Source organism: Luteimonas sp. J29 (assembly GCF_000472505.1).
Taxonomy (GTDB): domain Bacteria; phylum Pseudomonadota; class Gammaproteobacteria; order Xanthomonadales; family Xanthomonadaceae; genus Luteimonas.
Genome location: NZ_AWZR01000002.1, coordinates 170,920 through 284,543, shown reverse-complemented (window position 1 = coordinate 284,543; position 113,624 = coordinate 170,920). Strand labels below are relative to the sequence as shown.

Here is a 113,624-nt window from a genome sequence, read left to right as displayed (position 1 = left end):
ATCGAACGCTTCGTGCAGTACATGGGCCACTACGGTTTCGGCAGTCCCACCGGCATCGACCTGGTGGGCGAGACCGGCGGCATCCTGCCGTCGCCGGAGTCCAAGCGCGCGGCGCGCGGCGAGCGCTGGTACCCGGGCGACACGGTCAACGCCTCGATCGGCCAGGGCGACTGGAAGGTGACCCCGCTGCAGCTGGTGCGCGCCACCGCGGGCCTGGCCGACGGCCAGCTGCGGCGCCCGCACCTGGTCACCCAGGTGCGCTCGGGCTTCGATGCGCCGTGGACGCCGCTGGAGCAGCCGCCCGGGGTGCCGATCAGCCCGAACCCGGAGAACGTGGAGGTGGTCCGGCTGGGCATGCGCGACACGATGCAGCCCGGCGGCACCGGCTGGCGGACCGCGCTCGGCGCGCCGTACACGATGGCCGGCAAGACCGGCACCGCGCAGGTCGTGAGCCGCCGCGGCACGGCGGCGGTCGATCCGCGCAGCCTGCCGCTGCACCTGCGCCATCGCGCGCTGTTCGTCGGTTTCGCGCCGGCCGAGGCGCCGACGATCGCGGTCGCGATCGCGGTCGAGGGCGGCGGCTACGGCGGCTCGGCGGCCGGCCCGATCGCACGCAAGATCTTCGACGCCTGGCTGCTGGGCAAGATGCCCGAGCCGGATCCCGAGCTGCAGGCTGCGCCGGCCCCGCCCGCGGCGCAGCAGGCCGCGCCTGCAACCGGCGCGGGCCCAGCCGGCGCGCCGGCCGCCAGCGGCGCCGATGCCGGCGGCGACCGGCGCGAGGAGGACGCGGAATGAACGTCATCCTGCGCTGGCTCGCCGACCTGTTCCTGCGCCTGACCCGCACCATCGACTGGCCGCTGCTGGCGGCGCTCGCCGCGCTGATGGGAATCGGCCTGGCGGTGCTGCACAGCGCCGGCGGCCAGAACATGGGCCTGGTGCGCTCGCAGGCGGCGCGCTACGTGGTCGGCCTGGGCGCGATGTGGCTGCTGTCGCGGATCCCGCCGCTGCCGCTGCGCCGGGCCACGCCCGCGGTCTACGCGGCGTCGCTGCTGCCGCTGGTGGCGGTGCTGTTCATCGGCACCGGCCGCAGCGGCGCGCACTGGATCAACCTGGGCGTGTTCTACTTCCAGCCCGCGGAACTGATGAAGCTGAGCCTGCCGATGATGGCGGCGTGGATGCTGAGCCAGGCGCCGCTGCCCCCGCGCATGGGCACGCTGCTGGCCACGGGCGCGGTGATCGCCGTGCCGACCGCGCTGATCCTCGCCCAGCCCGACTTCGGCACCGCGATGCTGGTGGTGGCCAGTGGCGTGTTCGCGCTGTACCTGGCCGGCATGTCGTGGATCTGGTTCGCGCTCGCGGGCGTGGGGGCGGCGACCGCGGCGGGGCTGGCGCTGTTCGCGCCGATCTCGTGGTTCTCGTTCCTGCGCCCCTACCAGCAGGACCGCATCCTCACCTTCCGCGACCCGGAGAACGATCCGCTCGGTGCCGGCTGGAACATCATCCAGTCCAAGATCGCGATCGGCTCCGGCGGCCTCACCGGGCAGGGCTGGGGCAAGGGCACCCAGTCGCACCTGAACTACGTGCCCGAGCACACCACCGACTTCATCTTCGCGGTGCTGGCCGAGGAGTTCGGCTGGGTCGGGGTGGCGACGGTGCTGGCGCTGTACGCGTTCGTGATCGGGCGCTGCCTGTGGATCGCCGCCGAGGCGCGCGACGCGTACTCGCGCATCCTCGCCGGCACGCTCGGGCTGGCGCTGTTCGTGTACGTGGTGGTCAACGGCGGCATGATTTCCGGCGTGCTGCCGGTGGTGGGCGTGCCGATGCCACTGCTGAGCTTCGGCGGCACCGCGGCGGTGTCGCTGCTGGCCGGCATGGGCGTGGTGATGGCGGTGGGCGCGCAGGGGCAGGGCAGGCGGCGTTGACGGACGCGCACGCCTGCCGGTGTTCATGCAATGGAATCCATCGCGCGCAAGCCGCGTGCTACCCTCGCGCCCGATGATCCGACGCCCGGCCGCCCTGCTCTCCACGACCCTGCTGTCGTTCGCGCTGAGCGCGTGCGCGACACCGGCCCCGCCACCCGTCGCGCCCGATTCGGAGTCCGCCGCCGAGGCGCCGCAGGCCGCCGCCGGGGCGGCGCTGCTGCCGAAGGTGCCGCAGCCGCCGGAGCGCCCGGTGGCGCCGCCGGAGGTCACCGATCCGGCGATCCCGCGCGAGCGGCGCATCGCCGCCTTCGTCGAGTACACCGCGGACACCTACGGCGTCGATCGCGCGCTGGTGCGCGAGGTGCTGGCGCAGGCGCAGCGGCGCCAGTCGATCATCGACGCCATGAACCGCCCGGCCGAGGCGGTGAAGCAGTGGCACGAATACCGCCCGATCTTCCTCAACGACGCCCGCATCGACGGCGGCATCGCGTTCTACCGCCAGCACCGCGAGGCGCTCGAGCGCGTCGCCGCGCGCACCGGCGTGCCGGCCGAGGTGATCGTCGCGATCATCGGCGTGGAGACCAGCTACGGCCGCGTCACCGGCAACTACCGGGTGCTCGACGCGCTCTACACCCTGGCCTTCGACTATCCCAAGCGTGCGCCGTTCTTCGCCGGCGAACTGGCCCAGCTGTTCGCGCTGAAGAAGGAGGAGCCGCAGCTCGACCTGCTCGCGCTCAAGGGCAGCTACGCCGGCGCGATGGGGCTGGGCCAGTTCATGCCTTCCAGCTACCGCCTGTGGGCGAAGGACGGCGACGGCGACGGCCGCCGCGACCTGCTCGACAACCTGGAGGACGTGTTCGCCTCGATCGCGAACTACTTCGTGGTCCACGGCTGGGATCGCGGCGGCCCGGTGGTCGCGCGCGCCAGCCGGGACGCGGACGCGGAGGACTTCGTCGCCGACGGCTGGGACCCGGTGTATCCCCTGTCCGAACTGGCCGCGCGCGGCTACCGCCCGCTCCCGGGCGAGCCGGTCGCCGAGGGCGCCACCGTGCTCACCCTGCAGGGCGCGGCCGGGCCGGAGTACTGGCTGGCCTACCGCAACTTCTACGTGATCACCCGCTACAACCGTTCGCCCATGTACTCGCTGTCCGTGCACCAGCTGTCGCAGGCGATCCGGGACGGAGCCGGGCCGGCGCGATGAAGCGGCTGCTGTTGCCGTTGGCATTGCTGCTGCTTGCCGGCTGCGCCGGCACCGCGAAGAAGCCGGCCGCACCGGCCGGGCGGGCGCCCGCCGGGCCCGCGGTGGCCGACGCGGCGGACTGCACCGGGTTCAGGCCGTATCCGCCCGCGCAGGAGGATCCCTCCACCCGCGGCCACTACGTCGCCGGCGGGCTTTACCGTCCCGGGGTCCCGGACTCGATCCCGGACGACATCCCCAACGTGGACTGCATCCCCGAGCCGCGGGTGGTCGACGAACCGCGCTCGGCCTACGGCAACCGGTCGCCCTACCAGGTGCTCGGCCGCACCTACCACGTGCTCGACTCGGCCGAGGACTACGTCGAGACCGGCGTGGCCTCGTACTACGGCGCCAAGTTCCACGGCCGCCGGACCTCCAACCAGGAGGTCTACGACATGTACGCCTTCTCCGCCGCGCACCGCACGCTGCCGCTGCCGAGCTACGCGCGCGTGACCAACCTCGACAACGGGCGCTCGGTGGTGGTGCGGGTCAACGACCGCGGGCCGTTCCACGACGGGCGCCTGATCGACCTGAGTTACGCGGCCGCGGTCAAGCTCGGCATCCACCGCCGCGGCACCGGCCGGGTCGAGGTGCGCGCGCTGCGCCCGGGCGACGCCGGCGGCACGCAGCTGGCCTCCTCGGCCCCCGCGCCTGCTGCGCCCGCGACGCCGAGCGTGATGGACGCCCTGGTCGGGGAGCTGGCGACGCGCGAAGCGCCGGCGCCGACGGCCGTGGCGACCGGCGCCGTGGCCAGCGCCGCGCCCGCGGGGCGGGCGGCCGGGCTGGCGGACCATCCGGACTACGGCCGCGAAGAGGACCGCTTCCGCCTGGTCGACGACAACGGCCGGGTCCGCAGCGCCGACGAGTTCGATGCCTGGATGCGCGCCCGCCAGGCGCGGCTGGCGGAAGCGGACCGCGCCGTGGCCGGCGGGGCGGGTTCGGCCGTGGCGACCCCGTCCCCGCCCACGCAGCCGGCGGCGGTCGCCGCCGGTCCTTCCGGCGACGCCGCGAGGGGCGCCCCGCCTGCCGCCACCGGCGGAGACGCGGTGACCCTCCAGGTCGGCGTGTTCTCGGTCCGCGACAACGCCGAGCGCGTGCTCGCCACGCTGCGCGGGGCCGGTATCGCCCAGGCCTGGATCCAGGACGTCGCCAGTGCCGGCCGCACCCTGTGGCGCGTGCGCGTCGGCCCGGTCGCCCAGGTCGCCCTGGGCGACCTCACCGCGCGCGTGTCCGGCCTCGGGCTGGGGATGCCGCAGGTCGTGCGCGATTAGACTGTCCGCCGCTTTTCCGCCCCGCGCCGCGCCGCGGGCGACCCGTCCACCGACCGGCCAGGGATGACCGGACCACCGGAGTACCGAGTTCGATGAGATCCGCCGCCGCCTTCCGCCGATTCGCCGCCACCGTGCTGGCCACCTGCGCGCTCGGGTTCGCGCTCGCGCAGGAGGCGCCGGGCCCCGCGCCCGCGCCCGCCGCCGCTGCGGAGGCGGGCGAGGCGCTGCCCACGCCGCCGCCGCCGCCGGTGACCGGGACCGCGTGGCTGCTGATGGACTACGAGAGCGGGCAGATCCTGGCCGGCGAGAACATCGACCAGCGGGTCGAGCCGGCCAGCATCACCAAGGTGCTGACCAGCTACGTGATCGCCGCGGAGATGAAGGCGGGCAAGATCAGCCCCGACGACCAGGTGATGATGACCGAGAACGCCTGGCGCAAGGGCGGCGCGGGCACCGACGGCAGCTACAGCGGCTTCCCGGTCAACCAGACCGCGCCGCTGGTGGAGATGGAAAAGGGCATGGTGGTGCAGTCGGGCAACGACGCCGCGATCGCCCTGGCCGAACACGTGGCCGGCAGCGAGGAGGCCTTCGCCGCGCTGATGAACGCCTATGCCAGGCGCATCGGCATGAAGAACTCGAACTTCGTCAACTCGCACGGCCTGTCCGATCCCGACCACTACTCCACGCCGCGCGACCTGGCCCTGCTCGGCGCGGCGATGATCCGCGACTTCCCCGAGCAGTATGCCTACAACGCGATCAAGGAGTTCACGGTCGGCCCGATCACCCAGCGCAACCGCAACCTGCTGCTGTGGCGCGACCAGAGCGTGGACGGGATCAAGACCGGACACCACTCCGGCGCCGGCTACTGCCTGATGGCCTCGGCCAAGCGCGGCGACCAGCGGCTGATCTCGGTGGTGATGGGTTCCACCGGCGAATCCCAGCGCGCCAACGACTCGCTGGCGCTGCTCAACTGGGGCTTCCGCTTCCACGAGACCCACCGCCTGTATGACCCGTCCAGCCCGGTCTCGGTGCAGAAGGTCTGGAAGGGCAAGGTCGACGAGGTCCAGCTGGGCGTCGCCGAGCCGCTGCTGGTGAGCCTGCCGCGCGGCCGCTACGGCCAGCTCAAGCCGTCGATGGACGTGCCGGCCACCCTGGTGGCGCCGATCGAGAAGGGCCAGGAGATCGGCCGGGTGCGCGTCACCCTCGACGGCAAGGTGGTCGCCGAGCGGCCGCTGGTCGCGCTCGAGGCGGTGCAGCAGGCGGGTTTCTTCAAGCGCCTGTGGCATGAATTCCTGATGTGGTGGTACGCCGACTGACGACCCTCGCGTCAGGGTTGTCCTGACCCCGTCGCCGCTTTCGTCTTTGCTAAGATCCCGAGGTGGGCGCGTCGCTGGAGTGCGTCGCGGCCTTCCGTGGGGGCGGGTGCGAATGCGCCCGGGCAAACATTCATCATTCAGGACGAACGCAGAGGGGTATTCCTATGTCCGGATCCACTGGCAGGCGCGCGCTCACGCTCGCGCTCACCGCGGTCGCGCTGGTCGCGGCGGCATCCCCGGCGCTGGCCCAGCGCCAGAGCGCGCAGGAACGGCGCCAGCAGCAGGTGGCGCAGATTCCGACCTGCGCCCAGCCGCTGGGCACGATCTCGGTGATCGAGCCCGAGGACGGCGTGCACTGGTGGACCGGCCAGCAGCTGCCGGCGCCGTCGCGGCTGATCAAGGTATTCGTGAACAAGTCGCGCTGCTTCACCCTGGTCGACCGCGGCGCCGGCCTGGACGCGGCGATGCGCGAGCGCGAGCTGGGCGCCTCGGGCGAACTGCGCAACCGCTCCAACATCGGCCGCGGCCAGATGAAGGCGGCCGACTACGTCATGGTCCCGGACCTGATCGGCGCCAACTCCAACGCCGGCGGCAATGCCGTGGGCGGCCTGCTGGGCGGCCTGATCGGCGGCCGCGCGGGCGCCCTGGTCGGCGGCCTGAACTTCAAGAGCAAGACCGCCGACGTGGTCCTGACCGTCACCGACGTGCGCTCCTCCGAGCAGGTGGCGATGGCCGAGGGCCACGCCAAGAAGACCGACATCGGCTGGGGTGCGGGCGGCGGCCTGTTCGGCAGCAGCGGCCTGGGCGCCGCCGGCGTCGGCGGCTACGCCAACACCGAGCTGGGCCAGGTGATCACCCTGGCCTACCTGCAGGCCTACACCGACCTGATCGCCCAGCTGGGCGGCCTGCCGGACAACGCCTCGGCGGCCAACGCCCACCAGGCGGTCACCGTGACCAAGCCGGCGCGCCTGTTCACCGGCCCGGACGGCAAGGGCGTGGTGCGTTCGCTCGACGTGGGCATGATGCTGTACCCCACCGGGGCGAAGGAAGGCGTCATGTGGGAGGTCGAGGACGAGATGGGCAACAAGGGTTGGGTGTCCTCGACCCTGCTCGAGCTCTCGCGCTGAGCCTGGCCTTCCGGGCCGCGTGACGCAGGGGCCGCCTCCGGGCGGCCCTTTGCGTTGCATCCGCGGGAGGTTGGGACGGGGCGATCCGGCCCCATAATCGGACGATGGAAATCAGGTCCGACAACCCCGAGCACGGGTTCCAGTTCCCGGGCGTCTTCGAGATCGCGGCCATCGGCAACGCCGGGCTGGAGGCCATCGTGCCCCGGCTGCTGGCCGAGGCCGGGCTGGTCGTGGTCGAGGGGTCGCTGAGCGTGCGCGCCGCGCGCGGCGGGCGCTTCGTCTCGGTGAAGCTCAGCTTCCACGCCGAGGACCGCGGCCGCTACGAGGCCGCGCACCACGCGCTGCGCGCGCACCCGGACGTGAAGTGGACGCTGTGACCGCGCGCCCTCCCGTCGCCGGGCAGGGAGCCGCGCCGGCCGGCGCCGGCACGCGCTGTCTGGCGCGCGACCTGGGCCGCCAGCCCTACGAGCCGGTCTGGCGCGCCATGCAGCGCTTCACCGACGCGCGCGACGGGGACACGCTCGACGAACTGTGGCTGGTCGAGCACGACCCGGTCTTCACCCTGGGCCAGGCCGGCCGCCCGGAGCACGTGCTGGCGCCCGGGGACATCCCGGTGGTGCACGTGGACCGCGGCGGCCAGGTCACCTACCACGGCCCGGGGCAGATCGTGGCCTATCCGTTGCTCGACCTGCGGCGGATGAAGCTCGGCGTGCGCGAGTACGTGCACCGGATCGAGCAGGCGGTGATCGATACCCTGCTCGAGTGGAACATCGTGGGCACGCGCCGCGAGGGCGCGCCCGGCGTGTACGTGGCCGGCGCCAAGGTGGCCGCGCTCGGGATCCGGGTGCGCCAGGGCCGCAGCTTCCATGGCCTGGCGTTCAACATCACCATGGACCTGGAGCCGTTCGCGCGCATCAACCCGTGCGGCTACGCCGGGCTGCAGGTGACCTCGATGCTAGACTTGGGCGGTCCGTCCGGCCCCGACGCGGTCAAGCCCGTGCTGCTGGACGAGCTGGCACGGCAGTTCGGCCTGGCGCTGGAGCATGCGCCGCCGCCCGACCTGGCCGACCCCCGACCGACCCCGTCGCGAGCCCCCTGAGCGCCATGCCCCAGTCCCCCTCCCGCCCGATCCCCCTGCAGATGGTGCCGCCCGACGTGCCGGCGCTGGAGGCCGGGGCCAAGCAGCTGGGCGGCGACAAGATCGCCCGCTCGCCGGTGGAATTCGTCGACGCGCCGGTGCTGCGCAAGCCGTCCTGGATCCGGGTGCGGATCCCGTCCAACGGCGCGGTCGCCGCGCTCAAGTCGAAGCTGCGCAAGAACCGGCTGGTCACCGTGTGCGAGGAGGCCAGCTGCCCGAACATCCACGAGTGCTTCGGCCACGGCACCGCCACGTTCATGATCCTGGGCGAGGTGTGCACCCGCCGTTGCAGCTTCTGCGACGTGGCCCACGGCCGACCGAAGCCGCCGGATCCCTCCGAGCCGGCGAACCTGGCCGACACCATCGCCGACATGCGCCTGAAGTACGTGGTCATCACCTCGGTGGACCGCGACGACCTGCGCGACGGCGGCGCCCAGCACTTCGTCGACTGCATCCGCGCGGTGCGGGCGAAGTCGCCGGGCATCCGGATCGAGATCCTGACCCCGGACTTCCGCGGCCGCGGCCGCATGGAGCGCGCGCTGGAGATCCTGGCCACGGCGCCCCCGGACGTGTTCAACCACAACGTCGAGACCGTGCCCGACCTGTACCGCAACGTGCGCCCGGGCGCGGACTACCAGTGGTCGCTGACCCTGCTGAAGAAGTTCAAGGCCCAGCACCCGGACGTGCCGACCAAGTCCGGGATCATGCTCGGTCTGGGCGAGACCATGGAGCAGGTCCAGGGCACCCTGCGCGACCTGCGCGCCCACGACGTGGACATGGTCACCATCGGCCAGTACCTGCAGCCCTCGCCGCACCACCACCCGGTGCTGCGCTACTGGACCCCCGAGGAGTTCAAGGCGCTGGAGGAGTACGGCCTGTCGCTGGGCTTCAGCCACGTCGCCTCCGGCCCGCTGGTGCGCTCGTCCTACCACGCCGACCGCCAGGCCATGGAGGCCGGGGTCGCCGCGGCCTCCTGAAGCCCGGGACCCCAACCGGCCGCCCCGGGGCGGCCGCCGCCGGCCCCGCGGGGTTGCGCCGGGCGGGACGGCCCGTGCCATCATCGTTCACATCCCGGCAAGCCGTGGCCGATAGAGTGGGGCGGAACCCGCAACTTTGCGCACTGTCGCGGGGTCCAAAGGCGGCCCACAGTGGACGGGCGCCACAGATTTCCTGCCAGGATCGTTTCCGATGAAATTCACCCGCCTCGTCGCCGTGCCCCTGCTTGCCCTGGTGCTGGGCGTGCCGCTGGGGATGATGGCCCATGCCGACGGTGACGCGCTTCCGGCGGCGCCCACCCCCGAGCAGGTCACCACCTCCAAGCTGGTGTACGGCCTGCTGTCCGACAGCCGCTACGCCTACCGGCCGCGGCCGCTCGACAGCACGATGTCGGCCGAGATCTTCGACCACTACCTGAAGGCGCTCGATCCCAACCGGCTGTTCTTCACCGCCGAGGACGTCGCCCGTTTCGAGGCCTACAAGCCGCAGATGGGCGAGAACGTGCGCAGCGGCAAGCTCGAGCCGGCCTATGCGATCTTCGCCGTGTACAAGCAGCGCGTGGCCGAGCGCGTGGCCTACGCGCGCGACCTGCTCAAGCAGGACATCTTCGACTTCACCGGCAACGACCGCTGGGAGTACGACCGCGAGGAGGCCCCCTGGGCCGCGGACCGCGCCGCGCTCGACGCACTGTGGAGGCAGTCGGTGCGCAACGACTGGCTGCGGCTCAAGCTCGCCGGCAAGAAGCCCGACGAGATCCGCAAGACCCTCGACCGCCGCTACCTCAACCTCGGCAACAACGTGGCGGCGCTGAACCAGGAGGACGCGTTCCAGTCCTTCCTCAACGCCTATACCTCCACGGTCGATCCGCACACCGACTACATGAACCCGCGCACGGCGAAGCTGTTCACGCAGAACATGTCGCTGTCGCTGGAAGGCATCGGCGCGCAGCTGCAGAAGCAGGACGACGTGGTGGTGATCCGCGAGCTGATCGCGGGCGGCCCGGCCGCGCTGAGCGGCAAGTTCAAGCCCGGCGACCGCATCGTCGGCGTCGGCCAGGGCACCAGCGGGCCGATGGAGGACGTGGTCGGCTGGCGCCTGGACGACGTGGTCGAGAAGATCAAGGGCCCGAAGGGCACCCAGGTCCGCCTGGACGTGATCCCGGGCGAGGCCACCCTGGACAGCGAGCCGGTGCGGGTGGTGCTCACCCGCGCCCGGATCAAGCTCGAGGAGCAGGCCGCGAAGTCCGAAATCATCACGCTGCCGGCCCCGGCGGGCGGCGGCGCCGACAAGCGCATCGGCGTGATCAAGCTGCCGGCGTTCTACCAGGACTTCGAGGGCCGCCGCAGCCGCAACGGCGAGTACACCTCCGCGACCCGCGACGTGGCGCGCCTGCTCGAGCAGTTCCGTACCGACGGCGTGGACGGCGTGGTGCTGGACCTGCGCAACAACGGCGGCGGCTCGCTCAACGAGGCGATCGAGCTCACCGGCCTGTTCATCGACAAGGGTCCGGTGGTGCAGGTACGCGAGTCGGGCGGGCGGGTGAGCGTGGAGAGCGACCGCAACCCCGGCGTGGCCTGGGACGGCCCGCTGGCGGTGCTGATCAACCGCGGCTCGGCCTCGGCATCGGAGATCTTCGCCGGCGCGATCCAGGACTACGGCCGCGGCCTGGTGATCGGCGAGACCTCGTTCGGCAAGGGCACGGTGCAGAACATCGTTCCGCTCGACCGCTGGCCGGCCAAGGAAGGCGACCGCTTCGGCCACGTCAAGCTGACCATCGCCCAGTTCTTCCTGCCCGGCGGCAGCAGCACGCAGAACAAGGGCGTGGTCCCGGACATCGCGTTCCCGGTGACGGTGGACGCCAGCGAGTTCGGCGAGAGCACCTACGACAACGCGCTGGACTGGCACCAGATCGCGGCCGTGCCGCACGAGCGCTACGGCGACTTCACCCCGCTGCTGCCGAAACTGCAGGCGCGGCACGCGGAACGCACCAGCCGCGACCCGGAATTCCAGTGGTGGGTCGAGGACGTGGCCGAGTTCCGTGCCGAGCGGGCGAAGAAGTACGTATCGCTCAACGAGGCCGAGCGGCGCGCCGAGCGCGACCGCGACGCGGCCAAGCGCCGGCAGCGCCAGGAGGAGCGCCAGCGCCTGGGCCTCGCGCTCGACCCGCTGGCCGAGACCACCGACGACGGCCTGCAGGCCGGGGAGCGCAACGTGGCCGAGGACGCGGCGCGCGAGAAGGCCGCGGAAAAGCGCCCGGATCCGCTGCTGCGCGAGTCGGCCGCGATCCTGGCCGACGCCATCCACCTGCTCGACAGCGATCGCCAGCTGTCGGCGCAGGTGCTGCCGAAGTCGACCGGCCCGGGGATCTGGGCGCAGTAGGGCGACCGGCCGGCGTCGGTCGGCCGGATCGGAGTCTCCGGTGGAATGAGGTGCCCGCGCCGCCCGGCGCGGGCGCGCCTGCTCAGGACTTCCTGCCGGCCTGGGCGGCGTAGCGCTCGATCGCGTACACCAGGATGCGCTTGGCTTCCTCGGCGCCGCCCCAGCCGTCGAGCTTGACCCACTTGCCCTTTTCGAGGTCCTTGTAGTGCTCGAAGAAGTGGCCGATGCGCTCGAGCCAGTGCGAGCTGACCTTGTCGATGTTGTCGACGTGGGCGTAACCCTGGAACACCTTGGCCACCGGCACCGCGAGCAGCTTCTCGTCGCTGCCGGCCTCGTCGGTCATCTTCAGGACGCCGACCGGGCGGCAACGGATCACCGAGCCGGGGACCAGCGGCAGCGGCAGCACCACCAGCACGTCGGCGGGGTCGCCGTCGCCGCACAGGGTATTGGGCACGTAGCCGTAGTTGCAGGGGTAGCGCATCGGGGTGGAGAGCACGCGGTCGACGAAGATCGCGCCGCTCTCCTTGTCCACCTCGTACTTGACCGGCTCGGCGTCCTTGGGGATCTCGATGATGACGTTGATCTCGTCAGGCGGATTCTTGCCGGTGGTGACGTGGTCCAGACCCATGCGCTTGCGACTCCCGAGGTGCGGGCCGGGGCCCGCGGAAACAGGAGCGGCATTCTACGCGACTGATGCTGCATTGCGGAAAAACGGGATGCGCGCGCCCTGCGGCGGCCCCCACGGCTCCCCGTCGGGCGTGTGTGTGGACCCGGGACGGTGGCGTCGTGTCGGCCCTCCCGGGCCTGGCCGGGACGGAACAGGCCCGCGGGGCGGCGGACGGGGTGTCGGGGCCGGCATGGGCAGCCGACCGGTCCTCGGCACGGGCGGACCCTCGCCGCGAACGAACCCGGCCTCCGGCGGAGTTCGCTCCGGGGGCCCACCGCCGGCGGGTCCGGCGTGCGGAAGGCCCAGCGGCGGGGGCCACCGGACATCCGTGCGGCCGGGCGCCCTGGTGCCGCGGCAGGGATCTCGGACACTCGTGTCCCCGGACGGCCGGCCGTCCTCCGCTGCGCCCAGCCGGGTTCTCCCTGCGGTTGCCTGTCGGCCTCCGCCGGGGCGGGGCCTCCATCGTGGAGTTCGCCACCAGGCCCGCAGGCCTGCCCGGGTGCCCTGGCCGGCGGGAACGGCGGGCCCCCTGCGACGGGGCCCATGCATCGCGCCGGGCGGGCACGATCGCCGTCCACGCGACCAGCGCCCGACGCGGCGCGTTCGCGCGGCCATGAAAAAGGAAGCCCCGGCCAGGCCGGGGCTTCGGGCAGCGCGTGTCGAGCGCCGTTACAGCAGCGGCACCAGCAGCAGGGCGACGATGTTGATGATCTTGATCAGCGGGTTGATCGCCGGGCCCGCGGTGTCCTTGTAGGGGTCGCCGACGGTGTCGCCGGTGACCGAGGCCTTGTGCGCCTCCGAGCCCTTGCCGCCGAAGTTGCCGTCCTCGATGTACTTCTTGGCATTGTCCCAGGCACCGCCGCCGGTGGTCATCGAGATCGCCACGAACAGGCCGGTGACGATGGTGCCGATCAGCAGGCCGCCCAGCGCCTCCGGCCCGAGCAGCAGGCCGACGATGATCGGCACGACGACCGGCAGCAGCGAGGGCACGATCATTTCCTTGATCGCGGACCTGGTCAGCATGTCCACGGCCCGGCTGTAGTCCGGCTTGGCCGTGCCCTGCATGATCCCTGGGATCTCGCGGAACTGGCGGCGCACTTCCTCCACCACGCTGCCCGCCGCGCGGCCCACCGCCTCCATCGCCATCGCGCCGAACAGGTAGGGAATCAGGCCGCCGATCAGCAGGCCGATGATCACCCGGTGGTCGGACAGGTCGAAGGCGAATGCCACGCCGGGATTGGCCGCCTCGAGGTTGTGCGTGTAGTCGGCAAACAGCACCAGCGCCGCCAGTGCCGCCGAACCGATCGCATAACCCTTGGTCACCGCCTTGGTGGTGTTGCCGACCGCGTCGAGCGGGTCGGTGACGTCGCGCACCTCGGGCGGCAGTTCCGCCATCTCGGCGATGCCGCCGGCGTTGTCGGTGATCGGGCCGTAGGCATCGAGCGCCACGATCATGCCGGCCATCGACAGCATCGCGGTCGCGGCGATGGCGATGCCGTAGAGGCCGCCGAGCGCGAAGCAGGCCCAGATCGCCAGGCACACCGCGACCACGGGCAGCGCCGTCGACTTCATGGACACGCCGAGGCCGGCGATGATGTTCGTGCCGTGGCCGGTGGTGGACGCCTGGGCCACGTGCCGGACCGGGCCGTACTGGGTGCCGGTGTAGTACTCGGTGATCCACACGATCGCGCCGGTCAGCGCCAGGCCGATCAGCGCGCACCAGTACATGTTCATGGCGCCGTGGCTGTTGCCGGCCATCAGCTGCTGGGTGATCGGGTAGTAGGCGATCGCGGCCAGCACGCCCGACACGATCACGCCCCGGTACAGGGCGCCCATGATCGATCCGCCCGTCTTCACCTTGACGAAGAACGCGCCGATGATCGAGGCGATGATCGACACGCCGCCCAGCACCAGCGGGTACAGGATGCCGTTGCTGCCGACCTCGGACACCATCAGGTGGCCCAGCAGCATGGTCGCGATCACCGTCACCGCGTAGGTCTCGAACAGGTCGGCGGCCATGCCGGCGCAGTCGCCGACGTTGTCGCCCACGTTGTCGGCGATCACCGCCGGGTTGCGCGGGTCGTCCTCCGGGATGCCGGCCTCGACCTTGCCCACCAGGTCGGCGCCCACGTCGGCGCCCTTGGTGAAGATGCCGCCGCCCAGGCGCGCGAAGATCGAGATCAGCGAGGAACCGAAGGCCACGCCGACCAGCGCGTGCAGCACGTCGTCATTGGGCAGCTGCATCGCGATCGCGAGCACCGCCCAGTAGCCGGCAACGCCGAGCAGGCCGAGGCCGACGACCAGCATGCCGGTGATCGCGCCGCCACGGAACGCGACGTCCATCGCCGGCCCCATGCCCTGGCGCGCGGCTTCCGCGGTGCGCACGTTCGCGCGCACCGAGACGTTCATGCCGATGTAGCCGGCCGCGCCCGAGAGGACCGCGCCGAGCAGGAATCCGATCCCGGTGTACCAGTCGAGGAAGACACCGATCAGTACGAACAGGACCACGCCCGCGATGGCGATCGTGAGGTACTGCCGGTTGAGGTAGGCGCGCGCGCCTTCCTGGATCGCACCTGCGATCTGCTGCATGCGTTCGTTGCCTGCAGGCTGCCGGTTGATCCAGCCTGCCGAGATGATGCCGTATGCGATGGCCACCGCCGCGCACACCAGTGCCAGCGTCAATCCGTACTGCTCGAGCATGTATCCTCCCCGGGACAACCCGACCAAAAGTGCCACGACTATGGCACAGCCGGGCAGGTCCACCAATCGGGTCGGGGAGCTGGGCGGGGCGCGCCCGCGCGTTGTGCGGTGCGGCATGCGCCGGCACGTGCCGGCGCCGGCAGCCGGCCCCGGCGCCAGCGCGCGGGGCCGGTCCGGGAGCCGCGGAGTCAGGCCGCGGCGAACGCCTCGCGGGTGATGTTGAGCGGGTCGCCCCCGGTGCAGACCACGTTGTCCTCGATCCGGATCCCGCCGTACGGGCGCAGCGCCTCGACCCGGTCCCAGTCGACCGCGCCGGCGTGCGGCGACGCACGCAGTTCCTCGAGCAGCATGTCGATGAAGTAGATGCCCGGCTCGATGGTCACCACGAATCCGGGCTCCAGCACGCGGGTCAGGCGCAGGAAGGGATGCCCGTCGGGCTTCGGGATCGTGCCGCCGCGGTCGGAGGCGGCGAAGCCGCCGACGTCGTGCACCTGCAGGCCCAGCCCGTGGCCGATGCCGTGCGGGAAGAAGGCGCGGCTCACGCCGGTGGCCACGGCTTCCTCGGGCGATACCTTGACCAGGCCGGCCTCGCGCAGCACGCCGGCCAGGGCCAGGTGCGCGTCCAGGTGCAGCTGCCGGTAGTCGGTGCCGGCACGCACCTGGTCGCACATGCGCTGCTGGGCGGTGTCCACGGCGTCGATCAGCGCCTGGAACTCGCCTGGCTCGTGGGCATGGGTGCGGGTGATGTCGCAGGCGTAGCCGGCATGGCTGGCGCCCGCGTCGAGCAGGAAGCTGCGCACGGGCTTGGGCGGCAGCCGGTCGAATTCGGTGTAGTGCAGCACCGCGCCGTGCTCGTTGAGGGCGACGATGTTGGCGTAGGGCAGTTCGTCGGTGTCCTGGCCGGCGGCCTGGCAGTAGGCCAGGTGGATGCCGAACTCGCTGGCGCCGGCGCGGAACGCGCGCTCGGCCGAGCGGTGCGCGCGCACGCCGCGGCGCGTCGCCTCGCGCAGCATCTCGATCTCGTAGGGCGTCTTGAACGCGCGGTGGTAGTCGAGGTAGTCGAGCACCGGCTGCGGGTTGTTCGGGCGGAACGCGCCGTAGCGGCCAAGCGCGCTCTGCGGCTCGCCGAGGATCGCGCAACGGCCGGCGTTGCGCGGCAGGTGCTTGAGCGCCTCGTCCGGCTTGCGGATCACGACGATGTCGAAGTGCTCCACCCACTCGCCCTCGGGCGCCTGCGGCACCACGTGCCAGTAGTCGCGCGGCTGCAGGTAGACCAGGCGCGGGCGCTGCCCGGGGGTGACCACCAGCCAGCTGCCCGGATGGCGGGTCAGCGGCAGCCAGTGCTTGAACTGCGGATTGGCCGCGTACGGATACTCGCGGTCGTCGAACACCTGGACGTGGCGGGTCCCGCTGGGCACGACGAGGTGGTCGAAGCCGCCGCGCTCGAGCGCGACCGCGGTGCGCTGCTGCAGGGTGGCGAGATGGTCGGCGTAGAGGGAACTGGCTGTGGACATCGGGGGATGCAGTCGCTGGGACAGGCGCGCATTCTGACCCAATGCGTCCGCCGCTGCAGGACCACGCCGCGACGGCGGCGCGCGGCGCTACTCGTAGTGGCTGCCCGGCGCCTCGATCCACGCCCGCAGGCGCCGCGCCTGCGCCTCGGAGACGGCGATGAAGCGGAAGCCCGCCCAGACCTGGGTCGGGGCGCTCGCGCGGTCGCGCCACAGCAGGTGCGCGCCCACGTCGACCTGCTGGGCCGAGGTGCCGTCGTGCAGGGTGAAGCGGAGCTGGTACAGGGCGTCGTCGGCCAGCGCCTCGCTGGCGATCAGCAGCATGCCGGTTTCGGACAGGTTGCCGATCCGGCCGATCACCCGCTCGGTCATCACGTCGGTGACCAGGATGGTGTCGGAGGCCTTGCGCCGCTTGGCGCGGCGGAATTCGTGCATCATGCCGGCGCCCCCTCCGTCCCCGCGTTCCTGTCGCCGAGGCCGGCGAAGCTGCGCAGGGCGTGCATCGCCGCCTGCCAGGCGCGGTCGACCAGGCGCGCCTGGCCGGCGGTGACGATCCGCGCCTGCCCGGCGGCCAGCATCCGCGCCACGCTGTCGAGCGACTGCTCGCCCACGCGCTGGCCGCGCTGGTTGACGAACAGGGCGCGGTCGGTGATCGGGCTGAACCACGACAGGCGGCGGCGGACCACGTCGCCCTGCTGGTTGGTGACGAACTCGATCCAGGTGCCGAACGGCATCACCTTGAGCTGCTCGTAGCGCGCCTGCTCCTCCGGCGTGCGCGGTGGCAGCTGCGGCTTCTTGCGCTCGGCGTCCTCGCCCAGGCGGGTGCGCGCCTTGAGCTTCATCGCCAGCTCGGTGCGCGAGGCGGGCTCGTCCTCGTCCTCGTCGGCGCGACTGCTGGTGAGCCGCTGGGCGATGACGCTGGCTTCCTCGCCGTGGTAGCCGACCTGGGCCAGCGAAGCCTCGATGTGCTGCACCAGCCCCGGGTCGCTCGGCGCGTCGTCGCGGCTGCAGGCGTCGATGATCCGGCGGGTCGCGTCGAGCTGGCGCTCCCAGGCTTCCGAGTCCTCGCCCTGGCGCAGCAGGGTCAGGGTCAGCACGTCGGCCCAGGCCTGGTTGAGCAGGGCGCGGGTGAAGTGCGGCAGGCGGCGGTCGCCGACCAGGTCGGCCATCACGTCGCCCGTGCGCAGCTTGGCGATCTCCAGCTTCTCCTTGCCGCGCGCCGCCTCGGCGTGCCGCTTCTCGAGCAGCTCGGCCTTGCGGATCTGCGCCTGCAGGTGGGTCTGGAGCTGCTCGTTGGAGGCCGTGAACACCTCCAGGTCGCCGTGGTACTCCTCGATGACGTGGTTGACCGCGGCCTGCAGCGGCTGCAGGAACTGCGGGTCGAAGTCGGCGTCGTCGAGCCACTTGGCGGCGCTCTCGGCCACCGTGTTGAGCAGCTGGCGCGCCGGGTGCCGGCTGCGCACGAAGAAGGCGCTGTCGCGCAGGGCGACGCGCAGCAGCGGCACCTGCAGGCGCTTGACCAGCGAGGCGGCGGGCGCGCTGGAGCGGATCTCCTCCTCGAGGTTGCTGAACAGCATCCCGAGCAGTTCGAACGCGTCGTTGTCGCGCGGGGAAAGTTCGGCGTGCACGCCGCGGCGCTGGCGCGCCTGCGCGAGCAGGGTCTGCTTGACGTCGGCCAGGGTCTGGGGCGCGCCGCCGGCGGTCAGCGACTGCCCCTGCAGGTGGCCGAGCGCCGAGAACACCTCGTCGGTCGGCATCAGCGCGCCGGGGGCGGCCTTGCGGCCGGGGCGCAGCTTGCCGAGCAGTTCGCGGCGGCTGTTGAGCAGCTGCTGCAGCTGCTGCGAGGCGAGCTGTTCGTCCTCGTCGACGTCTTCGATCGGCTCGCCCATCCAGCCGGTGTGCGGCCGCTGAGGATCGGTGGAGTGGTAGGCCGCCCGGCCCTGGCCGGACGCGGCCTGGGCGTCGGGACCGCGCGCCGGCTCGGCAGACGCCTCCTGCCCGGTGGCCTCGGCCGGTTCGCGCGGTTGCGGCGCGGGGCGGATCCGCACCGGCACGTAGGTCAGGCCGGACAGGATGCCCTCGCGGTCGAGCAGTTCGTCGAGGCGGTCGAGCACCCGCCAGTAGCCCTGCATGACATGGCGGTCGAAGATCCGGTACAGCAGCAGGCGCGAGTCGTGCTCGATGTCCAGCGCATGCGCCGCCGCGCGCATCGCCCGGCACAGCGCCTGCGGTCCCAGCGGAAGCCGCTCGGTGTCGAACGCGGGCGCGCCGGCGAGCACGCCGAAGCGCTGACCGAGCAGGTGCAGGGCGAGGTTGGCGCGCCCTTCCTGGCGCGCGGCGATCTCGCGCAGCACCGTGTCCTCGTCCATCACCGACTCGTCCACCAGGCTCAGGGTGCCGAAGCCGGACGACGGCGCGGAGCCGAAATGGGCGGTGCCGGTGGCGGGCGCGGTCGGCGAGGCTGGCGTGCGGATCGCCGCCACCTGCGCCTCGAGCTCGAGGATGAAGCGCGGCACCAGGTCGGCGCGATTGAGGCGGAAGGTGCGCAGGGTCTGCATGTAGCCCGACTCGACGCCGGGATTGCGGGCCTGGTCGGCGAGCCGGAACAGCTCTTCCTCGAACTCGTCGAGCATCGCGCCCATGTGCGGCTCGACGTCGTCCGTGACCATCGCCAGCGCCGCCTCGAGCGCCTTGCGCACGCGGGGCGGCAGTCCCGCGGCGGCGAGCGACCTGGGGGCCGCGGTTTCGGGCGGAAGCGTGGCGGGCATCAGGACGAAGCGGGAACGATTCAGCCAATAGTGTCATGCCGCGGGCGCCGCGGCCAATGGCCGGCGCGGCAGGCGCTCAGCCGGGCAGGAACAGCGCGACGACGTCGTTGGTGAAACGGCGGCCGAGGGCGGTGGGGGCCACGCGGTCGCCGTCGCGCTCCAGCCAGCCGCGGTCGATGGCCTCGGCCAGGGGCGCGGCGATGGCGTCGACCGGCAGTCCGCAACGGGCCTGGAACGCGCCGAGGCTGAAACCCTCCACCAGCCGCAGTGCGTTGAGCATGTATTCGAACGGTCGTTGCTGCGGCGCAACGTACTCGTCGCCGCCGATCGCCGCCGGGCTGCCCGCCGCCGCCTGCCAGGCGGTCGGGTGCCTGACCTTCCACCGCCGCAGGACCTGCTGTTGCGCCCCCAGGGTGAGCTTGCCGTGGGCGCCGGCGCCGATGCCGAGGTAGTCGCCGTAGCGCCAGTAGTTGAGGTTGTGCGCGCACTGCCGGCCCGCCCGCGCATAGGCCGAGACTTCGTATTGCGCGTAGCCGGCGTCGGCCAGGCGCGCCTGGCAGGCCTCCTGCATCTCCCAGGCCTGGTCCTCGTCGGGCAGGCCTTCGGGCGGGCGCGCGGCGAACACGGTGTTGGGCTCGAGGGTGAGCTGGTAGTGCGACACATGCGCCGGGGCGAGCGCGATCGCGCGTTCCAGGTCGCGCAGGGCCATCGCCGCCGTCTGCCCGGGCAGCGCGTACATCAGGTCGAGGTTGAGGTTGTCCAAGCCGGCGTCCTGCGCCAGCCGCACGGCGGCCTCCGCCTGGGCGGCGTCGTGGATCCGGCCCAGCCGCCGCAGGCAGCCGTCGTCGAAGCTCTGGATGCCGAAGCTGATCCGGTTGACCCCGGCGGCGCGGTAGTCCTCGAAGCGGCCGTGCTCGGCGGTGCCGGGGTTGGTCTCCAGCGTCACCTCCAGGCCAGGCGCGAACCGCAGCCGCGCGCTGGCGCCCTGCAGGAAGCGGTCGATCTGCGCGGGCGGGAACAGGCTCGGGGTGCCGCCGCCGAAGAACACGCTGTGCACGGTCCGGCCCCAAGCCAGCGGCAGGTCGTGGTCGAGGTCGGCGAGCAGGGCATCGACGTAGGCGTCGAACGGCAGCGCCCCGCGCGCCTGGTGCGAGTTGAAATCGCAGTACGGGCACTTGCGCACGCACCAGGGCAGGTGCACGTACAGCGACAGCGGCGGCGGCACCAGCGCGGGGGCGTCGGCGCCGGCGGCGACCGCGCCGGGCGTGTTCATCGCGGGGACGCCGCCATCGCCGACAGCCGCTCGACGAGCAACGCCAGCGCCTGGCCGCGGTGGCTGATCCGGTTCTTCAGGCCCAGCGGCATCTCGGCCGCGGTCTGGCCGTGGGCGGGGTCGAGGAACACCGGGTCGTAGCCATGGCCGCCGCTGCCGCGGCGTTCGCGCAGGATCCGCCCGCGCCAGTGGCCCTCGACCACCACCGGCTGCGGATCCTCGGGATGGCGCAGCAGCGCCAGGGCGCAGACGAAGCTCGCGCCGCGGTCGGCGTCGGCGACCCCGTCGAGCTCGCGCAGCAGGCGGTCGATGTTGCGTTCGGCGTTGCGCGGCCCGCCGCTGTAGCGCGCCGAATACAGGCCGGGCGCACCATCGAGCGCGTCCACGCACAGCCCCGAATCGTCGGCCAGCGCGGGCAGGCCGGTGGCGCGGCAGGCGTGGCGCGCCTTCAGGAGCGCGTTCTCGATGAAGGTCAGGCCGGTCTCCTCGGCGTCCTCGACCCCGAACTCGGCCTGGGTGCGCACCTCGAAGCCGCGGCCCGCGAACAGGGCGCGGAACTCCTCGAGCTTGCCGGCGTTGCCCGAGGCCAGGACCAGGGTGCGCCCGACCGCGTTCATCGCGCCAGCGCCTCGCGCTGGTGCCGGAGCAGGGTGGCGATGCCGCCTTCGGCCAGGCCGAGCAGCGCGTCGAGTTCGTCGCGACGGAATGCGTGGCCCTCGGCCGTGCCCTGCAGCTCGATGAAGCCGCCGCCGTCGTTCATCACGACGTTCATGTCGGTGTCGCAGCCGGCGTCCTCGGCGTAGTCGAGGTCGAGCACCGGGACCCCGCGCCAGATGCCCACCGACACCGCGGCGACCGCGCCGAACACCGGGTCGCGGGTGATCTCGCGGCGCGACTGCAGCCAGCGCACCGCGTCCACCAGCGCCACGTAGGCGCCGGTGATCGCGGCCGTGCGGGTGCCGCCGTCGGCCTGCAGCACGTCGCAGTCCAGGGTGATGGTGCGCTCGCCCAGCGCCGAGCGGTCGACGCAGGCGCGCAGCGCGCGCCCGATCAGGCGCTGGATCTCCAGGGTGCGGCCGCCCTGCTTGCCGCGCGCGGCCTCGCGGTCGCTGCGCGAATGGGTGGCGCGCGGCAGCATCCCGTATTCCGCGGTCACCCAGCCCTCGCCCTTGCCGCGCAGGAACGCCGGAACCTTGTTGTCCACGCTGGCGGTGCACAGCACCCGGGTGTCGCCGAAACACACCAGCACCGAACCCTCGGCGTGGCGGGTGAACCCGCGCTCGATGCGGACTTCGCGCATCTGGTCGGGTGCGCGACCGCTGGGGCGGGCGATGTTCATGTGCTGCGGTTCCGGCAAAAAACGGGGCGCCAGATTACCATTGGCGCCTCGCCGGAGGCCCGGCGCAGGGGAACCGCGATGCCGATCCGAAGCATGACCGCCTACGCGTCCGGGGAGCGCACCACCCCTTGGGGCACGCTGGGCTGCGAGCTGCGCGCGGTCAACCACCGGTTCCTGGAACTGGGCACGCGCCTGCCCGACGAACTGCGCGCGCTGGAACCGGCGCTGCGCGAGCGCATCGCGGCCCGCGTGTCGCGCGGCAAGCTCGACCTGACCCTGCGCCTGCGTCCCGGCGACGGCACGGTCTCGCTGCAGCTCGACGAGGCCCTGGTGCAGCGCCTGGGCGAGCTGGCCGGGCGCCTGCGCGGCCACTTCCCGGAACTGCGGGTGGGCCTGGTCGAGCTGCTCCAGTTCCCCGGCGTGCTGCAGTCGCAGGGCGTGGATCCGGCCGAACTCCATGCCCAGGTGCTGGAGCTGGTGGACGCGGTGCTCGACGATTTCATCGCCGGCCGCGAGCGCGAGGGCGCCAAGCTGGTGGCGGCGATCCTGGAGCGGGTGGACGGCATCGAGCGCATCGCCGGCGACGTGCGCGCGCTGGTGCCGGAGATCCGCGAGGCCCAGCGCACCCGCCTGCAGGCGCGGCTGGCCGAACTCGCCCAGGCCGCCGACCCCGGCCGCGTGGAGCAGGAGCTGGTGCTGGCGCTGCAGAAGCTGGACGTCGACGAGGAGCTCGACCGGCTGGCCAGTCACGTCGACGAGATCCGGCGGGTGTTCACCCAGCGCGAGCCGGTGGGCCGGCGCCTGGATTTCCTGCTCCAGGAGTTCAACCGCGAGGCCAATACCCTGGGCTCGAAGTCGGTGGACGCGCGCACCAGCCGCGCCGCGGTCGAGCTCAAGGTGCTGATCGACCAGATCCGCGAGCAGGTCCAGAACATCGAGTAGCCGGACACGTGCGCGAACCCCGTCAGGCCAGAGCAGGTACGATGGCGGCCCGTTTCCGGCCGGCCGGGCGCACGCCGTGACCAGTCAACCCCACCACACCACCAGCCAGGCCGCCATGCGCGGCACCCTGTTCATCGTCGCCGCCCCGTCCGGGGCGGGGAAGTCGAGCATCGTCAACGCCTGCCTGGCGCGCGACCGCAACATCTGCCTGTCGATCTCGTTCACCTCGCGCGCGCCGCGCCCGGGCGAGCGCGACGGCGAGCACTACCACTTCGTCAGCGCCGACCGCTTCGAGGCGATGATCGCCGCCGGCGACTTCTTCGAGTACGCCCAGGTGCACGGCGACTGGAAGGGCACCGCGCGGCAGTCGGTCGAGCCGCAGCTGGCCGCCGGCCGCGACGTGCTGCTGGAGATCGACTGGCAGGGCGCGCAGCAGGTCAAGGCCAAGGTGCCCGACGCGGTGGGCGTGTTCATCCTGCCGCCCTCGCGCGCGGCGCTCGAGGAGCGCATGCGCAAGCGCGGACAGGACAGCGAGGAGACCATCGCCCGGCGCATGGCCAACGCGCGCGAGGAGATGTCGCACCACGGCGAGTTCGACTTCATCATCGTCAACGAGGTCTTCGAGACCGCGGTCGACGAGATGTGCGCGGTCTTCGCGGCCAGCCGCCTGCGCCGGGAGCGCCAGCAGCAGCGGCACGCGGCCCTGATCGAGGCGCTGCTGGCCGCGGGGTGAGCCGGGGCGCCCGGCCCCGGGCCGGGACGCCGGAAGCCCGGGCAAGTGCTTGATTTCCATGGGCGGCGCTTGCAATGGCGCCCGGTGCCGGTACAATGGCCGGTCCCGCATCCATCCAGATCGACGGCCTGCCGGCCGCCGGGAGTCCCATGGCCCGCATCACCGTTGAAGATTGCCTGAAAGTCGTCGACAACCGCTTCGAGCTCGTCATGATGGCCGCCAAGCGCGCGCGCCAGCTCGCCAACGGCGTCGAGCCCCAGATCGACAATACCGAAGCCCAGGACAAGCCGACCGTGCTGGCGCTGCGCGAGATCGCCGCGCGCCGCATCGACCAGGACTACATCGACGCGGTCGACAAGGCCGAGCGCGAGCGCAAGGAGCGCGAGGCGCTGGAGTGGGCTGCCGCCGAGGTGGTCGCCGGCGACGACGACATGAAGGGCGACGACTGAGGCAACGCCTGCTGCCGGATTCCGCGCCGCCGGCGCCCGTGCATCCTGCAGCCCTGTTGCCCCGAAGGCCCCGCCCCGGCGGGGCCTTCGCGCGTCCGGGCGGCGCGACCCGCCCCCGCGCCGGGTGGGGCGGCGCGTTCGCCGGCCGGCCGCCGCGCGCTGCTGAAGCGCCGATGGCCGCGCGGCGCCGCCCTATTCCCCAATTTCGACCTACGAATTAGGCTCGCAGCATGAATCCCGGCGAGCCCGTGCTGGTCCAGCCCGTTTCCGCGTCCGACGCGGACGTGCCCGACTACGTGCTCGATTTCGAGCGCGCGGCCTCGTACCTGCCCGAGGAGCAGCGCGCGCTGCTGCGGCGCGCCTGGGCGGTCGGCGCCGCCGCCCATGCCGGCCAGACCCGCAAGTCCGGCGAGCCCTACATCACCCACCCGGTGGCGGTGGCCAAGGTGCTCGCCGAGCAGAAGGTGGACGTCGAGACCCTGGTGGCGGCGATCCTGCACGACACGATCGAGGACACCCCGCTCACCCGCGAGCAGCTCGCCGCCGAATTCGGCGAGACCGTGGCCGAACTGGTCGACGGCGTCACCAAGCTGGACAAGCTGTACTTCAGCAGCCGCCAGGAGGCGGCGGCCGAGAGCTTCCGCAAGATGATGCTGGCGATGGCGCGCGACCTGCGCGTGATCCTGATCAAGCTCAGCGACCGCCTGCACAACATGCGCACGCTCGGAGCGCAGCCGGGGCCCGCGCGCCAGCGCATCGCGCGCGAGACGCTGGAGATCTACGCCCCCATCGCCCAGCGCCTGGGCATGAACCTGATCAAGGCCGAGCTGCAGGACCGCGGCTTCCACGCCCTGCATCCGCTGCGCCACCTGATCCTCGAGAAGCACATCCGCAGCCAGCCGATGGTGCGGCGCGAGGCGATGGCCAAGATCGAGGCCCAGCTGGCGCAGAGGCTCACCGCCGAGGGACTCGAATACCGGCTGGTGAGCCGGGTCAAGTCGCCGTGGAGCATCTACAACAAGATGCGCAGCGAGGGGAAGACCTTCGCCCAGGTGATGGACGTGTTCGGGTTCCGGATCGTGGTCCAGTCGGTGGGCGACTGCTACCGCGCGCTGGGCGTGGCGCATTCGGTGTACAAGCCGCTGGACGGGCGTTTCCGCGATTTCATCGCGATCCCCAAGGCCAACGGCTACCAGTCGCTGCACACGGTGCTGTTCGGGCCCTACGGCTCGCCGATCGAGGTCCAGATCCGGACCGAGGAGATGGACCTGATCGCCGAGCGCGGCATCGCCGCGCACTGGGCCTACAAGCACGGCACCGCCGCCAGCGGCGCCCAGGCGCGCGCCCACTCGTGGATCGCCAACCTGCTCGAGTCGCAGCGCGCGACGGGGTCGTCGCTGGAGTTCCTGGAGAACGTCAAGGTCGACCTGTTCCCCGACGAGGTCTACCTGTTCACGCCCAAGGGCGACATCCTCGCCCTGCCGCGCAACTCCACCGCGCTCGACTTCGCCTACGCGGTGCATACAGACGTCGGCAACACCGCGGTGGCGGCGCGCGTGGACAAGAAGCTTGTGCCGCTGCGTACCAAGCTGGTGAGCGGCCAGTCGGTCGAGGTGGTCACCGCGAAGTCCGCGTTCCCCAAGCCGCAATGGCTGGAGGTGGTGGTCACCGGCAAGGCGCGCACCGCGATCCGCGCCCAGCTCAAGCAGCTCGAGCACGAGGATGCGGTGAGCCTGGGCCACCGCATGATCGACCGCGCGCTGGAGGACGTGGGCACGTCTCTCGACCGCATTCCGCAGGACCGGCTCGATGCCTTCCTCGCCGAGCTGCGCTATCCGCGGCTGGAGGAGCTGCTGGCCGACATCGCGCTGGGCAACCGCATGCCGACGCAGGTGGCGCTGGCGCTGGCGCAGAAGCAGCCGGCGCCCGGTGGCGCGCAGTCCGCCGGCTCCGAGCCCGTGCAGCGCCGCGGCGAACGGATCCTGATCACCGGTCACGAGCGCGGCGTGATCAGCTTCGCCAACTGCTGCATGCCGATCCCCGGCGACGAGATCATGGGCTACCACACCACAGGCAAGGGCATCGTCGTGCACCGCATGGACTGTCCCAACGTCGCCGACTACCGCAAGTCGCCCGACCGCTGGGTGGCGATCGGCTGGGACCGCGAGGTGATCGGCGAGTACCCGGTGGCGCTGGTGATCGAGACCGAGAACAAGCCCGGTTCGCTGGCCGAGGTGGCGGCGGCGATCGCCAAGGCCGAATCCAACATCGAGGGCGTGGAGTACCTTGAGCGCGACGCGAACGTCGCCGTCATCCGCTTCTCGCTGGGGGTGCGCGACCGCACCCACCTGGCCGACGTCATCCGCCGCACCCGCCGCCTGGGCGTGGTCCACGGCGTGCGTCGCGCCTAGCCGGCGCGCGCCGCGCCGGGCGGCCGCCGCGCGGCCGCGACCTATAATCGGCCGCATCCACGCCACGGAGACGCGCGATGCCCCGCACCCCGATCCAGACCGAGCGCGCGCCCGCCGCGATCGGCCCCTACTCCCAGGCCACGCGCGCCGGCGCGACCGTGTTCCTGTCCGGCCAGATCCCGCTCGATCCGGCCACCGGCGAGGTGGTCGCCGGTGGCATCGAGAAACAGGCGCGGCGCGCGTTCGACAACCTCAAGGCGGTGGCCGAGGCCGCTGGCGGTTCGCTCGCCGACGTGGTGCGCCTGGGCCTGTACCTGACCGACCTGTCGCAGTTCGCCACGGTCAACGGGGTGATGGCCGAGTACTTCGAGGCGCCGTACCCCGCGCGCTCGACCATCGAGGTGTCGGCGCTGCCCAAGGGCGTGCTGTTCGAGGTCGACGCGATCATGGTGACCGGCTGACCCTCGCGCCGAATGGCCAAACCCGCCCCCGCGCTGGCCGTCGCCGGTGACCGCGCCCTGACCACCCTGCCGGGGGTCGGCCGGGTGATGGCCGAAAAGCTGGCCGCGCGCGGACTGACCACGGTCCAGGACCTGTGGCTGCACCTGCCGCGCCAGTACGAGGACCGGACCCGGATCACGCCGCTGCGCGAGCTGCAGCCGGGCGTGGCGGCGCAGGTGGAGGGCAGGGTGGAGGCGGTCGAGCGCGGGTTCCGCTACCGGCCGCTGCTGCGGGTGGCGATCGGCGACGAGTCGCGCAGCACCCTGGTGCTGCGCTTCTTCCACTTCCGTTCGCAGCAGGTCAACCAGTTCCGGGTCGGCGCGCGGGTGCGCGCCTACGGCACGCCGCGCGTCGGGCAGCAGGGACTCGAGATCGTGCATCCCAGCTACCGGGTGCTGGACGAGGGCGAGGCGGGCGAACTCGGCGATGCGCTCGACCCGGTCTATCCCGCGGTCGAGGGCGTGGGGCCGGGCACGCTGCGGCGCCTGGTCGCGCAGGCGCTCGAACAGCTGCCGCCCGCGGAAGAACTCGAACTGCTGCCGCCTGGCTGCCTGCCGGAAGGACTGCCGTCGTTGCGCGAGGCGCTGGTCACGCTGCACCGGCCGCCGCGCGATGCCGACGTCGGCGCGTTGCTGGCCGGCCGCCATCCCGCCCAGCGGCGGCTGGCGCTCGAGGAACTGCTGGCCCACCACCTGAGCCTGCGCCGCCAGCGCATCGCCCTGCAGGCGCACGCCGCGCCGGTGCTGGTCGACGACGGCGGCCGGGTGGACGCGCTGCTGGCCTCGCTGCCGTTCGCGCTCACCGGCGCCCAGAAGCGGGTGTTCGGGGAGATCCGGGCCGACCTCGCCCGGCCCTCGCCGATGCTGCGCCTGGTCCAGGGCGACGTGGGCAGCGGCAAGACCGTGGTCGCGGCGCTGGCCGCGCTGCTGGCGATCGGCAGCGGCCGCCAGGCGGCCCTGATGGCGCCCACCGAACTGCTGGCCGAGCAGCACCTGGCGAACCTGCGCGGCTGGCTCGAACCGCTGGGCGTGCGCGTGGCGTGGCTGGCCGGCAAGGTCACGGGCCGCGCGCGCAGCCAGGCGCTGGCCGACGTCGCCAGCGGCGCCGCGCAGCTGGTGGTGGGCACCCACGCGTTGATGCAGCAGGGCGTGGTGTTCGCCGACCTGGCGCTGGCGATCATCGACGAACAGCACCGTTTCGGCGTGCACCAGCGCCTGGCACTCCGCGACAAGGGCGCGCAGGGCGGCCGCGTGCCGCACCAGCTGGTGATGACCGCCACCCCGATCCCGCGCACGCTGGCGATGGCGGCCTATGCCGACCTCGACGTCTCGGCGATCGACGAGCTGCCGCCCGGCCGCACTCCGGTGCAGACCGTGGTGCTCGGCGCGTCGCGGCGGCCGGAGCTGATCGAGCGCATCCGCACCGCCTGCGCGGAAGGGCGCCAGGCGTACTGGGTGTGCACCCTCATCGACGAGAGCGACGAGGTCGTCGCCCAGGCCGCGCAGACCGCCTGGGAGCAGCTCACCGCCGCGCTGCCGGAGCTGCGCGTCGGCTTCGTCCACGGACGGATGAAGGCGGCGGAGAAGCAGGCGACGATGCTCGCGTTCAAGCGCGGCGAACTCGACCTGCTCGTCGCCACCACCGTGATCGAGGTGGGCGTCGACGTGCCCAATGCCTCGCTGATGATCATCGAGAATGCCGAGCGCCTCGGCCTGTCGCAGCTGCACCAGCTGCGCGGGCGGGTGGGGCGGGGCAGCGCGGCTTCGAGCTGCGTGCTGTTGTACCAGCCTCCGCTGTCGCAGATGGCCCGGCAGCGGCTGGAGACCATGCGTTCGACCAGCGACGGCTTCGTGATCGCGGAGAAGGACCTGGAGCTGCGCGGCCCGGGCGAGCTGCTCGGGACCCGGCAGACCGGCCTGGCCGAGTTCCGGATCGCCGACCTGGCCCGCGATGCCGACCTGCTGCCGGACGTGCACCGCATCGGCGAGGTCCTGGCCACGCAGGCCCCGGATGTCGCCGACCGGCTGGTCGACCGCTGGATCGGCGGCGCGGCGCGCTACGCCGGGGCCTGACGCGGCGGCGCGGGCCATTCCCCACGCCGGGCCGGGAACGGGGACAATGGACCGCCCGAACGGATCCTGCCGATGTCCGAACCGATCCCCCTGCTGATCGACACCGACCCGGGCGTCGACGACGCGCTGGCGCTGCTGATGGCGTTCGACGACCCCGCGCACCGCGTGGTCGGGCTGACCGTCTCGGCCGGCAACGTGGGCCTGCGCCACACCGTGGCCAATGCGCTCAAGCTGTGCGAGGTGGCCGGGCGCGCGGACGTGCCGGTGTTCGCCGGCTGCGCGGCGCCGCTGCTGCATCCGGCGCCGGACGCGGCCTACGTGCACGGGGAAGACGGCTTCGGCGACACCGGCTACGCGCCGGCCGCGCGCGTGGTCGCGGACGGGCATGCGGCGCTGGCGATCCTGCGCCTGTCCCGCGAGCACGCGGGGCGCCTGGTGCTGGTCGCGCTCGGGCCGTTGACCAACCTGGCCCTGGCCCTGTCCCTCGACCCGGGCCTGCCGGCGCGGATCGCGCGCCTGGTGGTGATGGGCGGCGCGGTCACCGCGCGCGGCAACATCACCCCCGCGGCGGAATTCAACATCCATTTCGACCCGGAGGCGGCGCGGATCGTGTTCCGCGCCTTCCCGCGCTTCGACCTGGCCGACTGGGAGGCGACCGTCGCCCACGGTCTGCCGCATGCCGAGGCCGAAGGCTGGCTGGCGGCCGACACCCCGCACGCGCGCTTCTACGAGGCGATCTCGCGCCGGACCCGGCGCTGGTCCGCCGACCGCCGTGGCGACCGCTGGTTCCTGGCCGACCCGTTGGCCATGGCCTGGGCGCTGGCGCCGGACGGGGCGCTGGAGCTGGCCGAGCGGCCGCTCGAGGTCTGCCTGGAGCACGGCCCGGCCCGGGGCGCCACGGTGGTGGACTGGAGCCGCCAGACCGGGGCGCCCGACAACGCCCGGATCCTGCTGCGCTACGACCAGGCCCGGTTCGAGGCCCGGGTCCGGGCCGCGCTCGGCGCCTGAGGGGCGACTTGCGGCGGGCGGGGCCGGCGGGCTAGAATGCCGCGCTTACCCCGCGAATTCCGGTGCCCGCCCATGAAGGCCGACATCCATCCCGATTACCGCGAAGTCGTCTTCCAGGACGTGACTTCCGATTTCAAGTTCCTGACCCGTTCCACGCTGGCCGCCTCCGCCAAGGAGACGATCAAGTGGGAGGACGGCAACGAGTACCCGCTGGTCAAGGTCGAAGTGTCCTCGGCGACGCATCCGTTCTACACGGGCCAGAACAAGATCGTCGACACCAGCGGTCGCATCGACAAGTTCAAGCGTCGCTACGCGAAATGATCGCGTCCCCGGCGCGCTGAGCCAGACGCGCCGCCGCAGCCACCACGGCCGCCCCAGGGCGGCCGTCGTGCTTTCTGCGACCGTGCCCACCGACCGCGCTGCCCGCGTAGGAGCGGCTTCAGCCGCGACCGCGCGCTTCGGCTGGTTCTGCGCCACGCCGGTCGCGGCTGAAGCCGCTCCTACGGGGGCGGGTCAACGCGCCGCAGGGGCCCCGATCAGCCCAGCTTGAGCGACAGGTCGATCGCGCGGACGTGCTTGGTCAGCCCGCCGATGGAAATGAAGTCCACGCCATCGGCGGCGATCGCGGGCAGGCCGTCGAACTCGACGCCACCCGAGACCTCCAGCGGGATCCGCCCGTCGAACGGCGCGCCGCGGGCGATGGCGACCGCCTCGCGCCGCATGACCGGATCGAAGTCGTCGATCAGCACCCGGTCGCAGCCCTCGGCCAGCGCTTCGCGCAGTTCGTCGAGCGTTTCCACTTCCACGACCAGCGGCAGCTCGGGCCGCGCCGCGCGTGCGGCGCGGATCGCCCCGGCGACCGAGCCGAACGCGCGCACGTGGTTCTCCTTGAGCATCACCGCGTCGAACAGGCCGATCCGGTGGTTGTGGCCGCCACCCACGCGCACCGCGTATTTCTGCGCGTGGCGCAGCCCGGGCAGGGTCTTGCGGGTGTCGAGGATGCGCGTGCCGGTGCCGCGCACGGCCTCCACGTGCGCCGCGGTGGCGGTGGCGGTGCCGCTCAGGGTCTGCATGAAATTGAGCGAGGTGCGCTCGGCGGTCACCAGCGCGCGCGCGCGCCCGTGCAGGTCGGCGAGCACGGTCCCGGCCTCCACGCGCTGGCCTTCGGCCACCTGCCAGTCGATGCGCACCCCGGGGTCGAGCGCACGATGGCAGGCGTCGAACCAGGGCCGGCCGCAGACCACTGCGGGTTCCTTGCACAGCAGCCGGGCACGCCCGGCGCGGTCGGGGAGCAGGGCGGCGGTGGCGTCGCCGTCGCCGATGTCCTCGGCCAGCGCGCGCGCCACGTCGGCCTCGACGATGGCCGGGTCGGGCGGGTCGACGGCGGGGGGCGTGGTTCCGGACATGGTCGAGGGTGGACGGCCGGGAGGCGCGCCGGGCGGACGGCAGCGGCGCGGTCAGCCGCGCGGGAAGTCGGGGACCTGGCCGGTGGCGATGCCTTCCTCGGCCAGCAGCACCGGGATGCCGTCGTCGATCCGGTACACCAGGCGGCGGTCGCGGGTGACCAGCGCCTCGCGCAGCGGTTCGGCCTGCGGGCTGCCGTCCACGCGCTGCAGGGCGCCGGCCGCCACCGCCGCGTTGAGCGCGGCCAGCCCGGTGGCGTCGAGCAGGGCCAGCGGTTGCCGGGTCGCGGGGCAGACGAGGAGGTCGAGCAGCTTGCGGTCCATGGCGGGAAGCGGCGTGGGCGAACCGCTAGAATACGTCTTTAGGCACGGGAGCAGCCATGTCCGTCAATCCTGCCAGCCCGCTGGTCGGCGTCGTCATGGGGTCGCGGTCCGACTGGGACACCATGCAGCACGCGGTGCAGAAGCTCGAGGCGCTTGGCATCGCGCATGAGGTGCGGGTGGTGTCGGCGCACCGCACGCCCGACGTGCTGTTCGACTACGCGGCCACCGCGCAACGACGCGGGCTGCGCGCGATCATCGCCGGCGCCGGCGGCGCCGCGCACCTGCCGGGCATGCTCGCGGCCAAGACCGCGGTGCCGGTGCTCGGCGTGCCGGTGCAGAGCCGCGCGCTCAACGGCCTGGATTCGCTGCTGTCGATCGTGCAGATGCCGGGCGGGATCCCGGTCGCGACCTTCGCCATCGGCCAGGCCGGCGCCGTCAACGCGGCCCTGTTCGCCGCCGCGATGCTCGCCGCCGACCACCCCGCGATCGCCGACGCGCTCGCCTCCTTCCGCCAGCGGCAGACCGACGAGGTGGCCGGCAACGACGACCCGCGCCGGTGACCGCGGCCATGGGCACGGTCGGGATCCTCGGCGGAGGGCAGCTGGCGCGCATGCTCGCCCTGGCCGGCGCGCCGCTCGGCCTGCGGATCCTGGTGATGGACACCTTCGCCGACGCCTGCGCCGGCCAGTGCGCGCCGCTGCTGGTGGGCGACTACCGCGACGAGGCGGCGCTGGCCGAGTTCGCCGCGAAGGCCGGCGTGGCCACCTTCGACTTCGAGAACGTCCCCGCCGCCAGCGCCCAGTGGCTGGCGCGCCGCATCCTGGTGTTCCCGGGGCCGGGCGCGCTCGCCGTGGCCCAGGACCGCCTGGCCGAGAAGACCCTGTTCCGCGAGCTCGGCATCCCGGTGCCGGACTTCGTCGACGTGCCCACGCGCGAGGCGCTCGAGGCGGCGGTGGCGCGCATCGGCGTGCCGTGCATCCTCAAGACCAGGCGCCTGGGCTACGACGGCAAGGGCCAGTTCCGGATCCGCGCCACGGCCGACGTCGACGCGGCGTGGGCCGCGCTCGGCGCGCAGGCGGCCGAGGTGGGCCTGATCCTGGAAGCCTTCGTGCCGTTCGAACGCGAACTGAGCGTGGTCGCGGTGCGCGGCCGCGACGGCGACTTCCGCACCTGGCCGCTGACCGAGAACTGGCACGTCGACGGCGTGCTCTCCGCCAGCCTGGCGCCCGCGCGCTGCGAGCCCGCGCTCGAGGCGCAGGCGCACGCGCATGCGCGCGCCCTGGCCGAGCGCCTGGACTACACCGGCGTGTTCGCGCTGGAGCTGTTCTGCCGCGACGGCGTGCTGCTGGCCAACGAGCTCGCCCCGCGCGTGCACAACTCCGGCCACTGGACGATCGAGGGCGCCGAGACCTCGCAGTTCGAGAATCATCTGCGCGCGGTGCTGGGGCTGCCGCTTGGCGCCACCCGGATGATCGGCCATGCCTGCATGCTCAACTGGATCGGCGCGATGCCCGATCCGGCGCCGGTGCTGCGCGAGCCCGGCGGCCACTGGCACGACTACGGCAAGCAGGCCCGCGAAGGCCGCAAGGTGGGCCATGCCACCTTGCGCGCGGACTCGCCCGCGGACCTGCGCGCGGCCCTCGGGCGCGTCGGCGCCGCGCTCGGCCGCGAGGCCCAGGTGGCGCCGGTCATCGCCCGGCTGGCGCCGTAGCCGCGCCGCCGCGCGAAGGCTTGAGCGCCGCGCGCGCCTGTTCGAGGCGGGCATCGACCACCCGCCAGTCGACCAGCGCCCAGAAGCCGTCCAGGTAGCGCTGCAGGGCACCCTCGCCCTCGGGCAGCGCGTGCGGCCACAGGCAGCAGCCGAGCAATGGCGCGTCGCCGCCGGTCAGCGGCGTGGCCGAGCGCGGCGTGGCCATGATCGCCAGGCGGTCGTCGCGGCGCAGCACCAGCCACAGCCAGCCGGGGCCGCCGAGCCGGCCCGCCACTTCGGCGAAGCGTTCGCGCAGCCGCTGCGGCTCGCCGAAGGCCTTCTGGATGGCGGCGGCCAGGGCGCCGTCCGGGCCGTCGGGGCCGGACGCGGCGGGTGGGCGCAGCGCGGCCCAGTGGAAGTCCTCGGCCCAGGCCTGGGCGGCATGCGCCGCCAGCGCGCCGCGCGCCTCGATCGCGAGCATCTCGGGCGCAGGCGCCTCTTCCGCGTCGCCGAGCAGGGCCTGGAGCGCGTCGCACGTCGCCTGCTGCGCCTGCCGGTGCCGCTCGACCACCTCCGCCGGCAGGTGCGGCGCGAACGCGGCGGGGACGCAGGGCAGCGGGCGGGGTTCGATCGGCATGGTCGCGTCGGTGGGCGGCGGCGGAGGCAATACAATACGCAATCCCCCGAATCGTCCGGTGCGCGCGCGCCGGCACTGGAGAGTGTCCATGTCCGTGCTGGACCGCATCAAGGCCGAAGTCGAGACGCATCCGCTGGTGCTGTTCATGAAGGGCACGCCGGAGTACCCGATGTGCGGCTACTCGAGCCGCGCGGTCGAGGTGCTCAAGGCCGCGGGCGCCACCGGGTTCCGCACCATCAACGTGCTCGCCGACCCGGAGATCCGCGCCAACCTGCCGCGCTTCTCGAACTGGCCGACGTTCCCGCAGCTGTTCATCCACGGCGAACTCATCGGCGGCTGCGAGATCACCCTCGAGCTGCACGAGAGCGGCGAACTGGCGCGCATGATCGCGGAAGTGCAGAAGGCGTGAGCGAAGCGGCGGCGAACCCCGGGGGCCGGCGCCTCGCCGGGCGCGTGGTGCTGGTCACCGGCGCCTACGGCGGCTACGGCCGCGCGCTGGCGCTGGACTGCGCACGCGAGGGCGCGCGCCTGGTGCTGCTGGGGCGCAACGCGCGCAAGCTCGAGCGCGTGGCCGACGCGGTCGAGCAGTCCGGCGGCGAGGCGCTGCTGTACCCGCTCGACCTGGAAGGCGCAACGCCCGACGACTACGCCGAACTCGCCGCGCGCGTGGGCGAGGCCACCGGCCGGCTCGACGCGCTGGTGCATTGCGCGGCGGTCTTCCCCGGCCTGACCCCGCTCGAGCACACCGACCCGGCGATGTTCGCGCGGATCGTGCACGTGGGCCTGACCGCACGCTGGTGGCTCACCCAGGCCTGCCTGCCGCTGCTGCGCGCGTCCGCGGCCGGGCGGGTCGTGTTCACCGTCGACCCGCTGCCGCGCCAGGCGCCGGCCTACTGGGGCGCCTACGGCGTGGTCCAGCGGGGACTGGAGGCGCTGGCCGCGACGCTGCAGGCCGAGAACCCCGGGCTCGGCGTGCACGCGCTGCCGCTGCCGCCGCTGCGCACGCCGCTGCGCGCGCGTGCCTACGCCGCCGACGAGGACCGCCTTGCGCGCGACCCGTCGGGCGCCACCGGCGCCTGCATCGCGCTGCTGGCCACGGAGCAGGGGGCATGACCATCCTCTCGGCGGCGCTGCTGCTGTTCCTGATCCTCGACCCGCTCGGCAACGTGCCGGTGTTCCTGAGCCTGCTGCGGCGGGTGGAGCCGGCGCGGCAGCGGGTGGTGCTGGCGCGCGAACTGCTGATCGCGCTGGCGGTACTGATGCTGTTCCTCTGGGCCGGCAAGTACGCGCTGGAGGTCATGCACCTGCGCCAGGAGTCGGTGTCGATCGCCGGCGGCATCGTGCTGTTCCTGATCGGCATCCGCATGATCTTCCCCCCGCCCGAAGGCCTGATGGGCGAGATCCCCGGCGGCGAGCCGTTCATCGTGCCGCTGGCGATCCCGCTGGTCGCCGGTCCTTCCGGCATGGCCGCGGTGATGCTGATGGGCAGCCGCGAACCCGAGCGCCTGGCGGACTGGAGCCTGGCGCTGTTCCTGGCCTGGGCGGCGACCGCCGCCATCCTGTTCTGCGCCCCCTGGCTGTACCGCCTGCTCGGCCCGCGCGCGCTGAGCGCGATCGAGCGCCTGATGGGCATGCTGCTGGTCGCGATCTCGGTCCAGATGCTCCTGGACGGGGTCAGTGGCTACATCGCGCAGACCGTGTCCGGCTGAGGCTTGCTACGCTGCGACAAGTACTTGGCGGGACAATCTCGATCAGGCGTGAATTTCCAGCGCTGTCAATGACTTCCGTTGGCCGATCGGTGTCGTTTGCATGTCATCTGCAACCGATAATGTGTTAATCTGAGGTTAACGGCGCAGTCACGTCGCGCTGACGTGTCCGCCGCATCCAGGCGCACCACCGGCCACGCTCCACCGGTCCCCCCGGTTCCCACGACCACACATCGAGGCTCCCACATGACCAGTCGCAACCGCCTTCGACTCTCGAAACTGTCGATCGGCCTGATTGCCGCGCTCGCCGCGGCGCCCGTCTTCGCCCAGAGCACGTCCGCGGGCGTCGGCGGCCTCGTGACCGACAGCAGCGGTCAGCCGGTGCCCGGCGCCGAGGTCGTGATCACCCACGTGGAGTCGGGCACGGTCAGCCGCGCCACCACCGATTCCAGCGGCCGCTACGTCGCGCGTGGCCTGCGCGTGGGCGGTCCATACGAGATCACCATCACCAAGGCCGGCGAGGGCACCCGCACCGAGGACAACGTGTACCTGTCGCTGAACCAGGCGAACACGGTCAACGCGACCCTCACCGGCGACCTGACCACCCTCGCCACGGTGACCGCGATCGCCACCGGCGGCTCGGCAGTGTTCAGCACCGAGAACAAGGGCGTCGGCACCTCGGTCGACGGCCGCAAGATGGAGATCACCCCGCAGGGCAACCGCTCGATCGACGACGTGGCCCGCCTCGACCCGCGCATCCAGGTGCTCGACCAGGCCTCGGGAGCGATCTCGGTGGCCGGCGTGAACAACCGCTTCAACAGCATCACCGTCGATGGCCTGTCGCAGGGCGACCCCTTCGGCCTGAACTCCAACGGCATGCCGTACACCAACTCGCCGATCTCGGTCGACACCATCGCGGCGTACGACCTGAAGATCTCCGACTACGACGTCACCTCCGACAGCGTCGGCGCGACCATCAACGCGGTGACCAAGTCGGGTACCAACGAGTTCCACGGTTCGGTGTACTACGCGCTCAAGGACGCCAGCAGCATGGTGGCCTCGCGCAACGGCGAGGACTACGCCCTGTTCGACAAGGACGAGGTCCGCGGCGTGACCTTCGGCGGCCCGATCATCAAGGACCGCCTGTTCTTCTTCGCCTCCTACGAGGAGCAGGAAGTCTCCGACTTCGGCGGCGCCACCCCCGAGGACGGCGTCTCCACCGGCAGGATCTCGATCGACGACGTCAACGAGGCGATCCGCATCGCCAATGAGCTCGGCATGCGCGACAACGCCTACGGCGCGCTCGGCGTGAACCTCGAGAACAAGCGCTACCTGGCCAAGATCGACTGGAACATCAACGAGTACCACCGCGCCAGCCTGACCTACCAGCAGACCGAGGAGAACCGTCCGTCCCCGTACGACGTGTTCACCGACACCGCGGTCCTGACCAACCACTGGTACAACATCGACAACGTCACCCGGAACACCAGCCTGCAGCTGTTCAGCGACTGGACCGACCGCTTCTCGACCGAGTTCAAGGTCAGCCGCCAGCGCTTCGACCAGATCAACGGCGCGTCGGTGAAGAACACCGAGGCGATCGTCACCGTGCCGGGTGGCCGGATCTTCATCGGCGAGGACGACAACCGCCACGAGAACCAGATCAACACCGACCGCGTCACCGCCTCGCTGGTGGGCACGCTGTTCCTCGACAACCACACCATCAAGGGCGGCGTGGACTACCTGCGCCACGACGTGTTCAACCTGTACGGCAAGACCCTGCACGGCGAGTACCTGTTCGATAGCCTGGAGGACTTCGCGGCCCGCAACTACAGCCGCTACACCATCCGCCGCCCGGCCGATGGCTACACCGAGGCCGACACCGCCGCCGCGCTGGTCTACAGCCAGTTCAGCCCGTACATCCAGGACACCTGGCAGGCTACCGACCAGCTGTCGCTGACCTACGGCGTGCGCGTCAACATCCCGCGCGCCAACAAGGCCCCCGAGCGCACCCCGGGCTTCGAGGAGACCTTCGGCTTCCCGAACAACTACAAGCTGGGCAGCGACAACAAGGTCGTGCTGCCGCGCGTGTCGTTCAACTACCTGTTCGACACCCCGCGCTACTCGCAGCTGCGCGGCGGCGTGGGCCTGTTCCAGAGCGTGCCGCCGTTCGTGTGGCTGGCCAACCCGTACCAGAACAACGGCGTCACCGCGGTCTCGTACACCTCGTTCGACCCGGAAGACGCGCCGTTCAGCGCCGATCCGTACAACCAGCCGATCCCGAGCGGCGGCGCCTCCAGCGCGGCCTACCAGGTCGACGCCATCGACCCCGACTTCAAGCTCCCGACCGTGTGGAAGGTGAGCCTGGGCTACGACGCCGAGCTGCCGTGGTGGGGCCTGGTGGGTACGGTCGAGGCGCAGTACCTGAAGAACAAGGACGGCGTCTACTACCGCGCCACCAACATCGGCGCCTACAACCCCGAGACCGGCCTGTACGACGCGCCGACCGGGCAGCTCGCCGACGGCCGCGGCAGCTACTGGTGCACGCTCGGCAACACCAGCAGCGGCAACAAGAACTGCGGTCGCGCCAGCCAGTTCGACTGGGATTCGACCCTGCTGGGCAACACCGACAAGGGCGAGTCGCTGGCGGTGACCTTCGCCCTGGACAAGCCGCTGGCCAACGGCTGGTACGCCAACCTCAGCTACACCTACACCAAGGCCACCGAGGTCGGTTCGGACGGCAGCTCGCAGGCGTGGTCGAGCTACCAGTTCGTCTCGCGCATCAACCCGAACGAGGAGATCGCCAGCATCGCCTCGCGCGAGATCCGGAACTCGATCAAGGCCTCGCTGGGCTGGGAGCACGCGTTCTTCGGCGACTACAAGACCAGCGTCACGGCGTACTACAACGGCCGCGACGGCCTGCCCTACACCTGGATCTTCAACACCCAGGCGGGCGTGCGCGACGCCAACGGCGACGGCGTGAACCAGGATCCGGCGTACATCCCGCTGGTCGACGACCCGCGGGTGAGCTACGGCTCGGCGACGCCGGAGCAGATCGCGGCGTTCCACGAGTTCATCGCCCGCAACCCGTACCTGGATTCCCGCCGCGGCACCATCGCCAACCGCAACGGCGACCGGCTGCCGTGGGTCAACCAGGTCGACCTGGGCATCCAGCAGGAGCTGCCGGGCTTCTTCAAGGGCCACAAGTCGGTCATCCGCCTCGACATCTACAACTTCCTGAACCTGCTCGACAGGGACTGGGGCGTGACCCACAGCGTGGGCGGTTTTGACACCCGCAACCTGGTGGTCCTGGCCGGCATCAACCCGGACGGCACCTACGTCTACGACCTGGGCCGCGACAACCCGGCCACCCCGGAAGTCGAGATCCCGAACGTCCAGCCGCTGACCGACTACGACGCCAGCGCGGCGTTCCCCAACCGCCTGGTGTCGCGCTGGTCGGCGATGCTGACCTTCCGCTACCAGTTCTGACCGCCAGCCGGAGGGCATGGAAGACGGCCGGGGCGACCCGGCCGTTTTCCTTTGCGGGCGCGGAGCGCTACAGTCCGTGCCGCACGACCACGAGGACCCGAATGGAACAGCACACGACCGAGGCGACGGCCACATCCCTGCCCGTGGTGAGCACCCGGCTCTATCCCCGCGGCGCACTGGACATCCTGTCGCGCGACGAGGTCGCGCGGCTCAAGGACGCCTCCTCGGGCGGCATGCACGACCTGCTGCGCCGCTGCGCGCTCGCGGTGCTGACCAGCGGCAGCGCCTCGGACGACCCGCGCGCCGCGCAGGAGCTGTACCCCTCGTTCGACATCCACGTCGAGCAGCACGACCGCGGCCTGCGGATCGAGCTGACCAACGCCCCGGCCATGGCCTTCGTCGACGGCGAACTGATCCGCGGCGTGGCCGAGCTGCTGTTCGCGGTCGTGCGCGACCTGGCCTGGACCGCGATCGAGCTGGGCGAGGACGCCTGGCAGCCCACGACGTCGGCCGAACTGACCGAAGCGGTGTTCGGCCTGCTGCGCAACGCGCGCATCCTGCAGCCGACCGAGCCGAACCTGGTCGTGTGCTGGGGCGGCCACTCGATCGGCCGCGAGGAGTACCAGTACACCAAGAACGTCGGCTACGAGCTCGGCCTGCGCGGCCTGGACATCTGCACCGGCTGCGGCCCGGGCGCGATGAAGGGCCCGATGAAGGGCGCCACCATCGCCCACGCCAAGCAGCGCAGGCGCCGCGCGCGCTACATCGGCATCACCGAGCCGGGGATCATCGCCGCCGAGTCGCCGAACCCGATCGTCAACCAGCTGGTGATCATGCCGGACATCGAGAAGCGCCTGGAGGCCTTCGTCCGGATCGGCCACGGCATCATCGTGTTCCCGGGCGGCGTGGGTACCGCGGAGGAGATCCTGTACCTGCTCGGGATCCTGCTGCGCGAGGAGAACGCGCAGCTGCCGTTCCCCTTCATCCTCACCGGCCCGACCGCGGCCGCGCCGTACTTCGAGCGCATCGACCAGTTCATCCGGCTGACGCTGGGCGAAGAGGCCGCGTCGCGCTACGAGATCATCGTCGCCGACCCCGAGCGGGTGGCCAAGCGCATGGCCGCGGGCATCCGCAAGGTGCGCGAGTACCGGATCGCGCAGAAGGATTCGTTCTACTTCAACTGGGGCCTGGACATCCCGCTCGAGTACCAGCAGCCCTTCGATCCGACCCACGAAGCGATGGCCGCGCTCGACCTGCGCCACGGCCGCCGCCCGCAGGACCTGGCCGCCGACCTGCGGCGCGCCTTCTCCGGCATCGTGGCCGGCAACGTCAAGGAGCACGGGATGCGCCGGGTGGAACGCCACGGGCCGTTCCGCATCCACGGCGATCCGGACATCATGGAGGCGCTCGACGACCTGCTGCGCGCCTTCGTCGAGCAGCGCCGGATGAAGATCTCGGGCGAGTACCGGCCCTGCTACCAGGTCGTCGCCTGAGCGCGGCTCAGGGTGTCGGGAGCGACAGCCGCGCCACGTAGCGGCCGTCCTCGACCGCGGTGCTGACGCCGCCCTGGCCGAGGGTGAACACCTGGATCCGCGAGCGCACCGCGCTCAGGCCGATGCCGTGGCCGGCGGACGCGGCCGCATCCGGAGGCGCGGGGTTGGATACGGTGACCACCACCCCGTCGTCGGAGCGGCGCAGCGTGATCGAGACGCTGCCGCCGCCGCGCGCCGGTTCGATGCCGTGCTTGATCGCGTTCTCCACCAGCGGCTGGATCGACAGGGGCGGGATCCCGACGCCGTCGAGTGCGGACCCGTCCGGCACGTCCCATTCGACCTGCAGCCGGTCGCCGAAGCGCAGCCGCTCGATCTCCAGGTAGCGACGGGTCAGGGACAGTTCCTCGGCCAGCGGCACCTGCTCGCGGCCGGAGATCGCGGCACGGAACAGGTCGCTCAGGTCCAGCAGCAGCTGTTCGGTCTCGCCGGGGCGGGCGTGCACCAGGGCGATCCCGGTATTGAGCGCGTTGAACAGGAAGTGCGGCCGGATCCGCGCCTGGAGCGCATCGAGCTCGGCCTGCTTGGCGCGCAAGGCCAGCTGGCGTGCCCGCCACTGGGCCTGGAACGCGGCCAGCGCCAGCAGGCCCACGGTCAGCGCCATCAGCGTGACCTGGAGCGTGAACACGGACCAGCCCGAAGCCGGGGCCAGGCCCAGCCCGGGCAACAGGGCGCGCCCGAGCCCGACCACCACCCAGGTACTGGCCAGCAGCGCGGCCAGGCCGGCCTGCGCGATCACCGGAGGCGAGGCGCGCCCGAGCCAGCGCCGCGCCAGGTAGAGCAGGCACAGCGACATGATGAAGACCCACTGGATCGCGAACGAGGCCATGCCGAAGTAGGCCAGCCGCCCGCCGTCGACCCCCGGCGCGAGCGCGAGCACGGTCGCGAGCGCCTCGCCGGCGAGGACGATCCACAGCAGGGTGCCCGGCTGCCAGAGCAGGTCGAGCGGGCGGGGACTGTCGGGCGTCGACATGGTGGGCGGGCGGGTCCTGGGCCCGGGAAAGGGCCGCGCCGACCGGAGTTTAGCCATCCAGCCCCTTCCATGTGCCGTTCGTCTCCCCGGGGCTGGAGCGCGGCGGTCACGGGGGATAGGGTGCCCGGGGCATTGGGGGAAGCTGCATGCAGAACGTCCATCGAACCCGCCAGCGCGTCGGCCGCGGCCGCCGCCCGCAGGCGGGCTTTACCCTGATCGAGCTGATGGTGACGGTGGCTGTCATCGCCATCCTGGCGGTGGTGGGCGTGCCGGCGATGGCCGGGATGATCAACGTCAACCGGATCAACACCGCCACCGACAACATGATCGCCTCGCTGCAGCTGGCCCGGTCGGAAGCGATCCGGCGCGGGGCCAGGGTCACCGTGTGCGCCTCGAACGACGGCCAGACCTGCGCCAGCAGCACCGACTGGAACCGCTGGATCGTCATCGGCCGCGACAACGTCGCGTCCGAGGGCGGCAGCGAGGTGATCGACGTCATCCGCGACGAGACCACCACCGGCGGCATCCAGCTGCAGGGCCCGGCGGACGGCATCGTGTTCCGCTCCTCGGGCGTGACCGACGGCGAGGAAACCCTCGTCGTCTGCCTGCCCACCAGCTACCCGGCGGCCAACCAGCGCGAGATCACCGTGATGCTGAGCGGCGGCCACCGCACCGAGAAGGCCAGCGGCGGAGGAGAGTGCCCGTGATCCCGAACATCCCCACCCGGCGCCGCCGCGTTCCCGCGCTTTCGGGCCGGCGCCACCAGGCCGGCCTGAGCCTGATCGAGATCCTGGTGTCGGTCGTGATCCTCGGCATCGGCCTGCTCGGCGTGGCGGCGATGCAGTCGCTCGCGCTGCGCGGCGGCCAGAGCTCGCTGGAGGCGAGCCAGGCGGTGATCCAGACCAACGCCATCATCGAGGCGATGCGCGCCAACCGCGCCAATGCCGCTTCCTACAACACGGGCGCGATGGTGTGCGCGGTGCCGGCCGCGGCCGGCACGCTCGCCGCGAACGACATGGCCGCGTGGATGAGCAACCTCAAGATCTCGATCACCGGGAGCGACGCCGACACCACCACCTGCGCCCAGATCACCGGATGCCCCGACGACTGCGAGGTCACCGTGCGCTGGGACGACTCGCGTGCGGGCGGCGGCGCCGAGCGTGAATTCTCGACCAGGACGACCATATGAGCCACCCGACAGTCCCCGGCTTCGTCCGCGCCCGCTCCACGGCGGGCTTCGGCCTGACCGAGCTGATGGTCGCGATGGTGCTGGGCGTGATCGTCATCGGCGCCGCCTTCGCGATCTTCCAGTCCAGCCAGCTGACCTACCGTTCCCACGAGGGCCTGGGCCGCATCCAGGAGAGCGCGCGGGTGGCGTTCGAACTGATGTCGCGCGACATCCGCGCCGCGGGCGGTTCGGCGTGCTCGAACTTCTCGGTGGTGGAAGGCGCGGACGAGCGCGCCGAGCGGTTCCGCGACAATGCGGTCACGGGCAACGCGAGTTCGCTGCGCGTGGTCTCCGGCGACGACACCGCCTATCGCGTGGTCAATTCGACCAGCACGTCGGTCACGCTGCATTCCGACGACGTGGACGAGGCCAGCGACGTGTTCCGGGTCAACGACTACCTGATCCTGTGCAACGCGCGCAAGACGCATATCGTCCAGGCCACGTCGATGTCGGGGCGCACCGTCAACTTCGCCGCGCTGCCGGGCGGGTACGTCCCGACCAGCGACCAGTACGCGCCACCAGCGGCGGTCGTGCTGGCCCGTTACCGGGACGCCCGCTGGTTCGTGCAGGACAACGGGCGCGGCGGCCGCTCGCTGTTCGTCGCGCGCAACGGCGGCGATCCGGAGGAAGTCGCGGAAGGGGTGCAGGCGCTCGCGCTGGAGTACCTGCGCGACGGCGCCACCAACTACACGGCCGCGCCCGCGAACTGGAACGACGTCATCGCGGTACGCATCAACATGACGCTGCAGGGTGACGACCTCGAAGGCAACACCATCGAGCGCACCATGTCCAACGTGGTCAGCATGAGGGGGCGGACGCTGTGACCCACGACGCACGAATCCATTCGCGCGACCGCCAGGGCGGCGTGTCGCTGGTGGTCGTCCTGGTCCTGCTGGTCGCGGTGTCCGTGCTCGGCATCGCGGTGCTGCGCAGCTCGGCCATGCAGGAACGCATGAGCGCGAACCTGCGCGACCGCAACCTCGCGGTGCAGGCGACCGAGGCGGCGCTTCGCTACGCCCAGAACGAGGTGCTGGGTGGCGGCGACTGGGACACCACGGAGCCCGACGCGACCAGCTGCGCCAACCAGGGCATCTGTCCGACCGGCTCCGCGCCCAACTGGCAGGCGATGCCGGCCGGCACCTACGATGACCAGATCCCGGATCCGCCCGAGTACTGGATCGAATACCTGGGCCAGGGGCCGGCGCAGAAGGGCAGCTGCGACCAGCTGCCGCCCTCGCTCGACTGTTTCAGTCCGATGTACCGCATCACGGCGCGCACCCGCAGCGAGGGCCGCGCGAACGTGATGATGCAAGCCAACGTCATCAGTCGCATCCCGGACCCGGGGACCTGAGCCATGAAGTCTGACAAGATCCATTCCACCGTCTGCCGCACCGGGAAGCCTCGTTCAAACGCTAGGCGCTGGTGGGCCGCGCCGCTTACGTTCGTGACGACGTTATTGGCCTTTCCCGGCGCCGCGGCCATCGTTATCCCCGACGCGCCGCTGACGACCGGTTCCCGCGTGCCTCCCAACATCATGTTCATCCTGGACAACTCCGGTTCGATGGCCATGGTGTCGATGCCGACGCTTCCGCAGAACACCAATAACGACGTCCAGCCGTCTGGTTATAACGGTACCCCCACGGGTGCCGACCGCACTGGTTTGCGGGACGATCCAATGGACAGGTCGTACCTGAATAACGGCATCTACTACAACCCTTGGGTCACTTACCAGCCATGGATGAGGGCAGACGGCGAACGCATGACCGGCGGCACATCTGTTGACGCCGTGTATAGCAGTTGGAATCTGGCATCGGGAAGCACGCGCGACTTGCGTGCAAACACCGAGTCCATCTTCTACGTTCCTCACGATGGCGTCGTGCCGTCGATGAACCCGGATCCGGCAGACTACGACAAGTACAGCATCAGTGCCGCTGGACAAGTGGTCAGGCACGAGTACAACAGGCCGGCCGCGAATCTTGCGCTGCCGGCCGGCCCATATTCATCGACGAACAACAATGAAGTCGCGTCGGTGAACATCACGGTCCCTGCCGGCGCCGCCAATCTGCGCGTGTTCACCACCGGGGGCAACAGCAGGGTCCGTCTGGACGTGTACCGAGCTAACGATTCCAGGCCAACGTGTACTTCCCAGGATGGGAATGGGGGAGAAACCTGCTCGATCCCAAATCCCCAAACGGGAATATGGCGTGCGACTCTGAGGCGCGATGGATCTGGAAGCGGAAATAGCGCGAACTTCTCCGGCGTATGGATAGATGCGCTGGTTGAGACACAGGCCGCGGCGGTGCCGAACCCTGCGCGCACCCAAGCACAGGAGCTGGAGAATTTTGCAACCTGGTACTCCTACTACCGCACGCGGCTGAAAACGGCCAAGGCGGGAGCATCCGAGGCTTTCGCAGGCCTGAGCCGCGAGATGCGTGTGGGTTATACCCCGATTAATGATCGGCCCACAGGTCTGAGGGCGGACAGCACACAGGTTGTTATTCCCGTCAACAACAACAATGGTCTGTTCGAGGGCGCCAACAAGACGAACTGGTTTTCGAGTGTGCAATCGGAGGTTGTGAAGGACGGTAGCACCCCCTTGCGCACCACGCTCAAGGCCGTCGGTGACTACTTCACGCGCTCGGACAGTAACGGCCCGTGGGGCCCCGGCCAGCCCGCCGACCAGTTGGCGTGTCGGCAGAGCTTCGCAATCCTCACTACCGACGGTTACTGGAACGACAGCGGCGCCTTCTCGGGAATCGGAGACGCGGACGGTGATGGCAACCACACGACCCTGGCCGACATCGCACGCCACTATTACATCACCGACCTGCGCGACGGGGGGAATGGGCTGCCGAACAAGGTGCCTACCACGGCGTCCAACCCCGCGAACTGGCAGCACATGGTGACATTCGGGATCTCGATTGGCCTGCGTGGCAACATGGAAGTCACCAATCCGCCGCCGGCGCCCGATTCGCCCCTCTGGACTAATCCGATGGATCGCGAAGATGCGGACCGTATCGACGATCTGTGGCATGCAACCGTCAACAGCCGTGGCCGGTTCGTTGCCGCCAGTGACCCGGATACCTTCAGGCAGGCGCTGCAGGCCGCCCTCAACGAAATCGTGGAGCGGGTCGGCTCGTTCTCCAACGTGGCGGCGAATTCGACCTCGTTGGACGCGGGCACGCGCGTCTTCCAGGCTAACTACGTGTCCAACGTCTGGACCGGTGAACTGCGATCGCAATCAGTCAGCATCGCTGACGGTGTCGATGCAGTGGATTGTTCCGGGCCATCGCAACCGGGCAACGGCTGGTGTGCATCGAAGGGAATCCCGACGACCGGGCGGAAGGTGTTTACTTCGAATGGACACTTCGATGGAGCTAATCACTCCGTAACGACCCCCAACCAGGCGCCACGGAGCTTCCCATCAGAGGCGACGGAGGCTCAGCTCGAGAGCCTGGCAAGGCCTGGTCCAGTTCTGGAGGCGCCGGTTTCCGGAGAGCAGAACGCCGCCTACATCGCTGGTGACCGCTCGCTTGAAATGAGCGAGGGTGGTTCCCTGCGTAATCGCAATCACCTGCTGGGCGATATCGTCGGTTCTTCGCCTGCATACGTGGAGGATACGGGCACCGTTTACATTGGCGCGAACGACGGGATGCTGCATGCTTTTGACGCGGCGAGTGGTGATGAACTCTTTGCCTACATCCCGGGGATCATCAACTGGCGCAATCTGTCCGACCTCAGCCGGCCCGATTATGGACATCGCTATTTCGTCGACGGGCCGATCGTGGTTACCTCGCGACAACAGACGCCAGGCAAGAACCTCTTGGTGGGTACCCTCGGAAAGGGCGGAAAGGGGTTGTTTGCCTTGGACGTCACTGTGCCGACCAGCTTCGGCGAGGGCAACAACGTCCTGTGGGAGGTACGCGACACGCCGAACGAGAACATGGGGCTGGTGCAGGGGAGGCCAATCCTTACCAAGCTGAACGTGGGTGGCACGAGCAAGGATGTGGTTGTTCTCGGTAATGGGGTGAATAGCGCCAGCGGAAGGGCTGCCCTTATCATTCTGGACTTGGCGGACGGAAGCGTGGTCGGCGAGATTCCGGTCGGGCCGACCGGGGTGGACAATGGCCTTTCGGCGCCTGCTGGCGTGCTAGGGTCCGACGGGCGGACGCTCGCATACGTCTATGCGGGAGACATGCAAGGTAACGTCTGGAAATTCGATCTCACTGGCGATTCGGCAGCGAGCTGGACGGCCAAGCAGCTTTTCGCGGCCGTGGACGAGGACGGTCTGGCTCAGCCCATCAGCGGCGGGCTGACTGTTGCTGTTCACCCGCTCACCAACAAGCGCTGGGTATTCTTCGGTACAGGTCGCTTCATGACCCAGGGAGACGTGGCCAGTGTTGCGGTGCAGAGCCTGTATGGTTTCGTCGACGAGGATGAGGAGGTTGCTAGGGAGGACCTGACACGTCGAACCGTGCAGGTAACTGGCACGGTCGAAGGCTTCCCGGTCCGCGGATTCGAATCCAGAGCGCCACTCCCCGCAGATTCGAAGGGCTGGTACATCGACCTGCCCGGTCGTGGTGAACGCATCATCCAGGATGCCCAGATAGTGTCTACATTCCTGATCACGGCCAGTATCATTCCTAGTGGGGATGCCTGTGAGTCGGGCGGCAGCGGTTTCGTCAATGCTCTAGACGCCTTTACTGGAACCAGCGCCGGTGGTTCGTACTTCGACCTTGATGGGGATGGCTCAACTGCCGATGAACTGGTGGGAGATCCTGCGGTGCCAGTTGGGTCAATCAACCTGGGGGCCGGCATGCCGACGCTGCCGAATCTTCTGCGAGGTCGGCTCGTCGTGGGCGGATCCGCCGGCGTTGTGGGTGGTCCATCCAGGAATGATGGAACCCGGACCTTGGCACCACGCTGGGACCGTGCGTCGTGGCGTGAAATCAGGGGGGATTGACAGTGCAGCGACACTCCAAGGGCATGTCTGGCCGCCGCGCGGCGGGCTTCAACCTCATCGAGCTGATGATCGTCGTGGCGATCATCGGGATCCTGGCGTCGATCGCGCTGCCGAGCTACAACGAGCACGTGCGCAAGTCGCGCCGCGCGGGCGCGGCGGCGTGCGCGGCGACCATGGCGCAGGGGATGGAGCGCTACTACACCACCGCGCTCACCTACGTCGGGGCGCCGTCGGCGGACGAACTCGACGACCGCTGCGACCCGGACGTGCTCCGCTTCTACTCGATGGCCACCGCCGACGTGGACGCGAAGACCTACACGATCACGGCGACGCCGATCGGGAAGCAGTCGGGCGATTCGTGCGGCACCCTGAGCCTCGACCAGGCCGGGACGAAATCGCCGGCCACCCCGGGCTGCTGGTGATCCGGCAGCGCCGGAAACGCAAGAGGCCCGCATCGCCGCGGGCCTCTTGCTCTGGATCTGGCGCCCGAAGTTGGACTCGAACCAACGACCCCCTGATTAACAGTCAAGTGCTCTAACCGGCTGAGCTATTCGGGCGGGGCGGAAGATTGTAAGACGCCGTCCCCGGACGGGGCAAGCCGGGACGGCGGTTGCGGCGGCCCGGTTCAGTCGGGGCAGGGCTGCGGCGACACGGGGCGGAACCGCCTGGGGCGACCCATGTTGTTCACGATCACGGCGCCCAGCAGGAGCCCGTCGGCGCCGCAGACCGAGATCGTGACGTTGCTGCCGGCGCTGCGGCCGTCGGGCGTGTAGCGGACCTGGCGGCGCCCGGCCGTGGCCAGCACCCGCAGATGCCGGCTGGTGGGCGCGCGCTCCACCCGGATCACCTCTTCCCCGGCATCGGGCTGCCGGTTGCCGTCGGCATCCAGGAACAGCAGCCAGCCACCGCTCCAGTCCGGGAGGCCGTCGCAGCCCGTGCCGTCGCTGGAGGGACAGAGCACCGCCGGCTGGCGGTAGGTGATGGCGGCCATCCGCGCCAGCTGCAGCTGGGTGGCGAGCGCATCCATCGCGGCCGTCGCCCGGTGCCGCTCCAGCAGGCTGCCCATGGCGGGCACCGCCAGCGCCGCGCAGATCCCGAGGATCGCAAGCACCAGCCCCAGTTCGACCAGCGTATGTCCTGCCTGTCCGGCGCGCATGCCAAGCCCTCCGTGGCCCCGGGTCGAGACTGCCCGCCGGACATGAACGCCACCATCGGAATGCCCGCGCGGCAGGGGTAGGAAAACGCCGTCCCAGGCCCCATCACGGTGGATCGTTACACTGGATGGCCCGCGCCCACGCCCCCCGATGACCAGCCCGCATCCCGCCACCTTCCAGCTCGTTGCGCCGTACCAGCCCGCCGGCGACCAGCCGCAGGCGATCGAGAAGCTCGTCGACGGCTTCGAGGCCGGCCTGGCCGCGCAGACGCTGCTCGGCGTCACCGGCTCGGGCAAGACCTACACCATCGCCAACGTCATCGAGCGGGTGCAGAAGCCGACCCTGGTGATGGCCCCGAACAAGACCCTGGCCGCGCAGCTGTACGGCGAGTTCAAGCAGTTCTTCCCGCACAACGCGGTCGAGTACTTCGTCAGCTACTACGACTACTACCAGCCCGAGGCCTACGTGCCGTCCACCGACACCTTCATCGAGAAGGACAGCTCGGTGAACGAGCACATCGAGCAGATGCGCCTGTCGGCGACCAAGGCCCTGCTGGAACGGCGCGACGCGATCATCGTCTGCACCGTGTCGGCGATCTACGGCCTGGGCGACCCGAACGAGTACTTCAAGATGGTGCTGCACATGGTGCGCGGCGAGCGCATCGACCAGCGCGAGCTGATCCGGCGCCTGACCGAGATGCAGTACACCCGCAACGACACCGAGCTGCGTCGCGGCACCTACCGCGTGCGGGGCGAGGTGGTGGACGTGCACCCGGCCGAATCCGACGACGAGGCGCTGCGCATCGAGCTGTTCGACGGCGAGATCGAGAAGCTGACCCTGTTCGATCCGCTCACCGGCGAGACCCGCCGGACGCTGCCGCGCTACACCATCTACCCCAAGTCGCACTACGTCACCACGCGCCGGACCACGCTCGACGCGATCGAGGCGATCAAGCGCGAGCTGCCCGAGCGGCTGGAGCAGTTCTACGCCCAGAACAAGCTGGTCGAGGCCCAGCGCCTGCAGCAGCGCACCCAGTTCGACCTGGAGATGATGGCCGAGGTCGGCTACTGCAACGGCATCGAGAACTATTCGCGCCACCTCACCGGGCGGATGCCGGGCGAGGCGCCGCCGTGCCTGTTCGACTACCTGCCGCCGGACGCGCTGCTGGTGGTCGACGAGTCGCACGTCACCGTCCCGCAGATCGGCGCCATGTACAAGGGCGACCGCTCGCGCAAGGAGACCCTGGTGGAGTTCGGCTTCCGGCTGCCGTCGGCGCTCGACAACCGGCCGCTGAAGTTCGAGGAATGGGAGGCGCGCTCTCCGCGCACGATCTTCGTCTCGGCGACGCCGGGCAAGTACGAGCTGGAGAAGTCGCAGGGGCAGGTGGTCGAGCTGGTCGTGCGCCCGACCGGCCTGATCGACCCGGAGGTCGAGATCCGCCCCGTCGCGACCCAGGTGGACGACGTGCTGGGCGAGATCAACAAGCGCGTGGCGATGGGCGACCGGGTCCTGATCACGACCCTGACCAAGCGCATGGCCGAGAACCTCACCGAGTACCTCGGCGAGCACGACGTGCGCGTGCGCTACCTGCACTCGGACGTGGACACGGTGGAGCGGGTGGAGATCATCCGCGACCTGCGCCTGGGCAAGTTCGACGTGCTGGTGGGCATCAACCTGCTGCGCGAGGGCCTGGACATGCCCGAAGTGTCGCTGGTGGCCATCCTCGACGCCGACAAGGAGGGGTTCCTGCGCTCGACCGGCTCGCTGATCCAGACCATCGGCCGCGCGGCGCGCAACGTGCGCGGCAAGGCGATCCTGTACGCCGACACGGTGACGCGCTCCATGCAGGCCGCGATCGAGGAAACCGACCGCCGCCGCCAGAAGCAGATCGAGTACAACGCCGAGCACGGCATCACCCCGAAGTCGGTGGTGCGCGCGGTGATGGACATCATGGAAGGCGCCCGCGACGAGCCCGCGGCGGCGAGCGCGGCGGCCGGCAAGGCACGCCGGGTGGCCGACGAAACGGAGGACTACGCGGCGCTCGACCCGGTCAAGCTGGCGGCCCGCCTCAAGGCGCTCGAACAGCAGATGTACCAGCACGCCCGCGACCTCGAGTTCGAGGAAGCGGCGCGGGTGCGCGACGAGATCCGCAGGATCAAGGAAGCTGCGCTGGCCGGGTCGTGAGCGGCCCGGGCCCGTCTCGGGCCACGGCGGCGCGGCAAGGTGCGGGGAGGCGTTCCAGGGGATCCACGCGAGGAGCGTGGTGGGCGGTACAGGGTTCGAACCTGTGACCCCTACCATGTCAAGGTAGTGCTCTACCGCTGAGCTAACCGCCCGGCCGCTGCGCGAACCGCGCAGGGGCGCGAATTCTAGCGCAGGCGGGGGGGCGGGGACAACCGATCGGGGCGGCATGGCTTGCCAGTCGCCCCACGCCCCCACCCCGGCCCTCCCCCGCAAGCGGGGGAGGGCGTATCGACATGGCCGAGCGGAAAGCCGGTCAGTCACCGGGCGGAGCGACCGACGGCCCCGGCGCAGAGGCATGCCGACTGCCTGGCGCATGTCCCGCCTCGCCTCGGCGCCAGAGGCACGCTGACCGCCCGGTGCATGTCCCGCCTCGCCGCGGAGCCGGCAGGTCCAGCGGCGCTGCCGGATGGCGCCCGGGACGCCACAGGGGGGAGCACGCTCGACGTCTGTGCCGTACCACGCACATCGCCCGCCATGTCGCTCCCTCCCCCCGCTTGCGGGGGAGGGCCGGGGTGGGGGCCGGCGCGGCCGCCGCTCGATGCCTCCAGCCCCTTCGCGCAAATCCCCCAAGCGTGGCCGCACGCCGCTGATGGCACTGCAGTTCGGAGGCAAAGCCCCGGAGAACCCGGGAAAAAGAAGCCCCCGCGGCGGAGGAGCCGGCGGGGGCCAGGCGTCGCCCGGCGGAGGGACCCGGGCGGCGTGGGCTGCGGGAGCCGTCAGAAGCGGTAGCTGAAGCCCACCAGGGTGGTGCGCCCGTACTCGAAGTAGCGTTCCGGGCGGTTGGCCGGGTCGCCGTCGTTGTAGGCGGCGAACGGCTCGTCGCCGATGTTGCTCACCTGCAGGTACAGCGACAGGCCTTCCAGCGGGCCGTGGTTGAAGGTGTAGTTCACCTGTGCGTCCTGCACGGTCTCGCCGGCGATGCTGATGGTCTGGTAGTCGGCGCCGAAGCCGCGGGTCTCGCCGCGGAAGTCGGAACGGGTGCGGCGGCTGTAGCGGATCGAGAATCCGCCGCGCTCGTAGTAGACCGTCGCGTTCGACACGTACTTCGACAGGCCGCTGATCGGCTCGCTGGTACCCGGGCCGTTGGGATGGATCGAACTGTCGGTGTCGGAGTAGGTGGCGATGATGCCCAGGCCGTCCAGCGGTGCCCACAGCACGTCCAGCGGTACCGAGGCTGTCAGCTCCAGGCCCCGGATCGTGCCGCCCTCGCCGTTGAACGGCTGGTTGATGCGGCCGATCGGCGAGTCGGGATAGACGTCCTGGCCCGGGATCGGCGGCGGCAGCGGGAAGTCGCTGAAGTCGAACGCGACATCCTGGTTGTAGATGTAGGTCTTGAGGTCCTTGTGGAACCAGGCCGCGCCGACGTAGCCGCGGTTGCCGGCGGCGGTCGTGAAGTACTTCTCCAGCGAGACGTCGACCGCGTCCGCGAGCCATGGGCGCAGGCGCGGGTTGCCGCCGCCGGCGGACCACTCGCCGCGGGTGACGTCGATGCCGACGTTCATGCCGGCGGTGAGCTGGTCCATGCGCGGGCGCGCCATCTGCCGGGCCAGGCCCAGGCGCAGCACGGTCTCGGGCAGGAATTCGAGCCCCAGGTTCAGGCTCGGCAAGGTCACCGAGTAGTCGATGCCGTCGGTGACCCCGCTGCCCGCCGGGTTGCCCTCGAAGGTGGAATAGCCCAGCGACGACTGGTCGACGTAGATCTTCTGCACGCCGACGTTGCCGCGCAGCGGCATGCCGCCGAGCTCGGTATCGATGTCGGCCTTGACGTATACCGTCGTCTGCTCTTCCTCGACCTCCCAGTTCTTGGCCGCGATGTCCTCGTGGTAGTTGTAGACGAAGTTGTAGAGGCCCGAATCCAGGATCGCGTTGGCATCGTACACGCCGAGCCGGCCGATGCCGCCGAAGTTGAAGTCCTGGATGCCGCCGGGGAAGGGCGCGGTCACGCCGAAGCGGCCGCCGCTGCAGTCGGTGAGGCACAGCTTGGCCTCGATCGAAGCCTTGTCCTTGGTGCGCTTGCTGTGGTTCGCGCCGAAGTCGATCGAGCGGAGGAACCCTTCGTCGAAGCTGCGGATGGCGTTCAGGCGCACTGCGCGGATCCGGTCGTTGACGCCGAAGTCCTTGATGTAGCCGTCCTGGCCCCAGCCGCCGGAGTCGGTCAGGACCAGGGTATCGGGGTTGTCGAAGGTCTGGCCGAGCACGTAGTTGTAGAACAGGCCGCCCGGATCGAGGCTGGCATGGAGCGTGGTGTAGCCGTTGTTGCTGGCCACGCCGGCATAGGTCTCGAGCACGCGGAAGCTGCGCTCGACGTCGGACTTGGACAGATCGAAGTTCACCAGCCAGTGGTCGCCGATGTGGAACTTGTTGTTCAGGCCGATCGAATCGAGGCGGTCGTCGATGGGGTTGCTGTCCATCCGGATCACCGGCGAGACGTCGTCCCAGGTGCTGTCGACGATGGTGCCGTTGCCGGCCACCGTATAGCCCGGTCGCAGCACGCCGCTGCCCCAGAGGGTGCCGAACTCCATGCCGGTCTTGATCTCGGTCTTCTCGAACCGGGAGTGGAACCAGTCCAGGCTGCCTTCGTAGACGTCGTTGGGCTTGAACTGGAGCGTGGCCGCGACGCCGGTGCGCTCGTGCGCGTTGTCGAAGCGGTAGAGCTTGCCGCCGCCCAGCACGGTGGTGCCATCGGGCCCGTCGGTGAAGCCCCAGACCTCGTTCTGGAAACCGGGCTGGGGGCTGTCCATCCTCGAGACCGCCAGCATCACGCCGAAAGTGCCGTCGGCGAACTGGTCGATGTAGGTCGCGCTCAGGCGGTGCCCGTTCTCCTTCTGGTCGCGGATCCTGTTGCGCTCGTAGCGGGCGTTGACGCTCATCACCCGCTCGTCGAACGACAGGGGGCGCACGGTCTGCAGGTCCACCGTGCCCGACAGGCCCTGTCCGACAAGTGCCGCGTCCGGGGTCTTGTAGATGACGACCTGGCTCAGCAGTTCGGACGGGTACTGGTCGAACTCGACGCCGCGGTTGTCGCCGGTGCTCGCCTGCTCGCGGCCGTTGAGCGTGGCGGTGGAGAAGTCGCCGGCGAAGCCGCGGATGTTGATCTGGGTGGCGCGGCCGCGCTCGCGCTGCGCGGTCAGGCCCGGCAGGCGCGCGATCGACTCGGCGATGCTGGCGTCCGGGAGCTTGCCGATGTCCTCGGCGGAGATCGCTTCGACGATCGAGGTCGAGGTCTGCTTGGTGTCGATCGAGCGTTCGATCGAGGATCGGATGCCGGAGACGACGACCCGGTCGAGTTCGATGGCCTCGTCGTCGGAGGGTGCGGTGCCGGCGTCCTGCGCGAATGCGTGCGGCGACGACAGCAGGATTGCGGATGCGAGCGCGGAGCTCAGCAGGGTGCGTCTTGGATGCAACATCTTCCCCTCCCGAAAGGCAATGTTGTCGTGGATTCGTCTGGTCCGGCCCGCCATTCGATTCGCGTCACGACCGGACGGTCGGCATGCGCCGGGCTTGCGGCAATGGTAGAGGCCCGCGACGCGCGCAGCGCCTTCCTGCATACGTATTCATGCGCGTTCGCCGCTGGAAAATCAGGGGTTTCAGGGACAGGTGGGCGCGCGGCGCGAACGCAAGCGGCGCGCCGCGTGTGGCAAGGGCTGCAGGCGGAGGCTGGCTCCGCGACCGGAGCATGCGTCAGCGCGATGCCAGCCCTGGCGTCGGGTCAGGCGCGTACAGCACGCCGTAGCCAGGCAGGCGCAGGCGTCCGTTTTCCAGGGATCCATGGTCGAAACCGGGCAATGCGACGGGCGTCGCCGTCGTCGTGTCGAGGACGACCTCCGTGGACGATCCGGAAAGGTTGAATGCCACCAGCAGTCGTTGCCCCGCGTGCTCGCGGACGAAGGCGAGCACAGGTTCGGGCGTGTCGAGGAAACGGATCGTGCCCGCCTGCAGGGCCGGCTGCCGCTGGCGCCAGGCGAGGAACGCCCGCACTGCGTTCAGCGTGGACCGGTGGTCGGCGCGCTGCGTCTCGACGCTGAGCGTGCGGTGCCCGGCGGGCACGGGCAGCCATGGCGTGCCGGTGGTGAAACCGCCGTGCTCGCCGGCGGTCCATGGCATCGGCGTGCGGCATCCGTCGCGGCCCTTGAAGTTCGGCCAGAAGGCGATGCCGTACGGATCGCGCAGCGCCTCGAACGGGACGTCCGCCTCCGGCAATCCCAGCTCCTCGCCCTGGTAGAGGCAGACCGTGCCGCGCAGGGAGCACACCAGCGCCACCAGCATCCGTGCCAGCTGCGGCGGCGCCGAGGGGCCGCCCCAGCGTGACACCGCGCGGCGCACGTCGTGGTTGGACACCGCCCAGCACGGCCAGCCTTCGGTCATCACCGATTCCAGGCGCGACACCGTGTCACGGATGTAGCGCGCGCTGAAGTCGTCCACCAGCAGCTCGAAGCTGTAGCCCATGTGCAGGCGCCGGCCGGAGGTGTACTCGGCGGTGGTGGCGAGCGAGTCCTCCGAGGAGATCTCGCCCAGCGTCACCGCGCCGGGATAGCGGTCGATGAGCGCGCGCAGCTCCTCGAGGAAGCCGATGTTCTCGGGCCGGGTGTTGTTGTACCAGTGGTACTGGAACGCGTACGGGTTGTCCGGGCTGAAGCCGCGGCCAATGCGTTCGGACGCCGGCTTGGGCGGGTTGTCGCGCAGCTGGGCGTCGTTGAAGCAGAAGTTGATCGAGTCCAGGCGGAAGCCGTCCACCCCGCGGTCGAGCCAGAATTTCACGTAGTCGAGCGTGGCCCGGCGGACCTCGGGGTTGTGGAAGTTCAGGTCCGGCTGCGAGGACAGGAAGTTGTGCAGGTAGTACTGGCCGCGGCGCGGCTCCCAGCGCCAGGCGACGCCGCCGAAGATCGACATCCAGTTGTTGGGCGGGGTGCCGTCCTCCTTCGGGTCGGCCCAGACGTACCAGTCGGCCCTGGGGTTGTCGCGGCTGCGCCGGCTCTCCTGGAACCAGGGGTGCTGGTCGGAGGTGTGGCTGAACACCTGGTCGATCATGACCTTCAGCCCCAGGCGGTGGGCCTTCTCCAGCAGCCGGTCGAAATCGTCGAGCGTGCCGAACAGCGGATCGACGTCGCGCTGGTCGGAGATGTCGTAGCCGAAGTCGGCCATCGGCGAACGGAAGAACGGCGAGACCCAGATCGCGTCCACGCCCAGCGAGGCGACGTAGTCGAGGCGCTCGGCGATGCCGGGCAGGTCGCCCACGCCGTCGCCGTTGGTGTCCATGAAGCTGCGCGGGTAGATCTGGTAGATCACCGCGCCACGCCACCAGTCCTTCGTCGCCTGCATCGCCACCGGGGCCTCGAACGTTCCGTGGCGCGCACTATTCCATATCGCGCGCGCGCCGCAGCGCCGGGCGGAGCGCCGTCGGCAATGAATACGTATGCAGTGGCCGGCCGGTTCCGGGGACGGAGGAGGCATGGCCGGGGCGCGCAGATGCCTGAAAACAAGGGCTCGCGTGCGCCTCGTGGCGTCGCAGTGCGGCGCGCCGGCGGCGGCGACGCGGCGGGGACAGCGGCGCGCGAACGGGCGACAATGCCCGCGTCGCCATGGGGAGTGCGGTCTGGATGTCGTCCAAGCCTCGACTGTCGTTCTGGCAGATCTGGAACATGTGCTTCGGGTTCCTGGGGATCCAGTTCGGGTTCGCGCTGCAGAACGCGAACGTCAGCCGGATCTTCCAGACCCTGGGCGCCGAGGTGGAGCAGGTGCCGGGCCTTTGGATTGCCGCCCCGCTGACCGGCCTGCTGGTGCAGCCGGTGATCGGCTACTTCTCCGACCGCACCTGGACCCGATTGGGTCGCCGTCGGCCGTACTTCCTGTGGGGCGCGATCTTCTCGACCCTGGCGCTGTTCGCGATGCCGAACTCGCCGCAGCTGTGGATCGCCGCCGGCATGCTGTGGATCCTCGACGCCTCGCTGAACGTGTCGATGGAACCGTTCCGCGCCTTCGTCGGCGACCAGCTGCCCTCGCGCCAGCGTCCGACCGGCTACGCGATGCAGGGCTTCTTCATCGGGGTCGGGTCGGTGGTCGCCAGCCTGCTGCCGTGGCTGCTGGCGAAGTGGGGCGTGGCCAATACCGCGGCGCCCGGCGAGGTGCCCGACACGGTGCGCTGGGCGTTCTACGCCGGCGGCGCGGTGCTGCTGCTGGCGGTGCTGTGGACGGTCGTGACCACGCGCGAGTACCCGCCGCAGGTGCTGGCGTCGTTCGACGACGCCGAACCGGAGGGCGCGCGCGAATCCGCAATGGCGACGGTCCCGGGCGCCGGGGGCGGCGTGCCCTGGCTGCTGGCAGGCATCGTGGGCATCGGGCTGGTCTGGTCGCTGGCCTGGGACCGGATGCTCTATGTGCTGGCAGCGCTGCCGCTGGCCTATGGCGCGCTGCGGCTGCTCGCGCCGCGCGTCGTACCGGGGTCGATCCTGGCCGCGCTCACCGCCGACCTGCACGCGATGCCGGCCACGATGCGCCAGCTCGCCGTGGTCCAGTTCTTCTCCTGGTTCGGCCTGTTCTGCATGTGGATCTACACCACGCCCGCGGTAACCGCGCTGCACTTCGGCGCCACCGACACCAGCTCGGCCGCGTACAACGAGGGCGCGAACTGGGTCGGCGTGCTGTTCGCGGCCTACAACGGCTTCGCCGCGCTGGCTGCGATCGCGATTCCCTGGATGGTGCGCGCGCTGGGCCTGCGCGGCAGCCACCTGGCCTGCCTGTGGCTCGGCGGTGCAGGCCTGGCCTCGATGGCCCTGCTCCGCGACCCGCAGTGGCTGCTGCTGTCGATGGCGGGCGTCGGCTTCGCCTGGGCCTCGATCCTGTCGCTGCCCTACGCGATGCTGTCCGACAGCCTGCCCGCTGCGAAGATGGGCGTGTACATGGGCATCTTCAACTTCTTCATCGTGATTCCGCAGCTGGTCGCGGTGAGCACGCTGGGCGTGCTGCTGGCGCACCTGCTGGGTGGCGAGCCGGTGCGGGTGCTGGTGCTGGGCGGCGCCTGCTTCGCCGTCGCGGGGCTTTGCGCGTTGCGGGTGCGGCTGCCGCTGCGCCGGGAGGCGGAGGCGTGAGGGGAAGGAGGAGCGGAACGATGCAGATCCATGGTGGTTCCCCTGCGGGACGTGCCGCGCGCGTGCTGGCGATGCTCGCGGCCCTGGCCGCATGCGGCTGCGGCGCCGGACCCGCGACGGCGACGGTCGACGAGGTGCACGGCACGCTCGAGCCGTTCGCTGGCGAGGCGGTGTACTTCGTGCTCACCGATCGCTTCGTCAACGGCGATCCAGGCAACGACCACCGCGACCAGGGCGGCGAACACCGCACCTTCGACATCCCGCTGCCGCCCTGCGACGGCGTGGCGGGCAACATCGGCTACCTCGGCGGCGACTTCCGTGGACTGGCCGACAACCTCGGCTACATCCAGGACATGGGCTTCAGCGCGGTCTGGATCACGCCGGTGGTCGACAACCCGGACCAGGCCTTCACCGGCGGCGAACCGCCCGGGTGCGGCAGCATCCTCACCGACCGCGGCAAGAGCGGCTACCACGGCTACTGGGGCGTGAACTTCTTCAGGGTCGACGAGCACCTGCCCAGCCCGGGCATGGACTTCGCCGACCTCGCCGGCGAACTTCACCGCCGCGGCATGAAGCTGGTGCTCGACATCGTCGGCAACCACGGTTCGCCGGCCTGGACCATGCCGGTGGCGCAGCCGCAGTTCGGCCAGGTGTTCGACCGCGACGGCAGGCTCGTGGCCGACCACCAGAACCTGCCGCCGCCGCAGCTCGACCCGGCCGGCAATCCGCTGCATGCGTTCTACAACGCGACCGGGCCGGTCGCGGACGGGCAGGGCTCGATCTACGACGGCAACCTCGCCCAGCTTGGCGACTTCGACGCCTCCAACCCGGCCGTGCTCGAGTACCTGGTCGAGGCCTACGGCCACTGGATCGACCAGGGCGCCGACGCCTTCCGCATCGACACCATCGCCTGGATGCCCACCCCGTTCTGGCAGCGCTTCAGCGAGCGGATCCGCGAAAAGCGTCCCGGCTTCTTCATGTTCGGCGAGGCCTTCGACTACGACGCCGGGAAGATCGCGATCCACACCCGCCCGGGCCATGGCGAGGTGAGCGTGCTCGACTTCCCGATGAAACAGGCCATGGACGAGGTCTTCGGCCGGAAGGGCGCCGGCTTCGAGCGGCTGGAGCCGGCGTTGTTCCTCGAGGACGGCCCGTACGCGAACGTGTACGAGCTGGCCACCTTCTACGACAACCACGACATGCCGCGCATGGACGCCAGCGACGAGGGCTTCATCGACGCGCACAACTGGCTGTTCACCGCGCGCGGGATCCCGGTGGTCTACTACGGCTCGGAAGTCGGCTTCATGCGCGGTCGCGCCGAACATGCGGGCAACCGCAACTACTTCGGCCAGGAGCGGATCGACGCGGCGAAGGACAGCGTGATCCACCAGCAGCTGCGCCGGATCGCGCGGCTGCGTCGCGAGACGCCGGCGCTGCAGCGCGGCGTGCAGGTGAACCTGCTGCTGGAAGGCGATGCGGCGGCGTTCTACCGCGTGTTCCAGCACGAGGGCGTGGCCCAGACCGCGCTGGTGCTGCTGAACAAGGGCGATGCGCCACGGGTCGTCGGGGTGGACGCGCTGGTGCAGCCGGGCGCCTGGCGCGATGCCTTCGATGGTTCCCGCGTCGAGATCGGCCAGCGCATCGAGGTCGAGGTCCCGGCCCACGGCGTGCGCGTGCTGCTGCGCGATGCGCCGGTGGATGCGCCGGCGCTGCGCGAGGTGCTGCGGCGGCGGATGCAGGCCCGGGCCCCCCGCACGGGCGCGGACACGACCTCCGGGTGACGCGCGGCGTCGCCGTGGCCTGGGCGGGGTCCCGCGCTGTCGGCGCGGCCGTCGGAATCCGCGTCCCCTATGGCCCGCCCGCGCCGTGGACCGGTGCCGCGGGCGCGCCGCCGGTGGACTCGCGCACCACCAGCGAAGCCGGCATCCGCACGCTCTCCGCCGTCTCGCCCGCGATCAGGCGCACCAGCGCGTCGACCAGCAGCTCGCCGGCGCGGATCGTGTCCTGGACCACGGTGGTCAGGGTCGGGCTGGCGATGCGCGCGGCAGGGATGTCGTCGAAGCCGACCACTGCCACGTCGCCAGGGATGCGCAGGCCGCGCTCGCGGAAGGCCTGCATGGCGCCGATCGCGATCAGGTCGCTGGCCGCGAACACGGCATCGAACGTCAGGCCGCGCTCGAGCAGTTCCATCCCGGCCGCGTAGCCGCAGTGCTCGGCGCTCTCGGCGTCCACCTGCAGCGCGCGGTCCAGGCCGTCGCCGCCGGCCTCGCGCAGCGCGGCGTCGCAGCCGGCGAAGCGGTCGAGGAACTCGGGGTAGTGCTCGGACGCGTCGCCCAGGAAGGCGACGCGGCGATGGCCCAGGGCGGACAGGTGCGCGCCGGCCAGGCGCCCGCCGCCGAAGTTGTCGCAACCGATCGACACGCCCGGCTGGTCGGGCATCACCGCGCCCCAGCGCACGAACGGCGTGCCCTGTTCGACCAGCTTGGCCAGCTTGCCCTCGTAGGCGAGGTAGTCGCCGTAGCCCAGCAGGATCAGCCCGTCGGCCTTGTGGCTGTCGCCGTACTCGGCATGCCAGTCGTCGGAGAGCTGCTGGAACGACACCAGCAGGTCGCGGCCGTGGCGCGAGCAGGTGCGGGTGATCGAGCCCAGCATCGGCAGGAAGAAGGGGTTGATGTGGGACTCGTCGGCGGTCGGGTCCTCGAACAGCAGCAGGGCCAGGGTGCCGGCGTACTGGCGGCGCAGCCCCGAGGCGTTCTTGTCGACCTTGTAGTTGAGCTGCTCGGCGATCGCGAGGATGCGCTTGCGGGTCTCCTCGCTCACCATCGGGCTGCCGCGCAGGGCACGCGAGACGGTGGGCTGGGACACCCCGGCCAGGTAGGCGATATCCAGCGAAGTGGGCCGGCCACGGCTGCTCATGGCCCGATGATGCCACGGCCCGGTCGCAGGAGCGGCGGGGCGCCGGCGCGCGGGCCGGCGGGTGCCCGCCGGCCGCCTGGCGCGCCCTCCGACGGCCCGGTCCGGCCGGCAGTCGGGCCCGTTTTCGGCTAGAATCGGAGCCCCACGAACGCATCAGGGTGGCCTGCGGAAACGCCGGCCGAGTGTGCGACATGGACACTACCACCGCCCAGCGCTGATCCCGCACGAGGCCTCCCGGCAAGGGCGCCCTCGTGGCGCTTTTTTTGTGGCCGCGGCGCGGCGTCCCCCGGGTCGCCACGGTGTCCCGCCGATCCGCCCGCAGCCCCCGATCCCCGGTTCCAGATTCCCCGCCCGCACATGATCACGATCACCCTCCCAGACGGCAGCAAGCGCGAGTTCGAGCATCCCGTGACGGTCATGGACGTCGCACGTTCGATCGGCCCGGGCCTGGCCAAGGCCACGGTGGCCGGCAAGGTCGACGGCCGCCAGGTCGACGCCTGCGACCTCATCGACCACGACGCCACGCTGCAGATCCTCACCCCGAAGGATCCGGAAGGCGTCGAGATCATCCGCCATTCCTGCGCGCACCTGGTCGGGCACGCGGTGAAGCAGCTGTACCCGGACGCCAAGATGGTGATCGGCCCGGTGATCGAGGACGGGTTCTACTACGACATCTGGTACCACCGGCCGTTCACGCCCGAGGACCTGGCCGCGATCGAGCAGCGCATGCGCGAGCTGATCGCGCAGGACTACGACGTGGTCAAGAAGATGACGCCGCGCGAGGAAGTCATCGAGGTGTTCAAGTCCCGCGGCGAGGACTACAAGCTGCGCCTGATCGAGGACATGGGCCCCGAGGTCACCGCGATGGGCCTGTACCACCATCAGGAATACGTGGACATGTGCCGCGGCCCGCACGTGCCCAACACGCGCTTCCTCAAGAGCTTCAAGCTGCTGCGCATTTCGGGCGCGTACTGGCGCGGCGACTCGAAGAACGAGCAGCTGCAGCGCATCTACGGCACCGCCTGGGCCGACGACAGGCAGCTCAAGGCCTACATCCAGCGGATCGAGGAGGCCGAGAAGCGCGACCATCGCCGGATCGGCAAGCAGCAGAACCTGTTCCACCTGCAGGAGGAGGCGCCCGGCCTGGTGTTCTGGCATCCCAGGGGCTGGGCGCTGTGGCAGGTGGTCGAGCAGTACATGCGCCGCGTGTACCGCGAGACCGGCTACGGCGAAGTGCGCTGCCCGCAGATCCTCGACGTCGAGCTGTGGAAGCGCTCGGGCCACTGGGACAACTACAAGGACAACATGTTCTTCACCGAGTCCGAGAAGCGGACCTACGCGGTGAAGCCGATGAACTGCCCGGGCCACGTGCAGGTGTTCAACCAGGGCCTGCACAGCTACCGCGACCTGCCGATCCGCTACGGCGAGTTCGGCTCCTGCCACCGCAACGAGCCCTCGGGCGCGCTGCACGGCATCCTGCGCGTGCGCGGCTTCACCCAGGACGACGGCCACGTGTTCTGCACCGAGGAGCAGGTCGAGTCGGAGGTCCGCGCGTTCCACGCCCAGGCGCTGAAGGTGTACGCGGACTTCGGCTTCGAGGACATCCGGATCAAGATCGCGCTGCGCCCCGAGAACCGCCTGGGCGACGACGCCACCTGGGACAAGGCCGAGGACGCCCTGCGCTCGGCCCTGCGCGCCTCCGGCGTCGAGTGGCAGGAGCTGCCGGGCGAGGGGGCCTTCTACGGACCCAAGATCGAGTACCACCTGCGCGACGCCATCGGCCGCACCTGGCAGCTGGGGACCATGCAGGTCGACTTCATGATGCCCGGCCGCCTGGGCGCCGAGTACGTGGACGAGCACAGCCAGCGCCGGCACCCGGTGATGCTGCACCGGGCCATCGTCGGCTCCATGGAGCGGTTCATCGGCATCCTGATCGAGCACCACGCCGGCGCCTTCCCGGCCTGGCTGGCCCCGGTCCAGGCGGTGGTGATGAACATCACCGACGCCCAGGCCGAGGCCGTCGTCGAGACGACCAAGCTGTTGAATTCAAAGGGATTCAGGGTGGTGTCCGACACCCGCAACGAGAAGGTCGGCTACAAGATCCGCGAGCACACCCTGCAGCGCGTGCCCTACCTGCTGGTGATCGGCGACCGCGAGCGCGAGGCCGGGGCGGTGGCGGTCCGGACCCGATCCGGCGAGGACCTGGGCTCGATGCCGGTCGAGGCCTTCGCGGCCCGGCTGGCGGACGTCTCCAGGCCCTGACGGTTGTATCCGGGCCGGATTCCGTTAAAAATCCGTCCCATCCCGCCCGGCGGGCGCCCCGCGGCGCCCCCGGTATTCCCATTTCCGGAGACGAAGTATTAGCACCCCAGAGAAGCAGAATCGCCGCAACAACGAAATCCGCGTGCCGCGCGTGCGCGTGATCGGGTCCGATGGAGAAATGATCGGCGTGTTGTCGCGCGACGAAGCCCTGCAGATGGCCGAGGAAGAAGGCCTCGACCTGGTCGAGATCCAGCCCAATGCGGATCCGCCGGTCTGCAAGATCATGGACTTCGGCAAGTTCCGGTTCGAACAGCAGAAGAAGGCCAACGAGGCCAAGAAGAAGTCCAAGCAGGTCGAGATCAAGGAAGTGAAGTTCCGCCCCGTCACCGACGAGGGGGACTACCAGATCAAGCTGCGCAAGATGCGCGGGTTCCTGGACGAGGGTGACAAGGTCAAGGTCAACATCCGCTTCCGTGGCCGCGAGATGAGCCACCAGGAACTGGGCCGCGAGATGGCCGCCCGGATCGAGGCCGACCTCGGCGAGGACATCGTCATCGAGTCCCGTCCCCGGCTGGAAGGGCGGCAGATGGTGATGATGATCGCCCCCAAGAAGAAGTAGCCCCGCGCGGGCGGGTGCGGTCCGATCCCCGCCTGCCGCACGTTGCCCCGCCCGCCGCCCGGCCCGCGTCCGGGCGTGCTCCGTGCCAGGTATGCCGCCCAGGCTCCGGTGATCCGCGGACTCCGTCCGCCGGCCGCCTCGCCCGAGACCGGGCAAGACCCGGCGAGCCCCGCCGGAGCGGGCGCCCGAACCGCCTGAATTGCAAGGGAAATCGCGAAGGGGCATAATGCCCGGCTCCGGTTCGCCCGGAGTTTGGTCGCAAGACCTCTGGACCTGCCCTGGTTCCTTCTGGAATCAAGGGTTTACAAACCGGCCAGGCAGGATGGAAAGCGTGCCGAGTGATGCGGCGCCGCCCGGGCCAGTACTCGAAACGACCCCAAGGACATCGCAATGCCCAAGATCAAGACGCATCGGGGCGCGGCCAAGCGCTTCCGGAAGACCGCTTCCGGCAAGTACAAGGCGGGCCACGCCAACCGCAGCCACATCCTCACCAAGAAGGCGACCAAGCGGAAGCGCAACCTCCGGCAGACGAACCACGTCCGCGCCGAGGATGCGGGCCGTCTGGACCGCATGCTTCCCTATCTCTGAGGAGGGCTGAACCATGGCAAGAGTCAAGCGTGGCGTCCAGGCGCGCCGTCGCCACAAGAAGGTCCTCGGCCGTGCCAAGGGCTACTACAACGCCCGGCGCAAGGTGTTCCGCGTCGCCAAGCAGGCGGTCATCAAGGCCGAGCAGTACGCGTACATCGGCCGCAAGCAGAAGAAGCGCAATTTCCGCACCCTGTGGATCGCGCGCATCAATGCCGCCGCCCGCGCCAACGGCCTGAGCTACAGCCGCTTCATGAACGGCCTCTCGAAGGCCGGCATCACCCTGGACCGCAAGGTGCTGGCGGACATCGCCGTGCACGACGCGGCCGGGTTTACGGGCCTGGTCGAGAAGGCGAAGGGCGCGCTCGCGGCGTAATGTCACGTGTCCCGTCGCCGCCGCCGCGCATGCGCGGACGGTGGCCGGGAGACCAGGTGGTACACGCATGGGGAAGGGCGCAAGTCCTTCCCCATTCGTTTTTCCAGGGCCGGTCGGCGCGCAGGGGCAGTGGCGCCGGGCCGGGACCAGGCCGGGACCCGCGCCGCCAGCATACGGGCGCGGGGCGCGGCCGCCAGCCGGGCCAGGGGTCCGGAACGCAAGGGACGTTCGATGAGCGACATCGAGTCACTGTCGAAGCAGGCGATGCAGGACATCGCCGCGGCCACCAGCGCCGACGCGCTGGAGGGACTGCGCGTGGCGCTGCTGGGCAAGAGCGGCAGCATCACCGCCCGGCTCAAGGCGCTGGGCACGCTGCCGGCCGAAGAGCGCAAGGCCGCGGGCGAGGCGATCAACCGGGTGCGCGACGCGGTGACCCGCGCCCTGGCCGCGCGCCGCGCGGAGCTCGAGGACGCCGAGCTCGACGCGCGCCTGGCCGGCGAGTCGATCGACGTGACCCTCCCCGGCCGCGACCCCGGCCGCGGCACCGTCCACCCGATCAGCCGCACCATGCAGCGCATGGCCGACATCTTCGGCCGGCTCGGCTACGACCTCGCCGACGGCCCGGAGATCGAGGACGACTGGCACAACTTCGAGGCGCTGAACTTCCCGCCGCACCATCCGGCGCGCGCCATGCACGACACGTTCTACTTCGGCGACGGCCGCCTGCTGCGCACCCACACCTCGGGCGTGCAGGTGCGCTACATGGGCGAGGCGGTCGCCAACAAGAGCGGGCCGCCGCTGCGGATGATCGCGCTGGGCAAGGTGTACCGCTCCGACTCCGACCAGACCCACTCGCCGATGTTCCACCAGTGCGAGGGCCTGCTGGTCGACGAGCACTCCACTTTCGCCGACCTCAAGGGCACGCTGGCCGAGTTCGTGCGCGCGTTCTTCGAGCGCGATTTCGAGATGCGCTTCCGCCCCAGCTACTTCCCCTTCGTGGAGCCCGGCGCCGAGGTCGACATCGCCTGGCAGCGCCCCGACGGCAGCACGCGCTGGCTCGAGGTGCTGGGCTGCGGCATGGTCCATCCGAACGTGCTGCGCGCGGTCGGCATCGACCCCGAGCGCTACACCGGCTTCGCCTTCGGCATGGGCGTGGAGCGGCTGGCGATGCTGCGCTACGGCGTGGACGACCTGCGCGCGTTCTTCGACAACGACCTGCGGTTCCTCAGGCAGTTCGCCTGAGGCAGTGGCCGGCGGCGCGGATCGCGCGTCGCCCGCCAGCGACGACTGATCACGGGATTCCAGCATGAAGTTCAGCGAGAACTGGCTCCGCCAGCACGTGCCCACCGACGCCGGCCGCGATCGCCTGGCGGCGGTGTTGACCGCGATCGGCCTGGAGGTCGAGGACGTGGCCGAGCTCGGCCAGGACCTGGATGGCGTGGTGGTGGCGCGCATCCTCTCGGCCGAGAAGCATCCGCAGGCCGACCGGCTGCAGGTCTGCCGCGTCGACGCCGGCCAGGGCGAGCCGCTGCAGATCGTGTGCGGCGCGCCCAACGCCCGCGCCGGTCTGGTGGCGCCGTTGGCGCTGGTGGGCGCGCGTGTGGGCGACCTCACGATCAAGGCCGCGAAGCTGCGCGGGGTCGAGTCCAACGGCATGCTCTGCTCGGCGAAGGAGCTGGGCATCGACGCCGACGCCTCGGGCCTGATGGAGCTGCCCGACGACGCCCCCGTGGGGGCGCCGCTGGCCGGATACCTCGGCCTGCCCGACGCCAGCATCGAGATCAAGCTCACCCCGAACCGCGCCGACTGCTTCAGCGTGCGCGGCATCGCCTACGACGTGGCCGCCGCGCTCGGTGGCGCGGTCGCCGACTACGACGCCACCCCGGTGCCCGCGGCCGGAGAGGCCACGCTGGCGGTCGAACTCGGCGCCGGCGCCGATGCGCCGCGCTACGTCGGCCGCGTGATCGAGGGCGTGGACGCGCGGGTGCGCACGCCGGTGTGGATGGCCGAGCGCCTGCGCCGCAGCGGCGTGCGCCCGGTGAGCTTCCTGGTCGACGTGACGCAGTACGTGATGCTCGAACTCGGCCAGCCGATGCACGCCTTCGACCGCGACCTGCTCAAGGGTCCGGTCGGCGTGCGTCGCGCCCGCGCCGGCGAGCGCCTGGTCCTGCTCGACGGGCGCGAGGTGGAGCTGGACGGGGAGTTCCTCGCCATCACCGACGCCGACCGCCCGGTGGCGCTGGCCGGCGTGATGGGCGGCATGGACACCCGCGTCACCGACGCCACCCGCAACGTGTTCCTGGAAGCCGCGCACTTCGCGCCCGCCGCGATCATCGGCCGCAGCCGGCGCCTGGGCATGCATACCGACGCGGCGCACCGCTTCGAGCGCGGCGTCGATCCGCAGCTGCCGCGCACCGCGATCGAAGTGGCGACCCGCCTGGTCCTGGACATCGCCGGTGGCCGCCCCGGTCCCGTGGTCGAGGCCGCGCTGGCCGAACACCTGCCCGCGCCGAGGCCGATCCTGCTGCGCCGCACCCGCCTGGCCCGGGTACTGGGCCTCGAGGTGCCGGACGCCGAGGTCGCGCGGATCCTGCGCGCCCTGGGCATGGAGGTCGAGGACGTGGCCGGGGGCTGGCGGGTCCTGCCGCCGAGCCGCCGCTTCGACGTGGCGATCGAGGAGGACCTGATCGAGGAGGTCGCCCGCATCCACGGCTACGATGCCATCCCCACCACGCTGCCGGGCGGCGCGGCCCGCATCGCCGCGCCCAGCGAGACGCGCGTGGGCGAAGAGGCGCTGCGCGCGCAGCTGGTGGCACGCGACTACCACGAGGCGGTGTGCTTCGCCTTCGTCGACGCCCAGCTGCTCGACCACTGGCAGGCCGCGACCGGCAGCGTGCCGCTGTCCAATCCGCTCAGCGCCGAGCTGGGCGTGATGCGCACCATGCTGCTGCCGGGGCTGGTCTCGGCGCTCGGCCGCAACCTCGCGCGGCAGCAGTCGCGCGTGCGCCTGTTCGAGCTGGGCAAGGTGTTCGCCGCCGCCGGGCCGGGCGAAGCGCCTGTGGAGACGGCGCGCATCGCCGCCGCGATCCACGGCGACGCGCGCGCCGAGCAGTGGGGCGAACCCGCGCGCGCGGCCGACTTCCACGACCTCCGGGGCGATCTGGACAGCCTGGCCGCCTGTGCGGGCGCCGTGCTCGACTACCGCCGCAGCGACGCGCCGCACGGGCATCCCGGCCGCAGCGCCGATGTCTGGCGGGTGGACGGCGGCGAGGAGCGGCTGGGCTGGATCGGAGAGCTGCACCCGCGCCTGCTGCGCGCGCTGGACCTCGACGGACCGGTGCTGGGCTTCGAGCTGGACCTGGCCCCGCTGTGCCGGCGCGCCATTCCGCGTCCCCAGGCCCTGTCGCGCTACCCGTCCGTCCGCCGGGACATCGCGTTCGTCGCCCCGGACACGGTGCCCTGGAGCGCCCTGGAGGCCACCATCCGGCGCGCCGGTGGCCCGCTGCTGGCCGAAGTGCGGCTGTTCGACCGTTATGTCGGCAAGGGGGTCGATCCGGGTTTCAGAAGTCTCGCAACCGGCTTGATTCTGCTGGATAAATCCCGCACTCTCACCGACGGCGACGTGGACCGTGCGGTGGCCGCCATCATGGCCGCGCTGCAGGACGAACACGGCGCCCGGATCAGAAGCTGATGTTGCCTTGGGGGGACAGCGTGGCGTTGACCAAAGCCGAGATGGCCGAGAAGCTCTACGAGGAGGTAGGGCTGAACAAGCGGGAGGCGAAGGAGTTCGTGGATGCCTTCTTCAGCGCCTTGCGCGAGGCCCTCGAGGGCGGCCGCCAGGTCAAGCTGTCGGGCTTCGGGAATTTCGACCTCAGGCGCAAGAACGAGCGCCCCGGCCGCAATCCCAAGACCGGCGAGGAGATCCCGATCTCGGCGCGCACCGTGGTCACGTTCCGCCCCGGCCAGAAGCTGAAGGAACGCGTCGAGACCTACGCGGGGCCGGGCAATGCTTGATCCCGGCGACAATCGCGAACTCCCGCCGATCCCGGCCAAGCGCTACTTCACCATCGGCGAAGTCAGCGAGCTGTGCGACGTCAAGCCGCACGTGCTGCGCTACTGGGAGACGGAGTTCCCGAGCCTGAACCCGGTCAAGCGCCGCGGCAACCGGCGCTACTACCAGCGCCACGACGTGCTGATGGTGCGCCAGATCCGCGGCCTGCTGTACGAGCAGGGCTACACCATCGGCGGTGCCCGGCAGCGGCTCGAGGGGGAGGCGGCCAGGCGCGAATCCACCATGAGCAGCCAGATCGTGCGCCAGGTGCGGATGGAGCTCGAGGAGATCCTGCAGCTGCTCAAGCGCTGAGACGCCGCCGGACGCCGGGCCACGGGCATCCCGCACCCGCCACCACGCGCGCCGGGGTATAATGCCCGGCCAAGCCACGGGGTATAGCGCAGCCTGGTAGCGCACTTGTCTGGGGGACAAGTGGTCGTCGGTTCGAATCCGGCTACCCCGACCAACACGCCGTTCCGGGTCCCGCCCGGAACACGGAAAAGCCCCGGTGCATCCGGGGCTTTTTCTTGGCCGTTCTGCTGCCCCGGACCGGTCGTGGCGCGCGCGGGACAGGCTGGCGGCAGGCTGGCCGGATCCGGACCGGCCGTGCGGCGGCAGCCTCCAGCGGACGATGCGCCGGGTGGAAATTCCGTCGCAGGCCGTTTGCGTCGCGGCTCAGCGGCCGGCGGCCGCGCGGGCGCCCCGCCGCTTGCCGCGTTGCGCCACGTCCCGGCTCCGGGCGAACTCGGGGAACACCTCTTCGAGCGCAAGCGTCTCCGGGAGGATGTAGAACACGCCGCCACGCTCGAAGGCGGGAGTCACGACGTGCTCGTAGAACCCCGGCGAAACGTTGATGCAGCCGTGGGTGACGCGGTTGTCCTCGGGTGTCGGCGAGGCGAGGCGTTCCGGCCGCCTCTCGGCGGGTACTCCGGTCGCCGTCGGATGCATCGAGACCGCGGAATCGTAGTCGACCCACAGTACGCGGCCGGCGTCGATCGACGGACCGAATCCGCCGATGAAGCGGCCCGCCGGCGTGGTGCGATCGCGGCCGGGGATCTCGCGCAGCGCGAGTCCGGCGATGCCCGGCGCGGTGTGGTCGCCGATCGCCGAACCGAACAGTCCGGGAGCCGCGCCACGGAGCCGCCCGTCGCCCCCGAACACCAGGACCTGGGCGGCCTGCTTGTCCATGATGGCGAACGGATACCCCTGGTTGTCGCCGGTGGCGACGATCCAGCCGGCGAGTTCGATGACCGTGTCGGAGACTTCCTGGCCAGGCGGGAGCTCGTCGACCGCGGGGGTGGGCTGGGCTGCGACGGTTCCGGCGCCAGCCACGGCCAGGCATGTCACTGCGACTGCGTGCAGCAGCGCGCCACGGAACGCGCGGTAGGCAGGAAGCATGCGTGTTCGGATGGGGAGGTTCCTCATTCAACGGGGCGGACGATGTCCAAGGACCGGTGGCCGGGGTGGCCACCGGTCCAGTTGGACCGACGTCGCGGACTGCGCCGGACGATCAGCCGCGCGGCGCGCGGCGCGGAGCCGCTTCGAGCTGCTGGACGCGGCTCTCGATCTGGTCGAGCCGCTGGTTGGCCTGCTGCGCCGACTGGTTGGCCGATTCGGCGCTCTGCGCGGCGCTCTGCACCCGCGAGTCGAGCTGGTCGAGGCGCGAGTTGATCGTCGCGAACTCGTCGGCGTAGGTCGCACAGCCGGACAGGCCGGCGGCGGCAACGATCGCCACGCCGAGCACGCTTGCCTTGAGGTGTCGCTTGCTTACGGACATTTCGGATGCTCCTTCGTCAGGGACGGGGCGAATATAGCGGGGATTGCGTCGCGGCCCCGGCGCGACTCAAGGGTCCGTTGGAGTACGTGTTGGGATTGTGAAGGAGATGTGAAAGCCCGCGTCCCGGCAGGTCCAGCGCATCGCGCGGAGGGGACTGCGTCGCGACCGGGTCGCGGAACAGGCCCTCGGGCGTGATGGCGCCACAGGGCGACACGCCGTCACCCGGGAGGGCCGCCGCCGGCGTCCGCGATGCCCGATACTTGGGCCATGGCGGACTCCGCGCGCCACTGGATCGATGCCCTCGGGCTGGAACCGCACCCCGAGGGCGGGCATTACCGTCGCATCCATGCCTCGGCGACCGAGGTCGTCGTACGCGGGCTGCGGCGGCCGGCGATGACGGCGATCCGCTACCTGCTCGAGGCCGGCACGCGCAGTGCGTGGCATCGCGTCGACGCCGACGAGTCCTGGCACTGGGATGCAGGGGGCGCGCTGGAACTGCTGCTGCACCGCGAAGGCAGCGACGCGGTCGATGTCCACGTGCTGGGGCCGGCGGCAGCGGGATACGCGACCACGCACATCGTCCCTGCCGGGGTCTGGCAGTCCGCGCGCGCCCTCGATCGCCATGCGCTGGTCACGTGCGTGGTCGCCCCCGGCTTCGTCTGGGAGGGCTTCGAGCTGCTCCCGCAGGAGTCGGCGCTGGCCGCGGACCTGTCGCGCCTGGGGGCGCTGCAGCGTTGACCGTGCCGGCCCGCCGCCTGTCTCCCGCGACGCGACGCCGGCGAGAACGCCTGGGCGCTCAGGCGCCGATCCGGTCGCGGCCGGCGTCCTTGGCCCGGTACAGGGCGACGTCCGCCTCGTCGATCCACTGCTCGACCGTCGCGTGCGTCGCGCGCGCCGGGGCGATGCCGATGCTGGCGGTCAGGCGCGCGCCGGGCAGGGCGGCGACGCCGGCCTGCCGGATCGCCTCGAGCAGCGACTCCGCCAGCGCGCGCGCCTGGGCCGGCGTGGTCCCCGGCAGCACCAGCCCGAATTCGTCGCCCCCGTAGCGGCCGGCCTCGCCGGCCTCGCCGACGGTGGCGCGGATCGCCGCGGCCACGGTGCGCAGCACCTCGTCGCCCTGCGAATGGCCGTGGCGGTCGTTGGCCACCTTGAAGTGGTCGATGTCGAGCAGCAACAAGGTCATCGACACGCCTTCCTCGCGATGCTGGCGCAGGGCGCGGTCGGCGAGCTTGAGCCAGTGGCGGCGCACGTGCAGCCCGGTCAGCGAATCGGTGCGGCTGAGTTCGTCCAGTTGCCGGTTCTTCTCGCGGATCTGCTGCCCCATGTGGCTGACGGCCAGGGCCACGCCGATCGTGTGGATGGTGAGCACCGGCAGCGAGAACAGCAGCTCGGTCATGCTGGTCTCCAGCCGGACCGCGAAGCCGGTCGCGAGCGCGCCGCACAGCAGGCCGGAGGCGAACGCCGGCAGCGACCACAGCCACAGGCGCGGGATCCCGGTGCTGATCTTGTCCACCGTCACCAGGGTGAACAGCAGCACCGAAGGCAGCAGGTTGAACTGCATCATCGCCACCCAGAACCCGGCCTGGGCCGAATCCAGCAACAGGTTGCGGCGTTCTGCGCGGTAGGGCGACGCGCTGCGCCGCGCGACCTGCAGCGCCAGGTGCGGCCAGAGCAGGGCGGTGAAGGCCAGCAGGCCCCAGGTCGGCGGGTTCGCGCCGTTCTCGAGCAGCACCGCGCCGATGCACAGGCCGCCAAGACCCATGCCCAGCAGGCGGAAGCGGTAGGTCAGCCACGGAAGGCGATCCGCCCCGCGGGGCACCGCATGGCCGCGGCCGGTGGCCGCAGCTGTCGCCTTCGCACTCATCGACTCCCCCCGTGCCAGATGTCCCGCAACGCCCGGGCCCGGTGTCGCCGGCCCCGCGATCCCACGGCGTCCCTGCCTTCCGTCCTTCAGCCCGATGCGCTGAGCAGCGTGCGCTGGTCTTCCTGTCCGGGCCAGCGCCGCAGGATCGCGGCACGGATGCCGGCTGCGTCCAGCCCGGCCTCGGCCAGCAGCGCCTCGCGGCTGGCGTGGTGCTGGAACGCGTCCGGCAGCCCGAGCTGCAGGACCGGAAGCAGCACGCCTTCGGCGTGCAGCAGTTCGAGCACGCCCGACCCCGCGCCGCCCATCACCACGTTGTCCTCGAGGGTGACGAAGCCCTGGTGGGACTGCGCGAGCTCGAGCAGCAGCGCGCGGTCGAGCGGCTTGACGAAGCGCATGTTGACCACGGTCAGGCCCAGTTCGGCGCCGACCTGCTCGGCCGCCGGCACCAGGGCGCCGAAGGCCAGCAGGGCGAGGCGGGAGCCGTGGCGCCGGACCTCGGCCTTGCCGATCGGCAGCGAGTCCAGCGTGTCGCCCGCGGCGACGCCGGGGCCGGTGCCGCGCGGATAGCGCACCGCGGCCGGTCCTTCGTGCCGGAAGCCGGTGCTCAGCATCTGCCGGCACTCGCGTTCGTCCGCCGGCGCCATGACCACCATGTTCGGCACGCAGCGCAGGTAGCTCAGGTCGAGGTTGCCGGCGTGGGTGGCACCGTCCGGGCCGACCACGCCGCCGCGGTCGATCGCGAACAGCACGTCGAGGTCCTGGATCGCCACGTCGTGCACGAGCTGGTCGTAGCCGCGCTGCAGGAACGTCGAATAGATCGCCACGACGGGCTTGGCGCCCTCGCAGGCCATGCCCGCGGCCAGGGTCACCGCGTGCTGCTCGGCGATCGCGACGTCGAAATAGCGCTCGGGGTATTCCTTCGAGAACCGCACCAGACCCGAGCCCTCGCGCATCGCCGGGGTGATGCCCATCAGGCGCGGGTCGGCGGCGGCCATGTCGCACAGCCAGTCGCTGAACACGTCTGTGTAGGTCGGCCTGGAAGCGCCGGCCTTGGGCACCACGCCCTTGGACGGATCGAACGGCGAGACGGCGTGGTAGCCGATCTGGTCGCCCTCGGCCAGGTCGTAGCCCTTGCCCTTGGTCGTGATGACGTGCAGCAGCTGCGGGCCCTTCAGGCCCTTGAGCGTCTTCAGCGCGCCGACCAGCGCCTTGATGTCGTGTCCGTCGATCGGGCCGGTGTAGTGGAAGCCCATCTCCTCGAACAGCGTGGAAGGCACGAACATGCCCTTCCAGTGCTCTTCCCAGCGCCGCACGAAGCGCGCCGGGCCGCTGGTGCGCTTGTCGCCGAGCAGCTTCTTGCCGCCCTCGCGCAGCTTGTTGAGGGTGGCGCTGCCGCTCATGCGGCCGAGCATCTTGGTCAGGCCGCCGACCGCCTCGCTGATCGACATCCGGTTGTCGTTGAGGATGACCAGCAGGTCGGGCTCGGGATCCATGCCACCGGCGTGGTTGAGCGCCTCGTAGGCCATGCCCGCGGTCATCGCGCCGTCTCCGATGACGGCCACGATCCGGCGCGCCGGCGCCTGGTCGTCGCGGGCGGCGCGGGCGTTGGCGATCGCCATGCCCAGCGCAGCCGAGATCGAGGTGCTGGAGTGGCCGACACCGAAGGTGTCGTACGGGCTTTCCTCGCGCTTGGGGAACGGCGCCACGCCACCGGCCTGCTTGACCGTGTGGATGGTGTCGCGGCGCCCGGTGAGGATCTTGTGCGGGTAGCACTGGTGGCCCACGTCCCAGACGATCCGGTCCTCGGGCGTGTCGTAGATCCAGTGCAGCGCGGTGGTGAGCTCGACCACGCCCAGCCCCGCGCCGAAGTGGCCGCCGGACTTGCCGACGGATTCGATCAGGTAGGCGCGCAGCTCGTCCGCGACCGCCTGCAGCTCGGCCTCGTCGAAGCGACGCAGGTCGGCCGGGCTGTCGATGCGCGCGAGGCGCGGATAGCGCGTGGAATCGATCATCCGCGCATTGTAGATCCTGCGCGGTGCAAGCGCCGCGCAGGCGTCGTTCAGCGGCCGCGCAGCCGCCCGAGCAGGCCGCCGCGCGAAGGCGTCGCCGGCTCCGGGGGCGGCTCGGGCACCGCCTCGGCGACGCCCGTGGCCAGGCTGGCGTTGACGAAGTCCGCGATCTCCGCGAGCGGAATCCCGCTCGCGGACGCGATCTCCTGCAGCGTTGCCGGTCCCTTCATCATCGCGGTGGCGATGCGGAAGTGGCGGGGAAACTCGCGCTCGGTCTGCGGCCAGCGGGTGAGCTGGTACCGGGCTTCGGGATCGTGGCCGGGCAGCAGGCTGCCCTGGCCGCTGACCAGTGCGCCGAGCCAGACCAGCCGGGCCAGCGGCTGCGCCGCACCGGCGGTGGCGGCTTCCTGGGCCCAGGCAGCGTCGTCGAGGCGCTCGAAATCGCCCGCGCTCACCGCGCCCTCGAAGTACTGGACCAGCGGCTTGAGCGTGGCCGGGCCGTGGTAGGCCGGCGCGTCGGCGTCGATCAGCAGGGTCGGGCCGCTCGGGCGACGGTAGCGCACCCGGCCCCGCAGCTGGCCGCTGCTCAACCAGGCGAACAGGGTGGCGGGCGCGGCTTCGGGCGCCGGCGGTGGAGCCGGCTCCGGCGGCGCCGGGACTGCCGGCGCGCCCGTGTCCGGAGCGGCCTGCGCCGGCGGCGCGGGCGCCGGTGTCGGCACGCTGTCCGACGCCGCAGGCGCGGGCGCCGGCGTGCCCGGCGCGGCGTCGGCCGGGGTGGCGTCCGGCGCGCCCGCGTCGGCCTGGATCTGCTCCAGCAGCGCCAGGAACGAGTCGGCGTTGAACGGGCGTCCGAGGCGGAAGTCGGTCTGCGCGCGCGGCGCGGAGGTCAGGCCCACCACCTTCTTGCCCGAGGCATGCAGGCGCAGCCAGCTCATCGGGCCGTACATGCTGTCCATGTCCACGACGATGTGGTCGGCCTGGGTCTCGGGGAGTAGCAGCCAGCGCCCGGAGAGGCGTTCGTTGGCTTCCATGAAGGCAGCCTTGAGCGCGGCTTCGGTCGCCGGATCCATCCCGGCCAGGCCAATGGTCAGGGACATGCGGACGCTTCGTTCAGGAAGATGGCGGGAGTGTAAACCAGCACGCCGGGGGTTGGTCCCCGCAGGGCGCCCGCGACCGCCCGGGGACCGGGCGGCACTACTGGCGCGGATGGCGCCGCTTGGGCAGGTGCGCCTCGAGGAACGCCATCTGGTCGGCGAGGATGTTGCGGTTCGAGAGGATCAGGTGCTCGATCCAGCTCGGCCGGTAGGGCACCGCGAGCAGCGGCATCGACGCCTGCTGCGGCGTGCGGCCGCCCTTGCGCGAATTGCAGTGGAAGCAGGCGCTGACCACGTTCTCCCACACGTCGCGCCCGCCCTGCGACAGGGGTACGACGTGGTCGCGGGTGAGGTGATGGCGGCCGAAGTCGCGTCCGCAGTACATGCACAGGTAGCGGTCGCGCGCGAACAGCGAGGCGTTGGTGAGCGCCGGCGTGGGGTCGAGCGCCTGCGGGCGCACGTGGCCACGCGCGGCGATGATCGGGTGCAGTTCGAGCATGCTGCGCGCGCCGCTGTCGCGGTTGAAGCCGCCGCGGATGCTCAGGCACGGTTCGCCGAGGGTCCACACCACCGCCTCGCGCGCGTACAGGCAGGCGGCGTCCTGCCAGCTGATCCAGTTCAGCGCGCGGCCATGGGCGTCGAGCGAGAGCAGCCGCACCGAATCCAGCCGGTGCGGCAACGCGTGCGGGACCGGCTGCGTGGCGCGGCCGTCCGGGATCCGGACGATCCCGCCCCCGACCACCTGAAGCTGCGCTCTGTCACACTCCATCGGAACCCGAGCATAGCGCCAATCCGTGGCGATTGCCCGCGTGCACCCTTGCCAGCGGCGGTGCGCCGGTCCCGTCCTTGCGGTTCACGGCGCGCCCGCGCGGCGCCCGCGCCGTCCCGCCGCCGTCCCGCCCCCGGCCTCAGTCGAAGTCCTGGGCCGCGAGCGCCAGCAGCGGCCCCGGGCCGCTCTCGATCGCCGCCTTGTGCACCAGCGTGCGCGGCAGCAGGCGCGCATAGAAGAAGCGCGCCGTCTCGCGCTTGGCGGCCTTGAACGACTCCGGATGCGAGGACGCCTCGGCCGCGGCCACGATCCGCGCCCACCAGTAGGCCAGCGCCACGTAGCCGGAATAGAACAGGTAGTCGTACGCGGCGGCGCCGATTTCCTCGGGGTCGCGCGCCGCGCGCCCGGCGATCGCCATGGTCAGCGCCTGCCATTCCTGGGCCTTGGCCGCCAGCGGGCCGGTGAACTCGGCCAGCGCTGCGTTGCCGGCCTGCTCCTCGCAGAAGCGCTGGACCATGCCGAGGAACACCTTGAGCCCGGCGCCCTGCAGCTGCATGGTCTTGCGGCCCATCAGGTCCAGCGCCTGGATCCCGGTGGTGCCTTCGTAAAGGGTGGTGATGCGCGCGTCGCGGGCCAGCTGCTCCATCCCGTGCTCGGCGATGTAGCCGTGGCCGCCGAAGCACTGCAACGCGTGGTAGGTGCATTCCACGCCCCATTCGGTCAGGCAGCCCTTGACGATCGGGGTCAGGAAGCCGAGCAGGTCGTCGGCCTGCTTGCGTTCCTGCTCGCTGGCCCCGTGCGCGGCCAGGTCGATCTGCAGTCCGGCGTGGTAGGACAGCGCGCGTCCGCCTTCGACCAGCGCCTTGCAGGTGAGCAGCATCCGGCGCACGTCCGGCTGCACGATGATCGGATCGGCGGGTTTGTCGGGGAACTTCGCGCCCGACAGCGAGCGCGACTGGAGCCGCTCGCGCGCGTAGCGCAGCGCGTTCTGCAGCGCGCGTTCGGACAGGCCAAGGCCCTGCATGCCGACGCCGATGCGGGCCGAGTTCATCATGGTGAACATCGCCGCCAGGCCGCGGTGCGGCTGGCCGACCAGGTAGCCCTCGGCGCCGTCGAAGTTCATCACGCAGGTGGCCGAGCCGTGGATGCCCATCTTGTGCTCGACCGAGCCGCAGCGCAGGGCGTTGCGTTCGCCGACGCTGCCGTCGCGCGCGACCTTGAACTTGGGCACGATGAACAGCGAGATCCCCTTGCTGCCGGCCGGCGCGTCGGGCAGGCGCGCCAGCACCAGGTGGACGATGTTCGGGGCGAGGTCGTGCTCGCCGGCGGTGATGAAGATCTTGGTGCCGGTGACCGCGTAGGTGCCGTCCGCGCGGGGCTCGGCGCGGGTGCGCAGCAGGCCGAGGTCGGTGCCGCAGTGCGGTTCGGTCAGGCACATGGTGCCGGTCCACTCGCCCGAGACCAGCCGGGTCAGGAACACCTCGCGCTGCCACTCCTCGCCATGGTGGAGCAGGGCGTTCTGCGCACCGTGCGAGAGCAGCGGGAAGTTGCCCCAGGCCAGGTTGGCGGAGTTGATCATCTCCTCCAGCGGCAGGCCGAGCGTGTGCGGCATGCCCATGCCGCCGTAGGCGCCCGGCGCGGTCAGTCCGCCCCAGCCGCCTTCGGTGAACTGCGCGTACGCCTCCTTGAACCCGGGGGCGGTGGTGACGTTGCCGGTGTCCGCGTCGTAACCCACGCCGTGGCGGTCGCCGACCTGGTTGAGCGGCGCCAGCACGCTTTCGCAGAAGCGCGCGCCTTCCTCGAGGATCGCGTCGATCGTCTCGCGGCCGGCATCGTCGTAGCCGAGCTGGCGGAAGGTGGACTCCACTCCCAGCACGTCGTGGAGGGCGAAGCGGATTTCATTCAGCGGAGCGGAATAACTGCTCATCAGGGGGACACCTGCGGGAAAGGACGACTCAGCGCAATACGCCGGGCAGGCCGGGCACCGGGCTCAGGCTGCTGTCGCGCCGGATCCGGTATTCGCGGGCCTTGCCGCGGTCGGCCGGGGCCGCGCTGACGGTGCCCTCGATCCGGTAGCTGGTGCCGGCGCCGTCGGCGAGGCGCCCGGCGAGCAGCAGGCGAGCGTTGGCGGAAGGGGCGAACGGCAGGGTGACCACGTCGGCCGACTCCGGGCCGACGTTCAGCGCCGGCTGCGCGGCCAGCGTGCCGGCTTCTTCGCCGCCGACCTGGAGCGCGAGCGAGACCGCCTCGAAGCGCATCGGCACGCTGCTGTAGTTCTGCAGGCGCAGGTCGACCGACCAGCTGCCGTCGGCCTGCACGGTGAGTTGCTGGATGCTCGCGGCGGGCTCGGACACCCGGCGCGGCGTGCCGCCGCTGGAACAGCCGGCCAGCAAGGCCACGAGCACCACCGCCGACCCGAGCACCGGCACGCGCCATCCACGCATCATCTCGACTCCCCGCTGTTCAAGGACCGGCGCAGGATACTACGACGTACGGACGCGACCGGGGCGGTCGCGGGGCGGTGCGCAGGCCGCGCCAGGCCGCCGGGCCGGGCGACCGTGGCGGGCCCGGTCCGGGGGTGGAGGCGGTGCTCGCCGCAGGCGCGACACGGCGCGGGGCGCGAGTGGCGCGGTCGGGCGGCGGCTTGCCGCGACCGCGTCGCATCCGTATCATGGCGGGCTCGCCCGGCCCAGCGCCGCGGCGTGATGGCCGGGTAGCTCAGTTGGTAGAGCAGGGGATTGAAAATCCCCGTGTCGGGGGTTCGATTCCCTCCCCGGCCACCATCGAACGAAACAGTGTGGTGCAGGAACCCGCCTTCGCGGGTTTTTTTGCGCCCGCGCGGCTCGGAATCGCGGACGCGGCGGGCGGCGCCCCCTCCGCCGCCCCCGGCGTCGAGACCAAAGTGCGACCCGGCGCGGGAACGACGTATGCGATAATTGTTGCGATGCGGCAGCCATCCGCGCCGCCGGCGCCGGTCCTGCGGGTCCGGCGCTTCGTCCGAAACGAGGAGTGCAATCCGTGTCAGACCATGTCGTGTTGAACGCCGGCGGCAAATCCGTCGAGCTGCCCGTCCTCAAGCCCACGCTCGGCAACGATTGCGTCGACGTCTCGCGGCTCACCAGGGAGACCGGGCTCTTCACCTACGACTCGGGCTTCACCGCCACCGCCAGCTGCAAGTCGGCGATCACCTACATCGACGGCGACAAGGGCGTGCTGCTGTACCGCGGCTACCCGATCGAGCAGCTCGCCGAAAAGTCCAGCTTCCTCGAGGTGGCGTACCTGCTGATGAACGGCGAGCTCCCGACCAGGGAGGAATTCGCGAAGTTCGAGCACGACGTGACCCATCACACGATGATGCACGAGTCGCTGAAGAACTTCCTGCACGGCTTCCACTACGACGCGCACCCGATGGCGATGCTCGCCGGCACGGTCGCGTCGCTGTCGGCGTTCTACCACGACACCCTGGACCTCGACGACCCGGCGCACCGCCGCCAGGCCGCGATCCGCCTGCTGGCCAAGGTGCCGACCCTGGCGGCGGCGGCCTACCGCTATTCGATCGGCTGGCCGATCCGCTATCCGCGCAACAACCTCGAGTACGTCGACCGCTTCCTGCACATGATGTTCGAGGTGCCGAGCGAGCCGCTGGAGCTGAACCCGGTGGTCGCCAAGGCGCTCGACCTGCTGTTCATCCTGCACGCCGACCACGAGCAGAACGCCTCGACTTCGACGGTGCGCCTGGTCGGTTCCACCGGCGCCAATCCGTACGCGTGCATCGCCGCCGGCATCACCGCGCTGTGGGGCCCCGCGCACGGCGGCGCCAACGAGGCGGTGCTGAAGATGCTCGAGGAGATCGGCGACCCGAAGAACGTGTCGGCGGCCGTCGCCAAGGCCAAGGACAAGGAGTCGGGCTTCCGCCTGATGGGCTTCGGCCACCGCGTGTACAAGAACTTCGACCCGCGCGCCAGGATCATCCGCGAGATGACCCACAAGGTGCTGGGCGAGCTGGGCATCGACGATCCGCTGCTGGAAGTGGCGATGCGCCTGGAAGAGGCCGCGCTCAAGGACGAATACTTCATCCAGCGCAAGCTGTACCCGAACGTCGACTTCTACAGCGGCATCATCTACAAGGCGCTGAAGATCCCGACCGAGATGTTCACCGTCATGTTCGCCATCGGCCGCACCGCCGGCTGGGTGTCGCACTGGCTGGAGCAGCAGGTCGACCCGGAGGCCAAGATCGGCCGTCCGCGCCAGATCTACACCGGCTCGGACGTGCGCGACTACGTGCCCGTCGACAAGCGCTGACCGCTGCCCCGCCGGTTGCCTCGACGCCCCGCATCGCGGGGCGTCGTCGTGTCCGGCGCCGGCGCCCGGGCCTCAGAACCTCACGACGCCGGGGCCGGGGGCGTCTTCGTCCGCGAGCAGCTGCCGCAGCTGGGACGCCGAGGCGCGCCGCATCGGCCGCTCGTCCACGTTCGACAAGGGCGCCTGGCGCAGCGCCACGGCGGGGAGCACGGTCAGTTCGAAGGCCAGGTCGCGGGCGCTGAAGGTCCACATCGGGAACTCCTCCTCGCGGAACCGGTCCAGGCGCAGGCGCCGGCTGCGGGACTCGGCCGGGATGCCGGCTTCCTCGAGGAACCGGGCGACCGCGTCGGCGTCGTCGCTGAACAACTGCATCGACACCGGCGTGCGGGCGTCGGCGGTGCCCTCGAGCACCGGGCCGACCAGGCGCGGCTCGAAGCGGGCCAGGAACTCCATCGCCTCCAGCGCGGCCTGGCGCCGCTGGCGCAGCGCGTGCGGCTGGCTGCCGCCGAGGAACAGCCGCTGGTATTCGCGCAGTGCATCCTCGATCTCGCGGTTGCCCGGCAGCGAGGCGTCGTCGTGGAAGCCGAGCCGCGCCGCCGCCTTGCGCTTGGCCTGGTGGTAGTCGCGGATGCCGCCTTCGGCCATCAGCCGGGCGGCCTCGTGGGCGAGGCGGGTGCGACGTTCGCGGGTGCGGGTTCCGGCGTGCTGGCGGGCACGAGGCATCACGGGTCTCCCGGTGCGGCGTCGTCCCGACTGTACCCCATGCGCCGACGGCGTCAACGTGACGCAGGTCGTGGCGTCCGTCGGCCGCGCGCCGGCGCGGCCGGACGCGGCCTCAGAAGATGTCGAAGGCTTCCTCGGGCGGCTGTTCGTCGAAGTCGAACTGCGGGATCGTCTCCATGCGCTCGAGGTCTTCGGCCTTGATGTACTCGACGATCCCGCCCGAGCCACCCGGCAGCAGGCGGCCGTCGGCCGAGACCGACACCTGGACCATGCCCGGCGGCGGCTCGTAGGCCACGACCGGCGCGTCCTTGAGCGCCACGCGCATGAAGTCGATCCAGATCGGCAGCGCGGCGCGGCCGCCGTACTCGCGGTAGCCCAGCGAACGGTTGTCGTCGCGGCCGACCCACACCGACGCGACCACGTTGCCGCCGAAGCCGGAGAACCAGGCGTCGCGGTGCTCGTTGGTCGAGCCGGTCTTGCCGCCGACGTCCGGGCGGCCCAGGACCTTGGCGGCGGCGCCGGTGCCGCGCTGGACCACGTCGAGCATCATCGACACCAGCTGGTAGGCCACGCGCTCGTCGATGGCGCGCGGCGCCAGCACCGCGTCCTCCGGCAGCTTCTGCGGTTCCGGCCGCTGTTCGCCGGTGGTGGTGGCCGTGGCTGCCGGCCCCAGGTTGAAGCCGTCGACCACGTGTGAGGGCGTGGACTGGGCGACGCCGCCGTCGGCGCCGCAGCCGCGGCAGGCGATCGCCGGGTTCTCCTTGAACACCACGTTGCCGTTGCGGTCGCGGACCTCGTCGATGAACCAGGGCGTGATCCGGAACCCGCCGTTGGCAAAGGCCGCGTAGCCGCGCGCCACCGACAGGGGCGTGAGCGAGGGCGTGCCCAACGCGATCGACAGGTTCGGCGGCAGCTCCGATTCCTCGAAGCCGAAGTGGCTGATGTAGCGGCGCGCGTAGTCGACGCCGATCGCGTCGAGCAGGCGCACCGAGACCAGGTTGCGCGACTGCACCAGGGCTTCGCGCAGCCGCATCGGGCCGAGGAAGCGGCCGTCGGAATTCTTCGGCCGCCATTCCTGGCCGCGGCGCATGCGGAACACCACCGGGGCATCGAGCACGATCGAAGCCGGGTTGAAGCCCCGCTCGAACGAGGCCGCGTAGATGAAGGGCTTGAAGCTCGAGCCGGGCTGGCGCCGGGCCTGGGTGGCGCGGTTGAACTTGTTGCCGGCGAAGCTGAAGCCGCCAACGAGGGCGCGCAGGGCGCCGGTGTCGGGCTCGAGCGCGACCAGGGTGGCCTGGGCGCGCGGCAGCTGGTCGAGTTGCCAGCTCACCACCGGCGCCGCGTCGGGCTGGTTGCCCTTGGGCGCGGTCTCGACCCGGCGCACGCGCACCAGCTGCCCGCGCGACACCAGCGCCGCCGGGTCCTTGCCGGTCCAGCGGCTGCTGGCCGCGTCCAGGGTGACACGGGTGCCGTCGGCCAGCACCACTTCGGCGCTGGCGTTGCCGGTGCCGAGCACGATCGCCGGCAGCAGGCCGCCCTGGGCCGGGATGTCGCGGAGCCGCGCGGCGACTGCAGCCGGGTCCTCGTCGGGCGCCAGTTCGAACACCTGCTCCGGGGTCTTGTTCCAGCCATGGCGGTGGTCGTAGAGCAGCAGCCCGTCGCGGACCGCCTTCTCCGCCGCGGCCTGCATCTCCGGGTCGAGCGTGGTCGTGACGTGGTAGCCCCTGGTCAGCACGTCGCCGCCGAACCGGGCCTCCATCTCCAGCCGCACCATCTCGGCCACGTAGGGCGCGTAGGCCTCCACCGGCCGCTCGTGGGGACGGGCGTGCATCTCGACCGCCCGCGCGCGGCGGTACTCGTCCTCGGTAATGAAGCCGAGTTCGCGCATGCGCGCCAGCACGTAGTCGTCGCGGCGCTCGCGGGCGCGCTCGGGGTTGCTGAGCGGGTTGCCGCTGGAAGGGAACTTCGGGATCGCCGCCAGCGAGGCCATCTCGTCCAGGTCGAGCTGGTCGAGGGTCTTGCCGAAGTAGAACTCGGCGGCGGCGGCCACGCCGTAGGCGCGATTGCCGAAGAAGCTCTTGTTGAGGTAGAGCTCGAAGATCTCGTCCTTGGTCAGCTCCCGCTCCATCTTCCGGGCCAGGAGCATCTCCGCGAACTTGCGGGTGAAGCTGTATTCGGTGCTCAGGTAGAACTGGCGGGCGACCTGCTGGGTGATGGTCGAACCGCCGGGCACCCGCTCCTGGCCGCGGGTCTTGGCCAGCAGCCAGATCGCGCGCGCCACGCCGCGGTAGTCGACGCCGGAGTGCTCGTAGAACCGCGCGTCCTCGGTGGCGAGGAACGCCTGCCTCAGGCGCTCGGGCACGTCCTCGATCTTCACCGGGTAGCGGCGCATCTCGCCGAACAGGGCGATCAGCTTGCCGTCGCGCGAATAGACGTACATCGGCTCCTGCATCTCGACATCGCGCAGGCTCTGGACGTCGGGCAGGCGCGAGGCGACCGAGGTATAGACGATGAAACCCGCCGCCGCGGCGGCAAGACCCAGGACCACGCACAGCAGCAGGACCCAGCGCAGCACGCGGACGAGGGGACGGGACTTCTTCCGGGCGGGCCGGGGTTCGGGGCTGGACATAGGGGCGCAAGTATAAGAGTGGGGCAGGCCCTGCGCCCGAAGCGCTCCGATGGAACCCTCCAGCCCCCGCCGGTGCCGGGCGACGGCGGTGGGCACGGAGCTTGCGTGGGGTGCCGCGGAGGGGCAGGAACCGCCCCGTGGCGGGCAATCCGGCACGCTCTTGCAAATCGGCAGTTGCCACCGGATGAAAAGTCCGTTATTTAATGCTCCGGGGCACGTTGCGCACGTAAGCGCCCGTGGCAAAGGGGAAAAACGTGGGGCTGATCACAAAAAGTCAGGCACCGCTTGTCGGGGTGGACATCAGTTCGACCGCGGTCAAGCTGCTGCAGTTGTCTCGCTCCGGTGACCGCTACAAGGTCGAGCACTACGCCGTCGAGCCGCTCCCGCCCAACGCGGTCGTGGAAAAGAACATCGTGGAGGTCGAGGCGGTCGGCGAAGCGATCCGCCGCGCCGTGTCCCGCTCCGGCACCAAGGCCAAGTACGCCGCGGCCGCGGTGGCGGGTTCGGCGGTGATCACCAAGATCATCCCGATGCCCGCCGACCTGGACGACGACGACATGGAGTCGCAGGTCGAACTCGAGGCGGTCAACTACATCCCGTATCCGATCGAGGAAGTGAACCTCGACTTCGAGGTGCTGGGCGCGATGCCCGGCAACCCGGAGATGGTCCAGGTGCTGCTTGCCGCCTCGCGGTCGGAGAACGTCGAGATGCGAGCCTCCGCGCTGGAGCTCGGCGGACTCACCGCAAAGGTGGTCGACGTCGAGGCCTTCGCCATCGAGAACGCATTCGGGCTGCTCGCCAACACGCTCAACCTCCCGCGCGACGGCATCGTGGCCCTGGTCGACATCGGCGCGACCATGACCACGCTCAACATCCTGCGCAACGGGCGCAGCCTGTATTCGCGCGAGCAGGTGTTCGGCGGCAAGCAGCTCACCGACGAGGTCATGCGCCGCTATGGCCTGAGTTACGAGGAGGCGGGCCTGGCCAAGCGCCAGGGCGGCCTGCCCGAAAGTTACGAGATCGAAGTGCTCGAGCCGTTCAAGGAGGCGCTGGTCCAGCAGATCAGCCGCCTGCTGCAGTTCTTCTACGCCGGCAGCGAGTTCAACCGGGTCGACCAGATCGTGCTCGCCGGCGGATGCGCCTCGATCCCCGGCATCGCCGAAATGGTCGAGGAGCAGCTGGGCGTGCAGACGGTCATCGCCAATCCGCTGGCGCAGATGACCCTCGGCCCCCGGGTCCAGGCGCACGCGCTCGCGCAGGACGCGCCCGCCCTGATGATCGCCTGCGGCCTGGCCCTGAGGAGCTTCGACTGATGGCCCGGATCAACCTACTTCCGTGGCGCGAGGAGCGCCGCAAGCAGCGCCAGAAGGAATTCGGCCTGATGCTCGCCCTGGCGGCGCTGGCCGGCCTGGTGCTGTGGTTCCTGGTCAACCTCTACTACAACGCCCAGATCAGCGGCCAGCACGAGCGCAACCGCTTCCTGGAGCGCGAGATCGCCGAGGTCGACAAGAAGATCGTCGAGATCGAGGAACTGGACCGCCAGCGCGCGCGGCTGCTGTCGCGCAAGGAAGTCATCGAGCAGCTGCAGGCGAACCGCTCGCAGATGGTGCACCTGTTCGATTCGCTGGTGCGGACCATCCCCGACGGCGTGATCCTGACCACGATCAAGCAGGAGGGCGAGAAGCTCACCCTTGAGGGTCGCTCGCAGTCCAACTCCCGGGTCAGCACCTACATGCGCAACCTGGAGGGATCGGGCTGGATGACCAAGCCCGACCTGTCGATCATCGAGGCGCGCGACGGCGTCGCCGGGCTCCCGTACGTGTTCAACCTGACGGTCCAGCTGGCCAACCCGAACGCGCCCAAGGACGAGGACGGCGACGGCGTCCCCGATCCGGTGCCCCCGGTCAACGCCGAGCCCGCCGAGGCGGCCACGCCTGCCGAAGGAGCTGCCCAGTGAGCAAGAAGAAGGTATCGCTGAGGGAACTCGACGTCAGCAACATGGGCAGCTGGCCGCGCGAGTACAAGATCGGCTTCTGCGTGCTGCTCGCCCTGATCATCTTCGGGCTGCTCTGGTACCTGGTCACCCGCCCCAAGGGCCAGGAACTCGAGCGCCTGGAGAAGCGCGAGGTGGAGCTGCGCCAGGACTTCGAGGAGAAGCAGGGCAGGGCGACCAACCTGGAGCCGCTCAAGCAGCAGCTCGCGCAGATGGAGCAGCAGCTGCAGCAGATGCTGCGCCAGCTGCCCAGCCGCACCGAGATGCCGGCGCTGATCAACGACATCTCGCAGACCGCGCTGGCCACCGGCATCCACAACGAGCTGTTCAAGCCGGGCCCGGAAACGCCGAAGGAGTTCTACGCCGAGAAGCCGATCGAGCTGAAGATGGTCGGGACCTACCACCAGTTCGGCGCCTTCGTCAGCGGCGTGGCTTCGCTGCCGCGGGTCGTGATCATGACCATGCACGACATCTCGCTGCGACCGCGCGGGGGGCGCGGTGATTCGGTGGTGCCGCTGGGCCCGAACTCGAGCCTGGAACTGGCAGGCACGGTCAAGACCTACCGGTACCTGGACGAGGAAGAGGCCGCGGCGCAGCAGGGGGCCGCGGCGGGGACTGCGGGGGGGAAACGCTGATGCGCATTCGTTCGAGGGAGGCGGGCCTGCTCGCGGCCTGCGCGATGGCGCTGGCGCTTTCGGGTTGCGTGCGGGGCGTCACCAGCACCCCGGGGGACGCGCCGAACCTGGAGGAGTGGGTCGCCAACGTCAAGGCGCGGCCCGCGCCGCCGCTGCCACCGCTGCCGGTGATGCAGCAGTTCGAGTCGTTCGAGTATGCCGCGCAGGACCTGCGCGATCCGTTCAGCGCCGCCTTCCGCGACGACGGCAGCGGAAGCGGCCCGCGCCCGGATTCGAACCGGCGCAAGCAGGCGCTCGAGATGTTCCCGCTCGACAGCCTGGACATGGTCGGCACGCTGCACACCGGGCCGGACATGGTCGGGCTGGTGATGGCACCGGACAAGGTGACCTATCGCGTGGCGCCGGGCTCCTACCTGGGCCAGAACGATGGCCGGGTGACCAGCGTCCATGAAGACAGGATCGAACTCGTTGAACTCGTGCCGGATGGCGCCGGTGGCTGGCTGGAACGGCCTGCCTCGATTGCGCTCGAAGACAATTGATCAGGGGAAGTCAAGATGACCGTCACCACTGTGCGTAATCCGCAGCCGACCCGGCGAAGCCTTCCGCTCAAGGCCCTGGCGTTCGGCCTCGCCGCCGGCCTGCTGTCCGCATCCGCCGCGGGTTCCCCCTCCGCCGCCGGCTTCGTCCCGGCCGTCGCCCAGGTCGCCTCCGCCGACCCGGCCAAGCAGGTACCGGGCGTGGTCTCGGTCTCGGCGGTCGACTTCAAGCGCGGCGACGGCGGTGCCGGCAAGCTGATCCTCCGCTTCGACGGCGAGGGCGCCAACCCCGACCTGCGTACCCAGGGTTCGAGCGTGATCGTCAACATCGGCAACGCCAGCCTGCCGGCGTCGCTGCAGCGTCCGCTCAACGTCACCGACTTCGCGACCCCGGTCCAGCGCATCGACGCGCGCCAGGGCGGCGAGGGGGCGCAGCTGGTGCTCAGCACCGAGGGCAATTTCGAGTCCCTCGCCTACCAGACCGGCCGCGACTACGTGGTCGAGATCGTGCCGCGGGCAGGTGCCGCGGACCGTGCGGTAGGCGCGAGCAACCCCGCCGCGTCGGTCGCGGCCGCCGGGCAGGCGACCGAGGCGCGCGCGTACACCGGTCGGCCGGTGACGTTCAACTTCCAGGACGTCCCCGTGCGCACGGTGCTGCAGCTGATCGCCGAGGAGTCCAACCTCAACATCGTCGCCAGTGACACCGTGCAGGGCAACGTGACCCTGCGCCTGATCAACGTGCCCTGGGACCAGGCGCTCGACATCGTGCTGCAGGCCCGTTCGCTCGACAAGCGCCGCAGCGGCAACGTGATCTGGGTGGCCCCGCAGGCCGAGATCGCCGCGTTCGAGAAGGCCAAGGAAGAAGCGCGCCTCGAGATCGAGGAGCGCGCGGCGATGGTCACCGAGTACATCCCGATCAGCTATGGCAATGCCGAGGACATCGCCAAGCTGCTGACCGAGGAAAGCAAGACCAGCATCGGCGCGGGTGGTTCGGGCCAGATGGGCTCCCAGGACAGCCGTGGCTTCCTGTCCCGCCGCGGCAGCATCAGCTTCGACCGCCGCACCAACACCCTGCTGGTGATCGACATCCCGCAGCGCGTGTCCGAGATCAAGCGCCTGGTGACGATGCTCGACAAGCCGGTCGACCAGGTGATCATCGAGGCCCGGATCGTGATCGCGACCGAGAGCTTCGCGCGCGAGCTCGGTGCCAAGTTCGGCGTGTCGGGCGAGAAGCGCAACGTGTCGTGGGGCGGCCGCCAACCGGGGTCGTTCTCCACGCCCACCGGCCTGAACTTCAACGGGCCGGCCAACCCCGACCGTGCCGGCTCGCTGGCGCTGACCATCCTCGGCAACACCATCGACTGGTCGGTCGAGCTCTCCGCGCTGCAGGAGGAGGGCCGCGGCGAGGTGGTGTCCAACCCGCGCATCGTGACCAGCAACCAGCGCGAGGCGATCATCCGCCAGGGCCAGGAAGTGGGTTACCTGACGGTGACCGGCGGCCAGAGCAACAGCATCCCGACCGTCGAGTTCAAGGACGTTCTGCTCGAGCTCAAGGTCACGCCGACCATCACCAACGACGGCCGCGTGTTCCTGGCGATGGCGCTGAAGAAGGACGAGATCGACAGCTTCATCAGCGTCGGCCAGGGCCTGGGCGAGGTGCCCCAGATCAACAAGCGCGAGATCACCACCGCGGTGCTGGTCGAGGACGGCCAGACGGTGTCGATCGGCGGCGTGTACGAGTTCCGCGACCGCAGCGACCTGACCAAGGTCCCGTTCCTGGGCGACCTGCCGTTCCTCGGCAACCTGTTCAAGAAGCGCGGCCGCACCAAGGAGAAGGGCGAGCTGCTGATCTTCGTCACCCCCAAGGTCCTGCGCGTCGCCCAGCGCTGAGGCGCCGGCGGCACGACCACGCGACGGGGCCTTCGGGCCCCGTCCGCGTTTGCGGGGGTTGGCGGCGAAGGTGCCGTCCGGCACTGAACCCGGCGGCGCGAGTCTGGTCCAATGCGTGCTGACGCTCCGCGAACCGGACCCCATGGACACTTCCCGCGACGAGATCTCCCGCCTGCACGCCACCTTCGCCGCGCTGCGCGACGATCTCGCCGCCGAGATCGTGGGCCAGGCGGCACTGGTCGAGCGCCTGCTGGTGGCGCTGCTGGCCGACGGCCACCTGCTGGTCGAAGGCGCGCCGGGCCTGGCCAAGACCAGCGCCGTGCGCGCGCTGGCGGCCAGGATCGACGCCGACTTCGCGCGGGTGCAGTTCACCCCGGACCTGCTCCCGGCCGACCTGACCGGCACCGAGATCTGGCGGCCCCAGGAGTCGCGCTTCGAGTTCGTGCCCGGGCCGGTGTTCCACTCGCTGCTGCTGGCCGACGAAATCAACCGCGCGCCGGCCAAGGTCCAGTCCGCGCTGCTGGAGGCGATGGGCGAGCGGCAGGTGACGGTGGGTCGCGAGACCTATCCACTGCCCCGGCTCTTCCTGGTGATGGCCACCCAGAACCCGATCGAGCAGGAGGGCACCTTCCCGCTGCCGGAGGCGCAGCTCGACCGCTTCCTGATGCACGTGCGCATCGGCTATCCGCAAGCCGACACCGAAACCGAGATCCTGCGCCTGGCCCGCGCCCGCGCGCGCGACGACCTCGGGCCGGACCGCCCGGCGCCGGCGCGGATTCCCCAGGCCGACGTGTTCGCCGCCCGGGCCGCGGTGCTCGACCTGCACATGGCGCCGGCCGTGGAGCGCTACCTGGTCGAGCTGGTGCTGGCCTCGCGCGATGCGGCGCGCTACGACGCGGCGCTCGGGCGCCGGATCGCCTGGGGCGCCAGTCCGCGCGGCTCGATCGCGCTCGAACGCTGTGCCCGCGCCCATGCCTGGCTGGCCGGCCGCGACTTCGTGACCCCCGACGACGTCCGCGCCGTGGCGCCCGACGTGCTGCGACACCGCGTGCTGCCCGGCTACGAGGCCACTGCCGAGGGCTGGGACGGCGAGCGCCTGGTCGCGGAACTGCTGGCCCGGGTGCCGCTGCCATGACCGGCGCGCCTGGCATGGCCAGCGGCGATCCGGGGCGCTGCGGGTGAGCGCCACGGGCGTCGAACGCCCGGTGCACGGGCCCGTGTCCGCCACGGAGGATGGAAGCCGCGGCGTGGTCCCGACCCTGGCCGAGCTGGTCGCCCTGCGCCAGGCGGCTGCCGGCCGCAGGGTGCCGCGACGCGGCCGCCATGGCGCCAGCGGCCCGGCCCCGGCGCCGGTGCGCGGCCGCGGCATGGAATACGCCGAGTCGCGCGCCTACGCGCCGGGCGACGACGCGCGCCATGTCGACTGGCGCCTCACCGCGCGCAGCGGGCGCATGCACACCAAGCTGTTCCAGGCCGAACGCCAGCGCCTGACCCTGCTGGTGGCGGACACCGCGCCGTCCCTGTACTTCGGCACCCGGGCGCGCTTCAAGTCGGTGCAGGCAGCACGCGCAGGCGCGGTGGCGGCATGGGCGGCGCTGCGCGACGGCGACCGGCTCGCGGCCTTGCGCGGCAGCGGGGACGAAGCGCCGGTCCCGCCCGCGGGCGGGACGCGAGGCGTGCTGCGGGTGCTGGATGCGCTGGTGCGCTGGTACGTCGCGCCGCCGCGGGACGACGCGGGACTGCCGCTGGCGCTGGAACATGCGCGGCGCCTGCTGCGGCCCGGTTCGCGCCTGTTCGTGCTGGCCGATCCCGGCAGCATCGAGGCCGTCCCTCGTGCCGCCTGGGCGGGGCTGGCCGCGCACCACGAGGTGACGGTGCTGCTGCTCCAGGATCCGCTCGAGCGCGATCCGCCGCGGGCACGGCTGCCCTTCGTCGACGACGGTCGCAGGATCGAGGTCGATCTCGCCGACGGACGCGAGTACGACCGCTGGCGGCAGGCGTTCGCCGGCGCGGCGGCGCGGGCCGCCGATACCCTGCGTGCCCACGGCGTGCGCGCGCACCTGCTCGACGCCGACGCGCCCAGCCATGCCTGGCTGCCAGGGAGCCGGGCGGGAGTCGCACCGGCGTGACCGGAGCCGGACTGCCGCTGCGCGACGTGCACGTGCCGCCCGCGCCGCCGTGGTGGCCGCCGGCCCCCGGCTGGTGGGCGGTGGCGGGCGTGGTGCTGGCCTTGCTGCTGGGCTGGGCGATCTGGCGCTGGTACGCGCGTCGCCGCCGGCGCCTGGCCGCCGCGCTGTTCGACCGCACCGTGGCCGCGGCTCCCACGCCCGCCGAGGAAGTGGCCGCGATCTCCGCGCTGCTGCGGCGCGCGGCGCGCCGGATCGAACCCGGCGCCGACACCCTCGAGGGCGAGGCCTGGCTCGAACTGCTCGATCGCGGTCTTCCCCACGGCTTCCGCGACGGCCCCGGCCGTCTGCTCCACGAGGGCGCGTTCCGGCCGCGCGTGGATGCGGGCGAGGTCGAACGGCTGCGTCCGCTCGCGCGTGCGCGCTTCATCGACTGGATGCAGCGGCGATGAATGCGCTCCTCGACCGCTTCGCGGACCTGCTGCCCATGTTCGCCTGGCCATGGTGGCTGCTGGCGGTGCCGGCGCCGTGGCTGGTGCGGTGGCTGCTGCCGCCGGCGCGCGACGTGGCCCCGGCGCTGCGCGCGCCGTGGGGCCGGCGCCTGGAGGCGGTGGCGGGCGGCGCGCCGCTGCCGGGCGTGCGCCGCATGCCGTGGTTGGCCTGGCTGGCGTGGACGCTGCTGTGCGTGGCCGCCGCGCGGCCGCAGACCCCCGGCGAGGCGGTGCAGCCGCCGGTGTCGGGACGCGACCTGATGCTGGCCGTGGATCTGTCGGGCAGCATGGGCGAAGAGGACATGCGCCTGGGTGGCCGCGCGGTCGACCGGCTGACCGCGGCCAAGGCGGTGCTCTCGGATTTCCTCGACCGCCGCGAAGGCGACCGGGTCGGTCTGATCGTGTTCGGCCAGCGCGCCTACGTGCTGTCGCCGCTCACCCTCGACCGCGAGAGCGTGCGCAGCCAGCTGCTCGACAGCGTGGTCGGGCTGGCCGGTCGCGAGACCGCCATCGGCGACGCGATCGGGCTGGCGGTCAAGCGCCTGCGCGAGCAGCGCTCCGGCCAGCGCGTGGTGGTGCTGCTGACCGACGGCGTGAACACCGCCGGGCAGCTGGATCCGGAGAAGGCCGCCGAGCTCGCGCAGGCGCATGGCGTCCGCATCCACGCCGTCGCCTTCGGTGGCGACCTGCCGGGACTGTTCGGCATGCGGATGCCCGGCACCATGGCCGAGATCGACGAGGAAGCGCTGCAGCGCATCGCGGCGGCCACCAGCGGCCGCGCGTTCCGCGCCCGCGACGCGCGCGAACTGGCGGGGATCTACGCCGAGATCGACCGGCTCGAGCCGGTCGAGCGCCCCGGACAGCTGCTGCGGCCACCGGTCGAGCGCTATCCATGGCCGCTCGGCGCGGCGCTGGCGCTCGGGTTGTTCGCCACGTGGCGGCCACGGCGCCGCTCGCGCGTGGCAGCCGATCCGTCGGAGGCGGGCGCGTGACCGGCCTGCTCGCGCAGCTGCAGTTCGTGCGCCCGCACTGGCTGTGGGCGCTGGCCGCGCTGCCTCTGCTGGCGGCGTGGTGGTACCGGCAGCAGCGTCGCGCCAGCATCTGGCACCAGCATGTCGATGCGCACCTGCTGCCGCACGTGCTCGAAACGGGCGCGACGCGGGCGGGGTCCGGCGGGCTCGCGGTGCGGATGCTCGCGTTCGCGCTGGCGGTCGTGGCCCTCGCCGGCCCGGGCTGGCGGCATGCGGACGTGGAAGTGCGCCAGGACGGTCGCGCGCTGGTGGTGGCGCTGGACCTGTCCTCGGCCATGCTCGCCCCCGACCTGCCGCCGTCGCGGCTGCTGCAGGCGCGCGCCTGGCTGGCCTCGCTGCTGGAATCGCACGAAGGCGAGGTCGGGCTGGTGGTGTTCGCCGACGATGCCTTCACCGTGGTCCCGCTCACGGGCGACCCGGCCAACGTCGCGATCTTCCTCGACGCGCTGGCGCCGGACCTGATGCCGGTCGACGGCCACCGTCCGGACCGGGCGATCCACCACGCCCTCGCCCTGCTGGCGCGGGCCGGCCACGCGCGTGGCGACATCCTCCTGCTGTCGAACGCCGCCGATGCGGCCACGGTGTCCGCCGCCCAGCGTGCGCGGGCGCAGGGGGTGCGGGTCTCGGTGCTCGGACTGGGGCGGCCGGCGGGCGCCAGCTATCGCGCGGGCGACGGCAGCCTGCGGCCCTCCCGCCTGGAGGCGGCGTCGCTGCAGCAGGTCGCGCAGGCCGGCGGCGGCGCCTACGCCAGCCTCGCCGCGGTGGGCACGGCCGGGGTCGGGTCGCTGCTGCCCGGCGCGTCCTTCACGGACGGCGGCGACACCCGCACGCTCACGGGCACCCGCCTGCTGCTGGACGGCGGGTACTGGCTGTTGCCGCCGCTGATGCTGCTGGTGCTGTTCGCGTTCCGGCGCGGGGTGGCGCTGATGGCGCTCGGTGCGTTGATGCTCCTGCCTCCGGGCCTGCAGGCCGCGGGTCCTGGCCCGGACGCCGGGACGCCCTGGCGCCGCGCCGACCAGGTCGCGCACGCGCGCATGCGCGAGGGCCTGGAGGCCTATCGCGCCGGTCGTCACGACGAGGCCGAACGCATCTGGCGCGACCTGCCCGGGGCCGATGCGGCCTACAACCGCGGCAATGCGCTGGCCCGCGCCGGTCGCCTCGAGGACGCCCTCAAGGCCTACGACGAAGCGCTGCGCCGGCAGCCGGGCATGCAGGATGCGATCGCGAACCGCGCGCTGGTCGAGGCCGCGCTGCGCCGCGATCCGCCGCAGGGGCAGGGCGGACCGCGCCAGCAGCCCGATGCGGGCAACGAGCGCGACGGCGACGGCCAGCCGGGCGGCAGCGCGCCGGATCCGGCGCAGGATGCCGCGAGCGGAAGCGACGGCGAGCCCAGGGGCGAGGCGGAGGATCCGCCGGAGCCCGAAGGGCCGCAGGACGCGCCGGAGCCCCCCCGGCAGGACGGTGATGGCGACCAGCAGCAGGCCGACGCGGCCCAGCGCGAACGCATGCAGCGTGCGCTCGAGGAAGCCGGGCAGGGCGCGGAGGACGACGACGGACGCGCGGTACGCGAGGACGCGCAGGAGGCGGGCGGCGCCGAGCGCGAGCGCCGCGAAGCCGTGGAGGCCTGGCTGCGCCGCGTGCCCGACGATCCGGGCGGGCTGCTGCGCGCGCGCTTCCGCCTGGAGCACGAGCGTCGCAGCGGCGGGGGAGGCGCGCGATGATGGCGGCCATGGAGTCCCGGGCCATGCTGCGACTGTTCGCGCTGCTCCTGGCCGTGTCGATGCTGGTCCCGGCACACGCAGCCACGCGCGCGTGGCTCGACCGCGACCGGATCGGCGTCGGCGAAACCACCACGCTCCACATCGAGACCGACCAGGCCGATGCGCCGATGCCGGACCTGCTGGCGCTGGAACGGGACTTCGCCCTCAGCGGGCACGGCAGCCACCGCTCGACCGCGCAGGCGGCCGGCGGCGGGCAGCGGCCGCGCGTGCTGTTCACGGTCGCGCTCCAGCCGCGGCGCGAGGGCGTGCTCACCGTGCCGGCGCTGCGCGTGGGCAACGAGGCCACGGCGCCGCTGGGACTGACCGTGGCGCCCGCCGCGCCCGCGCCCGCGCGCGCCGGCGAACCGGTCTTCATCGAGGCCGAGGCCGACAGCAACGCGCCGTGGGTGCAGCAATCGGTCGGCTACACCCTGCGCCTGTACTACGCCACGCCGCTGGTGTCCGGACAGCTCGACCAGCCGGTGCCCGACGGCGCCGCCGTCCACCGCGTGGGTAGCGACCTGCAGTACAGCCGGGAACTCGCCGGCCAGCGCTACACCGTGGTCGAGCGCCGGTTCCTGGTCGTTCCCGAACGCAGCGGCACCCTGGTGATCCCCGGCGCGCGCTTCGAAGGCACCGGCGTGGGCGGCTTCTTCGACGACATGTTCGGTGGCGGCCGGCGCCCCCTGCGCGCCACGGGGCCGGCGCAGCAGCTGCAGGTGCGCCCGGTCCCCGATGGCGCGCCGCAGCCCTGGTTGCCGCTGCATTCGATGGAGCTGCGCTACCTCGCCGCGCCGCAGGACCTGCAGGCAGGCGAGGCGGCGAGCCTCGATGTCGAACTGGTGGCCGACGGCGCCGCCGCCAGCCAGCTGCCGGAGTTGCGGCTGCCGCCGGTCGACGGCGCGCAGGTGTTCCCCGAACCGCCGCAGGTGGACGAGGTGTTCGAGCGCGGCCGCCCGCGCACGCGGGTGACCCGCCGCTTCGCCATCGTCCCGGCGCGCGCCGGCTCGCTGCACATGCCAGGGCTGCGCCAGGGATGGTGGGACGTGCGCTCGGGCGTGGAGCGCACCGCCACCTTGCCCGACCTGGCGTTCGATGTCCGCCCCGGCGCCGTCGCGGCGATCGCCGACGATGCGGCGCAGGCCGCGTTCGAGGCCGGCCGTGGCGACGGCGCGGCGCGGGCGGCCGGACCGTGGCGGTGGCTGGCGATCGGCTTCGCGCTGCTCTGGGTGTGCACGCTTGCATGGGTGCTGCGCGAACGCCGCCTTGGCGCCAGGGCGCGCGTGGCCGCCGCGCGCAGCGCGGTGACGGCGGACGATGCGGCCCATGCGCCCGCAACCACCGTGCGCGAACTGATGCAGGTGCTCATGACCGGCGATCCGGGCGAAGTAGAGGCTGCGCTCCTCGGGCTCGCCTCGCCCCGTGCGGCGGGCCTGGATGCGCTGTCGCGCATGTTCGACGACGAGGCCCAGCGCGCCGCCATCGCGCGGCTGCAGGAAGCGCGGTGGAACGAAGGCGACATGGCGCAGGCCCGCCAGGCGCTGCGCGAGGCGTTCGCGTCCGGGCCGCGCTGGCGCGATCGCGGCAAGTCCGATCCGGTTGCCGCGCTGCTGCCGCCGCTGTACCCGGAACGGGGGCCATGACGCGCACGCAACGGACCGGACGCGGCCTGCCGGCGGGGTTTGCTAAGCTGCCACGCTTGTTTCAGCCGGAACCTTGCCCGTGAGTGAACCGAGGACCGGGGCCCGCATGCCCCTGCACTGGAAGATCGCCATCGGCTTCTTCGCCGGCCTCCTGCTCGGGCTGGTCGTGCATTACGGGGTGGGCAACGACACCGCGTGGGTGCAGGCGTTCACGCACTACGCGACCACGCCGTTCTCGCAGCTGTTCCTGAGCCTGATCTTCATGCTGATCGTGCCGCTGCTGTTCTCGGCGCTGGTGGTCGGCGTGTCGGAGATGGGCGACATCACCGCGCTCGGCCGCATCGGCTGGCGCACCCTGGCCTGGACCGTGGTGCTGTCGGGGATCGCGGTGCTGCTGGGGCTGGTGCTGGTCAACCTGTTCAAGCCCGGTGCCGGCGTCGATCCCGAGCTCGCCCGGCAGTTGCTCGCCGAGGGCGCCGAGCGCACCCAGGCGATCGTGCGCGACAGCACCAGCCAGCCGACCGGGCTGGAGATGCTGCTGTCGATCGTGCCGCAGAACGTGGTGGGCGCGGCTTCCAACAATGCCAACATCCTGGCGCTGATGTTCTTCGCGCTGATGTTCGGCGTCGGGCTGGTGCTCACCCGCAGCCCGCAGACCGAAGTGCTCAAGCGCGGCATCGAGGGCCTGTTCGAGATCTCCATGACCCTGATCGGGCTGGTGATCCGGCTCGCGCCCTACGCGGTGTTCTGCTTCATGTTCAACCTGGCCGTGCTGTTCGGCTGGGACCTGCTGGTCAAGCTGGGCATGTTCGTGCTGGTGGTGGTCGGCGCGCTAGCGATCCACATGGTGGTCACCTATTCGCTTGCGCTGAAGCTGGTCGGGCGCCGCTCGCCGAAGGCGTTCTTCAAGGGCGTGCAGGAGGCGATGCTCATGGCGTTCTCGACCGCGTCGAGCAACGCCACCCTGCCGACTGCGCTGAAGGTGGCCGACGAGGAGCTGAAGCTGCCGAAGAAGGTGTCGCGCTTCGTGCTCACCATCGGCGCGACCGCCAACCAGAACGGCACGGCCCTGTTCGAAGGCGTGACGGTGATCTTCCTGGCCCAGTTCTTCAACGTCGACCTGACGCTCGGCCAGCAGTTCATGGTGATGCTGGTGTGCATCCTGGGCGGCATCGGCACCGCGGGCGTCCCGTCGGGCTCGCTGCCGGTCGTGGCCCTGATCTGCGCGATGGTCGGCGTGCCGCCGGAGGGCATCGGCCTGGTGCTGGGCGTGAACCACTTCCTCGACATGTGCCGGACCACGGTCAACGTGGCTGGCGACCTGGGCATTGCCGCACTGGTGGCGGCCGGGGAGCCGGACGAACCCGACGCGCCCGGCGCGCCTGCCGCCGCCGGCCCGGCCTAGCCGCGCGGCCTCGGTTTCAACGGTATCGGTTGCCGCCGCAAGCACGGCGCGGCCGCGACTTGACCGGCGGGACATGGGACAATGCGGGCCGCCCCGGTTCGAGGGCCATCCCCACTCGCATCCGCCCGACATGACGAAGCCAAGCCGCAGAGACCTCGCCAACGCCATCCGCTTCCTCGCCATCGACGCCGTGGAAGCCGCCAAGTCCGGCCACCCCGGCATGCCCATGGGCATGGCCGACATCGCCGAGGTGCTGTGGAACGACTTCCTGCGCCACAGCCCGGACAACCCCAGGTGGCCCAACCGCGACCGCTTCGTGCTCTCCAACGGTCACGGCTCGATGCTGCAGTACGCGCTGCTGCACCTGAGCGGCTACGACGTGCCGATCGAGGAGCTCAAGCGCTTCCGCCAGCTCGAGTCGAAGACCCCGGGCCATCCCGAGAACTTCATGACCCCGGGCGTGGAGACCACCACCGGCCCGCTCGGCCAGGGCTTCGCCAACGCGGTCGGTTTCGCGCTCGCCGAGAAGCTGCTGGCGCAGCGCTACAACCGTCCGGGCTTCGACGTCATCGACCACCGCACCTGGGTGTTCCTCGGCGACGGCTGCCTGATGGAGGGCATCTCGCACGAGGCCGCCTCGATCGCCGGCACCTGGGGCCTGGGCAAGCTGGTCGCGTTCTGGGACGACAACGGCATCTCGATCGACGGCGAGGTGCACGGCTGGTTCACCGACGACACGCCCGCGCGGTTCGAGGCCTATGGCTGGCGCGTGATCCGTGGCGTCAACGGCCACGACCCGGAGGAGGTGCGCACCGCGATCGAGACCGCGCTGCGCAACGACGACAAGCCGGTGCTGGTCTGCTGCCGGACCACGATCGGCTTCGGCTCGCCGGCCAAGGCCGGCAAGGAGTCCTCGCACGGCGCACCACTGGGCAAGGACGAGGTCGAGGCCACGCGCAAGGCGCTGGGCTGGGAGCATGGCCCGTTCGAGGTGCCGGCGGCGATCGCCGAGGCCTGGCGCGCCAACGCCAGGGGCGCCGCGCGCGAGGCGGAGTGGAATGCGCTGTTCGAGCGCTACGCCGCGCAGTTCCCGCAGGAGGCCGCCGAGCTGCAGCGCCGCCTGCGCGGTGAACTGCCCGAGGGATTCTCCGCCGCCGCCGACGCCTACATCGCGCGGCTGCAGTCCGAAGGCCCGGTGGTGGCCTCGCGCAAGGCCTCGCAGATGGCGATCGAGGCGTTCGCGCCGCTGCTGCCCGAGCTGATCGGCGGCTCGGCCGACCTGGCCCATTCCAACCTGACGGTGTGGAAGGGCAGCCAGCCGGTGACCAGCGGTTCGCCCGACGCCAACTACGTCAACTACGGCGTGCGCGAGTTCGGCATGACCGCGATCGCCAACGCGCTGGCGCTGCACGGCGGCTTCATCCCCTACGACGCCACGTTCCTGGTGTTCAGCGACTACGCGCGCAACGCGGTGCGCATGAGCGCGCTGATGCGCGCGCACGCGATCCACGTCTACACCCACGACTCGATCGGCCTGGGCGAGGACGGCCCGACCCACCAGCCGGTCGAGCACCTGGCCTCGCTGCGCTACATCCCGAACAACGACGTGTGGCGCCCGTGCGACGCGGTCGAATCGGCGGTGGCGTGGAAGGCGGCGATCGAGCGCCGCGACGGCCCGTCGTGCCTGGTGTTCTCGCGCCAGAACCTGCAGCACCAGCCGCGCAGCGAACAGCAGGTGCGCGACATCGCGCGCGGCGGCTACGTGCTGAAGGATTCGAAGGGCACGCCGGAGATCATCCTGATCGCAACCGGTTCGGAGGTCGAACTGGCGACCGCGGCGGCCGAACAGCTCGGCGACCACGTGCGGGTGGTGTCGATGCCCTCGACCACGGTGTTCGACCGCCAGGACGCGGCCTACCGCGAGTCGGTGCTGCCGTCGGCGGTCCGCAGGCGCGTGGCGGTGGAAGCCGGCGTCACCGGCTTCTGGCGCCAGTACGTGGGCCTGGACGGCGCGGTGGTCGGCATCGACACCTTCGGCGCCAGCGCCCCGGCGGGCGACCTGTACCGGCACTTCGGCATCACGGTCGATGCGGTGGTGGCCGCGGCGAAGGCGCTCTGACGCGTCGTCTGCACCACCGGTGCATCGCAAGGGCAGGGGCGCTTCGGCGCCCCTGTCGCGTTGCAGGCACCGGCCAGGCGCGGGTGCTCGCCGCGTTCGTCGACGACGGGCGGGATCATCGCGTCCACCCGCGCGCCGCGTCAGTGCGTGGCGCGGTCGTGCCTGCTGCCGCCGCGGCAGGCCGGCGAGTCGGGCGCGGCGCCCTGCGCGGCCCATTCCTCGGGCGTATAGGTGTGCAGCGCGAGGGCGTGGATCTCCTGCATCAGCGGGCCGAGCGCGCGGTACACCAGCTGGTGGCGCTGTACGCGGCCCTTGCCGGCGAACGCCCCGCCGGCGATCGCCACCTTGTAATGCGTTTCCAGGCCGCGGCTGTGCATGTGGCTCTCGTCGCGCACCTCCAGGTGCGTGGGCGAGAGCGCTGCGAGGGCGGCGCGGATGCGGTCGATCCTGGCTTGCATGGGGCCGATGTTAGCACCGCGGTCCTTGCGGCCAGGCGAAGGCGGGCGGCCGCGGGCGCTACCCGTCCAGCATGTCGGGGCGGAACAGGCGCCGCCGCGAGACTTCCCCGCCCGACACCATGAACCGGCCGCCGCCGCGGTAGTGCGCGGTGCGCGGCAGCGCGGGCGACACCGCCGCGCGCAGCCGCAGCACGCGCCAGACGAACAGCGGGTAGTCGCAGGTGATCCGGGCCTCGTGCAGGCGGCATTCGAGGATCGCGTGGCACTGGCCGATCCCGGGCGCCGACACCTCGCGCGAGCGGGTCGGCGTCAGCCCGAAGCGGCGGAACTTGTCCACCTCGCGGCTGGAGCAGTTGCCGATGCCGACCACCGCGTCGAGCAGGTCCACGCCGGGCACGTTGAGCGTGCACTCGCGGCTGCGCCGGGCCAGCGCGTGGCTGTGGTTGTCCTCCCAGACGCAGGTGCCGACGAGGTCGTAGCCGAGCATCATGTGCCAGCCCAGGGTCATGATGGCGCGCTGGTCGCCGTGGGCGCTGCACAGCAGCAGCACCGGGCCGGGCTCGAGGAACCGGCGGGACGCGTCGACCGGCAGGTCGCGCTTGCGGATCGTGGCCATGGCAGGCTCCGGCAGTGGCGTGGGTGTCGGGCCGCGCGGATGCGGCGGGCCGCGCGGCGCTCAGTCCAGCACGTGCACCGCTTCCGCGATGCGGCGCACGTCGTCCTGGGTGTGGCTGACGTAGACCATCGGCAGGCGCACCTCGTCGCGCACCTTCTGCAGCCACGGGATCAGTTCTTCCCGCCGCGCCTGGTCGAGCGCCGACAGCGGTTCGTCGAACAGCAGGATCGCCGGCTGCGACAGCAGCGCGCGCCCGATCGCCACCCGCTGGGCCTCGCCGCCGGAGAGGTTGGCCGGGCGCCGGTCGAGCAGGGCGCCAATGCCCAGCAGCTCGACCACCGCCTCGAGGCTGAAGGTCTCCGGCCCGCGGCGCGCGCCGTGGCGACCGTAGCGCAGGTTGCCGCGCACGTCGCGGTGCGGGAACAGGCGCGCGTCCTGGAACACGTAGCCGATGCGGCGCCGGTGGGTGGGCACGTCGATGCCGGCGGCGCTGTCGAACAGGGTGCGGCCGTCGATCACGATGCGCCCCGATACCGGCCGCACCAGGCCCGCGATCGCGTTCAGCACCGAGGTCTTGCCCGCGCCCGACGGTCCAGCCAGGGCGAGCACGCGCGCGTCCTCGACGATGCGCACGTCGCGTTCGAAGCGGCCGCGGCGCAGGCGGATGTCGATGTCCAGCATCAGTCCCGCTCCCCGCGTCGCTGGCGTCGCACCAGCCACTCCGAGGCCAGCAGCGCGGCCAGCGAGATCACGACCGCGACCACGGCCAGGCGCCAGATCCCCGATTCGCCGCCGGGCGCCTGCATCAGCCCGTAGATCTCGGACGAGAGCGTGCGCGTCTGCCCCGGAATGCTGGAGACGAAGGTGATGGTGGCGCCGAACTCGCCCAGGGCCTTGGCGAAGGCGAGCACGGTGCCGGCCACGATCCCGGGCCACGACAGCGGCAGGGTGACGGTGAAGAACACCCGCAGCGGATTCGCGCCCAGGGTCGCCGCGGCCTGTTCCAGGCGCCGGTCGACCGATTCGATCGCCAGCCGGATCGCGCGCACCAGCAGCGGGAAACCCATGATCGCGCTGGCCAGCGCCGCGCCGGTCCAGCGGAAGGCGAAGCTGATCCCGAGGTGTTCGGACAGGAAGCGCCCGGCCGCGCCGCCGTGGCCGAAGGTCACCAGCAGCGCATAGCCGACGACCACAGGCGGCAGCACCAGCGGCAGGTGCACCAGCGCGTCGAGCAGGGACTTGCCGACGAAGTCCACCCGCGCCAGGACCCAGGCGGTGGCAATGCCCAGCGGCAGGCTGGCCAGGGAGGCGGCCACCGCCACCTTCAGGCTCAGCGCGATCGCCGTGGTCTCCTCGGGCGTGAACAGCATGCGGGCCTCAGCGCAGGACGAAGCCGTGGTCGAGGAAGATCGCCGCGGCCTCGGGCGAACCCAGCCACTGGACGAAGTCGCCGGCCATCGGATGCCTGCTGGCCGCGACCCTGGCGACCGGATACACGATCTCCGGATGGCTGTCCGGGGGGAAAGTCCCCAGCACCCGCACCCGCGGCTCCGCCTTCGCGTCGGTGGCGTAGACCACGCCCAGCGGCGCCTCGCCACGCGCGACCAGGAGCAGCGCGGCGCGCACGTTCTCGGTCTCCGCCAGCCGCGGCTGCACCGACGGCCATGCGCCCAGGGACTCGAGCGCCGCCCTGGCGTGCTTGCCCGCGGGCACGCTCGCGGTCAGCGCGACCGCGAGCCTGCCGTCGTCGCCCAGCAGCGGCGACAGGTCGACCCCCGGCGCGAGCGCGACCTCCGGCGCGGGATCGTCGACGTGTGCCACCAGCACCAGGGCATTGCCCAGCAGCCCGGAGCGGCTGGCCGGATCGACCAGGCCGCGCTGCTGGAGCCAGTCCATCCAGTCGGTGTCGGCGGAGACGAAGACGTCGGCCGGCGCCTGCTGCGCGATCTGGCGCGCCAGCGCCGGGCTGCCGGCGAAGGACACCTGCACGGCCTGGCCGCTGCGGGCGGTGTAGGCGCGGGCGGCGGCCTCCATCGATTCGGTGAGGCTGGCCGCGGCGAACACCACCAGCGGCGGCGGACCCTCGGGCCCCGGGGCCGGGCGCTCGCCGCCGCCGCAGGCGGCGAGCAGCAGCGCGGTGGCGGCCGCGAGCCCGCGCAGCCGCCGTCGCAGGGCGGCCACGGCCCGGCGGCCAGGCACGGGGGCGGAACTCCGGGAAGGCGGGGGGCTGGGTGGGCTCGGCATGGGGGATCGGGGCGGGGGCAACCCGACTATAGCGGGCCGGACCCCGCCGGAGGCAAGGCCGTCACGGTCGCCGGGGTCGGATTTTCCCTACAGGTCGGTGCGGCGGACGCCGATGGCGGCGGAACCCGGTCACGACGACCCTGTGATGGCCCCGGCAGCGGACGAGCAACAGGACGCTGCTGCAGGGATGCCGGACCGCGATGCCAGGATGCCGCGGGCCGCGCCGGGGCGCCTGACTTCTCCCTGGGTCCCGCGATGTCGCGCGAACTGATCGAGATCGAAGCCGTGGGCGACGGCTGGCTGGTGCGCAGCGGCGACGCCTGCCAGGTGTTCGTGACCAAGTTCCAGGCGATCGAGCAGGCCTACATGCTGGCCACGCGCCGCTACGTGCAGACCGGCTGCCCCACCGGCGTGCAGGTGCCCGTGTCCGGTTCGGGGCCGGTGATCGTCGGGACCTGCGGCTAGCCGGCGCTGGCGCCGGCCCGACCGGGGTGGATCGCCTCCGCGATCTCCCGCGCCTGCTCGCGCAGTTCGGGCACGGCGATCGTTTCCCACAGCTCGCCCAGGCGCAGCGCGCCGATCACGTACAGCCCCGGCTGCGGCCGTGCGCGGGCGTCGAGCACGATGCCGTCCGCGCTGCAGGCCAGCCCCAGCCCGTGCCGCCCGGGCAGGACCAGGCCGCGTTCGCGCATGGCCTGCAGCAGCGCCCCGGGGCGCAGCTCGATGCCCGTTTCCACGCCGCTGGCGTTGACGATCCAGTCGGCGCGACGCATGTGCTCGCGCTGCTGCCGCCGCGGCCGGAAATGGATGCAGCTGCCGCCCTCGGGGTGCGCAGTCACCGCGCGCAGGCGCCCGGCCACCAGTTCGAGCCGGCCTTCGTCGCGCATGGTCGCGATCGCGGCGGCGACCTCGGGTGCGATCCGGTGGCGGTGGATGTCCCAGTAGCGCACCGCGTGGCGCAGGAAGCGGCGCTGCTGGTCCGGATCGAGCGAGCGCCACAGCGCCTGGCCATGCGGGCGCAGCCGTTCGAGGGTCCACTGCCAGGGCTCGCCCTTGGCCGCGCGTGCGGCGACCAGGCGGCGCAGCAGGCGCAGGCGCGCACGCACGCCGAGCGCCAGCCACGGGTCGGGCGGGGCGGGATCGGGCGGGTGGCCGGCGGCATGCGACAGCGGCGCCAGCCCGTGGCGCGACAGCGCCAGGATGCGCCCGCGCCGTCCCGCGCGGCCCAGCACCAGCGCTGCGTCGACCATGCTCAGGCCGGTGCCCAGGATGCACACGTCGGCATCGGCGGGAATCGCCGCCACCGCGTCGTAGTCCCAGGCTTCGGCCACGCGCACGCCCGGGTGCAGCAGGAACCGCGGCAGCGGCCGCGGCGCGTTGCCGATGGCCAGGACCACGGCCCGCGCCCGCAGCGACTGCGAGGTCGACAGGGCGACCCGCCAGCCGTCGCCGTCGCGCTCGATGCCGGTGGCGCTGGCGCGCACGTGCACCAGCGCATCGCGCGCCGGCAGCGCATCGAGCGTGGCCCGCAGGTAGCGCGCATACTCGCCGCGTGCGACGAAGCTGCCGGCGATGCGTTCGCGCGGGCCGCCGTGGCGGCGCTCGAGGAAGTCGAGGAAGTGGTCCGGCTGCCCGGCGATCGCGCTCATGCGACCGGCGGGCACGTTGAGCAGGTGGAACGGATAGCGGGTGGAGTACGCGGCGCCTTCGCCCAGGCGCATCGCGGGTTCGGCGATCGCCACCTTCGGCGGCGGGCCGTCCCCGGAGAGCAGGCGGATCGCGACCAGCACGCCGGCGGCGCCGCCGCCGACCACCACCGCGTCGAAGCCGTCGCCGGCCGGGGGCGCGCGCGCAGTCATGCCGATGGCCTGGCGGGCATGCGTCAGGGCGCGCCGTCGTCCGGCGGGACGTAGCCCGCGGGCTTGTCGGCGCCGCCGCCGAACAGGAACTTGCGCATCTCCTCCTCGAGGAAGGCGCGGTGCTTCGGATCCAGCGGCGAGAGCCGGTTCTCGTTGATCAGCATCGTCTGGTGCGCCAGCCAGGCCGCCCATCCGGCCTTGCCGATGTGCTCGAACACGCGCTTGCCGAGCTCGCCCGGCCACGGCACGAAGTCGAGCCCCTCGGTTTCGCGCTGCTCGTACTGGCAGAAGACGGTCCTGGCCATGGCGACTCGCGGCAGTTCGGGAGCGGACATTGTAGGAGGCCGCCGGCGCCGCTGCCCGGCCCGCGTCAGCCGGCGGCGGCTTCCAGCCGGGCCCGGAGCAGGGCCCGGACCGGGGCCGGGATGCCCAGCGCGCCCAGTTCGCCGGCGGCCACCCAGCGCAGGTCGCCCTCGCGGACCGCGGCCCGCAGCGCCACGCCCTCCCAGGCCAGCGGCTGCAGCTCCAGGCGGTAGTGGGTGAAGGCGTGCGGGACCGGGTCGAGCGGGGTGGCCGCGTCGAAGTCGCCGCGGACGTGACGGTCGAACCAGGCGCGCGCCTCGGCGTGGCCGGGATGCTCGGGCAGCGACCACAAGGCGGCCCAGATGCCGGTCGCGGGACGTCGCTGCAGCAGCACGCGGCCCTGCGCGTCGCGCAGCAGCAGCACCAGGGCGCGGCGCTCGGGCAGCGGCTTGCCCGGGCGCGGCGTGGGCAGTTCCTGCACCCGGCCCTGGCGTAGCGCGAGGCAGGCGTCCTGCAGCGGGCACAGCACGCAGGCCGGCTCGTGGCGGGTGCACAGCGTGGCGCCGAAGTCCATCTGCGCCTGGGTGTAGTCGGCCATGCGCCCGTCGGGCACGCCGTCGAGCTGCGCCTCGGCCAGGGCCCACAGCCGTTTCTCCACCGCCGGCGTGCCCGGCCAGCCGTCGATCGCATGCACGCGGCACAGCACGCGCTTGACGTTGCCGTCGAGGATCGCGACCCGGTCGCCCCAGGCCTGCGACAGGATCGCGCCCGCGGTGCTGCGGCCGATGCCTGGCAGCGCCACCAGCGCGTCGAAGTCGCGCGGCAGGTCGCCGCCGTGGCGCTCGACGCACAGCCTGGCCGCCGCGTGCAGGTTGCGGGCGCGGGCGTAGTAGCCCAGGCCCGACCACAGCGCGAGCACCTCGTCGAGCTCGGCGCCTGCGAGCGCGCGCACGTCGGGCAATGCGGCGACGAAGCGCTCGAAGTAGGGCACGACCACGCGCACCTGGGTCTGCTGCAGCATGATCTCCGACAGCCACACCCGGTAGGGCGTGCGCGGATGCTGCCAGGGCAGGTCGTGGCGGCCCGACTGGTCGAACCAGCGCAGCAGGCGGCTGGCGAACGTGTCGGCGCGGTTCACTGCGCGTCCCCGAAATCGACCACGACGTCACGCAGGCGGGCGCCGGCGATCTCCAGCGCGTCGGCTTCCAGCCGTCCCTGCAGCGGCGGCAGCGGCGAATCGCGCCGTGCGTTCCAGTCCAGCAGCGCGGGCACGTCGAGTCGGCCGTCGAAGCGCGCGCCGTCGCGCGAGGCACGCAGCGCCAGCGGCGAGGACAGGTCGCGCCTGCCGCGGTAGTCGAGTCCGAGCGCCAGCGGCGCCCCGCGATCGTCGAGCGGTGGCGGCAGCGCGGGCCAGGCGTCGGGCCAGCGCGCGAGGCGCCCGTCGAGCTGGAACACGAGCCTTTGGCCGAGCGCGGCTCGCCCACCTGCGTCGAGCCACGGAACGAGGCCATCGCCGCGCAGCACGATGCGCGCCGGCAACAGGGTCCACGCGCCATCCCGCACGCGCAGCGGTCCATGCGCGCCCAGCGTGAACCGGTCGTCGCTGGTGGCGGTCGCGATGCGTCCCGTCGCGCCAAGGCGCATGGGAAGCAGTTGCAGCGAAGGCGTCCAGTGCAGTGCCCCCGACAGCGTCACCCAGGCCGCCAAACGCCACTTGTCCGTGTCGGGCGCGATCGCGCCGGCGAGACCGAAGCCGCGGCCGCTGGCCGGGCGTTGCAGCGTGGTCGCGAGCGAGAACGGCGCGCGCAGCGCGTCGCTTGCGTATCGCCCGGCTGCACGGGCGCGCAGCGGTGCTTCAGGGTCCAGTCGCGGCACGGACACGCGCAGGGATTCGATCCGCCAGGCGCCGCCATCGATCCTTCCCGCCGTGGCCCGCACGCCTGCCGTGATCACGGGCAGCCGGCCAGTGCCGGACGGCCTCGAGGCGAGCCAGGCGCGCAGCGCGGGCAGGTCGATCCGCGGGGCGTCGAGTTCGACCCGGGTGAGCTCGAGCGGATCGCCCAGTCCGCGCAGCGTGCGCCACGGTGCGGTGACCACCACGCGCCGCGCCTGCAGCCATGCGTGCGCGGCACCCGGTGCGCGGATCTCGAGATCGCGGGCCTCGATGCCCGGAGTTGCACCCAGGCGAAGCGACGCGCCGCCGTGCGCCCGGATCTCCAGCCCGGTCGCGGCGCCGATGCGCGCGAGCAGCAGGGACGCGGCGGGCGCCGAATGCAGCGCAAGCCATGCGAGCGCCGCCAGCGCCGGCACCACCAGGCCCGTCCATGCCGCGATGCGCGCCCCGCGCCGGCGCGCGCGTGGCGGCACGGCCTGGTCGCGCGCGGCGTTCACCCGCCCAGGCGTTCGGGCAGCAGCGCGTCCACGAACGCGCGGGCATCGAACACGCGCAGGTCCTCGGGGCGTTCGCCGATGCCGGCGAAGCGGATCGGGATCCCGAACTCGCGCGCCAGCGCGAACACCACGCCGCCCTTGGCGGTGCCGTCGAGCTTGGTCACCACCAGGCCGGTGACGTTGACCGCGGCGTGGAACTGGCGCAGCTGCGCCAGTGCGTTCTGGCCGGTGGTGCCGTCGATCACCATCAGCACCTCGTGCGGCGCGGACGGATCGAGCTTGCCGAGCACGCGCCGGATCTTGCCCAGCTCGGCCATCAGCCCGTGCTGGGTGTGCAGGCGCCCGGCGGTGTCGGCGATCAACACGTCGGTGCCGCGCGAGCGCGCGGCCTGCAGCGCGTCGAACGCGACCGAGGCCGGGTCGGCGTCCTGGCCCTGGGCAACCACGGTCACGCCGTTGCGTTCGCCCCAGGCCTGGAGCTGCGCGACGGCGGCGGCGCGGAAGGTATCGCCCGCGGCCAGCATCAGCGAACGGCCCTCGTCCTTGAAGCGGCGCGCGAGCTTGCCGATGGTGGTGGTCTTGCCGACGCCGTTGACGCCGACGGTGAGGATCACGAACGGCTTGGCCGCCGCGTCGATCCCGAGCGGCTGCGCCACGGGTTCGAGCATCGCCACCAGCTCGGCGCGCAGCGCCTCGAGCAGGGCGCCGGCGTCGGCGAACTCGCGCGCCTTCATCCGGGTGCGCAGGCGCTCCACCAGTTCGGTACTGGCCGCGACGCCGACGTCGGCGGTGAGCAGTACGGTTTCGATCTCGTCGAGCAGGTCGTCGTCCAGGCGCGGGTTGCGCGAGAACAGGCTGCCCACGCTGCGGGCGAAGGCGCTGCCGCGCAGGCGCTCGCGCCAGCCGGTTTTCCCGGCCGGGGCGGGCGGAAGCCCGGCGTCGTCGGCGGCGGATGGCTCCCCGGCGGCGGGTGCGGGTGCCGGCGCGGGCATCCCGGCCGGGGCGGTCGTCGATTCCGGCAGGTCGGGCGCGGGCGCGTCCGGCCCGGCGTCCGCGCGCGGCTCCGATGCGCTGGCGCCGGGGAAGGCCGCGGCCAGTTCCTCGGCGCTGAAGCCGGCCTTGCGTTCGCCGGACTCGCCCTGCTGGCCGGTCGGCGTGGCGGGCTTCTTGCGGCCAAACAGTCGGATCATCGGGCGGAACGGCCGGTGGGGCTCAGGGGGGGCGGACATGCTACCACCGGGGTCGTGGCCGGCCGGCCGTGCCGGCCGCCGCGCGCCGGCCCGGTTCAGCGCGCGATGGCCCGGTAATCGCGCGGCGCCATGCCCACGGTGGCCTTGAACTGGCGGGCGAACGCGCTCTGGTCGGAGAAGCCGCAGGCCTGGCCGATCTCGGCGATCCGGGTGTCGGTGTGCAGCAGGCGCATCGCTTCCTCGATCCGCAGCTTGGTGAGCAGCTGCTGCGGGGTGAGCTGGAACACGCGCTTGAACAGGCGTTCGAGCTGGGCCACGGACACCTCGGCGATGTCGGCGAGTGTCTGCACCCGCAGCGGCGTGTTGTAGTTCGCCTGCATGTGGTCGAGCGCGCGCTGCAGGCGGGCGAACGAGGAATGCTGGCGGTCCGGGGCGTCGAGGTCGCGGGAGATGCCCACCAGGCCGGTGACGCGCTCGCCGTCGCGCAGCGGGCGCTTGAACGTGAGGCACCAGCCGGCGGTGCGGTTCGCGTACAGGTGCAGCTCGAGCTGGTTCTCGATCGTCTCGCCCGCAAGCACGCGCCGGTCCTGGGCCATGTAGCTGCCGCCCAGGCGGCTGGGGAACACCTGGTCGGCGGTCTTGCCGACCAGGTCCTCGCGGTGGCGGGCGCCGAGCCGGCGCACCAGGGTGAGGTTGACGTGGGTGTAGCGGCCCTCGCGGTCCTTGATGAAGAACACCACGTCGGGCAGCGCGTCGAAGATCGCCTGCAGCTCGGACGGCGGCAGCGGCGTGTCCGCCGGCGTTGCCGCATTTGTGCTGCGTTGCGTCACGCGCTCTTGCGGGTGAACGGCCATGGCTCCTGCAATACGGCGGCGAGGGGGGAGCCGCCGCTGTCCGCATTATGCATATTTCAACATCAGACGCGGGGAGGTCGTGCTAGCGGGCGCCGCGACCGCTGGCCGAGAATGGGCCATGCACAGGATCTCCGTCATCGACTCCCATACCGCCGGCGAACCGACCCGTGTCGTGCTGTCCGGATTCCCGGACCTGGGCGCAGGCACGCTGGCCGAGCGTCGTGCCCGGTTCCGCGCCGACTTCGACCGGTGGCGCAGCGCCGTCGCCTGCGAACCGCGCGGCTCGGACACCATGGTCGGCGCGCTGCTGCAGGAACCGGCGGACCCGGACTGCTGCGCGGGCGTGATCTTCTTCAACAACGTCGGCTTCCTTGGCATGTGCGGCCACGGCACCATCGGCCTGACCCGCACGCTCGCCCACCTGGGCCGCATCGGCCCGGGCAGGCACCGGATCGAGACGCCGGTGGGCGTGGTCGGGGTCGAACTGCACGCCGACGGGCGGGTCACGATCGACAACGTCGAAAGCTACCGTGCGGCCGCGGCGGTCGAAGTCGAGGTGCCCGGCTACGGCACGATCGCGGGCGACGTGGCCTGGGGCGGCAACTGGTTCTTCATCACCGGGCATTCCCCCGCGCCGCTGGACTTCGACTATCGCGAGGAACTGGCCCGCTACACCATCGCGGTGCTGCGCGCGCTCGAAGCCGCGGGGATCACCGGCGACGACGGCGGCGCGATCGACCACGTCGAGATCAGCCGCCCGGCGCCGGACGGCAGCGGCCAGTCGCGCAACTTCGTGATGTGTCCCGGCGGGGCCTACGACCGCTCCCCGTGCGGCACCGGCACCAGCGCGAAGCTGGCCTGCCTGGCCGCGGACGGCAAGCTGGCCGAGGGCGAGACCTGGGTCCAGCAGGGCATCCTCGGCAGCGTGTTCGAGGGCACCTACCGCAACGGCGGGCGAGGGGTGCTGCCGCGCATCACCGGCCAGGCGTGGATCACCGGCAGCGCCGAAATCCTCATCGAGGCGGACGATCCGTTCGCCTGGGGGATCCGCGGGACGCTGTGAACGCAATGGCCGGCCACGACCTCATCGTCATCGGCGCCGGGATCATCGGCGCGAGCTGCGCCGAGCGCGCGCTGGCCGACGGCCACCGGGTGGCGATCGTCGAGCCCGGCATCGCCGGCGGCGGAATCACGGCCGCCTCGATGGGCCACCTGGTGGCGATGGACGACGATCCTGCCGAACTGGCCCTGAGCCGCTACTCGATCCGGTGCTGGGACGCGTTCGAAGGCCTGGGGGAGTGCGAGTACCGCCGCTGCGGGACGCTCTGGGTCGCCGCGGACGAGCGGGAGATGGACGCGGTGCCGGACAAGATCGCGCGCCTGCAGGCCGCGGGGGTCCACGCCGAGGCGGTCGACGCCGCGCGGTTGCGCGAACTCGAGCCGATGCTCGCGCCCGGGTTGGCCGGCGGCATGCTGGTGCTTGGCGAGGGCGTGCTGTACCCGCCGCGTGCGGTCGACTGGCTGATGGCGCGCTGCCGCGCCGCGGGCGCGACCGTGCTGGAGCGGCGCGCGTCGCGACTGGTCGATGGCGGCGTCCAGCTCGACGACGGCAGCGTGCTGCGCGGCCAGGTGCTGGTGGCCGCCGGGCATGCCAGCGCGCAACTGCTGCCCGAGCTGCCGATGCACGTGCGTCGCGGCCACCTGGTGGTCACCGACCGCCATCCGGACCTCGTCCGCCACCAGGTGCTGGAACTGGGCTACGCCGACAGCGCGCACGGCGACGCCGACACCAGCGTCGCCTTCAACGTGCAGCCGCGCGCGACCGGGCAGCTGCTGATCGGCTCCTCGCGCGAGCGCGACGCCAGCGGCCCGGAGGTCAACCCGCCGGTGCTCGCGCGCATGCTCGAACGCGCCTTCCGCTACCTGCCGGCGCTGCGTGCGCTGCAGGCGACCCGGGTGTGGACCGGCCTGCGCCCGTGCACCGGCGACGGTCGTCCCTACATCGGTGCGGTGCCCGGGCGCGAAGGCTGCTGGGTCGCGACCGGGCACGAGGGCCTGGGCGTGACCACCGCGCCGGGCACGGCGCGGCTGCTGCTCGACCTGCTGGCCGGGCGCGCGCCCGGCATCGATCCTTCCCCCTACGATCCGGCGCGGGTGGCGGCATGGGCGCGCTGACCGCCATGGTCCGCCTGCGCGTGGACGGCCATGAGGTCGAGGTCGTGGCCGGCAGCAGCGTCGCCGCGGCGATCGCGCATGCCGGAGCCACCGCGCGCGCATCGGTGTCCGGCCAGCGCCGCACCGCGCTGTGCGGCATGGGCGTGTGCTTCGAATGCAGGGCCACGGTGGACGGTCGCGCGCAACAGCGCACCTGCCTGCTGCCGGTGGCCGAGGGCATGGAGGTGCGTACCCGTGGCTGAGCGCGTGCACGGTTGCGACGTGGCCATCGTCGGCGCCGGGCCCGCCGGACTGTCGGCTGCGCGCGCCGCCGCGTCCCATGGCGCGCGAGTGCTGGTCGTCGATCCGCAGCCGGCGCCCGGCGGACAGGTCTGGCGCCAGGACGTCCGCCATGGCGCGCCCGGCCCGGCGCGTGCGCTGCGCGCGCGCCTGGCGCGGATGGGCGTCGGCCTGTTGCTGCAGTCGGAGGTGGTGGGGCATTCCGGCCACCGGCTGTTCGTGCGCAGGGGTCAGGAAGCGGCCTGCATCGACTACGGCGCGCTCGTGCTGGCCACGGGGGCGCGCGAACTACTGCTGCCGTTCCCCGGCTGGACCCTGCCGGGCGTGACCGGCGCCGGTGGCGCCCAGGCGCTGGCCAAGCAGGGCTGGCCGATGCGCAACCGGCGCGTGGTCGTGGCCGGGAGCGGTCCGCTGCTGCTGGCCGCCGCGGCCACCCTCAGGCGGCACGGCGCGCAGGTCCTGGGCATCCACGAGCAGGCCTCGTCCCGGGCCGTGGCCGGCTTCGCGGCCGGGCTGTGGCGATGGCCCGGCAAGCTGGCGCAGGCGGCGCGCCTGCGCGCCGCGCTGTGGAACGTCCCGTACCGGACCGGCAGCGACGTGCTGCGTGCGCTGGGCGGCGACGTGCTGCGCGCCGTCGAACTGAGCGTGGACGGTCGGGCCGTGACCGTGGACTGCGACCAGCTCGCCTGCGGCTTCGGCCTGGTGCCGAACATCGAGCTGGCGCACATGCTCGGCTGCGAGCTCGAGTTCGACGGCGCGCACGCGCACGTGCGCGTCGACCAATGGCAGTGCACCAGCGTGCCCGGCGTGTTCGCCGCCGGCGAGGCCTGCGGCATCGGCGGCGTGGACTGCGCCCTGGTCGAGGGCGGGATCGCCGGCCATGCCGCCACCGGGCACGGGAACGCGGCCGCCCGGCTGCACGCCAGGCGCAGGCGCGCGCGCGGTTTCGCGGCGCGGCTGCGAACCCGCTTCGCGCTCGACCCGGCGCTGCATGCGCTCGCCGGGCCGGACACCATCGTCTGCCGCTGCGAAGACGTGCCGATGTCCGCGCTCGCGGCCTATGCCCCCGGCCGCGAGGCCAGGCTGATGACCCGCTGCGGCATGGGGCCCTGCCAGGGCCGCATCTGCGGCAGCGCGCTGGCCGAGCTGGGCGGCGCCGCCAGGGGCGGATTCCGTCCCCCGATCTTTCCCGTTCCGCTGGAGGTCCTCGCCGGATTCGGCGACGCCCTTCCATCGGGCCAATCCCAGGAGTTGTGAAATGAGCAAGAGCATGTGGCAGGGCGTGATTCCCGCGATCACCACCCCCTTCACCGAGGACGGCCAGGTCGACCACGCCTTTCTCGCCAGGCATGCGCAGTGGCAGGTGGAAGCGGGCTGCATCGGCGTGGTGCCGCTGGGTTCGCTGGGCGAGAGCGCGACGCTGTCGTTCGACGAGAAGGTGGCCGTG

General features: G+C 71.6%; 97 protein-coding genes, 4 tRNA genes and 3 pseudogenes (2 of these 104 only partly in view). 65 read left to right on the top strand and 39 right to left on the bottom strand.

Annotated elements, in window-relative coordinates; translation table 11 throughout:
• The 10 genes and pseudogenes from mrdA to LUTJ29_RS0104090 form a co-directional block, all read left to right on the top strand.
• A pseudogene (mrdA, locus tag LUTJ29_RS16050) lies at window positions 1–669 on the top strand (penicillin-binding protein 2) (its annotated part extends 1,188 nt beyond the left edge of the window); the annotation flags it as partial.
• 122 nt (window positions 670–791) lie between these two features.
• Window positions 792–1,922 (top strand): rod shape-determining protein RodA, encoded by a 1,131-nt coding sequence (rodA, locus tag LUTJ29_RS0104130; RefSeq protein ID WP_027071444.1) that lies wholly within the window; start codon window positions 792–794, stop codon window positions 1,920–1,922.
• A 73-nt stretch (window positions 1,923–1,995) separates the two neighbouring features.
• Window positions 1,996–3,123 carry a lytic murein transglycosylase B gene (gene mltB, locus LUTJ29_RS0104125; RefSeq protein ID WP_027071443.1) on the top strand — a complete coding sequence of 376 codons (1,128 nt, stop codon included), beginning with the start codon at window positions 1,996–1,998 and terminating at the stop codon, window positions 3,121–3,123.
• Window positions 3,120–4,430: a septal ring lytic transglycosylase RlpA family protein gene (locus LUTJ29_RS0104120; protein ID WP_027071442.1), complete on the top strand. Its 1,311-nt coding sequence runs from the start codon at window positions 3,120–3,122 to the stop codon at window positions 4,428–4,430. Before mltB ends, LUTJ29_RS0104120 begins: the two co-directional genes overlap by 4 nt.
• Before the next feature lie 92 nt (window positions 4,431–4,522).
• On the top strand, window positions 4,523–5,746 hold the full coding sequence (locus LUTJ29_RS0104115) for a D-alanyl-D-alanine carboxypeptidase family protein (protein WP_043740351.1): 1,224 nt from the start codon (window positions 4,523–4,525) through the stop codon (window positions 5,744–5,746).
• Window positions 5,747–5,910: 164 nt separating this feature from the next.
• On the top strand, window positions 5,911–6,873 hold the full coding sequence (locus LUTJ29_RS0104110; RefSeq protein WP_027071440.1) for a CsgG/HfaB family protein: 963 nt from the start codon (window positions 5,911–5,913) through the stop codon (window positions 6,871–6,873).
• Between the two features lie 104 nt (window positions 6,874–6,977).
• Window positions 6,978–7,250 (top strand): DUF493 family protein, encoded by a 273-nt coding sequence (locus LUTJ29_RS0104105; protein WP_027071439.1) that lies wholly within the window; start codon window positions 6,978–6,980, stop codon window positions 7,248–7,250.
• Between the two features lie 59 nt (window positions 7,251–7,309).
• Window positions 7,310–7,972 carry a lipoyl(octanoyl) transferase LipB gene (gene lipB, locus LUTJ29_RS0104100; RefSeq protein ID WP_027071438.1) on the top strand — a complete coding sequence of 221 codons (663 nt, stop codon included), beginning with the start codon at window positions 7,310–7,312 and terminating at the stop codon, window positions 7,970–7,972.
• A gap of 5 nt (window positions 7,973–7,977) precedes the next feature.
• On the top strand, window positions 7,978–8,988 hold the full coding sequence (lipA, locus tag LUTJ29_RS0104095; protein ID WP_027071437.1) for a lipoyl synthase: 1,011 nt from the start codon (window positions 7,978–7,980) through the stop codon (window positions 8,986–8,988).
• A 211-nt stretch (window positions 8,989–9,199) separates the two neighbouring features.
• Entirely contained in the window at window positions 9,200–11,386 is a 2,187-nt protein-coding gene (locus LUTJ29_RS0104090; RefSeq protein WP_027071436.1) for a carboxy terminal-processing peptidase, read from the top strand.
• An 82-nt stretch (window positions 11,387–11,468) separates the two neighbouring features.
• Here LUTJ29_RS0104090 and ppa read toward each other — a convergent pair whose 3' ends face one another.
• From ppa to rph, 8 genes are all read right to left on the bottom strand, one after another.
• Window positions 11,469–12,014 carry an inorganic diphosphatase gene (ppa, locus tag LUTJ29_RS0104085; protein WP_027071435.1) on the bottom strand — a complete coding sequence of 182 codons (546 nt, stop codon included), beginning with the start codon at window positions 12,012–12,014 and terminating at the stop codon, window positions 11,469–11,471.
• A 708-nt stretch (window positions 12,015–12,722) separates the two neighbouring features.
• Entirely contained in the window at window positions 12,723–14,753 is a 2,031-nt protein-coding gene (locus tag LUTJ29_RS0104080) for a sodium-translocating pyrophosphatase (RefSeq protein WP_027071434.1), read from the bottom strand.
• A 188-nt stretch (window positions 14,754–14,941) separates the two neighbouring features.
• Window positions 14,942–16,267, bottom strand: coding sequence for a Xaa-Pro dipeptidase (pepQ, locus tag LUTJ29_RS0104075; protein WP_043740346.1), 1,326 nt, complete (start codon window positions 16,265–16,267; stop codon window positions 14,942–14,944).
• Between the two features lie 87 nt (window positions 16,268–16,354).
• Entirely contained in the window at window positions 16,355–16,702 is a 348-nt protein-coding gene (locus LUTJ29_RS0104070; RefSeq protein WP_027071432.1) for a PilZ domain-containing protein, read from the bottom strand.
• Window positions 16,699–19,032, bottom strand: coding sequence for a DUF1631 domain-containing protein (locus LUTJ29_RS0104065; RefSeq protein WP_043740343.1), 2,334 nt, complete (start codon window positions 19,030–19,032; stop codon window positions 16,699–16,701). Before LUTJ29_RS0104065 ends, LUTJ29_RS0104070 begins: the two co-directional genes overlap by 4 nt.
• A gap of 76 nt (window positions 19,033–19,108) precedes the next feature.
• Window positions 19,109–20,305 carry a radical SAM family heme chaperone HemW gene (gene hemW / locus LUTJ29_RS0104060; protein WP_051322680.1) on the bottom strand — a complete coding sequence of 399 codons (1,197 nt, stop codon included), beginning with the start codon at window positions 20,303–20,305 and terminating at the stop codon, window positions 19,109–19,111.
• Window positions 20,302–20,922 (bottom strand): RdgB/HAM1 family non-canonical purine NTP pyrophosphatase, encoded by a 621-nt coding sequence (rdgB, locus tag LUTJ29_RS0104055; protein ID WP_027071429.1) that lies wholly within the window; start codon window positions 20,920–20,922, stop codon window positions 20,302–20,304. The genes hemW and rdgB overlap by 4 nt, the downstream gene beginning before the upstream one ends.
• Entirely contained in the window at window positions 20,919–21,644 is a 726-nt protein-coding gene (gene rph, locus LUTJ29_RS0104050; RefSeq protein ID WP_027071428.1) for a ribonuclease PH, read from the bottom strand. The genes rdgB and rph overlap by 4 nt, the downstream gene beginning before the upstream one ends.
• A 93-nt stretch (window positions 21,645–21,737) precedes the next feature.
• On the opposite strand from rph, the gene LUTJ29_RS0104045 reads away from it, so the two are divergent.
• The 8 genes from LUTJ29_RS0104045 to LUTJ29_RS0104010 all read left to right on the top strand — a co-directional run bounded on the left by LUTJ29_RS0104045 (window position 21,738) and on the right by LUTJ29_RS0104010 (window position 30,081).
• Complete coding sequence (locus LUTJ29_RS0104045; protein WP_027071427.1) at window positions 21,738–22,586, top strand: YicC/YloC family endoribonuclease; 849 nt, start codon at window positions 21,738–21,740, stop codon at window positions 22,584–22,586.
• 115 nt (window positions 22,587–22,701) lie between these two features.
• Window positions 22,702–23,319 carry a guanylate kinase gene (gene gmk, locus LUTJ29_RS0104040; protein WP_027071426.1) on the top strand — a complete coding sequence of 206 codons (618 nt, stop codon included), beginning with the start codon at window positions 22,702–22,704 and terminating at the stop codon, window positions 23,317–23,319.
• 149 nt (window positions 23,320–23,468) lie between these two features.
• On the top strand, window positions 23,469–23,768 hold the full coding sequence (gene rpoZ, locus LUTJ29_RS0104035; protein WP_027071425.1) for a DNA-directed RNA polymerase subunit omega: 300 nt from the start codon (window positions 23,469–23,471) through the stop codon (window positions 23,766–23,768).
• Window positions 23,769–23,998: 230 nt separating this feature from the next.
• Window positions 23,999–26,179, top strand: coding sequence for a bifunctional (p)ppGpp synthetase/guanosine-3',5'-bis(diphosphate) 3'-pyrophosphohydrolase (locus tag LUTJ29_RS0104030; protein WP_027071424.1), 2,181 nt, complete (start codon window positions 23,999–24,001; stop codon window positions 26,177–26,179).
• A 77-nt stretch (window positions 26,180–26,256) separates the two neighbouring features.
• Complete coding sequence (locus LUTJ29_RS0104025) at window positions 26,257–26,640, top strand: RidA family protein (RefSeq protein ID WP_027071423.1); 384 nt, start codon at window positions 26,257–26,259, stop codon at window positions 26,638–26,640.
• 12 nt (window positions 26,641–26,652) lie between these two features.
• On the top strand, window positions 26,653–28,752 hold the full coding sequence (gene recG / locus LUTJ29_RS0104020; protein ID WP_027071422.1) for an ATP-dependent DNA helicase RecG: 2,100 nt from the start codon (window positions 26,653–26,655) through the stop codon (window positions 28,750–28,752).
• Window positions 28,753–28,824: 72 nt separating this feature from the next.
• On the top strand, window positions 28,825–29,760 hold the full coding sequence (locus LUTJ29_RS0104015; protein ID WP_027071421.1) for a nucleoside hydrolase: 936 nt from the start codon (window positions 28,825–28,827) through the stop codon (window positions 29,758–29,760).
• A gap of 72 nt (window positions 29,761–29,832) precedes the next feature.
• Window positions 29,833–30,081 (top strand): type B 50S ribosomal protein L31, encoded by a 249-nt coding sequence (locus tag LUTJ29_RS0104010; RefSeq protein WP_027071420.1) that lies wholly within the window; start codon window positions 29,833–29,835, stop codon window positions 30,079–30,081.
• Window positions 30,082–30,296: 215 nt separating this feature from the next.
• On the opposite strand, the gene nadC is transcribed toward LUTJ29_RS0104010, so the two are convergent.
• Both nadC and LUTJ29_RS0104000 read right to left on the bottom strand, forming a co-directional pair.
• Window positions 30,297–31,166 carry a carboxylating nicotinate-nucleotide diphosphorylase gene (gene nadC, locus LUTJ29_RS0104005; protein ID WP_027071419.1) on the bottom strand — a complete coding sequence of 290 codons (870 nt, stop codon included), beginning with the start codon at window positions 31,164–31,166 and terminating at the stop codon, window positions 30,297–30,299.
• 51 nt (window positions 31,167–31,217) lie between these two features.
• Window positions 31,218–31,487: a Trm112 family protein gene (locus LUTJ29_RS0104000; protein WP_027071418.1), complete on the bottom strand. Its 270-nt coding sequence runs from the start codon at window positions 31,485–31,487 to the stop codon at window positions 31,218–31,220.
• A 56-nt stretch (window positions 31,488–31,543) separates the two neighbouring features.
• Here LUTJ29_RS0104000 and purE point away from each other — a divergent pair, with 56 nt between their 5' ends.
• Window positions 31,544–32,047 carry a 5-(carboxyamino)imidazole ribonucleotide mutase gene (gene purE, locus LUTJ29_RS0103995; RefSeq protein WP_027071417.1) on the top strand — a complete coding sequence of 168 codons (504 nt, stop codon included), beginning with the start codon at window positions 31,544–31,546 and terminating at the stop codon, window positions 32,045–32,047.
• Between the two features lie 8 nt (window positions 32,048–32,055).
• Window positions 32,056–33,198, top strand: a complete 1,143-nt coding sequence (locus LUTJ29_RS0103990; RefSeq protein WP_027071416.1) for a 5-(carboxyamino)imidazole ribonucleotide synthase — start codon at window positions 32,056–32,058, stop codon at window positions 33,196–33,198.
• Here LUTJ29_RS0103990 and LUTJ29_RS16045 read toward each other — a convergent pair.
• A complete protein-coding gene (locus tag LUTJ29_RS16045) occupies window positions 33,176–33,814 on the bottom strand; it encodes a Fe-Mn family superoxide dismutase (protein ID WP_051322679.1) in 639 nt (212 codons plus the stop codon). The two genes, LUTJ29_RS0103990 and LUTJ29_RS16045, sit on opposite strands and share 23 nt — an antisense overlap.
• 88 nt (window positions 33,815–33,902) lie before the next feature.
• Between LUTJ29_RS16045 and grxD the strand changes: the two genes are divergently transcribed.
• From grxD to ppnN, 5 genes are all read left to right on the top strand, one after another.
• Window positions 33,903–34,223: a Grx4 family monothiol glutaredoxin gene (gene grxD / locus LUTJ29_RS18610; RefSeq protein ID WP_027071415.1), complete on the top strand. Its 321-nt coding sequence runs from the start codon at window positions 33,903–33,905 to the stop codon at window positions 34,221–34,223.
• Window positions 34,220–34,927, top strand: a complete 708-nt coding sequence (locus LUTJ29_RS18605; protein ID WP_027071414.1) for an SDR family NAD(P)-dependent oxidoreductase — start codon at window positions 34,220–34,222, stop codon at window positions 34,925–34,927. Before grxD ends, LUTJ29_RS18605 begins: the two co-directional genes overlap by 4 nt.
• Window positions 34,924–35,523 (top strand): YhgN family NAAT transporter, encoded by a 600-nt coding sequence (locus LUTJ29_RS0103970; protein WP_027071413.1) that lies wholly within the window; start codon window positions 34,924–34,926, stop codon window positions 35,521–35,523. The genes LUTJ29_RS18605 and LUTJ29_RS0103970 overlap by 4 nt, the downstream gene beginning before the upstream one ends.
• 243 nt (window positions 35,524–35,766) lie before the next feature.
• The gene (locus tag LUTJ29_RS0103965) at window positions 35,767–39,006 is read left to right on the top strand and encodes a TonB-dependent receptor (protein WP_027071412.1); all 3,240 of its coding nucleotides are present in this window, start codon (window positions 35,767–35,769) and stop codon (window positions 39,004–39,006) included.
• Between the two features lie 101 nt (window positions 39,007–39,107).
• On the top strand, window positions 39,108–40,499 hold the full coding sequence (ppnN, locus tag LUTJ29_RS0103960; protein ID WP_027071411.1) for a nucleotide 5'-monophosphate nucleosidase PpnN: 1,392 nt from the start codon (window positions 39,108–39,110) through the stop codon (window positions 40,497–40,499).
• 7 nt (window positions 40,500–40,506) lie between these two features.
• On the opposite strand, the gene LUTJ29_RS0103955 is transcribed toward ppnN, so the two are convergent.
• The gene (locus LUTJ29_RS0103955; RefSeq protein ID WP_027071410.1) at window positions 40,507–41,529 is read right to left on the bottom strand and encodes a histidine kinase; all 1,023 of its coding nucleotides are present in this window, start codon (window positions 41,527–41,529) and stop codon (window positions 40,507–40,509) included.
• A gap of 146 nt (window positions 41,530–41,675) precedes the next feature.
• Here LUTJ29_RS0103955 and LUTJ29_RS16040 point away from each other — a divergent pair, with 146 nt between their 5' ends.
• From LUTJ29_RS16040 to LUTJ29_RS0103925, 6 genes are read left to right on the top strand one after another with little or no spacing between them, the layout of a single operon-like run.
• Complete coding sequence (locus LUTJ29_RS16040) at window positions 41,676–42,236, top strand: GspH/FimT family pseudopilin (RefSeq protein ID WP_051322678.1); 561 nt, start codon at window positions 41,676–41,678, stop codon at window positions 42,234–42,236.
• Window positions 42,233–42,718 carry a prepilin-type N-terminal cleavage/methylation domain-containing protein gene (locus tag LUTJ29_RS0103945; protein WP_232221144.1) on the top strand — a complete coding sequence of 162 codons (486 nt, stop codon included), beginning with the start codon at window positions 42,233–42,235 and terminating at the stop codon, window positions 42,716–42,718. Before LUTJ29_RS16040 ends, LUTJ29_RS0103945 begins: the two co-directional genes overlap by 4 nt.
• Complete coding sequence (locus LUTJ29_RS0103940; protein ID WP_027071408.1) at window positions 42,715–43,581, top strand: prepilin-type N-terminal cleavage/methylation domain-containing protein; 867 nt, start codon at window positions 42,715–42,717, stop codon at window positions 43,579–43,581. The genes LUTJ29_RS0103945 and LUTJ29_RS0103940 overlap by 4 nt, the downstream gene beginning before the upstream one ends.
• On the top strand, window positions 43,578–44,108 hold the full coding sequence (locus LUTJ29_RS0103935) for a PilX N-terminal domain-containing pilus assembly protein (protein ID WP_027071407.1): 531 nt from the start codon (window positions 43,578–43,580) through the stop codon (window positions 44,106–44,108). The genes LUTJ29_RS0103940 and LUTJ29_RS0103935 overlap by 4 nt, the downstream gene beginning before the upstream one ends.
• A gap of 3 nt (window positions 44,109–44,111) precedes the next feature.
• Window positions 44,112–47,720: a PilC/PilY family type IV pilus protein gene (locus tag LUTJ29_RS16035; protein ID WP_084524621.1), complete on the top strand. Its 3,609-nt coding sequence runs from the start codon at window positions 44,112–44,114 to the stop codon at window positions 47,718–47,720.
• A 23-nt stretch (window positions 47,721–47,743) separates the two neighbouring features.
• Complete coding sequence (locus LUTJ29_RS0103925; RefSeq protein WP_043740340.1) at window positions 47,744–48,142, top strand: type IV pilin protein; 399 nt, start codon at window positions 47,744–47,746, stop codon at window positions 48,140–48,142.
• A 58-nt stretch (window positions 48,143–48,200) separates the two neighbouring features.
• Here LUTJ29_RS0103925 and LUTJ29_RS0103920 read toward each other — a convergent pair.
• Both LUTJ29_RS0103920 and LUTJ29_RS0103915 read right to left on the bottom strand, forming a co-directional pair.
• Window positions 48,201–48,277: transfer RNA gene (locus LUTJ29_RS0103920), tRNA-Asn, on the bottom strand.
• Between the two features lie 68 nt (window positions 48,278–48,345).
• Window positions 48,346–48,876 carry a GspH/FimT family pseudopilin gene (locus LUTJ29_RS0103915; protein WP_027071405.1) on the bottom strand — a complete coding sequence of 177 codons (531 nt, stop codon included), beginning with the start codon at window positions 48,874–48,876 and terminating at the stop codon, window positions 48,346–48,348.
• Between the two features lie 148 nt (window positions 48,877–49,024).
• Here LUTJ29_RS0103915 and uvrB point away from each other — a divergent pair, with 148 nt between their 5' ends.
• A complete protein-coding gene (uvrB, locus tag LUTJ29_RS0103910; RefSeq protein ID WP_027071404.1) occupies window positions 49,025–51,058 on the top strand; it encodes an excinuclease ABC subunit UvrB in 2,034 nt (677 codons plus the stop codon).
• 77 nt (window positions 51,059–51,135) lie between these two features.
• Here uvrB and LUTJ29_RS0103905 read toward each other — a convergent pair.
• The 3 genes from LUTJ29_RS0103905 to LUTJ29_RS0103895 all read right to left on the bottom strand — a co-directional run bounded on the left by LUTJ29_RS0103905 (window position 51,136) and on the right by LUTJ29_RS0103895 (window position 56,437).
• Window positions 51,136–51,210 (bottom strand) — tRNA-Val (locus LUTJ29_RS0103905).
• 624 nt (window positions 51,211–51,834) lie between these two features.
• Entirely contained in the window at window positions 51,835–54,525 is a 2,691-nt protein-coding gene (locus tag LUTJ29_RS0103900; protein WP_027071403.1) for a TonB-dependent receptor, read from the bottom strand.
• A 274-nt stretch (window positions 54,526–54,799) separates the two neighbouring features.
• Window positions 54,800–56,437: an alpha-glucosidase family protein gene (locus LUTJ29_RS0103895; protein WP_043740338.1), complete on the bottom strand. Its 1,638-nt coding sequence runs from the start codon at window positions 56,435–56,437 to the stop codon at window positions 54,800–54,802.
• Window positions 56,438–56,715: 278 nt separating this feature from the next.
• Between LUTJ29_RS0103895 and LUTJ29_RS0103890 the strand changes: the two genes are divergently transcribed.
• On the top strand, window positions 56,716–58,203 hold the full coding sequence (locus tag LUTJ29_RS0103890) for an MFS transporter (RefSeq protein ID WP_027071401.1): 1,488 nt from the start codon (window positions 56,716–56,718) through the stop codon (window positions 58,201–58,203).
• 71 nt (window positions 58,204–58,274) lie between these two features.
• The gene (locus LUTJ29_RS16030) at window positions 58,275–59,984 is read left to right on the top strand and encodes an alpha-amylase family glycosyl hydrolase (RefSeq protein WP_084524670.1); all 1,710 of its coding nucleotides are present in this window, start codon (window positions 58,275–58,277) and stop codon (window positions 59,982–59,984) included.
• A 67-nt stretch (window positions 59,985–60,051) separates the two neighbouring features.
• Here the strand turns inward: LUTJ29_RS16030 and LUTJ29_RS16025 are convergent, their stop codons facing one another.
• Window positions 60,052–61,119, bottom strand: coding sequence for a LacI family DNA-binding transcriptional regulator (locus LUTJ29_RS16025; RefSeq protein WP_051322676.1), 1,068 nt, complete (start codon window positions 61,117–61,119; stop codon window positions 60,052–60,054).
• Window positions 61,120–61,476: 357 nt separating this feature from the next.
• Between LUTJ29_RS16025 and thrS the strand changes: the two genes are divergently transcribed.
• The 9 genes from thrS (at window position 61,477) to LUTJ29_RS0103835 (ending at window position 69,478) form a co-directional block, all read left to right on the top strand.
• Window positions 61,477–63,381, top strand: a complete 1,905-nt coding sequence (gene thrS / locus LUTJ29_RS0103875; protein WP_027071400.1) for a threonine--tRNA ligase — start codon at window positions 61,477–61,479, stop codon at window positions 63,379–63,381.
• A gap of 97 nt (window positions 63,382–63,478) precedes the next feature.
• On the top strand, window positions 63,479–64,000 hold the full coding sequence (infC, locus tag LUTJ29_RS0103870; protein WP_043740336.1) for a translation initiation factor IF-3: 522 nt from the start codon (window positions 63,479–63,481) through the stop codon (window positions 63,998–64,000).
• 390 nt (window positions 64,001–64,390) lie between these two features.
• Window positions 64,391–64,588 carry a 50S ribosomal protein L35 gene (rpmI, locus tag LUTJ29_RS0103865; protein ID WP_024889803.1) on the top strand — a complete coding sequence of 66 codons (198 nt, stop codon included), beginning with the start codon at window positions 64,391–64,393 and terminating at the stop codon, window positions 64,586–64,588.
• Between the two features lie 13 nt (window positions 64,589–64,601).
• Window positions 64,602–64,961, top strand: coding sequence for a 50S ribosomal protein L20 (gene rplT / locus LUTJ29_RS0103860; protein WP_027071398.1), 360 nt, complete (start codon window positions 64,602–64,604; stop codon window positions 64,959–64,961).
• Between the two features lie 231 nt (window positions 64,962–65,192).
• Window positions 65,193–66,203: a phenylalanine--tRNA ligase subunit alpha gene (gene pheS, locus LUTJ29_RS0103855; RefSeq protein ID WP_027071397.1), complete on the top strand. Its 1,011-nt coding sequence runs from the start codon at window positions 65,193–65,195 to the stop codon at window positions 66,201–66,203.
• 64 nt (window positions 66,204–66,267) lie between these two features.
• Entirely contained in the window at window positions 66,268–68,652 is a 2,385-nt protein-coding gene (gene pheT, locus LUTJ29_RS0103850; protein ID WP_027071396.1) for a phenylalanine--tRNA ligase subunit beta, read from the top strand.
• Window positions 68,653–68,672: 20 nt separating this feature from the next.
• Complete coding sequence (locus LUTJ29_RS0103845) at window positions 68,673–68,975, top strand: integration host factor subunit alpha (protein WP_027071395.1); 303 nt, start codon at window positions 68,673–68,675, stop codon at window positions 68,973–68,975.
• Window positions 68,968–69,324, top strand: a complete 357-nt coding sequence (locus LUTJ29_RS0103840) for a MerR family transcriptional regulator (RefSeq protein ID WP_027071394.1) — start codon at window positions 68,968–68,970, stop codon at window positions 69,322–69,324. Before LUTJ29_RS0103845 ends, LUTJ29_RS0103840 begins: the two co-directional genes overlap by 8 nt.
• 77 nt (window positions 69,325–69,401) lie before the next feature.
• Window positions 69,402–69,478, top strand: a tRNA-Pro gene (locus LUTJ29_RS0103835).
• A 209-nt stretch (window positions 69,479–69,687) separates the two neighbouring features.
• Here LUTJ29_RS0103835 and LUTJ29_RS16020 read toward each other — a convergent pair.
• Both LUTJ29_RS16020 and LUTJ29_RS0103825 read right to left on the bottom strand, forming a co-directional pair.
• Window positions 69,688–70,410, bottom strand: coding sequence for a hypothetical protein (locus LUTJ29_RS16020; RefSeq protein ID WP_146312406.1), 723 nt, complete (start codon window positions 70,408–70,410; stop codon window positions 69,688–69,690).
• Window positions 70,411–70,522: 112 nt separating this feature from the next.
• Window positions 70,523–70,789 carry a membrane protein gene (locus tag LUTJ29_RS0103825; RefSeq protein WP_027071393.1) on the bottom strand — a complete coding sequence of 89 codons (267 nt, stop codon included), beginning with the start codon at window positions 70,787–70,789 and terminating at the stop codon, window positions 70,523–70,525.
• 267 nt (window positions 70,790–71,056) lie between these two features.
• Between LUTJ29_RS0103825 and LUTJ29_RS0103820 the strand changes: the two genes are divergently transcribed.
• Window positions 71,057–71,527 (top strand): cupin domain-containing protein, encoded by a 471-nt coding sequence (locus LUTJ29_RS0103820; RefSeq protein ID WP_027071392.1) that lies wholly within the window; start codon window positions 71,057–71,059, stop codon window positions 71,525–71,527.
• Window positions 71,528–71,585: 58 nt separating this feature from the next.
• Here the strand turns inward: LUTJ29_RS0103820 and LUTJ29_RS0103815 are convergent, their stop codons facing one another.
• The 6 genes and pseudogenes from LUTJ29_RS0103815 to LUTJ29_RS0103790 all read right to left on the bottom strand — a co-directional run bounded on the left by LUTJ29_RS0103815 (window position 71,586) and on the right by LUTJ29_RS0103790 (window position 78,972).
• A complete protein-coding gene (locus tag LUTJ29_RS0103815) occupies window positions 71,586–72,653 on the bottom strand; it encodes a diguanylate cyclase AdrA (protein ID WP_084524617.1) in 1,068 nt (355 codons plus the stop codon).
• An 86-nt stretch (window positions 72,654–72,739) separates the two neighbouring features.
• Window positions 72,740–74,665, bottom strand: a complete 1,926-nt coding sequence (gene dxs, locus LUTJ29_RS0103810) for a 1-deoxy-D-xylulose-5-phosphate synthase (RefSeq protein WP_027071390.1) — start codon at window positions 74,663–74,665, stop codon at window positions 72,740–72,742.
• Between the two features lie 47 nt (window positions 74,666–74,712).
• A complete protein-coding gene (locus tag LUTJ29_RS18805) occupies window positions 74,713–75,759 on the bottom strand; it encodes a hypothetical protein (protein ID WP_027071389.1) in 1,047 nt (348 codons plus the stop codon).
• A 97-nt stretch (window positions 75,760–75,856) separates the two neighbouring features.
• Window positions 75,857–76,417: pseudogene (locus tag LUTJ29_RS0103800) on the bottom strand (HNH endonuclease); the annotation flags it as partial.
• Between the two features lie 247 nt (window positions 76,418–76,664).
• Window positions 76,665–78,452 carry an acyl-CoA dehydrogenase C-terminal domain-containing protein gene (locus LUTJ29_RS0103795; protein ID WP_027071387.1) on the bottom strand — a complete coding sequence of 596 codons (1,788 nt, stop codon included), beginning with the start codon at window positions 78,450–78,452 and terminating at the stop codon, window positions 76,665–76,667.
• A 28-nt stretch (window positions 78,453–78,480) separates the two neighbouring features.
• Window positions 78,481–78,972: an LEA type 2 family protein gene (locus tag LUTJ29_RS0103790; RefSeq protein WP_027071386.1), complete on the bottom strand. Its 492-nt coding sequence runs from the start codon at window positions 78,970–78,972 to the stop codon at window positions 78,481–78,483.
• 260 nt (window positions 78,973–79,232) lie between these two features.
• Between LUTJ29_RS0103790 and LUTJ29_RS0103785 the strand changes: the two genes are divergently transcribed.
• Window positions 79,233–79,308: transfer RNA gene (locus tag LUTJ29_RS0103785), tRNA-Phe, on the top strand.
• Window positions 79,309–79,543: 235 nt separating this feature from the next.
• Complete coding sequence (locus LUTJ29_RS0103780; protein ID WP_144774434.1) at window positions 79,544–80,827, top strand: citrate synthase; 1,284 nt, start codon at window positions 79,544–79,546, stop codon at window positions 80,825–80,827.
• A 72-nt stretch (window positions 80,828–80,899) separates the two neighbouring features.
• Here LUTJ29_RS0103780 and LUTJ29_RS0103775 read toward each other — a convergent pair whose 3' ends face one another.
• Both LUTJ29_RS0103775 and LUTJ29_RS0103770 read right to left on the bottom strand, forming a co-directional pair.
• The gene (locus LUTJ29_RS0103775; RefSeq protein WP_027071384.1) at window positions 80,900–81,550 is read right to left on the bottom strand and encodes a hypothetical protein; all 651 of its coding nucleotides are present in this window, start codon (window positions 81,548–81,550) and stop codon (window positions 80,900–80,902) included.
• A gap of 112 nt (window positions 81,551–81,662) precedes the next feature.
• Window positions 81,663–84,179: a penicillin-binding protein 1A gene (locus LUTJ29_RS0103770; protein ID WP_051322674.1), complete on the bottom strand. Its 2,517-nt coding sequence runs from the start codon at window positions 84,177–84,179 to the stop codon at window positions 81,663–81,665.
• A gap of 254 nt (window positions 84,180–84,433) precedes the next feature.
• Here LUTJ29_RS0103770 and LUTJ29_RS0103765 point away from each other — a divergent pair, with 254 nt between their 5' ends.
• The 13 genes from LUTJ29_RS0103765 to tkt all read left to right on the top strand — a co-directional run bounded on the left by LUTJ29_RS0103765 (window position 84,434) and on the right by tkt (window position 99,808).
• Window positions 84,434–85,492: a pilus assembly protein PilM gene (locus LUTJ29_RS0103765; RefSeq protein ID WP_027071382.1), complete on the top strand. Its 1,059-nt coding sequence runs from the start codon at window positions 84,434–84,436 to the stop codon at window positions 85,490–85,492.
• A complete protein-coding gene (locus tag LUTJ29_RS16015) occupies window positions 85,492–86,136 on the top strand; it encodes a PilN domain-containing protein (RefSeq protein ID WP_051322673.1) in 645 nt (214 codons plus the stop codon). The genes LUTJ29_RS0103765 and LUTJ29_RS16015 overlap by 1 nt, the downstream gene beginning before the upstream one ends.
• Complete coding sequence (gene pilO / locus LUTJ29_RS0103755; RefSeq protein ID WP_027071381.1) at window positions 86,133–86,807, top strand: type 4a pilus biogenesis protein PilO; 675 nt, start codon at window positions 86,133–86,135, stop codon at window positions 86,805–86,807. The genes LUTJ29_RS16015 and pilO overlap by 4 nt, the downstream gene beginning before the upstream one ends.
• Window positions 86,808–86,851: 44 nt before the next feature.
• Complete coding sequence (locus LUTJ29_RS0103750; RefSeq protein WP_144774445.1) at window positions 86,852–87,346, top strand: pilus assembly protein PilP; 495 nt, start codon at window positions 86,852–86,854, stop codon at window positions 87,344–87,346.
• A gap of 15 nt (window positions 87,347–87,361) precedes the next feature.
• Complete coding sequence (locus LUTJ29_RS0103745) at window positions 87,362–89,233, top strand: type IV pilus secretin PilQ family protein (protein ID WP_027071379.1); 1,872 nt, start codon at window positions 87,362–87,364, stop codon at window positions 89,231–89,233.
• A gap of 142 nt (window positions 89,234–89,375) precedes the next feature.
• A complete protein-coding gene (locus LUTJ29_RS0103740; RefSeq protein WP_027071378.1) occupies window positions 89,376–90,368 on the top strand; it encodes a MoxR family ATPase in 993 nt (330 codons plus the stop codon).
• A 70-nt stretch (window positions 90,369–90,438) separates the two neighbouring features.
• Window positions 90,439–91,362: a DUF58 domain-containing protein gene (locus LUTJ29_RS0103735; protein WP_027071377.1), complete on the top strand. Its 924-nt coding sequence runs from the start codon at window positions 90,439–90,441 to the stop codon at window positions 91,360–91,362.
• Window positions 91,359–91,811 carry a DUF4381 domain-containing protein gene (locus tag LUTJ29_RS0103730; RefSeq protein WP_027071376.1) on the top strand — a complete coding sequence of 151 codons (453 nt, stop codon included), beginning with the start codon at window positions 91,359–91,361 and terminating at the stop codon, window positions 91,809–91,811. Before LUTJ29_RS0103735 ends, LUTJ29_RS0103730 begins: the two co-directional genes overlap by 4 nt.
• Window positions 91,808–92,842: a VWA domain-containing protein gene (locus tag LUTJ29_RS16010; protein ID WP_051322672.1), complete on the top strand. Its 1,035-nt coding sequence runs from the start codon at window positions 91,808–91,810 to the stop codon at window positions 92,840–92,842. Before LUTJ29_RS0103730 ends, LUTJ29_RS16010 begins: the two co-directional genes overlap by 4 nt.
• Window positions 92,839–94,602 carry a VWA domain-containing protein gene (locus LUTJ29_RS0103720; RefSeq protein ID WP_027071375.1) on the top strand — a complete coding sequence of 588 codons (1,764 nt, stop codon included), beginning with the start codon at window positions 92,839–92,841 and terminating at the stop codon, window positions 94,600–94,602. Before LUTJ29_RS16010 ends, LUTJ29_RS0103720 begins: the two co-directional genes overlap by 4 nt.
• A 23-nt stretch (window positions 94,603–94,625) precedes the next feature.
• On the top strand, window positions 94,626–96,284 hold the full coding sequence (locus LUTJ29_RS0103715) for a BatD family protein (RefSeq protein WP_051322670.1): 1,659 nt from the start codon (window positions 94,626–94,628) through the stop codon (window positions 96,282–96,284).
• A gap of 106 nt (window positions 96,285–96,390) precedes the next feature.
• A complete protein-coding gene (locus LUTJ29_RS0103710) occupies window positions 96,391–97,689 on the top strand; it encodes a dicarboxylate/amino acid:cation symporter (protein WP_043740328.1) in 1,299 nt (432 codons plus the stop codon).
• A 130-nt stretch (window positions 97,690–97,819) separates the two neighbouring features.
• Window positions 97,820–99,808, top strand: coding sequence for a transketolase (gene tkt / locus LUTJ29_RS0103705; RefSeq protein WP_027071372.1), 1,989 nt, complete (start codon window positions 97,820–97,822; stop codon window positions 99,806–99,808).
• A 140-nt stretch (window positions 99,809–99,948) separates the two neighbouring features.
• Here tkt and LUTJ29_RS0103700 read toward each other — a convergent pair whose 3' ends face one another.
• The 5 genes from LUTJ29_RS0103700 to modA are packed head-to-tail and all read right to left on the bottom strand — an operon-like array spanning window position 99,949 to window position 103,015.
• Window positions 99,949–100,266, bottom strand: coding sequence for a BolA family protein (locus LUTJ29_RS0103700; RefSeq protein ID WP_027071371.1), 318 nt, complete (start codon window positions 100,264–100,266; stop codon window positions 99,949–99,951).
• 58 nt (window positions 100,267–100,324) lie between these two features.
• Window positions 100,325–100,882, bottom strand: a complete 558-nt coding sequence (locus tag LUTJ29_RS0103695) for a flavin reductase family protein (RefSeq protein WP_027071370.1) — start codon at window positions 100,880–100,882, stop codon at window positions 100,325–100,327.
• Between the two features lie 60 nt (window positions 100,883–100,942).
• On the bottom strand, window positions 100,943–101,563 hold the full coding sequence (locus tag LUTJ29_RS0103690) for an ATP-binding cassette domain-containing protein (protein ID WP_027071369.1): 621 nt from the start codon (window positions 101,561–101,563) through the stop codon (window positions 100,943–100,945).
• Entirely contained in the window at window positions 101,563–102,252 is a 690-nt protein-coding gene (modB, locus tag LUTJ29_RS0103685; protein ID WP_043740326.1) for a molybdate ABC transporter permease subunit, read from the bottom strand. The genes LUTJ29_RS0103690 and modB overlap by 1 nt, the downstream gene beginning before the upstream one ends.
• 7 nt (window positions 102,253–102,259) lie before the next feature.
• Window positions 102,260–103,015, bottom strand: a complete 756-nt coding sequence (gene modA / locus LUTJ29_RS0103680; protein ID WP_232221153.1) for a molybdate ABC transporter substrate-binding protein — start codon at window positions 103,013–103,015, stop codon at window positions 102,260–102,262.
• Between the two features lie 366 nt (window positions 103,016–103,381).
• Here modA and LUTJ29_RS18595 point away from each other — a divergent pair, with 366 nt between their 5' ends.
• A complete protein-coding gene (locus LUTJ29_RS18595) occupies window positions 103,382–103,591 on the top strand; it encodes a hypothetical protein (RefSeq protein WP_027071366.1) in 210 nt (69 codons plus the stop codon).
• On the opposite strand, the gene LUTJ29_RS16005 is transcribed toward LUTJ29_RS18595, so the two are convergent.
• The 6 genes and pseudogenes from LUTJ29_RS16005 to LUTJ29_RS0103645 all read right to left on the bottom strand — a co-directional run bounded on the left by LUTJ29_RS16005 (window position 103,588) and on the right by LUTJ29_RS0103645 (window position 109,654).
• A complete protein-coding gene (locus LUTJ29_RS16005) occupies window positions 103,588–104,985 on the bottom strand; it encodes an FAD/NAD(P)-binding protein (RefSeq protein ID WP_043740324.1) in 1,398 nt (465 codons plus the stop codon). The genes LUTJ29_RS18595 and LUTJ29_RS16005 overlap by 4 nt on opposite strands.
• 23 nt (window positions 104,986–105,008) lie before the next feature.
• Window positions 105,009–105,290 carry an oxidative damage protection protein gene (locus LUTJ29_RS0103665; protein WP_027071365.1) on the bottom strand — a complete coding sequence of 94 codons (282 nt, stop codon included), beginning with the start codon at window positions 105,288–105,290 and terminating at the stop codon, window positions 105,009–105,011.
• A gap of 65 nt (window positions 105,291–105,355) precedes the next feature.
• A complete protein-coding gene (gene mutY / locus LUTJ29_RS0103660) occupies window positions 105,356–106,426 on the bottom strand; it encodes an A/G-specific adenine glycosylase (RefSeq protein WP_027071364.1) in 1,071 nt (356 codons plus the stop codon).
• On the bottom strand, window positions 106,423–107,679 hold the full coding sequence (locus LUTJ29_RS0103655) for a hypothetical protein (RefSeq protein WP_027071363.1): 1,257 nt from the start codon (window positions 107,677–107,679) through the stop codon (window positions 106,423–106,425). Before LUTJ29_RS0103655 ends, mutY begins: the two co-directional genes overlap by 4 nt.
• Window positions 107,676–108,841, bottom strand: a pseudogene (gene ftsY / locus LUTJ29_RS0103650) (signal recognition particle-docking protein FtsY); the annotation flags it as partial. The gene LUTJ29_RS0103655 and the pseudogene ftsY, both read right to left, overlap by 4 nt.
• 123 nt (window positions 108,842–108,964) lie before the next feature.
• Window positions 108,965–109,654 carry an AraC family transcriptional regulator gene (locus LUTJ29_RS0103645; protein WP_027071361.1) on the bottom strand — a complete coding sequence of 230 codons (690 nt, stop codon included), beginning with the start codon at window positions 109,652–109,654 and terminating at the stop codon, window positions 108,965–108,967.
• 187 nt (window positions 109,655–109,841) lie between these two features.
• On the opposite strand from LUTJ29_RS0103645, the gene LUTJ29_RS0103640 reads away from it, so the two are divergent.
• The 5 genes in view from LUTJ29_RS0103640 to LUTJ29_RS0103620 are tightly spaced (at most 5 nt apart) and all read left to right on the top strand, a layout consistent with a single transcriptional unit that may run on beyond the window.
• A complete protein-coding gene (locus tag LUTJ29_RS0103640) occupies window positions 109,842–110,786 on the top strand; it encodes a proline racemase family protein (protein ID WP_027071360.1) in 945 nt (314 codons plus the stop codon).
• 5 nt (window positions 110,787–110,791) lie between these two features.
• A complete protein-coding gene (locus LUTJ29_RS0103635) occupies window positions 110,792–111,898 on the top strand; it encodes an FAD-dependent oxidoreductase (protein ID WP_027071359.1) in 1,107 nt (368 codons plus the stop codon).
• The gene (locus tag LUTJ29_RS18800; RefSeq protein ID WP_027071358.1) at window positions 111,895–112,140 is read left to right on the top strand and encodes a 2Fe-2S iron-sulfur cluster-binding protein; all 246 of its coding nucleotides are present in this window, start codon (window positions 111,895–111,897) and stop codon (window positions 112,138–112,140) included. The genes LUTJ29_RS0103635 and LUTJ29_RS18800 overlap by 4 nt, the downstream gene beginning before the upstream one ends.
• Entirely contained in the window at window positions 112,133–113,434 is a 1,302-nt protein-coding gene (locus tag LUTJ29_RS0103625; RefSeq protein WP_027071357.1) for an FAD/NAD(P)-binding oxidoreductase, read from the top strand. Before LUTJ29_RS18800 ends, LUTJ29_RS0103625 begins: the two co-directional genes overlap by 8 nt.
• Window position 113,435: 1 nt before the next feature.
• Window positions 113,436–113,624, top strand: partial view of a dihydrodipicolinate synthase family protein gene (locus LUTJ29_RS0103620; RefSeq protein WP_027071356.1) — the 5' portion only. The gene runs 711 nt beyond the window's last position; only the first 189 of its 900 coding nucleotides appear in the window; the start codon lies at window positions 113,436–113,438; the stop codon falls past the right edge of the window.

Coding starts and splice junctions, on each gene's coding strand:
- ppnN (WP_027071411.1), top strand. CDS start 39,108: ATGGAACAGCACACGACCGAGGCGACGGCCACATCCCTGCCCGTGGTG.
- LUTJ29_RS16045 (WP_051322679.1), bottom strand. CDS start 33,814: ATGCCGATCGAACCCCGCCCGCTGCCCTGCGTCCCCGCCGCGTTCGCG.
- LUTJ29_RS0104080 (WP_027071434.1), bottom strand. CDS start 14,753: ATGCTCGAGCAGTACGGATTGACGCTGGCACTGGTGTGCGCGGCGGTG.
- LUTJ29_RS16010 (WP_051322672.1), top strand. CDS start 91,808: ATGAATGCGCTCCTCGACCGCTTCGCGGACCTGCTGCCCATGTTCGCC.
- dxs (WP_027071390.1), bottom strand. CDS start 74,665: ATGATCGATTCCACGCGCTATCCGCGCCTCGCGCGCATCGACAGCCCG.
- LUTJ29_RS0103895 (WP_043740338.1), bottom strand. CDS start 56,437: ATGCAGGCGACGAAGGACTGGTGGCGTGGCGCGGTGATCTACCAGATC.
- rph (WP_027071428.1), bottom strand. CDS start 21,644: ATGAACATCGCCCGCCCCAGCGGTCGCGCACCCGACCAGATGCGCGAA.
- LUTJ29_RS16035 (WP_084524621.1), top strand. CDS start 44,112: ATGAAGTCTGACAAGATCCATTCCACCGTCTGCCGCACCGGGAAGCCT.
- LUTJ29_RS0103635 (WP_027071359.1), top strand. CDS start 110,792: ATGGCCGGCCACGACCTCATCGTCATCGGCGCCGGGATCATCGGCGCG.
- LUTJ29_RS0103745 (WP_027071379.1), top strand. CDS start 87,362: ATGACCGTCACCACTGTGCGTAATCCGCAGCCGACCCGGCGAAGCCTT.
- LUTJ29_RS0103790 (WP_027071386.1), bottom strand. CDS start 78,972: ATGATGCGTGGATGGCGCGTGCCGGTGCTCGGGTCGGCGGTGGTGCTC.
- LUTJ29_RS18595 (WP_027071366.1), top strand. CDS start 103,382: ATGTCGCGCGAACTGATCGAGATCGAAGCCGTGGGCGACGGCTGGCTG.
- LUTJ29_RS0103990 (WP_027071416.1), top strand. CDS start 32,056: ATGGGCACGGTCGGGATCCTCGGCGGAGGGCAGCTGGCGCGCATGCTC.
- LUTJ29_RS16030 (WP_084524670.1), top strand. CDS start 58,275: ATGCTCGCGGCCCTGGCCGCATGCGGCTGCGGCGCCGGACCCGCGACG.
- LUTJ29_RS0103970 (WP_027071413.1), top strand. CDS start 34,924: ATGACCATCCTCTCGGCGGCGCTGCTGCTGTTCCTGATCCTCGACCCG.
- LUTJ29_RS0104115 (WP_043740351.1), top strand. CDS start 4,523: ATGAGATCCGCCGCCGCCTTCCGCCGATTCGCCGCCACCGTGCTGGCC.
- uvrB (WP_027071404.1), top strand. CDS start 49,025: ATGACCAGCCCGCATCCCGCCACCTTCCAGCTCGTTGCGCCGTACCAG.
- LUTJ29_RS0104120 (WP_027071442.1), top strand. CDS start 3,120: ATGAAGCGGCTGCTGTTGCCGTTGGCATTGCTGCTGCTTGCCGGCTGC.
- LUTJ29_RS0103840 (WP_027071394.1), top strand. CDS start 68,968: ATGCTTGATCCCGGCGACAATCGCGAACTCCCGCCGATCCCGGCCAAG.
- LUTJ29_RS16005 (WP_043740324.1), bottom strand. CDS start 104,985: ATGACTGCGCGCGCGCCCCCGGCCGGCGACGGCTTCGACGCGGTGGTG.
- rplT (WP_027071398.1), top strand. CDS start 64,602: ATGGCAAGAGTCAAGCGTGGCGTCCAGGCGCGCCGTCGCCACAAGAAG.
- LUTJ29_RS0103815 (WP_084524617.1), bottom strand. CDS start 72,653: ATGAGTGCGAAGGCGACAGCTGCGGCCACCGGCCGCGGCCATGCGGTG.
- LUTJ29_RS0104010 (WP_027071420.1), top strand. CDS start 29,833: ATGAAGGCCGACATCCATCCCGATTACCGCGAAGTCGTCTTCCAGGAC.
- LUTJ29_RS0104070 (WP_027071432.1), bottom strand. CDS start 16,702: ATGATGCACGAATTCCGCCGCGCCAAGCGGCGCAAGGCCTCCGACACC.
- LUTJ29_RS0103955 (WP_027071410.1), bottom strand. CDS start 41,529: ATGTCGACGCCCGACAGTCCCCGCCCGCTCGACCTGCTCTGGCAGCCG.
- recG (WP_027071422.1), top strand. CDS start 26,653: ATGGCCAAACCCGCCCCCGCGCTGGCCGTCGCCGGTGACCGCGCCCTG.
- grxD (WP_027071415.1), top strand. CDS start 33,903: ATGTCCGTGCTGGACCGCATCAAGGCCGAAGTCGAGACGCATCCGCTG.
- LUTJ29_RS0103740 (WP_027071378.1), top strand. CDS start 89,376: ATGGACACTTCCCGCGACGAGATCTCCCGCCTGCACGCCACCTTCGCC.
- LUTJ29_RS0104090 (WP_027071436.1), top strand. CDS start 9,200: ATGAAATTCACCCGCCTCGTCGCCGTGCCCCTGCTTGCCCTGGTGCTG.
- LUTJ29_RS0103915 (WP_027071405.1), bottom strand. CDS start 48,876: ATGCGCGCCGGACAGGCAGGACATACGCTGGTCGAACTGGGGCTGGTG.
- LUTJ29_RS0103710 (WP_043740328.1), top strand. CDS start 96,391: ATGCCCCTGCACTGGAAGATCGCCATCGGCTTCTTCGCCGGCCTCCTG.
- LUTJ29_RS16025 (WP_051322676.1), bottom strand. CDS start 61,119: ATGAGCAGCCGTGGCCGGCCCACTTCGCTGGATATCGCCTACCTGGCC.
- LUTJ29_RS0103890 (WP_027071401.1), top strand. CDS start 56,716: ATGTCGTCCAAGCCTCGACTGTCGTTCTGGCAGATCTGGAACATGTGC.
- rdgB (WP_027071429.1), bottom strand. CDS start 20,922: ATGAACGCGGTCGGGCGCACCCTGGTCCTGGCCTCGGGCAACGCCGGC.
- LUTJ29_RS16015 (WP_051322673.1), top strand. CDS start 85,492: ATGGCCCGGATCAACCTACTTCCGTGGCGCGAGGAGCGCCGCAAGCAG.
- nadC (WP_027071419.1), bottom strand. CDS start 31,166: ATGTCCGGAACCACGCCCCCCGCCGTCGACCCGCCCGACCCGGCCATC.
- LUTJ29_RS0104030 (WP_027071424.1), top strand. CDS start 23,999: ATGAATCCCGGCGAGCCCGTGCTGGTCCAGCCCGTTTCCGCGTCCGAC.
- purE (WP_027071417.1), top strand. CDS start 31,544: ATGTCCGTCAATCCTGCCAGCCCGCTGGTCGGCGTCGTCATGGGGTCG.
- LUTJ29_RS0103640 (WP_027071360.1), top strand. CDS start 109,842: ATGCACAGGATCTCCGTCATCGACTCCCATACCGCCGGCGAACCGACC.
- pheT (WP_027071396.1), top strand. CDS start 66,268: ATGAAGTTCAGCGAGAACTGGCTCCGCCAGCACGTGCCCACCGACGCC.
- pepQ (WP_043740346.1), bottom strand. CDS start 16,267: ATGTCCACAGCCAGTTCCCTCTACGCCGACCATCTCGCCACCCTGCAG.
- tkt (WP_027071372.1), top strand. CDS start 97,820: ATGACGAAGCCAAGCCGCAGAGACCTCGCCAACGCCATCCGCTTCCTC.
- LUTJ29_RS0103825 (WP_027071393.1), bottom strand. CDS start 70,789: ATGTCCGTAAGCAAGCGACACCTCAAGGCAAGCGTGCTCGGCGTGGCG.
- pheS (WP_027071397.1), top strand. CDS start 65,193: ATGAGCGACATCGAGTCACTGTCGAAGCAGGCGATGCAGGACATCGCC.
- LUTJ29_RS0104045 (WP_027071427.1), top strand. CDS start 21,738: ATGACCGCCTACGCGTCCGGGGAGCGCACCACCCCTTGGGGCACGCTG.
- LUTJ29_RS0103690 (WP_027071369.1), bottom strand. CDS start 101,563: ATGCTGGACATCGACATCCGCCTGCGCCGCGGCCGCTTCGAACGCGAC.
- LUTJ29_RS0103775 (WP_027071384.1), bottom strand. CDS start 81,550: ATGCCTCGTGCCCGCCAGCACGCCGGAACCCGCACCCGCGAACGTCGC.
- rodA (WP_027071444.1), top strand. CDS start 792: ATGAACGTCATCCTGCGCTGGCTCGCCGACCTGTTCCTGCGCCTGACC.
- LUTJ29_RS0104000 (WP_027071418.1), bottom strand. CDS start 31,487: ATGGACCGCAAGCTGCTCGACCTCCTCGTCTGCCCCGCGACCCGGCAA.
- LUTJ29_RS0103820 (WP_027071392.1), top strand. CDS start 71,057: ATGGCGGACTCCGCGCGCCACTGGATCGATGCCCTCGGGCTGGAACCG.
- LUTJ29_RS0103695 (WP_027071370.1), bottom strand. CDS start 100,882: ATGGCCACGATCCGCAAGCGCGACCTGCCGGTCGACGCGTCCCGCCGG.
- LUTJ29_RS0104105 (WP_027071439.1), top strand. CDS start 6,978: ATGGAAATCAGGTCCGACAACCCCGAGCACGGGTTCCAGTTCCCGGGC.
- ppa (WP_027071435.1), bottom strand. CDS start 12,014: ATGGGTCTGGACCACGTCACCACCGGCAAGAATCCGCCTGACGAGATC.
- LUTJ29_RS0103700 (WP_027071371.1), bottom strand. CDS start 100,266: ATGCAAGCCAGGATCGACCGCATCCGCGCCGCCCTCGCAGCGCTCTCG.
- gmk (WP_027071426.1), top strand. CDS start 22,702: ATGCGCGGCACCCTGTTCATCGTCGCCGCCCCGTCCGGGGCGGGGAAG.
- LUTJ29_RS18805 (WP_027071389.1), bottom strand. CDS start 75,759: ATGTCCCTGACCATTGGCCTGGCCGGGATGGATCCGGCGACCGAAGCC.
- lipA (WP_027071437.1), top strand. CDS start 7,978: ATGCCCCAGTCCCCCTCCCGCCCGATCCCCCTGCAGATGGTGCCGCCC.
- LUTJ29_RS16020 (WP_146312406.1), bottom strand. CDS start 70,410: ATGCTTCCTGCCTACCGCGCGTTCCGTGGCGCGCTGCTGCACGCAGTC.
- LUTJ29_RS0103715 (WP_051322670.1), top strand. CDS start 94,626: ATGCTGCGACTGTTCGCGCTGCTCCTGGCCGTGTCGATGCTGGTCCCG.
- LUTJ29_RS16040 (WP_051322678.1), top strand. CDS start 41,676: ATGCAGAACGTCCATCGAACCCGCCAGCGCGTCGGCCGCGGCCGCCGC.
- LUTJ29_RS0103940 (WP_027071408.1), top strand. CDS start 42,715: ATGAGCCACCCGACAGTCCCCGGCTTCGTCCGCGCCCGCTCCACGGCG.
- LUTJ29_RS0104110 (WP_027071440.1), top strand. CDS start 5,911: ATGTCCGGATCCACTGGCAGGCGCGCGCTCACGCTCGCGCTCACCGCG.
- thrS (WP_027071400.1), top strand. CDS start 61,477: ATGATCACGATCACCCTCCCAGACGGCAGCAAGCGCGAGTTCGAGCAT.
- LUTJ29_RS0104065 (WP_043740343.1), bottom strand. CDS start 19,032: ATGCCCGCCACGCTTCCGCCCGAAACCGCGGCCCCCAGGTCGCTCGCC.
- modB (WP_043740326.1), bottom strand. CDS start 102,252: ATGCTGTTCACGCCCGAGGAGACCACGGCGATCGCGCTGAGCCTGAAG.
- LUTJ29_RS0103900 (WP_027071403.1), bottom strand. CDS start 54,525: ATGTTGCATCCAAGACGCACCCTGCTGAGCTCCGCGCTCGCATCCGCA.
- mltB (WP_027071443.1), top strand. CDS start 1,996: ATGATCCGACGCCCGGCCGCCCTGCTCTCCACGACCCTGCTGTCGTTC.
- rpmI (WP_024889803.1), top strand. CDS start 64,391: ATGCCCAAGATCAAGACGCATCGGGGCGCGGCCAAGCGCTTCCGGAAG.
- LUTJ29_RS0103665 (WP_027071365.1), bottom strand. CDS start 105,290: ATGGCCAGGACCGTCTTCTGCCAGTACGAGCAGCGCGAAACCGAGGGG.
- LUTJ29_RS0103965 (WP_027071412.1), top strand. CDS start 35,767: ATGACCAGTCGCAACCGCCTTCGACTCTCGAAACTGTCGATCGGCCTG.
- LUTJ29_RS0103925 (WP_043740340.1), top strand. CDS start 47,744: ATGTCTGGCCGCCGCGCGGCGGGCTTCAACCTCATCGAGCTGATGATC.
- LUTJ29_RS0103770 (WP_051322674.1), bottom strand. CDS start 84,179: ATGTCCAGCCCCGAACCCCGGCCCGCCCGGAAGAAGTCCCGTCCCCTC.
- LUTJ29_RS0103795 (WP_027071387.1), bottom strand. CDS start 78,452: ATGAGCAGTTATTCCGCTCCGCTGAATGAAATCCGCTTCGCCCTCCAC.
- LUTJ29_RS0104015 (WP_027071421.1), top strand. CDS start 28,825: ATGTCCGAACCGATCCCCCTGCTGATCGACACCGACCCGGGCGTCGAC.
- LUTJ29_RS0103750 (WP_144774445.1), top strand. CDS start 86,852: ATGGCGCTGGCGCTTTCGGGTTGCGTGCGGGGCGTCACCAGCACCCCG.
- rpoZ (WP_027071425.1), top strand. CDS start 23,469: ATGGCCCGCATCACCGTTGAAGATTGCCTGAAAGTCGTCGACAACCGC.
- hemW (WP_051322680.1), bottom strand. CDS start 20,305: ATGAACACGCCCGGCGCGGTCGCCGCCGGCGCCGACGCCCCCGCGCTG.
- LUTJ29_RS0104025 (WP_027071423.1), top strand. CDS start 26,257: ATGCCCCGCACCCCGATCCAGACCGAGCGCGCGCCCGCCGCGATCGGC.